The organism is Cupriavidus sp. FW305-3-2-15-C-LB2 (genome assembly GCF_058787575.1).
In genome coordinates this window covers 39,482-126,957 of the sequence record NZ_JBYSZW010000018.1, presented here as the reverse complement: position 1 = coordinate 126,957, position 87,476 = coordinate 39,482, and the positions used below count along the sequence as shown (strand labels likewise).

Sequence of the window (87,476 nt, the reverse complement as noted above, 5' to 3'; positions counted from 1 at the left end):
GAAATCACCCCCGTCGCCCCCGGCACGCCCGAGAAGCCCTACTTCGGCATCGACGTGCCGCTGATGCGCTATTTCGGCCTGCAGCCGGAGCTTATCGAGGAGGGCTATTGCCGCACGCGGCTGCCGGCGCACCCGTCGCTGGTCAACAGCCGCGGCGATGTGCATGGCGGCACGCTGATGGCGACGCTGGACTTCACCCTGAGCGGCGCCGCGCGCTCGCATGCGCCGCTGGAAACCGGCGTGATCACGATCGACATGTCCACGCATTTCCTGGCGGCAGCGCGCGGCGAGCTGACGCTGGAGGCGCGCTGCCTGCGCCGCGGCGCGCGCATTGCATTCTGCGAGGGCGAGGTCAAGGATGCTGCCGGCACCGTGGTGTGCGTGGCGCGGGCCGCGTTCAAGCTGGTGCCGCTGTCCGCCGGCGGCAACTGACCCCGGCATCGGTCTGGTCGCTCAGTCCTGCAGCGGCCAGTACACCTGTTCGAAACGCGCGCGCTCGGTGATGCCATAGTCGCCGGGCGCGTATTGCATCAGCCAGTCGCCCGGCTTGCCGTGCAGCACGTCGCCGCCGGCGCTGCGCGCGATGCTGAAGGCCTCGTGCATTTCGCGCGCCAGTACCGGGATCGGCTTGTTGCGGTAGGCGCCGTCCTGGCCGTGCGCCAGCGGCGGCACGGCCTCGTATTTGGGGTCGAAGCGGTCGCGCGAGACGCACCAGCGGTCGCCGCCGCGGCTGGTGATCAGCGCATCGCCAGGTTGGTAGCGGTTGGGTCCCTCGCGGCTGATCAGCTCGCCGGGTTCGGTGGCGAACACCACGTCGACAACTTCATGCTTGAGGTAGAACGCGGCAGCCGGGTCGCTGCTCAGGTCGATATCGGCCAGCATCGGCATGTCCGTCAACCCAGCGCGCGCGGCGCGAACAAATGGTTCAGCGGGCCGTTGCCGGCACCCAGCCGCAGCCCCGCGCCCGCCGCGATGGCCTGCGCCACGTAGTCCAGCGCCGTGCCCACCGCCGGCTCCAGCGCATCGCCGCGCGCAAGCTGCGCGGCAATCGCGGCGGCCAGCGTGCAGCCGGTGCCGTGCAGGTTGCGGGTATCGACACGCGGATGCGTGAACACGCGCACGCTGCCGTCGGCCAGCATCAGCAGGTCATCCAGGCCGCCGGCGGCGGCACCGTCTTCCAGGTGGCCGCCCTTGAGCAGCACCGCGGGGCAGCCCATCGCGATCAGGTCGGCGGCGGCCTGTTCCATCTCCGCACGGCGCGTGATCCTGCGGCCCAGCAGGTAGGAAGCCTCGGGCAGGTTGGGCGTGACCAGCAGCGCGCGCGGGAACAGCAGCCGCACCATCGCCTGCGTGGTGGCGTCATCGGACAGCGTCGCGCCCGAGGTCGAGATCATCACCGGGTCCACCACCAGCTTGCTGATGCCGTGCCGGTCAGCCGCCGCGGCCACGGCCTCGACGATGGCGGCGGTGCCCAGCATGCCGGTCTTGGCCGCGTCCATGCCGATATCGCTGGCCACGGCATCGATCTGCGCGGCCACCATGTCGGCGGGAATGGCGTGCACGCCGGTCACGCCCAGCGTGTTCTGCGCGGTGATCGCGGTGATGGCGCTCATGCCGAAGCAACCCAGCGCGGAAAAGGTCTTCAGGTCGGCCTGGATGCCGGCGCCGCCGCCGGAGTCGGAACCGGCGATGGTCAGGGTACGGGGTGGCGTTGGGATCATCTGTGCAGGAATCGGAGGGAGCCGGTGCGCAAGGCGCCCGGGCACGCTACAATACCGCCACTCCGAGGAGCGTTGCAACGGATGGAGGCCTGCGAAGCACATCGCGCGGCCGGCGGCACAGCCGCCCCATGCCATCCGCCAGGCTCGGACTGTCTTCAACGGCGCTCGCTGATCCGTGGTCCGCACGGAGGCGAGTCGACCTATCCGCGTGCTTCGCATGTGCCCTTGCGCCATGCCACGGCTGCCAGATTCCCCGTACTCGTCACCTGCGTGCCACTCTTCACCGGGAGTGAAACATGAACGCTGTGACCGACCTGAAGCAAGACTACCTCGTCGCCGACATCAACCTGGCCGGCTGGGGCCGCAAGGAAATCGCCATTGCCGAGACCGAGATGCCCGGCCTGATGGCGATCCGCGACGAATTCGCAGCGGCGCAGCCGCTCAAGGGCGCGCGCATTGCCGGCTCGCTGCACATGACGATCCAGACCGCCGTGCTGATCGAGACGCTCAAGGCACTGGGCGCCGACGTGCGCTGGGCCTCGTGCAACATCTTCTCGACGCAGGACCACGCCGCTGCCGCGATCGCCGCAGGCGGCACGCCCGTGTTCGCGTTCAAGGGCGAATCGCTGAAGGAATACTGGGACTTCACCCACCGCATCTTCGACTGGGCGGACGGCGGCACCCCCAACATGATCCTGGATGACGGCGGCGACGCCACGCTGCTGCTGCACCTGGGCGCGCGCGCCGAGAAGGACCAGTCCGTGATCGCCAAGGCCACCAGCGAGGAAGAAACCTACCTGTTCGCCGCGATCAAGGAAAAGCTGGCCAAGGACCCGAGCTGGTACAGCCGCAACCTGGCAGCCATCCGCGGCGTGACCGAGGAAACCACCACCGGCGTGCACCGCCTGTACCAGATGGCCCAGAAGGGCGAACTGCGCTTCCCGGCCATCAACGTCAACGACTCGGTGACCAAGAGCAAGTTCGACAACCTGTACGGCTGCCGCGAGTCGCTGGTGGACGGCATCAAGCGCGCCACCGACGTGATGATCGCCGGCAAGGTTGCCATCGTGGCCGGCTACGGCGACGTGGGCAAGGGCAGCGCACAGGCGCTGCGCGCGCTGTCGGCCCAGGTGTGGGTGACCGAGATCGACCCGATCTGCGCGCTGCAGGCCGCGATGGAAGGCTACCGCGTGGTGACCATGGACTACGCCGCCGAGCATGGCGATATCTTCGTCACCTGCACCGGCAACTACCATGTCATCACCCATGACCACATGGCGAAGATGAAGGACCAGGCCATCGTCTGCAATATCGGCCACTTCGACAACGAGATCGACATCGCCTCGATCGAGAAGTACGAATGGGATGAGATCAAGCCGCAGGTCGATCACGTCAAGTTCCCGGACGGCAAGAAGCTGATCATCCTGGCCAAGGGCCGCCTGGTGAACCTGGGCTGCGCCACCGGCCACCCGTCGTACGTGATGAGCAGCTCGTTCGCCAACCAGACCATCGCCCAGATCGAACTCTGGCAGGAACGCGACAGCGGCAAGTACCCGGTCGGCGTCTACACGCTGCCCAAGCACCTGGACGAGAAGGTGGCGCGCCTGCAGCTGCGCAAGCTGAACGCGCAGCTGACCGAGCTGACCGAACAGCAGGCCGCGTACATCGGCGTGAAGAAGGAAGGCCCGTACAAGGCCGACCACTACCGCTACTGATCCGCACAGGAAGGCAGGGCTCCCCCTCCCGCTTGCGGGAGAGGGGGAGAAACCACATTCAAGGAGCCGTCATGAGATTACTGGTCGTCTGGATCATCAACGCTGTTGCGCTGTTCGTGCTGCCATACATCATCTCGTCGATCCACATCCAGAGCTTTGGCTCGGCGATGCTGGCGGCGCTGGTGCTGGGCCTGGTCAATACGCTGATCCGTCCGATCCTGGTGATCCTGACGCTGCCGGTCACGCTGCTGACGCTGGGGCTGTTTATCTTCGTCATCAACGCGCTGCTGTTCCTGTTTGTCGGCAACCTGCTGTCGGGCTTTACCGTCGGCGGTTTCTGGGCGGCCCTGCTGGGCTCCATCCTGTACAGCGTGATCTCGTGGCTGCTGGCCAGCCTGCTGCTGGGCGAACGCACCGCCTGACGCGGCCTGCACTGACACGAATCCCATACCGCGCGCCGCGCCAACGCGGTGCGCCACCATCATGCAAGACCGCTACTTCAGCTTTGAATTCTTCCCGCCCAAGACGGCGGAGGGCACGGAGAAACTGCGCAACACGCGTGCGCAGCTGGCCCCGCTCAAGCCCAAGTACATCTCGGTGACGTTCGGCGCCGGCGGCACCACGCAGCAGGGCACGCTGGACGCGGTGCTGGAAATCCAGCGCGAAGGCATCGAGGCCGCGCCGCACCTGTCGTGCGTGGGCTCGTCGCGCGAGAGCATCCGCGCTATCCTGCAGCAGTACCGCGACGGCGGCATCCGCCATATCGTCGCGCTGCGCGGCGACATGCCCTCGGGCATGGGCGAGATCGGCGAGTTCCGCTACGCCAACGAACTGGTCGAGTTTATCCGTGCCGAGACCGGCGACTGGTTCAACATCGAAGTCGCGGCCTACCCGGAGTACCACCCGCAGGCCAAGTCTCCGCGCCACGATCTCGAGAACTTCGTGCGCAAGGTCAAGGCCGGCGCCAACTCGGCGATCACGCAGTATTTCTACAACGCTGACGCCTACTTCCGCTTTGTCGATGACGTGCGCGCGACCGGCCTCGAGGTGCCGATCGTGCCGGGCATCATGCCGATCACCAACTACACGCAGCTGATGCGCTTCTCCGAGTCGTGCGGCGCCGAAGTGCCGCGCTGGGTGGCCAAGCGGCTGGAGAGCTTTGGCGACGACCGCGAATCGATCCGCGCCTTCGGCCTGGACGTGGTCACCGCGCTGTGCGAGCGCCTGCTCGCAGCGGGCGTGCCGGGCCTGCACTTCTACACGCTCAATGCCGCCGGCGCCACCAAGGCGATCTGGCAGCGCCTGAAGCTGTAAAGCCCGCCATGGCCACGCGCCGCCCCGATCCCTTCATCGAACATCTGCTCGAGCTGATGGGGCCGCTGGCGGCGCGCATCGGTCCCATTACGGCCAAGCGCATGTTTGGCGGCCATGGTCTGTTCTATGACGGGCTGATGTTTGCGCTGGTGTCGCGAGGCACCTGCTACCTGAAGGCGGATGACGCCACGCGCGGCAAGTTCGAGGCCGAGGGCAGCGAACCCTTCCGCTACCAGTCGGCAAAGCGTGAGGTCACCATGCGCCACTACCTGAGCCTGCCGCCGGCGGCGCTGGAATCGCCCGGCGCGATGACGCCATGGGCGAAGCTGGCGGTGGAGGCGGCGCTGCGGCTGGGGAATGCGGGCTGAGTGTTTGCTCCCCTCTCCCGCAAGCGGGCGAGGGGAGCCTGCTGCGGGCGCTTGTGGTGCTCCCACGATGCCTGCGATCGGTGCCATACTCGGCACCATGGTCACCGCCACCTTCCGCTTCTACGAGGAACTGAACGACTTCCTCGCGCCGGACCAGCGCCGGCGTGACTTGTCCTGCGCCTGCGCGCGCGCCGCCACGGTCAAGCACATGATCGAGGCGCTTGGCGTGCCGCATACCGAAGTCGAGCTGATCCTGGTCAATGGCGAATCGTCCGGGTTCGAGCGGCAGCTGTGCGATGGCGACCGGGTCTCGGTCTATCCCAAGTTCGAACGGCTCGACGTGTCCCCGCTGCTGCGGGTACGCGAGCAGCCGCTGCGGGTGATGCGCTTTGTCGCCGACGCGCACCTGGGCGGCCTGGCGCACCTGCTGCGCATGACCGGCTTCGACACCCTCTACGACAACCATTTCGAAGACAGCGAGATCGAGCGCATCGCCGTCGACCAGGGCCGCGTCGTGCTGACGCGCGACCGCGAGCTGCTCAAGCGCCGCGGCATCACCCACGGCTGCTATGTGCGCGCGATCAAGTCGCAACTGCAGGTGCGGGAGATCTTTGCGCGGCTGGACCTGGCGCGCAGCGCACGGCCGTTTTCGCTATGCCTGGACTGCAATGCGCCGCTGCGCTCGCTGGATGCGGCGGGTGCGGCCGGGCGCGTGCCGCAAGGGGTGCTGGAGCGCCATCGCAGCTTTGTCACCTGCGACCAGTGCCGGCGCGTGTTCTGGGAGGGCTCGCACTGGCGCTGCATGCGTGCGCTGGTGGACGAGCTGGTGCGGCGCGACGAGGCCAAGCAAGGTTAGAACGCGCCGGATTCCGTGACGATCCAGTCCATGGCGATGTCATGCGGCTGCGCCTGCAACGGTGCCCGGCAGTTTTCGTAGCCAATGCCGATCGCCACCGGCCGCTGCGCCATGGCCGCCAGCGTGCGGTCGTAGAAGCCGCCGCCGTAGCCCAGGCGGAACTTGTCCGGGCTGAACCCGACACAGGGAATGAGCAGCGCGTCGGGCGTCGCGGCCTCAGTGCCGTCCGGCACCGGGATGCCGTAGTGGCCGGTGGCCATGGGCGTGTCCGGTGTCCACAGGTGGAAATCCAGCGGCGCGCCCGGGCGGCTGACCGACGGCAGCGCGGCGCTGCGGCCAGGCATGGCGGCGAGCCAGATGCCGACCGCGTCGCGTGCGTCGAACTCCTGCTGGATCGGCCAGTAGAAACCGAGGCAGCGCACGGCCAGGCCGGCCAGCAATCCAGACAGCGCGGCGGCGATGCGCGCGTCGGCTTCGGCGCGTGCGGGCAGGGCGGCGCGCTGCGCCAGCAACTGCGTGCGCAGTGCGCGACGGTCTTCGGCGGCGGGGGTGGGTGCGGTCGTGGCAGGAGTGGATGACATGGCGTGGGATAATGCCCCTCGTCCGAACCAACACGAACGGCGGAACCGCGGCTGGGCACAAGATTGCAGGCGCCGGCGCCGCCGTCATCGACAAGGAAGCAAAGAATGCTGAAGGGAGTATATCTGCAGCGTGCCGGCCGGGCCGCCTGGATCGCGCTCGCATGTGCACTGCTTGTCACGCCCGTCCATGCGCAGAAGCGCCCGCAGGCGGTGTCGCGCCCGCAGGCGGCGGTGATCCCGAGCGATCCCGACGAGGCCTTCACCGCGCTGCGCGAAGCCGCGCGCAAGAACGACGTGGAGCGTGCCTACGCGATCTCGGCCACGCTGGTGGACTACCCGGTCCCGTCCTATGTCGAGTACTTCCGCATCAAGCCGCAATTGTTCGACGCCAGCGGCCTGGCGCGCATCGATGCGCCCGACGACCAGGTGCGCGTGTTCCTGCAGCGCTACAAGGGCGACGCCATTGCCGACCGCATGCGCAATGACTGGCTGCTGGTGCTGGGCAAGAAGCGCGACTGGGCCAATTTCGATGTCGAATATCCGCAGTTCGCGCTCAAGGACGATACCCAGGTCGAGTGCTATGCGCTGCTGTCGCGCGCGCTCAAGGGCCAGAACGTGGCCGCCGATGCGCGCAATGTGCTGAGCGACCCCAGGTACTACGGCGAAGGCTGTGTCGACCTGATCGGCTACCTGGCGCAAAGCCAGCAGATCCAGCGCAGCGATGTCGCCTACCAGGCGCGGCTGGCGCTGGAGCAGAACTATGTCACGCTGGCCGGCAAGATCGCCGCGCTGGTGCCCGACGCGCGCGCGGATGGCGATACGCTCGCCACCATCGTCAAGATGGCGCGCAGCGACCCGTCGCAGGCTGCCGCCTACCTCGGCACGGCCCAGGGCGCGCTGTCGCGCGACGAGCAGGGCGCGGCCTGGGGCGTGATCGGCCAGTTCGCGGCCAGGAAGCTGTTGCCCGACGCGGCCGGCTACTACCGCCGCCAGATGGACCTGGGCGGCAACCAGTGGCTCTCCGACGACACCCAGGAATGGCGCGTGCGCGCCGCGCTGCGCCAGGGCGACTGGAAGCAGGTGCGCCAGGCGGTGGAGCTGATGCGCCCCGAACTGCGCGCCAAGGACCCGGCCTGGATCTACTGGTATGGCCGCGCGCTCAAGGCCGACGGCCGCGACACCGAGGCCCAGCAGAACTTCCAGCAGATCGCCGGCCAGTTCAACTTCTACGGGCAGCTGGCCAGCGAAGAGCTGGGCAACCGCATCACGCTGCCGGCGCGCACCACCGTCAGCGACGCCGAGGCCATGGCCATGCGTTCGCGCCCCGGCTTTCAGCGGGCGCAGAAGTTCTACAACATGAACCTGCGCTTCGAAGGCAACCGCGAGTGGAACTGGGAACTGCGCAATATGAGCGACCGGGAGCTGCTGGCCGCGGCCGAGTATGCGCGCCGCCTGGAGCTGCTGGACCGCACCGTCAACTCCGCCGACCGCACCCGCAACGAACATGATTTCACGCTGCGTTTCCTGATGCCGTACCGCGACATCATGCAGCGCGCCACCGACGATGTCGGCCTTGACATGGCGTGGGTTTACGGCCTGATCCGCCAGGAATCGCGCTTCATCATGAATGCGCGCTCGTCGGCGGGCGCACATGGCCTGATGCAGGTGATGCCGGCCACGGCCAAGTACGTCGCGCGCAAGATCGGCATGAACGACTTTTCGCCGTCGATGATGGGCGATCCCAATATCAACATCCTGCTTGGCACCAATTACCTGAACATGGTGCTGACCGACCTGGACAGCTCGTGGACGCTGGCTTCGGCTGCGTACAACGCCGGCCCGGGCCGGCCCAAGGCCTGGCGCAGCACACTGGTGCGGCCGGTGGAAGGCGCGATCTTTGCAGAGACCATTCCGTTCAATGAAACGCGCGGCTATGTGAAGAATGTGCTTTCCAACGCCACGTACTATGCTGCATTGATGAGTGGCCGTCCGCAGTCGCTGAAATCGCGCCTGGGCATGGTCGCGCCGTCGGCGGTGACTACCACCAGCCTGCCCTGAAATTGCCCCTGCGGGGGCGGGCAGGACGGGCCCTGCCGGGACGATCCGGCGGGCCCGGGCTGGCTCAGGGTGCCGCGGCGTGCAGTTTTCTTGGCACGGAGGCATCATGCAGACCAGCAACGTCCTCGTTATCGGTGGCGCCGGCTTTATCGGCAGCCACCTCGTCTCGCGCCTGGCCGGGGCTGCCTCGGCCTCGGGCGCGCCGCTTGAGCCTGGCGCCAACCCCGATTCCCCCATCGCCCCCGACCGCATCGTGGTCGGCACGCGCAATATCGAGCACGCGCAGCACCTGCTGCTGCTGCCGCGCGTGGAAGTGGTGGAGCTGGGCCTGGCCGACAATGCCGCGCTGGACGACGCCATCGGCTCGCTGGGCGTGGATGGCATCGTCGTCAACCTGGTGGGTGTGCTGCACGGCGAGCGCGCCGACCCCTACGGCGAAGCCTTTGCCAGCGCGCATGTGGAGATGGTGCGGCAGATCGCGGCGTCATGCCTGTCCACCGGCGTGCGCCGGCTGTTGCATATGAGCGCGCTGGGCGCGGACAGCAATGGGCCGTCGATGTACCTGCGCAGCAAGGGCGACGGCGAGCGCGTGGTGCGTGCCAGCGGGCTGGACTGGACCATCTTCCGGCCCTCGGTGGTGTTCGGCCCCGACGACCATTTCCTGAACCTGTTCGCCCACATGCAGCAGATGGCCCCGGTGGTGCCGCTGGCGTGCGCGCATGCGCGCTTCCAGCCGGTATTCGTGCAGGATGTGGTGCAGGCCTACCTGAATGCCATGGTGAACCCGGCAACCATCGGCCACGGCTATGAGTTGGGCGGCCCGCGGGTCTATACACTGGAAGAGCTGGTGCGCTTTGCCGGCCGCGCTTCCGGGCATCCGCGCCCGGTGATCGCGCTGCCCGATGCGCTGGCACGGGTGCAGGCCACCATCATGGAGCATATGCCGGGCGAACCGATGCTGTCGCGCGACAACCTCGACTCGATGCAGCTCGACAATGTGCTGGAGCACCCGGTCGCACCCGAACTGAACCTGCATCCGGTCAGCCTGGAGTCGGTCATGACCGACGCGCTGGCCGGGCGCAACCGCGATACCGCGATGACGCATATGCGGGCCAGCGTGCACCGCTGACGCGCCGGCAGCCCGGTGCGCCCTATGTGACCGGATTTCATATCGGTTGCTAGCGCAATTCACTTTGACGCGGGCGGCAGCACTGGCAGAATGACCAGTCCGGCGCGCGGCCGCCACGCCGTCCTGCAGGCGGCAGGCGCCGCGCCTGCGCCGTCTCCCTCCGTTTCCTCCCCCAAGGACCCACGATGAAGCTTGTCATCGGCAACAAGAACTATTCCTCCTGGTCGCTGCGTCCGTGGCTGTTGCTGCGCCAGGCCGGCATTGATTTCGAAGAAGTGCAGGTGCGCCTGTTCACCGGCAGCTTCGCCGCCGAGATCGCGCGCTACTCGCCCGCGGGCAAGGTGCCGGCGCTGGTCGATGGCGAGGTCACGGTGTGGGATTCGCTGGCGATCTGCGAATACCTGGCCGAGCGTTTCCCGGAAAAGAACCTGTGGCCGGCCGAGCGCGCCCAGCGCGCGGTGGCGCGCGCCGTCTGCGCCGAGATGCATTCGGGCTTCGGCAACCTGCGCAGCCAGTTGCCGATGAACGTGACCGCGGTGCTGCCCGGGCGCGGCTGGAACGTGGCCGTGCAGCGCGACGTGGAGCGCATCGCCGCGATCTGGGAAGGGCTGCGCCAGCAGCACGGCGCGAACGGGCCGTTCCTGTTCGGCGGGTTCACCGTGGCCGACGCGTTCTTTGCGCCGGTGGTGAGCCGCTTTGCCACCTACGGCATCCACCTGCCCGATGACGCCGAGGACGCCAAGGCCTACGCCGACTTCATGCTGGCGCTGCCGGCAATGCAGCAATGGATTGCCGGCGCACGCGAGGAGCGCGACTTCCTGGCCGACGACGAACCCTACCGGCTGGCCCCTGATCGTCCCGATGCGATAATCATCAACCACTGAGCAATACCCGCCGGCGGGCCAGGTCCGGGCGCCGGCACATGACGAGGCCAGAACGATGCAGGTGTATGCCGTCGGCGGCGCGATCCGCGACGAATTGCTGGGCAAGCCCAGCCAGGACCGCGACTACGTGGTAGTGGGCGCGACCCCGGCGCAGATGGAAGCTGCCGGCTACAAGCCGGTCGGCAAGGACTTCCCGGTGTTCCTGCATCCGCGCACCAAAGAGGAATACGCGCTGGCCCGCACCGAACGCAAGACGGCGATGGGCTACAAGGGCTTTGCCTTTTATTGCGAGCCCGATGTCACGCTGGAAGACGACCTGGTGCGGCGCGACCTCACCATCAACGCGATGGCGCGCGCGGTCGATGCCGACGGTAACCTGACCGGCCCGGTCATCGATCCGCACGGCGGCCAGCGCGACCTGGCCGCGCGCCTGTTCCGCCATGTCTCCGACGCTTTTGCCGAAGACCCGGTGCGCATCCTGCGCGTGGCCCGCTTTGCCGCGCGCTTCCATGAATTCGGCGTCGCCGCCGAGACCATGCGGCTGATGCGTGAGATGGTCGCCGCGGGCGAGGTCGACGCGCTGGTGCCCGAGCGCGTCTGGCAGGAGCTGGCGCGCGGGCTGATGGAAGCGAAGCCGTCGCGCATGTTCGAGGTGCTGCGCGAATGCGGCGCGCTGGCGCGGCTGCTGCCCGAGCTGGAGCGGCTGTGGGGCGTGCCCCAGCGCGCCGATTACCATCCGGAAATCGATACCGGCGTGCACGTGATGATGGTGATCGATCAGGCCGCCGCCATGGGCGCGCCGCTCACGGTGCGCTTTGCCGCGCTGGTGCATGATCTGGGTAAGGGCACCACGCCCGCAGACGTGCTGCCGCGCCATATCGGTCACGAATCACGCAGCGCGCAGCTGCTCGAAGACGTCTGCGTGCGCCTGCGCGTGCCCAATGAATGCCGCGACCTGGCGCTGGTGGTGGCGCGCGAGCACGGCAATATCCACCGTTCGCAAGAGTTCAGCGCCGCGGCGGTGATGCGCCTGCTCGAGCGCTGCGATGCGCTGCGCAAGCCGGCACGCTTCGCCGAGGCGCTGCAGGCCTGCGAGGCCGACCTGCGCGGGCGCAAGGGCTTCGAGTCGAGCGCCTACCCGCAGGCGGCGCGCCTGCTGGCGGCGCTGGAGGCGGCGGCGGCGGTCGACGCCGGCGCTATCGCGCGTGCCTGCGGCGATGACGTCGGCCAGATCCGCGACCGTGTCCAAGCGGCGCGCGTGGCGGCGGTGGCGGCGCGCATCGGCGGTTGAGCGCAGCGCACCGGGCGCACCGGCGCGCTAGGTCCTGTTCCGCAGATAACTTGCCAAAGTGAAATTGTCCAGTTGGCTGTCAGGCTAGGCGCGAGGAGGCGCCATAGCCGTAGCTATGGCAACGACGAGCAACGACGCACGGCGGCCAACTGGGCGATTTCATGGCAAGGTATTTGCGGAACAGGACACTAGCGGTAGACCAGCACCGGGATCTTCGTGTGCGTGAGCACCTTCTGCGTCTCGCTGCCGATCACCAGCGCCTGCATCCCGCGCCGCCCGTGCGAGGCCATCACGATCAGGTCGCACTTCCTTGCCTCGGCCTCATCGACGATGGCCTGGAAGATGTGGTCGCCGGTGGGGCAGGCGATTTCGCAGGGCACGCCGGCCGCGGCAGCCTCCTGCACGATCGTCGCCAGGTAGGCCTCGGCCTGCCGGTAGGCTTCCTGCATGAAGCGTTGCCGGGTTTCCTGGAGCATGGCGGTCTGCAGGCGCATCACGTCATAGTGCGCAACGACCTGGATCGCGGTAAGGCGGGCCTGTATCGAGCTGGCCAGCGCGATGGCTTTGCGGTAGGCCGTATCGGACAGGTCCGAGCCGTCGACCGCTACGAGCAGATGCTTGAACATTTGGATCTCCTTGTAAGGCGTCACCGCGCCGCAGCAGTGGTTCAGGTGCCAAGAAACAACCTGCCGACCTCCGGGTCCCGGCCCAGTTCGCTACCCGTTCCGGCCATGGCCAGCTGGCCGGCCACCAGGACATAGCCGACCTTCTCCGTATCGAACGAGCCGGCACGCTCGAAGGCGTCGGCGAAGGCCAGCACCGCGGCGGGGGACCCGGCTGCCTGGTATGGCGCCTCGTAGCGGTACTCCTTCTCGAAGCGCTGCGCATACTGGTCGGCCGTGCCGAACCAGCGGACCTTGTAGCTCAGCGTGCGGTCCCATTGCGAGCCGCACACCGCGAATTCGGCACTCTTGCCGAAATGCCGCTGCCGTCGAAGGGATTCCGAAAACTACAGCAGCTTGCCGATCGCCAGCGCCATCAGCGAAATCAGGATCGTCGACGCAAACGGAAGCACGAATTCGCGCCCGAAAACGCGGAAGCGCACGTCGCCGGGCAGCCGTCCCAGCCCGATCCTCTGCAGCCATGGCAGCGCCGCGGACAGGATGATCACGCTCAGGAAAATGGTCAGGGTCCAGCGCAGCATGGCGGCTCCGGTGCCGTTACAAGGTATGGCAGCGGTCGCCGCGGGTAAAGCCGTCCATCGGTTCGCTGTCGTCCAGGCCGCGCGTGAGCGCGATCACCTTGAACAGCTCGCCCATCTCGGCTTCCGACAACAGCTTCTGCACCGCATTGGCCTGCGGCAGGAAGGCGCGGGCGTCGGACGGGTCCAGCGCCATCAGCAGCTCGGTGATGCCTGCATTCATCAGGAAGCGCGCCTGCGAGGCAAAGCCCGCCACGGTCAGTCCCGCATCCACCGCGGCGAGCGCAATGCCGCTGAAATTCACGTGCGCGGTGATGTCCTGCAGGCCCGGGTACAGGAACGGGTCCGGGTGCGCATGATGGCGGTAGTGGCACATCAGCGTGCCGCCGGCGCGCTGCGGGTGGTAGTACTCGCCCGCCGGGAAGCCGTAGTCGATAAAGAAGGCCGCGCCGCGCGCCAGCATGGCGCCGACCGCGCGGATAAAGCCCTCGGCCTCGGCATGGGTCTCCGTGACGAGGTCGTGGTCGCCGGGGATGGCGCGCAGTGCCTCGGGCATGTCGGCATCGGCCAGCGGGCGGTCCTCGAAGCGGAAGGCGGGGGCGGCATCGTCGCTGCGCGCTACGCTGTGCACTACGCCGCGCTCATGCCAGCGGCCGCCGCTGCGTGCGTAGAGCTGCACCGGCATCGCATCCAGCACTTCATTGCCGACGATCACGCCTTCAAAGCTGGCCGGCAGCGTATCGAGCCAGGTGACGCGGTCCGCCAGGTGCGGCGCGCGCTGCGCCAGCGTGGCCTGCTGGCGCGCACGCAGTTCGCCCGACAGCTCGACGATGGCGTACGTGTCCGGCAACTGGCCTTCCTGCTCCAGCCCCAGCAGCAGGTCCGCCGCCAGCCGGCCGGTGCCGGCGCCGAATTCCAGCATGCGCGGCAATCCCTGTGCCATCAGCGGCGCGAACTGGCGCGCCAGCGTGCGCGCGAAGAAGGGGCTCAGTTCCGGGGCGGTGATGAAGTCGCTGCCGTCGCGGGCATCGCGCCCGAACTTGGCCGAACCGCCGCTGTAATAGCCCAGGCCGGGCGCGTACAGTGCCAGCGCCATATAGCGGTCAAAGCCGATCCAGCCGCCGGCCGCATCGATGGATTCGCCAATGCGGGCCGTAAGGGTATCGGACGCGGCCTGCGCGTCGGCGGGGGGAAGGGGTAAACTAGCGGCTTTCTGCATCCTGCGATTGTAGCAATGCCCGCATCCAAGACTCCTGCCAGCCAGACCGCTGACCAGACCCATAGCCAGACTGGTAGCCAGCGCGCCACCGCCCGCGGCGTGGCGCTGGTGACCGGCGGCGCGCGCCGCCTGGGCCGCGCCATCGCGCTTGAACTGGCGGCGCAGGGCTGGGACGTGGCCGTGCACTGCCATCGCTCGGTGGACGAGGCCGAGGCCCTGGCCACGCAGATCCGCGCGCTGGGCCGCCGTGCCGCGGTGCTGCGCGCCGACCTGGCCGACGAGGCCGCCACCGGCCGCCTGGTGGCCGACTGCACCGCCGTGCTGGGCGTGCCCGCTTGCCTGGTCAACAACGCTTCGCTGTTCCAGTACGACGTGGCGACCAGCTTCTCATATGCGTCGCTGGATACGCATATGCGCACCAACGTCGCCGCGCCGCTGCTGCTGGCGCGGGAACTGCACAAGGCGCTGGGCGCCGCCGCCGGCAAGGACAAGGCCGCCGAACCGCGCGGGGTGGTGATCAACCTGCTGGACCAGAAGCTGGATAACCTGAATCCGGACTTCCTGTCCTACACGCTGTCCAAGGCCGCGCTGCAGACCGCCACGGTGCAGCTGGCCCAGGCGCTGGCGCCGCGCCTGCGCGTGGTGGGCGTGGCCCCGGGTATCACGCTGGTGTCGGGCGAGCAGTCCGAGCAGAGCTTCCGCCGCGCGCACCGGGTGACGCCGCTGGGCCAGTCATCCACGCCCGAGGACATCGCCCAGGCGGTGGCCTACCTGGCGCAGGCGCGCGCCGTGACCGGCACCACGCTGTATGTGGACGGCGGCCAGCACCTGATGCCGCTGGCGCGCGACGTGATGTTCCTGACCGAGTAAGCTGGAAGCCAGCAACCGAATACCGTAGTGCCTGATGTGCCGCGCCCGCCGGGCGCGGCTTCCTTTCCCCCCTCAGCAGCCCGCTCATGACCATGCTCGCCGCCCTTTCCCACCCCAGCCTGCAAGACTGCCGACGCATGTTCCTGCGCAACTACGAAGTGCAGATCAATATCGGCGTGCACGAATTCGAGAAGAAGGGCGAACAGCGGGTGCTGATCAATATCGACCTGTTCGTGCCGCTGGCGCAGAGCACCCCGCAGGCCGACAAGCTCGACGAAGTGGTCGACTACGACTTCATGCGCAACACCGTGGCCGAGCGCATGGCGCAGGGCCACGTGCACCTGCAGGAAACCTTGTGCGACGACGTCGCGCGCGCCATGCTGAAGCATCCCAAGGTGCGCGCGGTGCGTGTCTCGACCGAGAAGCCCGACGTGTACCCGGACTGCGATTCGGTCGGCGTCGAGGTCTTCCATATCAAGCAGGCCTGAGTCGCGGTTCCACTGGCGCCAGCACCGTGCGGGCGCGCCTAAAGTAAAATGTTGCCCCTTCGCGCCGCGCCGGCCATTCCATCCGGCGGGCGCCACGCAACAGGATGCTCCATGAGCCACTCTAACAACTTCTACCGCCTCGAGACGAGGCTGCAATCGCAAACCGGCAAGGCCATCGGCGACTTCGGCATGATCGAGGACGGCGACACCGTGCTGGTCTGCATGAGTGGCGGCAAGGACTCGTATACCATGCTGTCGGTCCTGATGGCGCTGCAGAAGCGCGCGCCGATCAAGTTCAAGCTGATCGCGATGAACCTGGACCAGAAGCAGCCCGGCTTCCCGGAACACATCCTGCCGGAGTACCTGAAGTCGGTCGGCGTGGAATATGTGATCGTCGAGGCGGATACCTACTCGATCGTCAAGGAGAAGGTGCCCGAGGGCAAGACCACCTGCTCGCTGTGCTCGCGCCTGCGCCGCGGCGTGATCTACCGCACCGCCAAGGAGCTGGGCGCCAACAAAATCGCGCTGGGCCACCACCGCGACGACATCGTCCAGACCTTCTTCCTGAACATGTTCTTCGGCGGCAAGATGAAGGCGATGCCGCCCAAGCTGTCGACCGACGACGGCCAGCACATCGTGATCCGCCCGCTGGCGTATTGCTCGGAGAAGGACATCGCGTCGTACGCGCGCGCCATGGAATTCCCGATCATCCCGTGCAACCTGTGCGGCTCGCAGGAAAACCTGCAGCGCAAGAAGGTCAGCGAGATGCTGCAGGACTGGGAGCGCCAGAACCCGGGCCGTATCGACAATATCTTCTCGGCGCTGCGCAACGTGGTGCCGTCGCACCTGGCCGATACCGACCTGTTCCCGTTCACCGGGCTGGCCACCGGCCTGGCCAAGGTGGATGAGGCGTCACTGTTCGGCGAAACCACCTTCCAGCAGCAGCCGCTGATGTTTGCCGGCAACGTGGAGGAGAACCGGATGGAGTTCGTGCGGTTTGAGCGTCCGCCCGCGGCTGGCGCGGCACCGGCGGAGCAGGCCGGCACGCAGTAGCGCCAGCGCCCGCCGCATGGAAAAACGCCCGCTTGCGCGGGCGTGCTTCGTTTTGGGCAGGGCTTCAGTTTGTCGCCGCCGACTGCACCGGGGCGTTTGCCTTCTCGCGTATCAGCGCATGCGTGTCGTCGATCCATTTCTGGAACCGGTCTTGCGCGTGCGCCTTCTGCTGCGGCGTGGTCATGTTGGCGATGGCCACGGTCAGCGCGATGCCCGCATTGATGCTGGCTTCGTGGCTGGCGGCATGCTTGGCTGGCGGGTTCTGCCAGTATTCGCGGAAGCGGCGCAGCACGTCTATCACCTGCGCCTTGGGCGGCTGCGTGGCCTGCACGTAGCGCACCATCCTGAGCCATTCCTGCTGCCGGGCGACGCGCTCGGCGTAGCGCGCCTCGGCATTCTGCACCACCGGGCCCATCCTGGCGCGGATGGCCTTTTCCTGATCGCTGGAGAAGTTGCCGTAGACCAGCCTCGCGTAGTCCATCACCTTGTCATAGCGCGCTTCCTCGCGCTCGGCAGGGTCTGGATTCAGGAATTTCTTGCGGTACTTGGCATTGCCCTCGGCAAATTTCTTTTCCATGCGGCCGATCTGCTCAGGCGTCAGCGTCAGCAACAGGTCGGCGAGGTCGGGCATCGCCTGTTCGAACGACTTGCGCGCCAGTTGCTGCGAGGCATCCTGGAAGTGCTCGACCGTGGCCGGGGTCACCGGTTGGCGCACGTCGGCCTTGGCCTGCTGCAGCAAGGTGGCGATTTCCGGCAACTGCGCCTTGCGATGCCAGGCAAAAAAGCGTGCAATGGCCTCGCGCGTGAGCGGTTCCTGGGCCGTGCTGACATCGACGTAGTTGTCGATCCACCAGTAGGCCAGGTGGTCACCCTGCTGGTATCCCAGCTTCATGGCGCTGCAGGCGCACAAGGCCGCCGCGCCCAGAATCGCGAAAATCCGCCGGGCCCAGCAATTGTGAAATTCGGAAACGACGGTCTGATGCGCAGAAACCGCCATGTTAAAATCGGCGCGCATCGCAACCGGGCCACCCAGATGACTGCCAGCCAAGTCCTGGCAAGGGTTTGCGGGATTATGCGCAGGCCTGGCTGCAGGTTTTCGCCAAGCCTGGCGGCGCAGTCCGCCAAACACCCGGCTGGCGTTTTCAAGAATATTTTCGGACACACTCACTTAGGGGTCTCCTTGTGAATATCGTCATTCTCGCCGCGGGCATGGGCAAGCGGATGTATTCCGATTTGCCCAAGGTACTGCACCCGGTAGCCGGGCGGCCCATGCTCGCGCATGTCCTGGACACCGCACGTGCGCTGTCGCCGTCGCGGCTGGTGGTCGTGGTCGGCCACGGTGCCGGGCACGTGCGCGAGGCCGTTGCCGCCGACGATGTCGCCTTTGCCGAACAGCCCCAGCAGCTGGGCACGGGCCATGCGGTGATGCAGGCACTTCCCTTGTTGGACGACAGCCAGCCCACGTTGGTTCTGTATGGTGACGTGCCGCTCACCAGCGCTGCCACGCTCCAGGCACTCGTGGCCGAAGCCGGCACCCAGCGCTTTGGCGTGCTGACCGTGGAAATGCCTGACCCGACCGGCTATGGCCGCATCGTGCGCGATGCCGCGGGCAGCATCGTCCGCATTGTCGAGCAGAAGGACGCCAGCGAGGCCGAGAAGGCAATCCGCGAGATCAACACCGGCATTATCGTGTGCCCCACCGGCCACCTGCGCAAGTGGCTGTCGACGCTGCGCAACGACAATGCCCAGGGCGAGTACTACCTGACCGACACGGTCGAGCGCGCCGTGGCCGATGGCGTGGAGACTGTCTCGGCCCAGCCGGCGGCGATCTGGGAGACGCTCGGCGTCAACAGCAAGCTGCAGCTGGCCGAGGTCGAGCGCATCCACCAGGGCAACCAGGCCCGGCGGCTGCTGGAAGCCGGCGTAACGCTGCTGGATCCGGCCCGCATCGACGTGCGCGGCGAACTGAGCTGCGGGCGCGACGTCACCATCGACGTCGGCTGCGTATTCGAAGGGCGCGTGCACCTGGAAGACGGTGTGCGCATCGGCGCCCATTGCGTGATCCGCAACAGCGCCGTCGGCGCCGGCGCCCAGGTGCACCCGTTCTGCCATATCGACGAGGCCAGGGTTGGCCCCGCCGGGCGCATCGGGCCGTACGCGCGGCTGCGCCCCGGCACCGAGCTGGGCGAGGACGTGCATATCGGCAACTTTGTCGAGGTCAAGAATGCCCAGGTGGCCGCGCACAGCAAGGCCAACCACCTGGCTTATGTGGGCGATGCCACGGTGGGGTCGCGCGTCAATATTGGCGCGGGTACCATCACCTGCAACTATGACGGCGTGAACAAGCACCGCACGGTGATCGAGGACGATGTCTTTATCGGCTCCGACACCCAGCTGGTGGCCCCGGTGACGGTGCGCCGCGGCGCCACGCTGGGCGCCGGCACCACGCTGACCAAGGAGGCGCCCGCCGACAAGCTGACGCTGTCGCGGGCCAAGCAGCTGACCATCGACGCCTGGCAGCGGCCGGTCAAGCAGCCGAAGAAGTAAGCGTCAGAGGGCCGCCCGCGGGCGGCCAGGGCACGCGCCCCCGCGGGGGGGGGCGCCGCCACAGGATTCATACCGGCGCCTGAGGTCTACGGGCAGGCGCCAGCAAACGGGGGTTCAGCATGTGTGGCATCGTCGGCGCGGTTTCCACGCGCAATATCGTTCCGGTCCTGATCGAAGGGCTGCGCCGCCTGGAGTATCGCGGCTATGACTCGTGCGGCGTCGCCGTCGTGCGCGACGATGCGGTCGAGCGTGCGCGCACCGTGTCTCGCGTGGCCGACTTGGACGCGCAGACGCAGGCTTCCGGCCTGTCCGGCTTCACCGGCGTGGCGCATACGCGCTGGGCCACGCATGGCAAGCCCGATACCGTCAACGCGCACCCGCACCTGTCGGGCGAGACCATCGCGCTGGTGCACAACGGCATCATCGAGAACTACGAGCCGTTGCGCGAAGAACTGCGCGCGGTCGGCTACGGCTTTGAATCGCAGACCGATACCGAGGTGGTTGCCCACCTGATCCACCAGGCCTACACCTACCCCAGCAGTGCCACGCGCGGCGACCTGTTTGCCTCGGTGCGCGCGGTGACCAAGCGCCTGCACGGCGCCTACGCCATCGCCGTGTTCGCCAAGGACCAGCCCGGCCGCGTGGTCGGCGCGCGCGCCGGTTCGCCGCTGGTGGTGGCGCTGGGCGAGAACGAGGCCTTCCTGGCCTCCGACGCGCTGGCTGTGGCCGGCACCGCCAACCGCATCATCTACCTGGAAGAGGGCGATGTGGTCGAGCTCACGCTGGACGGCGTGACCATCCACGACGTCGACGACCACCCGGTCGAGCGCGAGGCGCGCGTGGTCGAAGCGCACGCCGCGTCGGTGGAGCTGGGCCCGTACCGCCACTTCATGCAGAAGGAGATCTTCGAGCAGCCGCGCGCGCTGGGCGACACGCTGGAAGGCATTGAAAGCATTTCGCCGGAGCTGTTCGGCAGCGGCGCCGCCGAGGTCTTTGCCGGCATCGACAGCGTGCTGATCCTGGCCTGCGGCACCAGCTATTACTCCGGCTGCACCGCCAAATACTGGCTGGAGAGCATTGCCAGGATCCCGACCCAGGTCGAGGTCGCCAGCGAATACCGCTACCGCGAGACCGTGCCCAATCCGCGCGCGCTGGTGGTGGTGATCTCGCAGTCCGGCGAGACCGCCGACACCATGGCCGCGCTGCGCCATGCGCGCGCGCTCGGCCATGTGCACACGCTGGCGGTCTGCAACGTGGCCACCAGCGCCATGGTGCGCGAGACCGAGCTGCGCTTCCTGACGCGCGCCGGCACCGAGATCGGCGTGGCCTCGACCAAGGCCTTCACCACGCAGCTGGCCGCGCTCTACATGCTGACGCTGGCGCTGGCCAAGGTGCGCGGCCTGCTGACCGAAGACGCCGAGGCCAAGGCCCTGACCAACCTGCGCCACCTGCCCGCCGCGCTGCATGGCGTGCTGGCGCTGGAGCCGCAGATCATCGCCTGGTCGGAAGACTTCGCGCGCCGCGAGAACGCATTGTTCCTCGGCCGCGGACTGCATTACCCGATCGCCCTGGAAGGCGCGCTCAAGCTCAAGGAAATCTCCTATATCCATGCCGAGGCCTACCCGGCGGGCGAGCTCAAGCACGGCCCGCTGGCACTGGTCACCGAAGCCATGCCGGTGGTCACCGTCGCCCCCAACGACGCACTGCTGGAAAAACTCAAGTCCAACATCCAGGAAGTGCGCGCCCGCGGTGGCCGCCTGTACGTGTTTGCCGACAGCGACACCCAGATCCAGTCGTCCGACGGCATCCAGGTGATCCGCCTGCCCGAGCACTACGGCGATCTCTCGCCGATCCTGCACGTGGTGCCGCTGCAGCTGCTGGCCTACCACACGGCCTGCGCGCGTGGCACCGACGTGGACAAGCCGCGTAACCTGGCGAAGTCAGTGACGGTGGAGTAAGGCGCGGGCAGCCCCGCTGCGCTTGCTGGAAGAACCAAGAGGCCCCGCGGGGCCTCTTGGCATTGGCGGCGCGTGGCTATGCCACGTACAGCAGGAACGCCCGTGCCATCTCCATATCCAGCCGCCGGTCCGACAGCGCAAAGGTGCTGTCGCGGTTGATCAGCGCGTACAGCAGCGTGCCGGCCAGCGCCTGGTGCGCAAAGCGGATGCGCAGTTCCAGTTCCGGCGAGGCGCCCGCCGGGTGGAGTTGCGCAAGCGGCTCGGCCATGCCCTTGCGCAGCGTGGCCAGCACCAGGGCTTGCAGCGCCCTGAAATAGCTATCCTTGCCTTCGAAGCGGCTGTAGAACGCGCCGGTCGTGACGCCGGCCTGCGCGCAGATTTCCTGGATCGAGACCTGTTCCAGCGTGCGCTCGCAGCAGCCGGCGGCCGGCTTCCAGCAGCAGCAGCGTGGTGCGCAGGCCACGCGAATAGCGCGGTGCGATCCTCGCCATCGACGCATCGGTGTCGTCGCTGGCCGGCGTGCTGGCGTCGCTGGCCGGCCTGTACGTGGACAACCCTGAGCGCTCGCGCCGCCGGCTGGCCGCGCACCTGCCGTCGCGTGTCGAAGCTGTGCAGCCCGCGGTCGCTGCTGGCTGAATCCCCAACGCCCGGGCCATGACCTGGGCCTACAGCCCGGCACCGCCGCCGGCTTGCGCCACTGCTTCATGCACCAGCGCCGCGAAGACGCGCATGGCCGGCGACGGTGAGCGCCCGGCCAGCGACACGATCCCATACTGCGCCCTCAGCTCGGTTGGCGGGTGCATCGGCAGGGCCACGGCCAAGCCTTGCGCGCAGGCCTCGGCCATCATCGCCACGGGTACCAGCGCCACGGCATCGACGGCCAGCAGCAGCGAGCGCAGCGCGTGCATGTCGTTGCAGGTGACGGTCATCAGCCCGGGCGCGTCCTCGGAAACCGGGCCGCTGCCACCGCTGGCTTGATGCAGTGCCTGCCGGAAGAAGCGCAGGATATGCGCCGGCAGCCGCGTCCCTGCCACCGGATAGGCGCGCAGCTCGGCCAGGGTGACTTCGCGCTGCCGCGCCAGCGGGTGCCCGCTGCGCACGAAGAATGCCGTTTCCAGTGCCGGCAGCCGGTCAATCTGCAGGTGTCCCAGTTCCGCCAGGCTGCGGCTTTCGCCTACAAAGACATCGAGGCGTTCCGCTTCGAGCGAACGCCGCATGGCCGGCGTGTCCGCGGTCTCCAGGTCGATGCGCAGATGCGGGTAGCGCCGCACCAGCGTCTCGAGCACGGGATCGAGCAGGAACGATGCCGCGAACGGCCCGAAGCCCGCGCGGATCGTGCCGATCTCTACTTCCTCCAGCAGTTGCAGGTCGCGCCGCAACTCTCGCTGTTCGCGCAGCATGCGGCGCGCGCGTTCGAGCGCCAGCATGCCCGCCGCGGTTGGCCGCACCTTGCCGTAGCTGCGGTCGATCAGCGGCCCCAGGTCCGCTTCCAGCGCCTGGATGCTGCGGGTGAGCGCCGGCTGCGACAGGTGCAGGGCGCCGGCGGCTCGGGCAAAACTGCCTTGCTCGACCAGCGTGACGAAGTGATGCAGCTGCCTTAGACCCATGAATTAATCATTCTTGCATCAAAAACTGAAAAATATTGCATTGGACGTAATTTCTCAAGCCAGCTAACGTTGTCCCCCAAAACCATAAGGACGACCTGGAGACGACATGAACCGACGCGCATCGCTCGCGCTGGCCGCTGGTGGGCTGATTGGCGGGCTTTCGCTCAGCCTGGCCCTGCCCGCCGCGGCACAGACCTATCCCGCCAAACCAATCCGCATCGTGGTGCCTTATGTGGCCGGCGGCGGCACTGACACCATCGCCCGTGCCATGGGCGAAAAGCTCAGCAAGCGCCTGGGCCAGCCCGTGGTGGTGGACAACAAGGCGGGCGCCTCGGGCATCATCGGCACCGACGCCGTGGCCAAGGCCGCGCCGGATGGCTACACGTTGTTGATGACCCTGACGCAGTCGGTGCTGACCAACCAGTTCCTGTACCAGAAACTGCCCTACGACCCGCGCAAGGATCTGACCATGATCAGCGTGCTGGCCGATGCGCAGCTGGTGCTGGTGGCCCATCCGTCGGTGCCGGCGCGCACCGTGCGCGAGCTGGGCGATTACGCGCGCAGCCGGCCGGGCAAGCTCAGCTATGCCTCGTGGGGCGTGGGTTCGCTGTCGCACCTGAGCGGCGCCTACTACAGCAAGCTGGTGCATGGCCAGGCCGCGCACGTGCCCTACAAGGGCGAGGCGCCGATGATGCAGGACCTGCTGGGCGGGCAGGTGCAGTTCGGCTTTGCCAGCATCCTGACCGCCAAGCCCTATATCCAGAGCGGCAAGCTCAAGGCGCTGGCGGTGACCGGCACGCAGCGCAGCAGCGCGCTGCCAGACATGCCCACCTTCGCTGAGTCCGGCATGCAGGACAGCGCCTTCAAGACCGTCGGCTGGATCGGCCTGGTGGCGCCGGTGGGCGTGCCCGCGCCGATTCTCGCCAGGCTTGAAGGCGAAGTGCGCGCCATCCTGCAGGCGCCCGACATGCAGGAGCGACTGGTCGCGCTGGGGCTGCGCACGGTGGGCAGCTCGCCGGCCGAGGCGCAGGCGCTGTATGCGCGCGACTGGCCGGTGCTGAAGACGCTGGTGGCGGATTCGGGCGCGAAGCTCGACTGATTTTCACGGGTGGCTCCCGATGGCGGGCGGCGCGGCAATTGCCGTGTGCGCCCGCTCTTCTATTTGCACGATGCCGAGCGAAGCGCTTTTGAAAACCGAATGGAAACCATTGGTATTCGCATCCGCAATGGCGCGTGAAAACCCGGCGAAAATGCGGCGGCGAGGCCGAATCTGCTTGATGTCCGCTCTTGCCGGACTACCATGAAGTCCGCGGCGGGATAATCACTGCGGGGTTTTCGTGATTACGAAAATGAGAGTGGGTCCATCGGTTTTGAGGGGGCGTTGGGGGCAGTCATGAAAAGCGACAAGAAGGTGATCCAGTTGCTCAATGGCCAGCTACGCCATGAGTTGACTGCAATCAACCAGTATTTCCTGCATGCCCGCATGTACCGGCATTGGGGGCTCGGTGCGCTGGGCAAGCACGAGTACGAGGAATCGATCGAGGAAATGAAGCACGCGGACAAGCTGATCGAGCGCATCCTGTTGCTCGATGGCCTGCCCAACCTGCAGGACCTGGACAAGCTGCTGCTCGGCGAGAACACCGAGGAGATGCTCGGCTGCGACCTGAAGCTCGAACAGGTGTCGCAGGCCAGCTGCAAGGAAGCGATCAAGTTCTTCGAGTCAGTCGGCGATTATGTCTCGCGCGAGATCGTGGTCGATATCCTTGCCGACACCGAGGAACATATCGACTGGCTCGAGGCGCAGCTGGAACTGGTGAACAAGGTCGGGTTGCAGAACTACATCCAGTCCGCGATGGGCGGCATCGGCTAGCCTTGCCGTCTCCTGCAAAGATTTCCATTTCCCGCTACACTGCGGCCCGCAGCACGTAGCGTCGCACAGACGCGGCGTCAGCGGCGGGGTGGCAGAGTGGTGATGCAACGGCCTGCAAAGCCGTATACGACGGTTCGATTCCGTATCCCCGCCTCCAGTTTTCTTTGCCCGGCACAAGTTGCCGGGCAGTCTTGCGTGCGCCCGCGCAATTTCCCCCATTTTCATACGCGTGTCACAGGGACCTTTCATGCACGGCAGCCATGTCGTGGTGCGCGTAGTTGCCGTGATCGCGAGGGCCATTTCGGACACCTCTGTTCCGTTACTTCCCCAATAGAACAACGCCACTGAATCGGGTAATGTTGCCTGCCAGGCCACATGGCCTGCGTGCAACCCGTGCCGCCGGATGGCGGCACAACCATGTCCGGGCTTCCATGGTGTCCCCGTCGCGAGGTGATGTGAAAAAGAGAGGCTCCAGATGATCAAGGACTTGCGGATCCGGGCGGCCATGCCCTCGGACGCGCCAGCCGTGGGCAGCGTGCTGGAACGCTGCGGCCTGCCCGTGGACGATGTGGCCCGCTTGCTCGAGCACTTCCACGTCGCCATCCTTGGATCGCAGATCATTGCTTGCGCTGCCGGCGAGCGTTTCGGCGAGACCGTGGTGATCCGCAGCGTTGCCGTATTGCCGGAACACCGCGACCAGGGCGTGGCCACGCATGTGGTGCGCGCCGCGCTGATGCGCGCACGCGCCAACGGCGCGCGGCGCGCGGTGCTGCTGGCCTCAAGCTGCCCGAGCTATTTCTCGCGTTACGGTTTTACGCTGGTGCCGGCCGCGAAGCTGCCGGCCGAGGTCATGTCATCGAGCGAATTCCACCGCCATACCGATACGCCGCCGCTATGCATGTGGTGCGAGTTGGACTGAACCCGCAAGCACCGCTGGCACGCCTCAGTGCTCGCCCTCGCAGCGGCTGATCTCCACCGTCACGTGCACCAGTTCCTCATGCACGGATAGCGCCTCGCGCACGCGCTGCGGGGTCAGCGCCGGATCGTGCGTGACCAGGCAGGCGATGCAGGCAAACTGCTGCCGGCCCACGCGCCAGACATGCAGGTCGGTCACACTGGTGCGCTCCTCGCCGTTGGCGTCGGCAGGGTCCAGGCCCGCCAGCACCTCGCGCACTTCTTCCACCACCGGGTGGTCCATCTCGCGGTCCAGCAGCACGGCGCCGCTCTGGCGCAGGAGGCAGACGGCCCACCTGCCGACCAGCGCGGCGCCCACCAGACCCATCACCGGATCCAGCCACGCCCAGCCCAGCCACCAGCCGCCGGCCAGCGCGACCAGCGCCAGCACCGAGGTCGCGGCGTCGGCCAGCACATGCATGTAGGCGGCGCGCAGGTTGATGTCGTGGTGGTGGCTGTGGCCGTGATCATGGTCGTGGCCGTGGTGATGGTGGCCATGGTCGTGCCTGTGGTCGTGGCCGTGCGCATGGCCGCCCAGGATCAGCGCGCAGCCCAGGTTGACCAGCAGGCCGAGCGCGGTCACGGCCATGGCCTCGCGGTAGTGGATGTCCTGCGGGCTGAGCAGCCGCTCGACCGAGCCGGCCGCCATCAGCGCCGCGATGCCAAGCAGGAACACCGCGCTGGCAAAGCCGGCCAGCACCTCGATCTTCCACGTGCCGAAGGCAAAGCGCCGGTCGCCGGCGTAGCGGCGCGCGGCGGCGTAAGCGAAGGCCGACAGGCCGATGGCCAGTGCGTGCGAGCTCATGTGCCAGCCATCGGCCAGCAGCGCCATCGAGTTGAACCAAAGGCCGGCAGCGATCTCTACCACCATAGTGGCGGCGGTGATCGCCATCACCAGGCGTGTGCCGCGTTCGGCGGCGCGGTTGCCGGCGTCGAAGGCGTGGCTGTGGGTCCAGGCGGACAGGTCGTGGCTATGCATGGTCTGGTTCTGCTGCGCTGGAGAGCTGAAATCGTCACCCCGTGTGGGGCAATGCAGGCTCAAGGGTAGCAGAGCCCCGGCGCTTCGGCGGCCGCGTCCCTGACGGCTGCAGGGACAGCTGGCGCGTACTTCGTGTGCTCCCTGCGGTACAAATAGACCCTGGCTGCCAGCGGGGAGTCCACGCCGTCCTTACATACATTCATGAATGGATGTATGATTTAACGAAAAATTCACACTGCCTCCACGACTTTGTTGTCCATTCCAAGATGAGTTATCGCTTTATCGCTATCTGCCTGACCGCCTGGCTGGGACTCTGCGCCACCGCGGGCTGGCTCGTCGAGCGCCTCTGGAGCTGACCGCTCCATGCTGCCCGGGTGCTACGCCGCGCGCGGCGCCTGCGCCAGGCGGTCGAAGAACTGCCACAGCTGTGGCGCATCGCCGGTGGCCACGTTGAAGCGGATCCATGGCGAATCGGTCTCGTCCGGCTCGAAATACGACCCTGGCGCGAGCCAGATGCCATGCTCCAGCGCCAGCGTGGCGAGGCGGTTGCCGTGCAGCGGCCCGCCGCGGCGGCTGGCCTGCAGCCGCGCCTGCGCCGCCTCGTTCAGGCGCGCCCAGGCGAACATCCCGCCCTCGGGGCGCAGCAGCACTTCCAGCCCGTGGGCTTCCATCTTTTCCGTCACGCGATCCTGCTGCGCACGCAGCCGCTCGGCCAGCGCCGCCACATGGCGGCCGTAGTGGCCGCTGGTCAGCACCGAGTAGACCAGCCGCTCGGTGACTTCCGATGAGGTCAGGCCGACCGCCATCTTGGTGCGCGCGAAGGCCTTGGCCAGGTCGGGGCTGGCGGCCAGATAGCCGACACGCAGCGACGGCGTGATGGTCTTGGAAAAACCATTGATGTAGACCACCTGCGACAGCCCGTCCATGGCCGCCAGCATCGGCGAGCCGGCCGGCGCCAGCTCGCGGTAGATATCGTCCTCGACCACCAGCAGCCGGTGCTGCTCGGCCAGCTGCAGCACGCGGAAGGCGTTCATGCTGCTCAGGCTGGCGCCGGTCGGGTTCTGCAGCACGGTATTGATAAAGAGCGCGCGCGGGGCATGGGCGCGGATGGCATCGTCCAGCGCGTCGGTATCCAGCCCCGCCGCCGAGCGCGGCACGCCCACCACGCGCAGCCCCGCCAGCCGCAGGATCTGCAAGAGGTTGCAGTAGCAGGGCGATTCCACCAGCACCCTGTCGCCGGCACGCAGCAGTGTGCGCACCACCAGGTCCAGCGCCTGCGTGGCGCCCTGCGTCAGTACTACCTGCTGCGCCTGCAGCGGGATGCCGTACTGGCCCAGGCCGGCGGCGATATGCTCGCGCAGCGGAGCAAAGCCATACGGATGGCCGTAGCCCGACAGCTGCGCCGCCGGCACCCGCGCCGAGGCGCGCATGGCCTGGTGCAGCCCTTCCTCGTTGAGCCAGTCGCCGGGCAGCCAGCCGGCGCCGGCCTTGATCGGCACCGAGTGGTCGGCGAACACATCCGACAGCAGCCACGCTGCGTTCAGTCCCGGCGCCTCCCATTGCGGCGCGCGCGCGTGCCCGGCCGGGGCATGGCGATGTGCAACCGTATAGCCCGAGCCCGGGCGCGCCGCCAGGTAGCCCAGCGCCGTCAGCCGGCCGTAGGCCTCGGCCACGGTGAAGGTGCTGACACGGTGGTGCTGCGCAAAGCGGCGCACCGAGGGCAGGGCGGTGCCGGCGCGCAGCGCGCGCTGCTCGACCAGTGCGGCGATGCCGGCCACGATCTGCTCGGTCAGGGTGTCGCCGTCGCGGCGGGTGCGGGTCAGGTTCAGGGTCAGCATCAGGCACTCGGGCAGGCGTGAACCTGTACAGTTTAGCGGCTGCAGGCAGGCCAGGACGCGGTGGTCTTCCGCAAAGCGAAATTTGCCGCAGTGCAGCGTGGGAAGGCGTACCGCGGTCCAGAGCGGTCGTGGCACAGCGGCGGGCTGGCGGCACCCCGATGACGCTTGCCTGTACGGTTTTGCGTGTTCAAACTGCACGGTAAGGCAATCTTGTCCGGACTGTATATTTTGTCGGCCAGACGCCGCCGGTAGAGTGGCCCTCATTGCCGCCGCGCTGCCAGTCAGCGTGCCACCAGCCAATCCGACCCGATTCCCCCTTAGGAGGACGTATGGACGCCGCCAAGACCGTGATTCCCGATCTCGATGCCCTGTGGATGCCCTTCACCGCCAACCGCCAGTACAAGGCGGCGCCGCGCCTGCTGGCGTCGGCCAGCGGCATGTACTACACCACCCACGACGGCCGCCAGATCCTGGACGGTTGCGCCGGCCTGTGGTGCGTGGCTGCCGGCCACTGCCGCACGGAAATCGCCGAGGCGGTAGCGCGCCAGGCCGCCACGCTGGACTATGCGCCGCCGTTCCAGATGGGCCATCCGCTGTCATTCGAGGCCGCCACCAAGGTGGCCGCGATCATGCCGCAGGGGCTCGACCGCATCTTCTTCACCAACTCTGGCTCGGAGTCGGTCGACACCGCGCTGAAGATCGCGCTGGCCTACCACCGTGCACGCGGCGAAGGCCAGCGCACGCGCTTTATCGGGCGCGAGCGCGGCTATCACGGCGTGGGCTTCGGCGGCATGGCGGTGGGCGGCATCGGCCCCAACCGCAAGGCGTTCTCGGCCAACCTGATGCCGGGCACCGACCACCTGCCGGCCACGCTGAATATCGCCGAGGCCGCTTTCTCCAAGGGCCAGCCGCAGTGGGGCGCGCACCTGGCCGATGAGCTGGAGCGCATCCTCGCGCTGCACGACCCGTCCAACGTTGCCGCCGTGATCGTCGAGCCGCTGGCAGGCTCCGCCGGCGTGCTGGTGCCGCCGGTCGGCTACCTGGAAAAGCTGCGTGAAATCACCAGCAAGCACGGCATCCTGTTGATCTTCGACGAGGTCATCACCGCCTTCGGCCGCCTCGGCGCCGCCACCGCGGCCGAGCGCTTCAAGGTCACGCCGGACCTGATCACCATGGCCAAGGCGATCAACAACGCCGCGGTGCCGATGGGCGCCGTCGCCGTGCGCCGCGAAGTGCATGACACCGTGGTCAATTCGGCCGCGCCGGGCGCGATCGAGCTGCTGCATGGCTACACCTACTCCGGCCACCCGCTGGCCGCGGCTGCCGCCATTGCCACCCTTGACCTGTACCAGCGCGAAAACCTGTTCGGCCGCGCCGCCGAACTGGCGCCGGTGTTCGAAGCCGCGGTGCACGGGGTACGCGGCGCGCCGCACGTGAAGGACATCCGCAACTACGGCCTGGTTGCCGGCATCGAGCTGGAGCCGCGTCCCGGCCAGCCCGGCGCGCGCGCGTATGAGGCCTTCCTGAAGTGCCTGGAACTCGGCGTGCTGGTGCGCTACACCGGCGACATCCTGGCGTTCTCGCCGCCGCTGATCATCTCTGAAGCCCAGATCGGGGAACTGTTCGATACGGTGAAGAAGGCGCTGCAGGACATCAAGTAAGCGGCGCGCGCCGCATCGCATTGCCGCCGGACCTGCGGGTCCGGCCTCCCTGATTGCATGCCGGGGGCGCGCTGACTTGCGTGCCGCGGCTATCGAAGGAAATCCCAAGTGAGCATCGCAGAAAACCGGCAACTGGCCGAGATCCACCATTTCATCGGCGGCGCTGTGCGCCGCGCCGGCGGCCAGCGCCTGGCGGACGTGTTCAACCCCGCCACCGGCGAAGTCGCAGCACGCGTGGCGCTCGGCACCACGCAGGACGTGGCCGACGCCGTTGCCGCCGCCCATGCGGCATTCCCCGCCTGGGCCGACACCCCGCCGCTGCGCCGCGCGCGCATCCTGTTCAAGTTCAAGGAACTGCTCGACCAGCACCACGACGACCTGGCCGCGCTGATCACGCGCGAGCACGGCAAGGTGTTCTCGGACGCCAGGGGCGAAGTCACGCGCGGCATCGAGGTGGTGGAATTCGCCTGCGGCATCCCCAACCTGCTCAAGACCGATTTCACCGACAACATCGGCGGCGGCATCGATAACTGGAACCTGCGCCAGCCGCTGGGCGTGGTGGCCGGCATCACGCCGTTCAACTTCCCAGTGATGGTGCCGATGTGGATGTTCCCGGTGGCGCTGGCGTGCGGCAATACCTTCGTGCTGAAGCCGTCGGAACGTGATCCGTCGCCGAGCCTGCTGATTGCCGACCTGCTGCGCCAGGCTGGTTTGCCCGATGGCGTGTTCAATGTCGTGCAGGGCGACAAGGAAGCCGTCGATGCATTGCTTGCGCATCCGGATGTGCAGGCGCTGTCGTTCGTCGGCTCGACGCCGATCGCCGAGTACATCTACACGGAAGGGACCAGGCACGGCAAGCGCGTGCAGGCATTGGGCGGCGCCAAGAACCACCTGGTGGTGATGCCCGATGCCGATCTCGACCAGGCGGTCGATGCGCTGATCGGTGCCGCGTATGGTTCTGCCGGCGAACGCTGCATGGCGATCTCGGTCGCCGTGGCCGTGGGCGATGTCGCTGACAAGCTCGTGCCGCGCCTCGCCGAACGTGCGAGCTCGCTGAAGATCCGCAACGGCATGGAGTCCGACGCCGAAATGGGTCCGCTGGTAACCGCTGCGCACAAGGCGAAGGTGGAGGGCTATATCGCCAAGGGCGTGGAAGAGGGCGCGACGCTGGTGACCGATGGCCGCGGTCATACCGTACCCGGCCATGAGAACGGCTTCTATGTCGGCGGCACGCTGTTCGACCACGTCAAGCCGGATATGACGATCTACAAGGAAGAGATCTTCGGCCCGGTGCTGTCGGTAGTGCGCGTGCATGACTTTTCCGAAGCGGTGGCGCTGATCAATGCGCATGAATACGGCAACGGCGTGTCGTGCTACACCAGCGACGGCGGCATCGCGCGTGCGTTCGCGCGGCAGATCCAGGTCGGCATGGTCGGCATCAACGTGCCGATCCCGGTGCCGATGGCCTGGCATTCGTTCGGTGGCTGGAAGCGATCGCTGTTTGGCGACCATCACGCCTATGGCGAAGAGGGCGTGCGTTTCTACACGCGCTACAAGAGCGTGATGCAGCGCTGGCCGGATTCGATCGCCAAGGGCGCTGAGTTCACCATGCCGGTGGCTAAGTAGGTTGTTGTGCCTATCGGGCGGGGACCGGTTGACGGTCCCCGCTCCGTTCAGGCGCCAGCGGCCGCTTGTTTCACGCCTGAGTGCGGCTATTCCGCGCTGCGCGTGCTGGCCTGCCGGTAGGCGCTCGGCGTGCCGGCTTCTCCCTTGTTCCAGCAGGCGCGGAAGGCCTGCACGCTGGCGAAGCCGCTCTTCAACGCGATCGCTTCCACCGGCAGCGTCGATGCGGCCAGCAGCTTGCGCGCGCGTGCCATGCGCAGGGTCAGCTGGTATTGCTTCGGCGTGAGGCCGGTTTCCTCATGGAACAGGCGCGACAGGTGCCTGACGCTGACTGCGAAACGCTGCGCAAAGCGCGGGTCAGCGACGTTGGCTTCCAGGTCGCGCGAGATCGCATCCTGCACTGCATGCACCAGCGGATTGCCGTGCGAGCGTGCGCTGAACTGAGGTTCAAGCTGCGGATCGGCGCCGAAGCGCCGGAACGGCACGACGTTGTCGCGCGCCACCGCAATCGCGGCCTCGTCGCCGCAGGCGTTGGCCACCAGCCGCAGCGCCAGGTCGATGCCGGAGGCCACGCCGGCCGAGGTCCAGACATTGCCGTCGCGGACGAACACGCGGTTGTCGATTACCGAGGCATCCGGATGGCGCGCGCGCAGGCGCTTGATATGTGCATGGTGTGTCGTGCACAGGCGCCCGTCGAGCAGGCCCGCTGCGCCGAGCAGGAAGGCGCCGGTGCAGACTGCGGCCACCTGTACGCCGCCATTCCTGCCCTCACCAAAGCTCTCCCTCAACCATGCCGCGCTATCGTGCCACGCAGTCGATGTCGTCAGTGTGTCCAGAAGTTTGCTGCCAACGGCGATGACCACGTCGCCGGCTTCGAGCCGGGCGGGCAGGCGTTCAACCCGGCCAAGCGCCGGACCCTGGAAGGACGTGACGCTGGAATGCGGGCCGACGCAGCGCACAGTGAGTGGCGCAAGGCCAAGTTCCGCCACGCTCGACAGGATCTGCAGCGGCCCGCCGAGGTCGAGCATATGGACATTGGGCAACACCAGGAAATAGGCGGTAGTCATCACCAGTGTGGAGATCGCAAGGCCGATGCCGGCATTCTCGCGCGAATCGCAGGCTTTGTATCGGCGATGGCCGAAAATTTGCTTTTCTGGTCCATGGCGTTGCCCCGGCGGGCGGCCGGCTTTCCTTAGCATGGTCAACGAACCCCTGCCAAAGAGAGATCGCCATGCACCGCACCCGCCTGCCCGCCGTCACCGTGGCCCTGGTCGCCATCGGCTTTGCCGTGATGTTCGTGTCGACCGCGGTCAAGGGCCTCTACCAGGTGTACTTCGTCGACCTCGCCACGCACTTCGGGCAGGGCCGTGCGCAGTTTGCCTGGTCCGGCAGTGTCTTTATGCTCGCCACCGGGCTGATGTCGCCGGTGGTCGGCGCGCTCAGCGATCGCGTCGGCCCGCTGCGCACCGCGGCCGCTGGGGCGCTGGCGGCAGGCATTGCGCTGGGTGGCGCGGCGCTGTGGCCGGGATCGCTGACGTTCTTCGTGCTGATGTTCGGCCTCGCCGGTGCGTTCGGGCTGGCGGCCATGACCTTTGTGCCGATGGGCATCCTGGTGGACCGGCTGTTCGAGGAGCGCAAGAAGGGGCTGGCCTATGCGGTGGTTACCAACGGCACCGCGATCGGCTTTATCGTGCTGTCGCCGCTGTGGATCTGGCTGCAGCCGCAGGCGGGCTGGATCACGGCGTTCGGCGTGGCCGGTGCGGTGTTTGCGTTGCCGGTGGCCGGCGCCTTGTGGCTGACTTCGCGCTGGGAGCCGGCGTCCGCACCGGCGCCATGCACGGCCGGGGCCGATGTGCCGGCATGGACGGTGGTGCGGCGTGACCCGGTGTTCTATGCGCTGGCGGCCGGCTTCTTCGGCTGCGGCGCCACCATGGCCTTTATCGACGTGCACCTGATCGCGTACTGGCAGGGGCAGGGCGTGCCGCGGCTGGCGATGGGCTATGCGATGAGCACGCTCGGCGCGCTGGAGCTGGCCAGCGGCCTGGTCTCCGGCGCGCTGGCGCTGCGCTGGGACAAGCACCGGCTGCTGGCCGCGTTCTACGCGCTGCGCTCGGCATCGATGCTGTTGCTGCTGGTGCCGGGCCTGGGCGTGCTGCCGTTTGCGGTCGGCTTTGGCGCCAGCTATCTGGGCACGGTGATCCTGACCTCGATGTTCTGCTTCGAGCGCTACGGCAGCCGGATCAAGGGCAAGGTGTTTGGCCTGCTGTTCCTCGGGCACCAGCTGGGCGCCTTCCTGACGGTGCAGCTGGGGGCGTGGTCGTTCGATGCCACGCGCAGCTACCAGCACAGCATCACGGCGCTGGTGGCGGTGACGCTGTGCTCCGCCGCGTGCTCGTGGCTTGGCCTGCGCCGCGCGGGGCCGTTGCCGGCACTTGCCAAGGGCCCGGCACACGCCGCGGTTCCCGAGGCTGCCAGCCGCTGAAGTGCCGATGCTGCCGCGGCTCCTTCTTGCCTGCGCGGCCCTCGCCCCGCTGGGGCTGGCGGCCCTGGCGGGGCCGTGGCCGCTGCGCGCGAGGATTGCAGCGCTGGCGGCACTGGCCCTTGCCGGCGCTGCACTGCTGGCGCTCGATCCGCTTGCCGCCGCCCTGGCGCGCGTGGACGGCATCCTGTCGGCGCCCGGCTGCGGCGGCTGACTTTGCCTGCGGTCAGTGCGGGCCAGCCTGGCCTTTTCTATCATTCGATGACGTGCCTGCCGCGCGCGGGCGCGCAATGTGACGCCTTCGCGCCGCGGCGGGCGTAAACTACCGCCCTTTTTCCGGGCCCGCGCGGCTTGCCGCCGCGTGCCCGGCCACAGTTGCATGGAGTCTGAATGAGCTTGTTCCGCACCAAGGACATCGACGCGATGCTGGCCGTCGCGCGCGATGACGGCCTGAAGAAGGTGCTGGGTCCAACCGACCTGGTGATGATGGGCATCGGCGCCATCATCGGCACCGGCATTTTCGTGCTGACCGGCACCGGCGCGCTGACCGCGGGGCCGGCGCTGACGGTGTCGTTCGTGATCGCGGCGCTGGCGTGCGGCTTTGCCGCGCTGTGCTACGCGGAGTTTGCCTCGGCGATCCCGGTGTCGGGATCGATCTATACCTACAGCTATGCCACGCTGGGCGAGATCGTCGCGTGGATGATCGGCTGGGACCTGCTGCTGGAATACGGGCTGGCCACGTCCGCCGTGTCGGTGGGGTGGTCGGGCTACTTCCAGTCGCTGATGGCGGGCTTCGGGCTGAAACTGCCGGCGGCGCTGACCGCGGCGCCAGGCTCGGTGCCGGGGGTGAAGTCCATGCTGAACCTGCCGGCGTGCCTGATCATGCTGGCCATCACCTGGGTGGTGTCGTACGGCGTGCGCGAATCCACGCGCATCAACAACCTGATGGTGGCGGTCAAGATCGGCGTGGTGCTGCTGTTTATCGCGGTGGGCGTGTGGCATGTGCAGCCGGCCAACTGGCAGCCGTTCGCGCCATTCGGCTTTGCCGGCATCTTCAATGCGGCGGCGCTGGTGTTCTTTGCCTTTATCGGCTTCGACGCGGTGACCTCTGCCGCGGAAGAGGTGCGCAACCCGCGCCGCGACCTGCCGATCGGCATCATCGGTTCGCTGGCGGTGTGCACGGTGCTGTATGTGGTGGTGGCCGCCATCATGACCGGCATCGTGCCGTTCGCGAAGTTTGCCGGCGTGGACCACCCGGTCTCACTGGCGCTGCAGTTCGCGGGCCAGAACTGGGTGGCGGGCTTTGTCGACCTGGGCGCGATCCTGGGCATGACCACGGTGATCCTGGTGATGACCTACGGCCAGACCCGCGTGATCTTTGCGATGTCGCGCGACGGCCTGCTGCCAGAGCGGCTGTCATCCGTGCACCCGGTGCATGCCACGCCGTATTTCGCCACCTGGATCGTCGGCATCGTGTTTGCCGCGATTGCCGCCTTCGTGCCGCTGAACGTGCTGGCCGAGCTGATCAATATCGGTACGCTGGCGGCCTTCACGCTGATCTCGGTGGCGGTGCTGGTGCTGCGCAAGACGCGCCCGGAACTGCCGCGCGCATTCCGCTGCCCGGGCGTGCCGGTGGTACCGCTGCTGTCGATCGGCTTCTGCCTGTTCCTGATGGCGCATCTGCAGGCGCTGACCTGGATTGCCTTCCTCGTGTGGCTGTCGGTGGGGCTGGTGATCTACTTCGGCTACGCGCGGCGTAATGCCGTGCTGCATAACCACGGCGGCTGAGCGCCTTCAGCCGCCGCGCCCGGCCGCGGCCTTCATGAAGGCCACCGCGCGCGGCTCGTTGGCATAGGCGGCGTTGATCCGGATCCATGCCGAGGTCTCGCCGCCCGGGCGGAAGTAGTTGCCTGGGGCCAGCGTCACGCCGTATTCCTCGCCCAGCGTCACCAGTTCGCGCGAATCCTCGATGCCGGGCGGGCGCGCCCACAGGAAGTTGCCGCCGGACGGCTGGCAGAACACCTCCCAGCCGTTGCCGGTCAGTTGCCGCACGGCATTGGCGCAGGCCTCGCGCACGCGCAGGCGCAGCCGCTCCACATACTTGCGGTAGCCGCCGCGCTCCAGCAGCGCCGCCGTGACTGCTTCCGCGAAGTGCGAACCGGCCACGCTGGTCAGCACCTTCACATCGACCAGGTCCTTGACCAGCGCCTTGTCCGCCACCAGGTAGCCGACCCGCAGCGAGGCCGACACCGTCTTGGAAAAGCCGCCGATGTAGATCACGTGCTCAAGCTGGTCCAGCGTGGCCAGCCGGTCGGTGAAGTGGGTCTGGAAGTCCGAGAAGATATCGTCCTCGACAAAGCGGAAGCCATGCCGGCGCGCCAGCTCCAGCAGCCGGAATGCCACCGGCGGCGCCAGCGTCGATCCGGTCGGGTTCTGCAGCACGCTGTTGGTGAAGAACAGCTTGGGCTTGTGCTGGCGCAGCAGCGCCTCGGTGGCGTCCGGGTCGGGGCCGTTGGCCGTGTGCGGCACGCCCACCAGCTGCACCCCATGCAGCCGCAGCAGCCCGAACAGGTTGTAGTAGCCGGGATCTTCCACGAACACGGTATCGCCGGGCTTGAGCAGGTGGCGTACCACCAGGTCCAGCGCCTGGCTGGCACCGGTGGTGATCAGCACTTGCGGCAGTTCGGCGGCGATGCCCAGCTGGCGCACGCGCAGCAACACCTGGCGACGCAGTTCCGGATGCCCCATCGGCGTGGCGTAGTGGATCACGCTGTCGATCTCATTGCGCGAGATCGCGCGGATCGCCTGCGTCAGCCCCTCGACGTCGCGCCAGGTCTCCGGCACGAAGCCCCCGGCCAGCTTGAGCGTGCCGCTGGGGTGGTTGAACTGCTCGAGGATGTGGTCGGAAAGATCCTCGGCCAGGCTCGGATCGGACCATCCGCACGCCGAGCGCCCCGCCAGCGGGCTGTCCGCCACATAGAAGCCCGAACCCTGGCGCGAATCCAGCAGCCCCTGCGATACCAGCCGGTCATAGGCTTCGATCACCGGGAAGCGGCTGATGCCGTTCTCCGCCGCCAACTGCCGGATTGACGGCAGGCGTGCGCCGGGCCGTGCTTCGCGGTTGCCGATCCACGCTTTCACGCCGGCAACGATCTGCTCGGTCAGTGGAATTCCGGTGGAAGCATCTAAGATTAGTTTCATGGGCAGGCAGCCGGGGGAAGCCGGTAGGCGCAGATCGCTACAAGCGACAACTGTCAGGGAAAACTACTGAACAGTTCATCGAAAACTGTTCACAACTGTACATGGGATTGTAGTGAGGGATGCGAATAATGGAAGCGTGGCGGAGGAAGGCGCCGGCTACCGTGATCATTCGGCATCCACGGGGGCCGGCGCCGGACGCGACCGCCGGGCTATGAGGAGTGGGACATGCGCGAACTACGGACTTTCGAGCTGGACGAGCCTGGGCTGCCAGTGAGCTGGCGCGCCGGTTACGGGCAGACCGTCTGCGCGGTGGCGGGCAAGTTGTGGGTGACGGTGGAAGGCAGTCCCAACGACATCTGGCTGGAGCCGGGCACTGAGCTGGCGTTGCCGGAGGGCTACCGGGTGTGGCTGTCGGGCGATGGCGCGGGCGCGCGCTTTACGCTGGCACAGGTGCCGGCGCCGTGGTCGCTGCGGCGGCTGGTGGCGTGGCTGCGGGCGATGCGGCACCGGGTGGAGGAGCACAGCACGGATGCGTTCGGGGAGTGCCCCAGGATCTGGGCCTGAGCGGACCACTCAAGCTTTGCCGGAACGGCCACCTGAGGGTGGCCTTTTGTTTGCCCGGATGCTTGCGCGGCGCCTGCCGCGGGCGCCTACTCTATAGGGACAGCCCCGTCCCATGCACGCCGGGCTCGGGGTTCCGCCCCATTGCTTTACGTTAACGTCAACGTCATATAATCGATCGGCCCCGACCCGGGGGCGCAGCCCGCGCGTTTGCAGCCAAGCCGGCACAGAGCGGTACTTCAGGCGCACGCCGCGGTGGCAGCCAACACCACAGACGGTGGAGACAATGACCGACCTTTCCGATGTGCATGATGTGCGCCGCGGTGCGCCCCAGCCCAAGCCCACCGCGCAAGGCCGCGGTCCGGTCAACAAGGTGCGCCTTGTCACGGCGGCGTCGCTGTTCGATGGCCATGACGCCTCGATCAACATCATGCGCCGCATCCTGCAGTCGCATGGCTGCGAGGTGGTCCACCTCGGCCACAACCGCTCGGTCGAGGAAGTGGTGACGGCGGCGCTGCAGGAAGACGCGCAGGGCATCGCGATTTCCAGCTACCAGGGCGGCCATGTCGAATATTTCAAGTACATGGTCGACTTGCTGCGCGAGAAGGGCGGCGAGCACGTGCAGGTCTTTGGCGGCGGTGGCGGCGTGATCGTGCCGGACGAGATCCGCGAGCTGCAGGCCTACGGCGTGGCGCGCATCTTCAGCCCCGAGGACGGCCAGCGCATGGGCCTGGCCGGCATGATTGCAGATATGGTGCAGCGCTGCGACATCGACCTGTCGCGCTATGCGCCGGCCTCGCTCGAACCCGTCACCGGCGGCGACCGCCGCGCGCTGGCCCAGTTGATTACCGCGCTGGAGAACGGCAAGGCCGATCCGGCGCTGGTGCAGGCGATGCATGCGCAAGCGGCAGCGGCATCGATCCCGGTGCTCGGCATCACCGGCACCGGCGGCGCCGGCAAGTCTTCACTGACCGACGAACTGATCCGCCGCTTCCGCCTCGACCAGCAGGATGCGCTGTCGATCGCCGTGATCTCGATCGACCCGTCGCGGCGCAAGTCGGGCGGCGCGCTGCTGGGCGACCGCATCCGCATGAACGCGATCAACCACCCGAACATCTTCATGCGCTCGCTGGCCACGCGCGAGGCTGGCTCCGAGATCTCGCAGGCGCTGCCGGACGTGATCGCCGCGTGCAAGGTGGCGGGCTTCGACCTGGTGATCGTCGAGACCTCGGGCATCGGCCAGGGCGACGCGGCCATCGTGCCGCACGTGGATCTGTCGCTCTATGTGATGACGCCCGAGTTCGGCGCGGCCAGCCAGCTCGAGAAGATCGACATGCTGGACTTTGCCGACTTCGTCGCCATCAACAAGTTCGACCGCAAGGGCGCGCAGGACGCGTGGCGCGACGTGGCCAAGCAGGTGCAGCGCAACCGCGAGCAATGGCACGGCAAGGCCGAGGACATGCCGGTCTACGGCACGCAGGCGTCGCGCTTCAATGACGATGGCGTGACCATGCTGTACCAGGGGCTGCGCGCGGCGCTGGCCGAACGCGGCCTGAAACTGCAGCCGGGCGTGCTGCCGGCGCAGGCGGGGCGCATCTCCACCGGCCAGAATGTGATCGTGCCGCCGGCGCGCAGCCGCTACCTGGCGGAACTGGCAGACACGGTGCGCGGCTACCACCGCCGCGTGATGGAGCAGAGCCGCATTGCACGCGAGCGCCAGCAACTGCGTGAATCGAGCCGCATGGTGCAGGCCGCGCAAGGCGATGGCGCGGCGCTGGATGCGCTGGCGGCGGAGCGCGACAGCGCCCTCGGCCAGGTCGAGCGCAAGCTGCTGGCGATGTGGCCGCAGATGCGCGAAGCCTACAGCGGCGACGAGTACGTAGTGAAAATCCGCGACCGGGAGATCCGCACCGGGCTGGTTACGACCACGCTGTCCGGCACCAAGGTGCGCAAGGTGGTGCTGCCGCGCTTCGAGGACGACGGCGAGGTGCTGAAGTGGCTGATGCGCGAGAACGTTCCCGGCAGCTTCCCATACACCGCCGGCGTGTTCGCCTTCAAGCGCGAGAACGAAGACCCCACCCGCATGTTCGCCGGCGAGGGCGATGCCTTCCGCACCAACCGGCGCTTCAAGCTGGTGTCCGAAGGTATGGATGCCAAGCGGCTGTCGACCGCGTTCGACTCGGTCACGCTGTATGGCGAAGACCCGCATGTGCGTCCGGACATCTACGGCAAGGTCGGCAACTCCGGCGTGTCGATCGCCACGCTCGACGACATGAAGGTGCTGTACGACGGCTTCGACCTGACCAGCCCGAGCACCTCGGTGTCGATGACCATCAACGGCCCGGCCCCGACCATTTTGGCGATGTTCATGAACACCGCCATCGACCAGCAGCTCGACAAGTTCCGCGCCGACAACCAGCGCGAGCCCACCGCCGACGAAGAAGCCAAGATCCGCGCCTGGGTGCTGCAGAACGTGCGCGGCACGGTGCAGGCCGACATTCTCAAGGAAGACCAGGGCCAGAACACCTGCATCTTCTCCACCGAGTTCTCGCTCAAGGTGATGGGCGATATCCAGGAGTACTTTGTCCACCACCAGGTGCGCAACTTCTACTCGGTGTCGATCTCCGGCTACCACATCGCCGAGGCCGGCGCGAACCCGATCTCGCAGCTGGCGTTCACGCTGTCCAACGGCTTCACCTATGTGGAGGCGTACCTGGCGCGCGGCATGCATATCGACGATTTCGCTTCCAACCTGTCGTTCTTCTTCTCCAACGGCATGGACCCGGAGTACAGCGTGCTGGGCCGCGTCGCGCGCCGCATCTGGGCCGTGACCATGCGCGACAAATACGGCGCCAACGAGCGCAGCCAGAAGCTGAAGTACCACATCCAGACTTCGGGCCGCTCGCTGCATGCGCAGGAGATCGACTTCAACGATATCCGCACCACGCTGCAGGCGCTGATCGCGATCTACGACAACTGCAATTCGCTGCATACCAATGCCTACGACGAGGCCATCACCACGCCCACCGGCGAGTCGGTGCGCCGCGCGCTGGCGATCCAGCTGATCATCAACCGCGAGTGGGGCGTGGCCAGGTGCGAGAACCCCAACCAGGGCAGCTTCCTGATCGAGGAGCTGACCGACCTGGTGGAAGAGGCGGTGCTGCAGGAGTTCGAGCGCATTGCCGAGCGCGGCGGCGTGCTCGGTGCGATGGAGACCGGCTACCAGCGCGGCAAGATCCAGGAAGAGTCGCTCTACTATGAGCAGCTCAAGCACGACGGCACGCTGCCCATCATCGGCGTGAACACGTTCCGCAACCCGGACGGCGACCCGACCCCGCAGAAGCTGGAGCTGGCGCGCTCCAGCGAGGCCGAGAAGCAGAGCCAGCTCGACCGCCTGCATGCGTTCCAGCAGGCCCACGCGGCCGAGGCGCCGGCCATGCTGGCGCAGTTGCGCCAGGCGGTGATCGACAACCAGAACGTATTTGCGGTGCTGATGGACGCGGTGCGGGTTTGCTCGCTGGGGCAGATCACCCATGCGCTGTTCGAAGTGGGCGGGCAGTACCGGCGCAATATGTAGAGCCGGCGGCACCGCGCAGCAAGCAGTGCCCGATTACCGCGCAGGGCGGCCGCAGTGAAGGGTCGCCCTGCGTTACACTCGAAGGCTGTGCCGGCGGCCGCGCCACGGCAAACGTATTCGAGACAACCGCAAGCCAAAGATCATGGACACCCAGTACAACCCGACCAATATCTTCGCGAAGATCCTGCGCGGCGAGCTGCCGTGCATCAAGGTCTACGAGGACGACGATACCATCGCCTTCATGGACATCATGCCGCAGGCCGACGGCCATACGCTGGTGGTGCCCAAGGAAGCCGCGGTCAACCTGTTCGACCTGTCCGAGCAGGGCGCGCAGGCCGCCATTGTCGCCACGCAGCGCGTGGCGCGCGCGGTGCGCGCGGCGTTTGCGCCCGACGGCATCTCCATCGGCCAGTTCAACGGCGCGGCCGCGGGCCAGACCGTGCCGCACGTCCATTTCCATATCGTGCCGCGCTATGCCGACAGCGCGCTGCGCGGCCATGCGCGCGAGATGCAGGACCCGGAACAGCTCAAGGGCCATGCCCAGCGCATCATCGCCGCGCTGCGCGAGCAGGGCGCCTGAGCCGCGCCTGAACCGATCAATCAGCAATCCAACCAAGCAGAGGAAGACAAGATGAGCATCAGGACAGTGGGCATCGTCGGTGCCGGCACCATGGGCAATGGCATCGCCCAGGCCTGCGCAGTGGTAGGTCTCAACGTGGTGATGGTCGACATCAGCGATGCCGCCGTGCAGAAGGGTGTCGCCACCGTGGCAAGCAGCCTGGACCGTCTGATCAAGAAGGAAAAGCTGACCGAGGCCGACAAGGCCAGCGCGCTGGCGCGCATCAAGGGCAGCACCTCGTATGACGATCTCAAGGCCACCGATATCGTGATCGAGGCCGCCACCGAGAACTACGACCTGAAGGTCAAGATCCTCAAGCAGATCGACGGCATCGTCGGCGAGAACGTGATCATCGCGTCCAACACCTCGTCGATCTCGATCACCAAGCTGGCTGCCGTGACCTCGCGCGCCGACCGCTTTATCGGCATGCACTTCTTCAACCCGGTGCCGGTGATGGCGCTGGTGGAACTGATCCGCGGCCTGCAGACCAGCGACACCACCCACGCCGCCGTCGAGGCCCTGTCGAAGCAGCTCGGCAAATACCCGATCACGGTCAAGAACAGCCCGGGCTTCGTCGTCAACCGCATCCTGTGCCCGATGATCAACGAGGCCTTCTGCGTGCTGGGCGAAGGCCTGGCCTCGCCGGAAGAGATCGACGAAGGCATGAAGCTGGGCTGCAACCACCCGATCGGGCCGCTGGCGCTGGCTGACATGATCGGCCTGGACACCATGCTGGCCGTGATGGAAGTGCTGTACACGGAGTTTGCGGATCCGAAGTACCGCCCGGCGATGCTGATGCGCGAGATGGTCGCTGCCGGCTACCTGGGCCGCAAGACTGGCCGCGGCGTGTACGTCTATAGCAAGTAAGCTGCCCGGCACTTGCCGCGTGGTACAGCGGCCGCCTGCGGGCGGCCGCTGCTTTTTCCGGGGCCGGTTCCGGTTGCCGCCAAATCCCGCTTACACGGCGTTATATGCCGAAACACTCCGCCGCATCCGGTAACAGGAATGCGCGGTAGAGTGCACTCATTCCCATTACGACAAAACAAGCTCCATGGCTCCCCCGATTCTCTTTGCTGCGCTGCTCGCGGGCGCAATGTCCCTGCTGGCGGCCCGTTCGGCGATGGCCCATGTGGACGTGGGCGTGCAGATCGGCGCGCCGGTCTATGCGGCGCCGGCCCCGGTCTATGTGGCACCCCCGCCGCACGTGGTGTATGCGCCGCGCCATCACGGCTGGCATGGCGACCGTTATTGGGATGGCCGTCGCTGGTATGGCCGCCATGAGTGGCGCGGCCGCCATCACCACTATCATCGGCATCATCACTATCGCCACCACGGCCATGGGCATCACGGTCATCACGGCCATCGTGGTCATCACGGCCACTGACCGCCGCACCGGCTGAGGCGCCGGCCGGCACCACCGCCCGGCCCGGCGTTCAGCGCAGCAGCACCAGCCGCGGCACCGCGTCCGCGCCGCTCCAGACCACCGCGTTCTGTTCGTATTTCTCGCCGAGTGCCCGTGCATCCTCCAGCGACAGCCCCGGCACCAGGAAGCTCGGCTCGGCCGGCCAGCCGTTGCGTGGATGCTCTCCGGCGGCTTCGATTGCGCGCAATCCCATCCTTGCCAAGTCTTGCGCCAGCGCTTGCTGGCGCTTTGCGTTGGTGTCGTCGTCGCAGCGCAGGCTGAACGGGTTGGCGGCGGTAATGAAGGCGCTCGCTGTCACGCCCAGCGCGCGGTGCAGCGCCGCCAGCGGGGCGCTGGGTTGGTCTACCCGCAATACCATCGGCAGGTCGCCCAGCACGCGGTAGTGCGTCTCGCGATAGGCCTGCAGCGTGGCGTCGTCGATGGCGCTGGCCATGTTATTCGCCGTACTGCCGCAACCCCTCCAGGTCCAGCACCTCGATCACGCCGTAGTCCACCCGCACCAGGCCCTGCTGTTCCAGCACCTTGAGCGCCTGGTTGGCGCGCTGGCGCGAGATGCCAGCGAGCAGGCCGATCTCTTCCTGCGAGATCTCCAGCGTCTTGCCGATCCCCGGATACAGGTGCTCATTGAACAGCGACGACACCGCGCGCGCCACGCGCGAATCGATGTCGAGCAGCCGCTCATATTCCACCGCGGCGATGAACTGTCCCAGGCGTTCGTTGAACTGGGTCAGCAGGAAGCGCGTGAACGGCAGGCTGGTATCCAGCAACCACAGAAAAGTGTCGCGCGGCAGGAAGGCGATGGTCGAGCGGCGCAGCGCCATCACGTCGTACTTGCGGATTTCCGACTTGAGCACCGCGCCTTCGCCGAACCAGCCGCCGGTGGGCACGCCGGTGAATGTGACCGACTTGCCCGAGGGCGACACCGTGGTGATCTTGACGATGCCTTCGAGCACGCCCATCCAGTGCTCGGCCATGTCACCCTTGTGACAGACGTAGTCGCCCTGGGTGTACTCGTGCACGAACATGGCGCGGCGCACGCGCTCGCGCTGCTCGGGACTCAGGTCTGCTGCCCACACGCAGCGGTCGACAAAATCGTTCAGCATGGCCTGAATTTGCTCCGGTAGGGATTAACCCGGAATTGTCACCGGCGTGACAACCCGGGTGGATGGCATGGGCTATCTTACGATCACCACGGAGCCGGGAAGTGCCGCAAAACAAGGCACCACGGGCTTGATGCGCTGCGGCATGACTGCCGCCAGGCAAAACAAGCCAAGTATAACCACCGGACCGACGCTTGACACCGCGCGTGGATCCCCACGCCGGAGGGACAGGAGACAGCGATGCAGGAATCGTCGGCGACGACCTTCCCGCGATGGCTGCTGGCGCACGCCCAGCAGCGGCCGGATCATCCGGCTCACCGCGAGAAGGATCTCGGCATCTGGCAGACATACAGCTGGGCCCAGGCGGCGCAGCAGGTGAGGGCACTGGCTTGCGGGCTGGCCGCACTCGGTTTCAGGCGTGGCATGAATCTGGCGGTGGTGGGCGACAACCGCCCGCGGCTGTACTGGGCCATGACCGCGGCGCAGGCGCTGGGCGGTGTGCCGGTGCCGCTGTACCAGGACGCCATCGCCAACGAGATGGTCTACGTGCTCAACGATGCGGAGATCGAGTTCGCCATCGTCGAGGACCAGGAGCAGGTCGACAAGCTGCTGGAAGTGGAAGCGCAGCTGGCCGAGTCCGGCCGCGCCGTGCGCCACGTCATCTTTGAAGACCCGCGCGGCCTGATGGACTACGACCATCCGTCGCTGATGTCTTATGAACAGCTACAGGAACTGGGCCGCGAGTTCGACCAGGCGCACCCGGGCTTCTATGACGAGGCCATCGCCGCCGGCCAGCCCGACGACACCGCGATCATCCTCTATACCTCCGGCACCACCGGCAAGCCCAAGGGCGTGTGCCATTCGCACTACGGCCTGATCGGCGCGGCGCGCAACGGCTGCGCCTTCGACAAGCTCAGCGCGGACGACGACGTGCTGTCCTACCTGCCGATGGCATGGGTGGGCGACAATCTGTTCTCATACGCGCAGGCGATGGTGGCGGGCTTCACGGTGAACTGCCCGGAATCGCGCGAAACGGTGATGACCGACCTGCGCGAGATCGGCCCCACCTACTACTTTGCGCCGCCGCGCATCTATGAAGGGCTGCTGACGCAGGTGATGATCCGCATGGAGGATGCCGGCTGGATCAAGCGCAAGCTGTTCCACTGGGCCATGGACGTGGCGAAGCGCTGCGGCACCGATATCCTCGACGGCAAGCCGGTATCGCTCGCGGACCGCGCGCGCTACGCCCTTGGCGAAGCGCTGGTCTACGGCCCGTTGCGCAATGTGCTGGGCATGAGCCGCATCCGCGTGGGCTATACCGCGGGCGAGGCGATCGGACCGGACCTGTTCCGCTTCTACCGCTCGATCGGCGTGAACCTGAAGCAGTTCTACGGCCAGACCGAGACCTGCGCCTATGTGTGCCTGCAGCCGGACGGCAAGGTCAAGTTCGATTCAGTCGGCCCGGCGGCGCCCGGCATGGAAATCCGCATCGCCGACAACGGCGAGGTGCTGGTGCGCGGCGTGGGCCTGCTCAAGTCCTACTACAAGCGCGATGACGCCACGCGCGAGGCCATCAACGACGAGGGCTACTTCATGACCGGCGACGCCGGCGTGATCGACGCCGACGGCCACCTGAAGATCATCGACCGCGCCAAGGACGTGGGCAAGCTGGCCGATGGCTCGATGTTCGCGCCAAAGTACATCGAGAACAAGCTCAAGTTCTTCCCGTACATCAAGGAAGCGGTGGCCTTCGGCAATGACCGCGACCAGGTCTGCGCGTTTATCAATATCGACTTCGAGGCCGTGGGCAACTGGGCCGAGCGCCGCCACCTGCCGTACGCCGGCTATGTCGACCTGGCCGCGCAGCCCGAGGTGCTGGAAATGATCGGCGAATGCGTGAACCAGGTGAATGCCGACCTGGCCAACGACCCGATGCTGGCCGGATCGCAGGTGGCACGCTTCCTGGTCCTGCACAAGGAACTGGATCCGGACGACGACGAGCTCACGCGCACGCGCAAGGTGCGCCGCGGCTTTATCGCCGACAAATACGGCGTGCTGGTGGAGGCGCTCTATGCGGGCAAGTCCGAGCAGTTCATCGAGACGCGCGTCAAGTTCGAAGACGGACGCGAGGGCAGCGTGTCGGCCACGCTGAAGCTGGTCAATGCGAAGCGCCTGCCGGTGGCGGCGCGCGCGGCATGAGCGAGGGCAGCAAGATGACGCAAGTAGCCTGGCAAGGCGCGGGGCAGCGCGAATGGGCGGGGACGGCACGCACGGATGCCAGCGGTGCCGGCAGCGGCGGCGCGATCGCACCTACGGGTCCGATGTCTCCTGCGGAACTGACGGATGACAGCGGCGCGCATCCCGGCACGCAGCGCGCGCAGCGCACCGGCGAACAGGCGCGCACCGGCGGCGAGGTGATCCTGGACCTGCAGCATATCTCGCTGTCGTTCGGCGGGGTCAAGGCGCTGACCGATATCTCGTTCGATGTGTGCGAGCACGAGGTGCGCGCCATCATCGGCCCCAACGGCGCCGGCAAGAGTTCGATGCTCAACGTGATCAACGGCGTCTATCACCCGCAGCAGGGACGCATCGTGTTCCGCGGCGAGGAGCGCAAGCAGATGCACCCGACCGCCGCGGCGCGCCAGGGCATTGCGCGTACCTTCCAGAACATCGCGCTGTTCAAGGGCATGACGGTGCTGGACAACATCATGACCGGGCGCAACACGCAGTTCCGCACCGGGCTCTTCGCCCACGCGCTGTGGTGGGGCCCGGCGCGCAACGAAGAGATGCGCCATCGCCAGAAGGTCGAGGAAGTGATCGACTTCCTCGAGATCCAGTCGATCCGCAAGACCCCGGTCGGGCGCCTGCCGTATGGCCTGCAGAAGCGCGTCGAACTGGCGCGCGCACTCGCGGCCGAGCCCTCGATGCTGCTGCTGGACGAGCCCATGGCCGGCATGAACGTGGAAGAGAAGCAGGACATGTGCCGCTTCATCCTGGACGTGAACCGGCAGTTCGGCACCACCATCGTGCTGATCGAGCACGACATGGGCGTGGTGATGGATATCTCCGACCGCGTGGTGGTGCTCGACTACGGCAAGAAGATCGGCGACGGCACGCCGGAAGAGGTCAAGGGCAACCCTGACGTGATCAAGGCGTACCTGGGCACTTCGCACTGAGGCTCTGAACCATGACGTTCTTCTTTGAAATCCTGATCGGCGGCTTGCTCTCTGGCCTGATGTACTCGCTGGTGGCGCTGGGCTTCGTGCTGATCTACAAGGCCTCGGGCGTGTTCAACTTTGCCCAGGGCGCGATGGTGTACTTCGCCGCGCTGGCGGTGGTGGGGCTGATGGACAAGGGCCTGCCGATGTGGGCCGCGGTGATCGGCGCCTTCGTGGTGATGATCCTGGTCGGCATGAGCACCGAGCGCTTCGTGCTGCGCAAGCTGGTCAACCAGCCGCCGATCACGCTGTTCATGGCGACCATCGGGCTGTCGTTCTTCCTCGAGGGCCTGGGGCCGCTGCTGTTCGGCAATGAGGTGCGCCCGATCAACCTGGGCATCGTCGACGAGCCGATCGAGTCGATCATGACCAACTTCAACATCGTGCTGTCCAAGTTCGATATTGCGGCGGCGGCCATTGCCGGCCTGCTGGTTGGATCGCTGGCGCTGTTCTTCCAGTACACCAAGGTCGGACGTGCGCTGCGCGCGGTCGCTGACGACCACCAGGCGGCGCTGTCGCTGGGCATCCCGCTGCAGAACATCTGGGCGATCGTGTGGGGCGTGGCGGGTTTCGTCGCGCTGGTGGCCGGCATGCTGTGGGGCTCGCGCAATGGCGTGCAGTTCGCGCTCACGCTGACCGCGCTCAAGGCGCTGCCGGTGCTGATCCTGGGTGGCTTCACCTCGGTGCCCGGCGCCATCGTCGGCGGGCTGATCATCGGTGCCTCGGAGAAGCTGGCCGAGATCTATATCCCGCCGGTGTTCCAGTCGATGTTCGGGGGCAACTTCGGCGGCATCGAAGGGTGGTTCCCGTATGTGTTTGCCTTGCTGTTTCTGCTGGTGCGGCCCGAAGGGCTGTTCGGCGAGAAACACATCGATCGCGTCTGACCGACTTCGCACAGGAGACTTGCCATGTTTTATCGTGAAGCCGGCCAGTTCAAGACCAGCTACGTCGCCGACAGCCAGATCTTTCCCATCCGCCAGGACCGCATCGGCTTTGCCGTGCTGATGGCGGTGGCCTTCGTGGCGATCCCGTTCGTCGGGTCGGAATACTGGTTCTCGGCCATCCTGATCCCGTTCCTGATTTTCTCGCTGGCGGCACTGGGGCTGAATATCCTGACCGGCTATGCCGGCCAGCTGTCGCTCGGTACCGCGGCCTTCATGGCGGTGGGTGCCTACGCGGCCTACAATTTCCAGCTGCGCGTGGAAGGCATGCCGGTGCTGCTGACATTCGTGATGGCGGGCCTTTCCGCGGCATTGGTGGGGGTGGCCTTCGGCCTGCCGTCGCTGCGCATCAAGGGCTTCTACCTCGCGGTGGCGACGCTGGCGGCGCAGTTCTTCGTGGTGTGGGCGCTGACCAAGTTCCCCTGGTTCTCCAACAACAGCTCGTCGGGCGTGATCACGGCGCAGCGGCTGGACCTGTTCGGCTTCGCCATCGACACCCCGCTGAAGAAGTACCTGTTCGTGCTGGCCATCGTCACGGTGCTGGCGCTGGCGGCCAAGAACCTGGTGCGCTCGGCCACCGGGCGCGCATGGATGTCGGTGCGCGACATGGACGTGGCGGCAGAGGTGATCGGCATCCCACTGATGCGCACCAAGCTGCTGGCGTTCGCGGTCAGCTCGTTCTACTGCGGCGTGGCCGGCGCGCTCTATGCGTTCTGCTACCTGGGCTCGGTCGAGCCGGACGGCTTCTCGCTGGACCTGTCGTTCCGCGTGCTGTTCATGATCATCATCGGCGGCGTGGGCAGCATCCTGGGCTCGTTCCTGGGCGCGGCCTTCATCCTGCTGCTGCCGATCTTCCTGGACAACGTGCTGCCGTCGCTGGCCGCGCTGCTGCACCTGCCATTCACCAATGCCACCGTGTCGCACATCCAGCTGATGGTGTTCGGCGGGCTGATCATCTTCTTCCTGATCGTGGAGCCGCACGGGCTGGCCCGGCTGTGGCAGATCGCCAAGGAGAAGCTGAGGCTGTGGCCGTTCCCTCATTGACGGGAGGGGGCCTGTATTACCGCAGTTCCTGTGTGAAGTTCTGAAGCTTACGCATAACGAAACGCTCCCTTGAGGGCGATGGAGACTGTCATGACCAACCTGATTCGCAATGTGCAACGCGCCGCCCTGGTGGTCAGCGCCGCGGCGGCACTGCTGGCGCCGGCGGCGCCGGCCATGGCGCAGAGCAACGAGCAGTTCGTGGCGCTGCCAAGCTACCGCGTGGGGCCGTATGGCGCCAACGGCCAGTCCTGGTATGGCGGCTTCATCGACTACCTCAACTACGTCAACCTGAAGGAAGGCGGGGTCAACGGCGTCAAGCTGTCGTGGGAAGAGTGCGAGACCGAGTACAACAACGCCAAGGGCGTGGAGTGCTATGAACGCCTGAAGTCCAAGAACGCCACCACCAAGGGCACGGCCTACCACGCCATGTCCACCGGCATCTCGTACGCGCTGGTCGACAAGACCGCTGCCGACAAGGTGCCGCTGGTGATGATGGGCTACGGCCGCACCGACGCGGTGGATGGCTCGGTGTTCCCGTATGCGTTCCCGCTGGTGACTACGTACCAGATGCAGGTCTCGGCCATCGTCAAGTACCTGGCCTCGAAGAACGGCGGCTCGCTGGCCGGCAAGAAGATCGTCTACCTGTATCACGACTCGGCCTATGGCAAGGAGCCGATCGTGGCGCTGCAGGCCGAGGCCAAGCTGGGCAAGTTCAACCTGGTGGAGATCCCGGTGGCGCACCCCGGCAACGAGCAGGGCGCGCAGTGGCTGAAGATTCGCCAGGAGAACCCCGACTACGTGATCTTCTGGGGCTGGGGCGTGATGAACCAGACCGCGCTGAAGGCCGCGCAGAAGGTGGGTTTTGCGCGCGACAAGATAATCGGCTCGTGGTGGGCCGGCTCGGAGGAAGACACGGTGCCGGCGGGTGATGCCTCCAAGGGCTACATGAGCGCCACCTGGAACGTGGCGGGCCGCAACGTGCCGCTGATCGCCGATATCGAGAAGGTGGTCTACGGTGCCGGCAAGGGCAATATGCAGGACAAGAACAAGGTGGGTTCGGTGCTGTACAACCGCGGCGTGTCGGCGGCGGTGGTGACGGTGGAAGCGGTGCGCGTGGCGCAGGCCAAGTTCGGCAAGGGCAAGCCCATGACCGGCGAGCAGATGCGCTGGGCCTTCGAGAACCTGAACCTGACCAACGCGCGCCTGCAGCAACTGGGCGCGACCGGCCTGCTGCCCGAGATCAAGACCAGCTGCGACAACCACGAGGGCTCGGGCAAGGTGAAGATCCAGCAGTGGGACGGCACCAAGTGGGTGGTGGTGTCGGACTGGATCGAGGGCAACAAGGGCCTGATCCACCCGCTGTTCAAGGCCACGGCGGCGCAGTACGCGAAGGAGAAGGGGATTACGCCGGCTTGTTCGAAGTCCTGATAGCAACCTGGCGGGCATGCGGTGCCTGGCGCCGCGTGCTCGCCTGAGCCGAACCGTCTTACCAACACGAGCCGCACCATGAGCCTTCTGTCCGTCAACAATATCGAAGTCATCTACGATCACGTGATCCTGGTGCTCAAGGGCGTCTCGCTCGAAGTGCCGGAAGGCAAGATCGTGGCGCTGCTCGGCGCCAACGGCGCGGGCAAGACCACCACGCTCAAGGCCATCTCCAACCTGCTGCAGGCCGAGCGCGGCGATGTCACCAAGGGCTCGATCGAATATCGCGGCGACCGCGTCGACCAGCTCACGCCCAACGACCTGGTGCGCCGCGGCGTGATCCAGGTGATGGAAGGGCGCCACTGCTTCGCGCACCTGACCATCGAAGAGAACCTGCTCACCGGTGCCTACACGCGCGGCCTGTCGCGCGGCCAGACGCGCGACGAGCTGGAAAAGATCTACGAATACTTCCCGCGGCTGAAGACGCGCCGCAAGTCGCAGGCCGGCTACACCTCCGGCGGCGAGCAGCAGATGTGCGCGATCGGCCGGGCCATGATGGCCAAGCCCGCGATGATCCTGCTGGACGAGCCTTCGATGGGGCTGGCGCCGCAGATCGTCGAGGAGATCTTCGAGATCGTGCGCGGCCTGAATTCGCGCGAGAACGTCAGCTTCCTGCTGGCCGAGCAGAACACCATGGTGGCGCTGCGCTATGCCGACTACGGCTACATCCTGGAAAACGGCCGCGTGGTGATGGACGGCGACGCCGAGTCGCTGCGCACCAACGAGGACGTCAAGGAGTTCTACCTGGGCGTGGCCGCCAACGATGCGGACGACGGTGCCGGGCGCAAGTCGTTCCGCGATGTGAAGAGCTACCGGCGCCGCAAGCGCTGGCTGGCGTAGGCACCCGACCGATTTCATCCGGCATTGCCACCACGCGCCCAGCGGCGCGGCGGCATGCCGCATCCCATTCCCTGACGCATAGCACCATGCCAGAACACTTCGATTCGCTCGAAACCCGCGCGCCGGAAGTCCGCGAGCAGGCGCTCCTTGCCGCCCTGGCACGCCAGGTGGCCCATGCGCGCGACAACGCGCCTTACTTTGCCGAGATGCTGGGCGGCGTCGACCCGCGGCTGCTGAGCTCGCGCGCGGCGCTGGCGGCGCTGCCGGTCACGCGCAAGTCGGACCTGACCGCGCGCCAGCGCGCACTGCCGCCGCTGGGCGGGCTCAACGCCACGCCGCTGGGCAAGCTGCGCCATGTGTTCCAGTCGCCCGGCCCGATCCATGAACCCGACGGCCATGACGCCGACTGGTGGCGCGTGGCCCGCGCCATGCATGCGGCGGGCTTCCGCGCCGGCGAGCTGGTCTACAACACCTTCTCCTACCACTTCACCCCGGCCGGCATGATGATGGAGACCGGCGCGCACCGGCTGGGCTGCTGCGTGTTCCCGGCCGGCGTCGGCCAGACCGATTCGCAGGTGCAGGCGCTGGCCAGCCTGCAGCCCACGGCCTACGCCGGCACGCCGTCGTTCCTGAAGCTGCTGCTGGAGCGCGGCGACGAGCTGGGCACGCCCTGCACCAGCCTGGCCAAGGCGCTGGTCTCGGGCGAGGCGCTGCCGCCGTCGCTGCGTGCCTGGTTCCAGGCGCGCAGCGTGCGCGTGCAGCAGATGTATGGCACCGCGGATGTCGGCCTGATTGCCTATGAGACCGAGGGCGGCGATGGCTGGGTGGTGGACGAGGGCGTGCTGGTAGAGATCGTCGAGCCCGGCGGTTCCCGGCCGATGCCCGAGGGCGAGACCGGCGAGGTGGTGGTGACGGTGCTGGGCAACGGCGACTACCCGCTGATCCGCTTCGGCACCGGCGACCTCTCGGCCATCGTGGCGGAGTCGTCGCAGCGGCCCAGCCCGTGCGGGCGCACCAATATCCGACTCAAGGGCTGGCTGGGCCGTGCCGACCAGGCCACCAAGGTCAAGGGCATGTTCGTGCATCCCGGGCAGGTGGCAGACGTGCTGCGGCGGCATCCGGAGATCCGCGCGGCGCGGCTGGTGGTGACTGGCGACCCAGGCGCGGACGTGATGACGCTGCGCTGCGAGGCTACACGCGAGGATGGTGACTTGCAGCGTGCGGTGGCGGAATCGCTGCGCGAAGTGATGCGGCTGCGCGGTGAAGTAGCTTTCGTTGCGGCGGGGTCGTTGCCGCAGGATGGGAAGCTGATCGAGGATGCGCGGCGATACGACTGAAGACAAGTCAAAGGCCCCGCATGGGCGGGGCCTTTGATGCAGGGCAGGTCAGGACTTCCCCCCCTCCACCGGCCGCGTCGGCAGCCTGACCATCCACACGCTCACCCCCACCGCACAAGCCAGCAGCGCCGCCGAAGCAAGCGGCCGCGCCCGCAGCATCCACGCGGTCGTCCCCATCGACGCCCACATCATCGACAACGCCAGGCACTTGGCCCGGAAGGGAATGCTGCGATTGCGCTGCCAGTCGCTGACCAGCGGCCCGAAGCGCGGATGTCCCAGCAGCCATTCATGGAAGCGCCGGGATCCCCGCGCGAAGCATGCCGCGGCCAGCAGCACGAATGGCGTGGTCGGCAGCACCGGCAGGAAGATGCCGATCACCCCCAACAGCAGGAAGACCGCGCCCAGCACCACCCACATGGCGCGCAGCGCCTGCTGCCGGCGGCTCAACGTGGCGTCGGAATCGGGCGGGGTGGTGGAGCTTGGACCAGGCAATGGTTGAATGAAGGGCCGCAATAGCGGCCCGGTAAAAACCTCGGTTAGCGCGCGATACCCAGGCGCGCCTTGGCGGCATCGTACTCCGCTTTCATGCGCGCGACGATTTCGCCGGCGGTGGGGATGTCGTGGATCTGGCCCACGCCCTGGCCGGCGCCCCAGACGTCCTTCCATGCCTTGGCCTTGGAGGCGCCGCTGGAGAAGTCCATCTTGCTCTTGTCGGCCACCGGCAGGTTGTCCGGATCCAGCCCCACGTTGCTGATGCTTTCGCGGATGTAGTTGCCGTGCACGCCGGTGAACAGGTTGGTGTAGATGATATCGGCGGCGGCCGAGCTGGTGATCGACTGCTTGTACGATTCCGCCGCGTGGGCCTCCTGCGAGGCGATAAAGCGCGTGCCGACGTAGGCAAAGTCCGCGCCCATGGCCTGCGCGGCCAGCACCGCCTCGCCGGTGGCGATCGAGCCCGACAGCGCGATCGGGCCGTCGAAGATCTTGCGCACCTCGCCCACCAGCGCGAACGGCGACAGCATGCCGGCATGGCCGCCGGCGCCGGCGGCCACCAGGATCAGGCCGTCGACGCCGGCCTCGATCGCCTTCTCGGCATGGCGCATGCTGATCACGTCGTGCAGCACGATGCCGCCATAGCTGTGCACCGCGTCGATCATTTCCTTGACCGGTGCGCGCAGCGAGGTGATGAAGATCGGCACCTTGTGGTCCACGCACACCTTTACGTCGTGTTCGAGCCGCGCGTTCGAGGTATGCACGATCTGGTTGACCGCGACCGGGCCCACCTGCGCGCCCGGGTTGGCGGCCTTGAAGGTGGCCAGCTCGCCTTCGATCTGGGTGAGCCACTCGTCGAGCAGCTCCGCCGGGCGCGCATTGAGCGCCGGGAATGAGCCGACGATGCCGGCCTTGCACTGCGCCAGCACCAGCTCCGGGTAGCTGACGATGAACATGGGCGAGGCGATGACGGGCAGGGCCAGGTTCTGCAGGGCCTGGGGCAGTTGCTTGGCGGCGGGCATGGTGTCTCCTGAACTACTGACGGGCACAGTGCAGGTGCCCTAAATGAACGGTCGTTCGATTATAGGGAGTTTCAGCGCGGTCACGTTAGAAGCCCCAGTCTATGCCGGTCCGGTCACCTCGTCGAACTACCCGGCCGGAAGGGTCAGTTCCGCCAGCGCGCCGCCGCCGGGGCGGTTGGCCAGCGTTACATCGCCATCATGCAACGTTGCCACCTCGCGTGCAAAGCACAGGCCCAGGCCGGTGCTCTTGTCCGCACCGTGCGGGCGTGGCAGCGAGTAGAAGCGCTCGAACACGCGCGGCAGCGCGTAGTCGGGGATGCCCGGGCCCTGGTCGGCGACGGCGATGGCCAGCGCGCCGCCGCGGCGCTCCAGCCGCACCATGACTTCGCTGTCCGGCGGGGCGAAATCGATGGCATTCTCCAGCAGGTTGGCGATGGCCTGGCGCAGCAGGAACGGATCGCCGGCGACCAGGTCCGGGCTGGCGTCGGCGGCCAGCCGCAGCGTGACGCCGCGCTGGCGCGCGCGCGGTTCCAGCTCGCTGCCCAGTTGCGCCAGCAGCGGCGCCAGCCGCACCGGCTCGCGCACTTCCAGGCGCTGGCGCTGCTCGACATCGGCCAGCGCCAGCAGCTTGCGGATCATGGTTTCAAGCCGCCCGGATTGTGCACGGATATTGGCGACGAAGCGCTGGCGGTCCGCCGCCGGCATCTCTTCCTGCAGCAGCTCGGCGGCGCCGCCGATCGCGGCCAGCGGGCTCTTCATCTCATGGGTCAGCGTGTGGATGTAGTGCTCGACATACTGCTTGTCTTCCAGCCGCTCGCGCATGCCCTGCACCGCGCGGCCCAGCTCGGCCAGCTCGCTGCCGCCGCGCAGCGGCATCTCCGCGCGCTCGCCGGCCGCCACCGCGCGCGCATACCCGCGCAGCCGGCTAAGTCCATGCGCCAGCCACAGCGTGCAGGCCAGCCCGATCACGCAGGCAGCGCCGATCAGCAGGCCGCCGTAGAGCAGGATCTTGCGCTGGCTGCGCTCGATGAAGGGCGCCATCGCCGCATTGGGCTTGGCCACGGTCAGCACGCCGATGATGCGCTCGCCGTCCGCGTCGCGTATTGGCGCGGCCACGTGCATCACGGTGCTGGCCTCGTCGTCGGGGTCGGTGCGCGTGCTGCGTGCGCCGTACTTGCCGCGCAGCGTCAGGTAGACATCGTTCCAGCGCGAATAGTCGCGGCCCACGTCAGTACCGGTGGAGTCAAAGCGCACGATGCCGTTGGCATCGGTCACGTAGACGCGGTAGCCGATGCTGTCCTTGTGCAGGCCCGACACATCGGCATTCACCGCCACATCGCGCAGCGCCGCCATGTGCCGCGCGAAATCGCCGTCGGCAATGCGTCCGGCCTTCATGTCGTCGGCGGCAAGCGCCGCCAGCACGTGCGCGGTGTCGATCAGCGTGTCTTCCATGGCCTGGCGCACGCCGGGCTTGACCTCCTGCACAAACACGCGCAGCGTCAGCACCGTGGCCAGTCCCACGATCAGGAAGAAGCCGAAGAAGATGCGCAGGCCGATATGCATGGCGTGCGCTCAGGGTTCCAGCGAATAGCCCATGCCGCGATGGGTGCGGATGCGCTCGGCGCCGTCGGCGGAAGCCTCCCGCAGCTTGGCGCGCAGGGTCTTGATATGGGTGTCGACGGTGCGGTCGCTGGTGTCGAGTGCATCTTCCCAGACGCACTCCATCAGCTGCGCGCGCGAGTAGATGCGGCCCGGATGTGTCACCAGCCAGGCCAGCAGCAGGTACTCGTAGCGGGTCAGCTCCAGCCAGCGGCCGCGGTAGGCCAGGCGCGCGCCGTCCTTGTCGTGCGTGAAGCCGGCAACTTCGTCGCTCTTCGCCGCGGTAGCACCGCCGCCGCGCGCCCGGCGCAGGATGGCGCGCACGCGCGCGGCCAGCTCGCGCGGCGAGAAGGGCTTGACCACGTAGTCGTCGGCGCCGATTTCCAGCCCGACGATGCGGTCGATCTCTTCATGGCGCGCGGTCAGGAAGACCACCGGCGCATTGCTGAACGTGCGTAGCGTGCGGCAGACCTCGAAACCGCTCAGATCCGGCAGGCCCACGTCCAGGATTACCAGGTCGGCCGCGCCGGCGCGCATGCGCTCGAGCGCGACGCCGCCGAGCGTGCAGTGCTCGGCCAGCATGCCGTCGGTGCGCAAGGCATAGAGGATGGTGTCGGCGATGGCCTGCTCGTCTTCCACCACCAGGATCCGCGGTTGTTCCATGCCCGGCATTTTAGTCCACTGAATCACTGAAATCGGTCGGCGCCTGCCATGTCATGCGGGCGCATCGCGTCGTTGCAAATGCTCGCAATAGCCGTGCTATTGCTGCGCCCTGCCCTTGCAGGGCGCACATGCGCTTGCAAGCGCATGCCGCTACGCAGGCGGATTGCCATGCAATCCGAAACCCCTGCTTCGCCCTAGCGCTGCATCCCGCATGACATGTCCTTCGCCTCCCATTTCAGTGATTCAGTGGACCAGCCGGTCAGGCGCTGGTGGCTGCGCGCGGCGGCGGCGCGGGATCCTCGCCTCGGCGCTTGTGGAAATAGATCTGCTCCGCCGCCCAGCGCAGCGGCGGCGAGTACAGCATCAGGTCGAAGGGCCAGTCGCACTGGAAGCGGTCGAACATCCAGCGCAGCGCACGTTTGGCGCGAAAGCGCGGCGCGCCGGCGGTGGCGGCCGCTTCCGGGGCCGGGCCGCCGCGCAGCAGGTGCGCGGCCACGGCCTGGCCGACCGACTCGCCATGGGCAAAGGCATAGTGGATGCCCCCGGCGGTGACCGGCGACACGATGCCGGCGGCATCTCCCGTCAGGATCACGCCGTCGCGCGCCAGCGGGAAGGCCGGGCCGCCGCATGGGATCAGCCCCGCGCGCGTCGCCGCAGGCTGCGCCAGTTGCGGCAGGCCGGCGCGCTCGCGCACATGCGCCAGCAGACCGTCCAGGTCTGGCGCGCGGCCGTGCCGAGGCAGGTAGCGCAGCGCCAGGCCGGCCTGCACGCCGGTGGGGTTCTGCGCGATCCAGCCGATATAGCCGGGTGCGAAGCGCCGGGTGATGAAGCAGTGCAGCGCGCCCGGCTCGGGCAGCGCCAGTCCCGGGAACTCATACTCCACGCCATACAGGAAGCTGTGCACGCGCCCCAGCCCGGCACACTGGGCCACGCGCGATTTCGCGCCATCCGCGCCGACCAGATAGCGCGTATTGCCCACGCCGGTCACATGCCAACCGCCGTTGCGCGGCACCGCGCCCACGAACGCCTGGCCCAGGCGCAGCGCGACCCGGTGGCGCACCAGCTCGGCGGCCAGCCAGCGCATCAGGCGCGGCGTATCGGTGGTGTGGAAATAATAGCCGGGCGCACTCAGGTCGATGCTGCGCAGCCTGGGCGAGTACAGCCGCACCTGCTCCACGCGGTGCACGCAATCGGCCGGCGCGCGGCCCAGCCAGGTCTGCTCGATGGCTTCCTTGACCAGGATGCCGGTGGTGTGGAGCTTGTCGCCGGGATCGGTCTTGCGTTCCAGCACCAGCACGCGCAGGCCGGCGCGCGCCGCGGCCAGGGCGCAGGCGGCGCCGGCAAAGCTGGCGCCGGCGATGACGATGTCGTAGTCGAAGGAGGGCATGGCGGGTCCCGGAGATGGCAGGGCTCCAGTCTGGCCAGCGGGGGTGAGGGGAATGTGTGGCGAGTGTGAAGTGGCGGGGCGGGGTGCACAACCCAAAAAAACGCCCCGCATACGCGGGGCCGTCAATTACCACGAAGATTGATACACACGGCGGGCACCTGCCAATGCCGCAGCCGCCATCGAAGAATAGGCCGCCAATGTGACGGCGGCATGGCAGCGCAATGAAGACAGCATGACATCACAGCCCGTAGCGCTTGATTTTGTCATAGAGCGTGGCCTTGCCGACTTGCAGCAAGTCCGCCGCCTGGCTGACCGCGCCGCCGGTGCGTGCCAGTGCATCCGCAATCACCGCGCGCTCGAAGTGCTCCATCCGCTCTCGCAGCGGCGCGGTTTCATCGGGGCCCGCGGCCTGCGCACCTGCCTGCCCGCCCTCCGGCACGCCCAGCACCATCCGATCCGCCGCATTGCGCAGCTCGCGCACATTGCCCGGCCAGGGACGCTGGGCCAGTGCCTGGCGTTGCGCCTCGGACAGGATCGGCGCCGGCCGCTGGTAGCGCACCGCGGACACCAGCGAGAAATGCTCGAACAGCGGCACGATGTCCTCGCGCCGCTCGCGCAGCGGCGGCAGCGCGATGGTGACCACGTTCAGCCGGTAATACAGGTCCTCGCGGAAGCTGCCCTGTGCCACCAGCGCATCCATGTCGCCCTTGGCCGCGGCGACGATGCGCACATCGATCTTCACCGAGGCATTCGACCCCAGCCGCTCCAGCGAGCCTTCCTGCAGTACCCGCAGCAGCTTGACCTGCAGCGCCAGCGGCATGCTCTCGATCTCGTCGAGGAAGAGCGTGCCGCCCGAGGCATGCTCGAGCTTGCCGATGCGGCGCTTGCCGGCCCCGGTGAAGGCGCCGGCCTCGTGGCCGAACATCTCGCTCTCGAAGATGGCCTCGGGCACCGCGCCGCAGTTCAGCGCGATAAACGGGCCTTCGGCGCGGCCGGACAGCGCGTGCAGGCTGCGCGCCACCAGTTCCTTGCCGGTGCCGGTCTCGCCGTTGATCATCACCGGCACGTCGGTGGGCGCGACATTGGCCACCAGCGCGCGCACCTGCCCGATCGCGGGCGAGCGGCCGATGATGCGCGTGCCCGCCGCGGGGCCGGCCAGTTCGCGGCGCAGCGCCTGGTTTTCCAGTTCCAGCGCGCGGCGTTCCAGCGCGCGGCGCACAGTGTCGGTGAGGCGGTCGGCGCCGAAGGGCTTTTCGATAAAGTCGTAGGCGCCTTCGCGCATGGCTTGCACGGCCATGGTGATGTCGCCGTGGCCGGTCACCAGGATCACCGGCACGCCCGGCGCGGCGTTGCGGCAGTGCTGCAGCAGGTCCAGCCCGCTGGCGCCGGGCAGGCGCACGTCGGTCACCACCACGCCGGCAAAGGCGCCGTGCAGGTGCGGGATCGCGGCCTCGGCGGAGGGCAGCGCCAGCACCGCGAAGCCGGCCAGCTCCAGGCTCTGCGCGGTGGCCTGGCGCACCAGCGGCTCGTCTTCGACAAACAGGACACGCAGACCGTCTTGCATGGCAATACTCATTGAGAGGCGGAAACCGATGGCGCCGGATCGATGGCGGGGGCGCGCGCCAGCACCAGCGTGAACTGCGCGCCGCCGCCGGGCACGTTGGCCACGCTCAGCTGGCCGTTGAACTCGCGCACGATCGACGACGAGATCGCCAGCCCCAGCCCCAGACCCTGCCCGGTTTCCTTGGTAGTGAAGAAGGGTTCGAACAGGCGCGGCAGCGCTTGTGGCGCGATGCCAGTGCCGTTGTCGCGCACGACGATGGTGACGGCGTGGTCTTTTGCCTGTACCTCAAGATCGATCTGTCCCTGCGCCGGCGCGGCCGCCGCAATCGCATCCAGCGCGTTGCCGAGCAGGTTCAGCAGCACTTGCTCCAGCTTCAGCTCATCGGCGCGCACGGCCAGCCCGGGCAGGGCGTCCAGGCCGGTGACGTTGACGGTGACCGCGCCAAGGCGCGGTGCCAGCAGCGCCAGCACATGATCGACCGCGGCGCGCAGCGCGACCGGCCGGTGCACCGGGCGCGCCTTGCCTGCGAACAGCTTGAGCTGCCCGGTGATCTTGCCCATGCGCTCGGTCAGGTCGGCAATGGCGGTCAGGTTGCCTTCGGCCGCGGCCAGCTGGCCGCGCTCCAGCAGCACGCGGGTGTTGTCCGAGAACGTGCGCAGCGCCGCCAGCGGCTGGTTCAGCTCATGCGTGATGCCGGCCGCCATCTGCCCCAGCGCGGCCAGCTTGCTGGCCTGCACCAGTTCGTCCTGGGCCGCGCGCAGCTCGCTTTCAGCACGGGTACGCTCGGCCACTTCATCTTCCAGCTTTTCATTGATCGCCATCAGGTCGGCGGTGCGGGCCTCGACGCGGCGCTCCAGCTGGTCGTAGGCGGCTTCAAGCAGGCGGCGGCTGTACTGCATGTCGCGCGCGCGCTGGCGGCGCTGGCGCCAGTTGACCAGCAGCAGGCAGATGCAGGCATAGGCCAGCGCCGCCGCCACGGTGGCGTTGCGCGCATTGGCCAGCACCGGCTCCAGCGGCGCCATCACCTGCATGGTCCAGCCAGCCGCGCCGACCGTGCGGTCCAGTTCCAGGTAGCGGGCGGCGCGTTCGGCGCCGTCCGGGGCAGAGGTGGTCTTGCTGGCGGGCGATTCGTCGCGCACGCGCACCAGCCGCGCGCCGTCGGCCAGCGTGGTGTCCGCCAGCCAGCGCGTGACCGGCGAGGTCAGCGGCTCCAGCGGCAGCGGCGTCACCGCGCGGCCGTGGTACTGGCGTGTCTTTTCCATCTCGGCCTGCAGCGGCGGCGGCAGCGGGCGCAGGGTGCGGTACTGCCAGGCCGATACCGACGACAGGAAGATCACGCCATGGTCGTCACTGACCATCAGCGGCTCGGCGCCGCTGCCGGCGCGCTGGAACCACTCCAGGTTGAGCTTGACCACGGTCACGCCGATGACCTTGCCGCCGGACTCGACCGGCTGCGCGAGGTAGTAGCCGGGCTCGTCGCTGGTGATGCCGATGGCATAGAAGCGCCCCATCTTGCCGCCCGCGGCGGTCTGGAAGTAGGGGCGGAAGCGGTAGTCTGTGCCGACAAAGCTGCCGGGCTGGCCGTGGTTGCTGGCCGCCAGCGCAATGCCGTTGGCGGCGATCACATAAGTGGCCGAGGCATGCGCGCGGCGGTTGACCTCCGCCAGGTACTGGTTGGCGGCGGCCACGCGTTGCGGGTCGTCGGGGGAGTCCAGCAGCCCGCGCACGAAGGGGTGCAGCGAGACCAGCGCGGGCAGGAATTCGTAGCGGTCGAGGGTGCTTTCCAGCGTGGCGGCGTAGCGGTCGGCGCGCGTGGCCGTGCTTTGCTGGAGGCTGGCCAGGCCGCGCTGGACCGAGACCAGCCAGGTCAGCGCGCACAGCAGCAGGAGACCCGCGGCCAGCGCCACGGCAAAGCCCCACCACCGCCCGCTGCCGACGTCCGGCGCGTGGGCCGGACGGGTGGCGGCGGGGTCATGCACGGCGAGAAAATCGTCTGAGTGGGTCATCGGCGCGCGCGGGGGCTGTCGCGCCGATGATACCTGCTGGCGGGCGGCCGGGGCAGCCGTCCGCGCAGCGGTGGTGGCGCCCTCAGTGGACGCCCTGGCCCACGTCGGCAAGATCCGCCACATCGCCGCTGCCGCCGTTCAGCACGCTGGCCAGGCGCTTGCGGTCAAGCTCGCGCTCCCATGCCGAGACCACCACCGTGGCCACGCCGTTGCCGATGATGTTGGTCAGCGCGCGGCACTCGCTCATGAAGCGGTCGATGCCGAGGATCAGCACCATGCCCGCCACGGGGATGGTCGGCACCACCGCCAGCGTCGCGGCCAGCGTGATGAAGCCCGAGCCGGTCACGCCGCTGGCGCCCTTGGAGGTGATCATCGCCACCGCCAGGATGGTCAGCTGCTGCATCAGCGTCAGCTCGATGCCGGTGGCCTGCGCGATGAAGATCACCGCCATCGTCATGTAGATGTTGGTGCCGTCCAGGTTGAACGAATAGCCGGTGGGCACCACCAGGCCCACCACCGAGCGCGAGCAGCCGAGCTTTTCCAGCTTCTCCATCATGTGCGGCAGCGCCGCTTCCGACGAGCTGGTGCCCAGCACGATCAGCAGCTCTTCCTTGATGTACGAGATGAAGCGCACGATGCTGAAGCCGGTCATGCGTGCGATCGTGCCCAGCACCACCAGCACGAAGATGATGGCCGTGAAGTAGAAGGTGCCGATCAGCTTGAGCAGCGGCACCAGCGAGCCCAGGCCGTACTTGCCGATGGTGAACGCCATCGCGCCGAAGGCGCCGATCGGGGCCACCTTGGTGATCACGTGGACGATATGGAAGAACACCTTGGAGACCTGCTCGATCAGCTGCACCACAATGCGCGCGCGTTCGCCGAGCACGGCCAGCGCGGCGCCGAAGAACAGCGACACCAGCAGGATCTGCAGGATGTCGCCGTTGGCGAAGGCGCTGAAGACCGTGTCCGGGATGATGTGCATCAGGAACTCGACCGTGCTCTGGCCGTGCGCCTTGGACACGTACTGGGCAATCGCCTTGGTGTCCAGCGTGGCCGGGTCGATGTTGAAGCCCACGCCCGGCTTGAGCAGGTGCGCGGCGCCCAGCCCGATCAGCAATGCGAAGGTCGACACCACCTCGAAGTACAGCAGCGCCTTGCCGCCGACGCGGCCGACCTTCTTCATGTCGCTCATGCCGGCGATGCCGGTCACCACGGTGCAGAAGATGATCGGGCCGATGATCATCTTGATCAGCTTGATAAAGCCATCGCCGAGCGGCTTCATGGCCACGCCGGTGTCGGGCCAGTAGTGGCCGAGCAGGATGCCGACGCAGATGGCGAACAGGACCTGCACGTACAGGATCTTGTAGAAGGGTTTTCTCATGATGTCGTCCTCGGTGTTGACCGTACCCGGGCGCTATCGCTCGGGCCGCGCGCCGTCACGGTTGCGGCGCGTTCAGGGACGGGAATTCGCAACCGCCGTGCCAGTCAAACCGGCATTGCTAACTGGTTGATTCACAAGGAAACACCGGCCCGGCAGGGGCGCGCGGCCTCCGGGATTCCGGAAATCCGGACGGCGCGACTCCGGGGTTTCGGAATGCCGGATGCATCGCAGGTGCGCGAAGCGCCACCCGATGGGGGCCGGCGGCAACTTAGACCGCCGTGCCAGGGCGCCGCCATCGCGGCCATGCCGCCGCGACACCGTATAATTCCGAGCTTCCGTTCAATGCCGTCCGGGCCGTGCCGCCGTCCGGGGCCGCCTTCTCACACCGTACGCATGAGCAGCTACTACCAGCACCACGTCTTCTTCTGCCTGAACCAGCGCGAGGCCGGCGAGAACTGCTGCGCCAACCACAACGCCCAGGCGATGCAGGAATACGCCAAGAAGCGTTGCAAGGAACTGGGCATCGCCGGCGGCGAAGGCCGCGTGCGCATCAACAAGGCAGGCTGCCTGAACCGTTGTGAACTCGGCCCGGTGCTGGTGGTCTACCCCGAGGCCATCTGGTACACCTTTGTCGACGAGCACGACATCGATGAAATCATCGACAGCCACCTGATGAAGGGCAAGCCTGTCGAACGGCTGATGGTGGACCGCTGAACCAACCGAAGCCGGCGCATGCCGGCTTGTTGCTTCCCTGTTTTGCCGCTTTGCCGTATTGCTCCGCCGCCCGCCAGCCGGACGGTTTTTTCATTTTTGCCCGGGCTTCCCGCCGGGCGCTGGCTTCACCGCCATCCTGACCGCCATCATGAACGCGCATACCCAGGTACTTTCCATCGCCGGTCCCGCCGGTGCGATCGATCTCTCGGTAGACCTGCCGCAAGGTGAGCCGCGCGGCCTGGCGCTGGTAGCGCATCCGCATCCGCTGTTCGGCGGCACCAAGGACAACAAGGTCGCGCAGACGCTGGCGCGCAGCTTCGTGCAACTGGGCTATGCCACGGTGCGCCCCAACTTCCGCGGCGTCGGCGGCAGCGCCGGCGAGCATGACAACGGCATCGCCGAGCAGGACGACCTGCTGGCCGTGGTGGCCTGGATGCGCCAGCAGACCGCGTGGTCGGCACAGGCCGCAACGCTGCCGCTGGCCATGGGCGGGTTCTCGTTCGGCAGCTTCGTCACCACCCACGTGGCGCGCCGCCTGGCCGAGGCCGGCACGCCCGCGCAGCGCCTGGTGCTGGTGGGCACCGCCGCCAGCCGCTGGCAGGTAGCCGAGGTGCCGGCCGACACCATCGTGATCCATGGCGAACAGGACGACACCGTGCCGCTGGCCAGCGTGTTCGACTGGGCCCGCCCGCAGGAGCTGCCGGTGATCGTGATCCCCGGCGCCGACCATTTCTTTCACCGCAAGCTGCACCTGATCAAGCAGCTCGTCGTCAATGCGTGGGACCGGTGAGGCCGGCACGCCGCCACCCGGACCATCCCCGCGCCACCTTCTTACTGTCGGAAAACAGAAACATGCTGAATCGAGCCACGACACGCCTTTCGTCCGCTTTTGCTCCCGCCGCCATCGCCGCCGCCATCGTGCTGGCCGCCGCGCCTGCCGCCGTCCTGGCGCAGGGCGTGCCGATGCCGCAAGTCGCAGCCAAGTCGTGGATGCTGTATGACGTGACCAGCGGCCAGGCCCTGGCGTCGCAGAATGCCGATGCGCGCATCGAGCCGGCCTCGCTGACCAAGCTGATGACGGCCTACCTGGCGTTCGAGGCACTCAAGGAAAAGCGCCTGACGCTGGACCAGGCGGTGGTGCCGACCAGCGTGGTGCTCAAGGTCAAAAGCGACGAGTCGCGCATGTTCATCGAGCCCAACAAGCCGGTCACCGTGCAGGACCTGCTGCTGGGCCTGATCGTGCAGTCGGGCAACGACGCCGCGCTGGCGCTGGCCGAAGCCGTGGGCGGCTCGGAAGAGGGCTTCGTCGCGATGATGAACCGCGAGGCCCAGCGCATGGGCATGAAGAACACCCACTTCACCAACACCGACGGCATTCCCGACCCGAACCACTACACCACCGCGGTCGACCTGGCCACGCTGACCACGCGCCTGATCAAGGACTTTCCCGAGTACTACGCCATGTACTCGCAGAAGGAGTTCACCTATAACAAGATCAGGCAGCCCAACCGCAACCGCCTGCTGTACATCGACCCGACCGTGGACGGTGTCAAGACTGGCCACACCAAGTCCGCCGGCTACTGCCTGATCTCGTCGGCCAAGCGGCCGCTGGCCAACGTGCCGGACGGCTCGCGCCGCCTGATCTCGATCGTGATCGGCACCACCACCGAACAGGTGCGCACCCAGGAAAGCCTGAAGATCCTCAACTACGGCTTCCAGTTCTTCGATACGCTGCGCCTGTACGACAAGGGCCAGGTGCTGGCCACGCCGGACATCTACAAGGGCAAGAGCGGCACGGTCAAGATCGGCGTGCAGAACGAGACCTTCGTCACCGTGCCCAAGGGCACCGGCGGACGCCTCAAGCCGGTGCTGGAGCGCCAGGAACTGCTGATCGCGCCGATCTCGGCAGGCCAGCAGGTGGGCATGGTCAAGCTGATGGACGGCACCAACAAGGTGGCGGAGTTCCCGGTGGTGGCGCTGGAAGAAGTGCCCGAGGCCGGCTTCTTCGGCCGCCTGTGGGACACCATCCGCCTGTGGTTCAAGCGCAAGTGACCTGAATGCGCGTAAGCCGGCGCGCCATGCGGCGCGCCGGTTTCGTGCCGGAGAATCCGACATGACAACCGACAAGCAAGGCAGCAACAAGCCGGGCGACATCCCGCCGGAGCAGTCGCTGATCGAATACCCCAGCCACTTTCCCATCAAGGTGATGGGCGCGATGCAGGACGGCTTTGCCGAGGCCATCGTCACGCTGGTGCAGGAGTTCGATCCCGACTTCCACGCCGGCAAGATGGAAATGCGCCCCTCCAGCGGCGGCAACTACCTGGGCCTGACCGTGACGGTGTGGGTCACCAGCCGCGAGCAGCTCGACGACTTGTATCGGGCGCTGACTTCGCATCCGATGGTGAAGGTCGTCCTCTAACCTGTCCTTCCCGCATTGTTTTCTCCCCTCTCCCGCGCGCGGGAGAGGGGAGTCGCCTTGATGCGTTCGCGCCAGTTTCAATTGCTGGTGGTCTGCAGTTTCCCCATACCAACATGAACACCATCACCCTGAAACCCGGCAAGGAAAAATCCCTGCTGCGCCGCCACCCGTGGATCTACGCCACCGGCATTGCCACGACCGAAGGGCGCTGCGAGCCGGGCGCGACCGTGATCGTGCGCGCCGCCGACGGCCGCTTCCTGGCCAAGGCCGCCTACAGCCCCGAGTCGCAGATCCGCGCGCGCGCGTGGACCTTCGATGAAAACGAGCCGGTCGACCACGCCCTGTTCAAGCGCCGCGTGGCCGCGGCCGTTGCCTACCGGCGCCAATGGGTGAAGGACAGCGACGCAGTGCGGCTGATCTTCGGCGAATCCGACCGGCTGCCCGGCCTGATCGTCGACTACTACGGCAACGGTGATAAGGGCCAGCTGGTGTGCCAGTTCAATTCGGCCGGCGTGGAACACTGGAAGACCGCGATCGTGCAGGCACTGGTCAAGGAAACCGGCTGCCCCAACGTCTATGAGCGTTCCGACGCCGCCGTGCGCCAGCGCGAAGGCCTGGAGCTGGTGACCGGGGTGCTGGCCGGCGCCGAGCCGGATCCGGCGCTGTCGGTCACCGAGCACGGCGTGCGCTACTACGTCGACGTGCGCAACGGCCACAAGACCGGCTTCTATGTCGACCAGCGCGACAACCGCAAGCTGGTGGGCGACCTGGCCGGCGGGCGCGAGGTGCTGAACTGCTTCTGCTATACCGGCGGCTTCTCGCTGGCGGCGCTGCGCGGCGGCGCCACCTCGGTGACCTCGATCGATTCGTCGGGCGAGGCGCTGAAGATCGCCGCGGGCAATGTCACGCTCAACGGCTTCGAACCCGAGCGCGCCACCTGGCTCGATGCCGACGTGTTCAAGACCCTGCGTGAATTCCGCGCCGAGGGCCGCCAGTTCGACCTGATCGTGCTGGACCCGCCCAAGTTCGCCCCGTCGGCGCAGCATATCGACCGCGCCGCGCGCGCCTACAAGGAAATCAACCTGGTCGGCATGCAGCTGCTGCGCCCGGGCGGGCTGCTGTTCACCTACTCGTGCTCGGGCGCGATCAGCATGGAGCTGTTCCAGAAGATCGTGGCGGGCGCGGTGACCGATGCGCGCGCCGATGCACGCATCCTGCGGCGGCTGTCGGCCGGCACGGATCACCCGATGCTGGCGGCGTTCCCGGAAGGCGAGTACCTCAAGGGTTTGCTGCTGGAGAAGGTAGCGTAAGACGGATGTGTGGCGCTGGTCAGCGCCACATATTCCGCATCCGGCTGGCCAGGTCCACCGGCGCCAGCGCGGGTCTGGCCGGCCCTTCGCCCGGCATCGGCGGGGGTGGCCACGAGCGGCTGTAGAAGTTGGGCATCACGCGGTTGGGCAGGAAGCGCGTGCGCGACGCATACACATGCCGGTCGCCGAAGCCCACCTGCTGGTGCACGTAGAAGCGCTGCGGCACCACGATGTCCAGGTGGTCCCTGGCCCGCGTCATTGCCACATAGAGCAGCCGCCGTTCTTCCTCGATCTCTTCGGTGGTGCCGGTCGCCAGGTCGCTCGGCATGCAGCCGTCGACCGCATTGAGCACGTACACCGCCTTCCATTCCTGGCCCTTGGCCGAGTGGATGGTCGACAGGATCAGGTAGTCCTCGTCGCGCGAGGGCACGCCGGATTCGTCGCTGGAGGCGCTGGGCGGGTCCAGCGTCAGTTCGGTCAGGAAGCGCTCGCGCGCGCCGTAGGTGGCGGCGATGCGCTCCAGCTGCTGCAGGTCGGCCTGGCGCGCGGCGGCATCGTCGTGCAGGCGCTCCAGGTGCGGCGCGTACCAGGCCAGCACTTGCTCGAACTCCGACGGCCACGGCGAGGTGGGCGCCATCAGCGCGCGCGCCAGCGCCAGCAGGTCGGCCCAGGCGGGCGCTGCGGCCGGCGGCGGCTCGAATTGCTCCAGCGCGAACAAGGGCTCGGTGGCCAGCGCCAGCGCATCGAGCACGCGCGCCGCGGTCTTGGGGCCGATGCCGGGCAGCAGCTGCAGCGTGCGGAAGCCCGCCATGCGGTCGCGCGGGTTCTCCAGCCAGCGCACCACCGCCAGCGCGTCCTTGACGTGGGTCGATTCCAGGAATTTCAGCCCGCCGAACTTCACGAACGGGATATTGCGCCGGGCCAGCTCGATCTCTACCTGCGCGCTGTGGTCGGCGGCGCGGAACAGCACCGCCTGTGCCATCAGCGTCAGGCCGGCCTCGCGCCGCGCCAGCACCTGCTCGACCACGTAGCGGGCCTGGTCGGCCTCATCGTTGACCACGATCACGCCGGGCTTTTCGGCCGAGGCGCGCTCGGACCACAGGTCCTTGGTATAGCGCTCGGCCGCCAGCCCGATCACGGCGTTGGCGGCCTGCAGGATCGGCTGCGTCGAGCGGTAGTTCTGCGACAGCGTGACCTGCTGCGCGGCCGGCGTGAACTGCGCCGGGAAGTCCAGGATATTGCGCACGGTGGCGCCGCGGAAGGCGTAGATCGACTGCGCGTCGTCTCCCACCACGGTCAGGCCGCGGCCGTCCGGCCGCATGGCCAGCAGGATCGACGCCTGCAGCGCATTGGTGTCCTGGTATTCGTCGACCAGCACGTGGTCGAAGCGCGCGCCCATGTCCTGCGCGATGGTGGGCTCGGCCATGGCCTGCGCCCAGTACAGCAGCAGGTCGTCATAGTCCAGCACATGCTGCTTCTGCTTGGCCTCGACATAGCCGGCGAACAGGGTGCGCAGCGCATCCGCCCACATCGCGTAGCGCGGGAACTGCTGCTTGAGCACGTCTTCCAGCGGCGCCTGGGTGTTGACCACGCGCGAGTAGATCGCCAGGCAGGTTTCCTTCTTCGGGAAGCGGCTGGCGGTCTCCGACAGGCCCAGGTCGTGGCGCACCACGTGCATCAGGTCGGCGGCATCGCCGCGGTCGCTGATGGTGAAGGCGGGCGACAGGCCCAGGGTCTCGGCGTATTCGCGCAGCAGGCGCGCGCCGATGGCGTGGAAGGTGCCGGACCACTGCAGCGCCGCGCGCCCCGCGCCGGTCTGGGTGCCGAGCGCCTGGTCGACGATGCGCTCGACGCGCCGTCCCATCTCCGCCGCGGCGCGGCGCGAGAACGTCAGCAGCAGGATGCGTCGCGGATCGGCGCCGGCCAGCACCAGGTGCGCGACCCGGTGCGCCAGCGTATTGGTCTTGCCCGAGCCGGCGCCGGCGATGATCAGCAGCGGCGCGTCGCTGCCGTGTTCCACCGCGGCGCGCTGCTCCGGGTTGAGCCGGGACAGGTAGGCGGGGACATCATCGGCTCCAGGGGCAGCGAGGTCGGCGGCGGGGGCTAGGTCCAAAGTCACAGGCGGGGCTCGGGGAAGGCTCGGAAAACTCAGAAAAAGGCTGGCGCCAACTGTATATCCATACAGGGATGTCGCGCAACCTGCTGCCCTGGCGATCGTGCGTAAAAACAGAAAAAGGTGCTCGATGAGCACCTTTTCGCTGCGGTTGCCGCGGGAGCGTTACGCGGACTTTGCCAGCGCGCCATCCAGCAGCTTGTGCAGCGCATCCCACTCGGGCTCGCCCACATAGCGCTTCAGGATGCGGCCGTCCTTGTCGACCACGAAGGTGGTCGGCGTCAGCTGCACATTGCCGAAGGCCCTGGCCGCGGTGCCGTCGGAATCCATCGCCACCTTGAACGGCAGGCCGCGCGTCCTGGCGTAGTTCATTACATACATGGGCGGGTCGTAGTTCATCGCCACGGCGACGAATTCCAGCCCCTTGCCCTTGAACTGCTCATAGGTGCGGACCATGTCAGGCATTTCCTTGACGCAGGTGGCGCAGCTGGTGGCCCAGAAGTTGATCATATAGACCTTGCCCTTGAGGTCGGCGGTGCTGACCTTCTCGCCCGACAGCAGCGTGAAGGTGGCCGCCGGGGCCGTATTGGCCGGCGCCAGCGCGCGGTAGCCGAACCAGCCCAGCAGCGCGAGCACGACCACGGCCGCGACGATGGGCCAGGGCTTGCGGGAGGATTTGGTGGCAGGGGCAGCAGTGGTCATGGAATCCGGGTCAGGCAGGTTCGGTCAGTAATGGGACATTCTAATGCCGCAGGCGTTCGCGCGCTGCGCGGGGCCGGGCTGCGGCAATCCGCCGCAAGCGTCCCGATCGATTCAGCGCCGGACGGTGGCGCGTGCCTGGTCCAGCGCCTGTTCCAGGTAGGCGCCGTAGAAATCCGGCTGCATGCCGCGCAGCGGGCCGGCGGCGGCGCGGCCCTGGCGGTCCAGGAACAGCACCGTGGGCGCCACCCGCACCTGGTGCGCCCGGGCCCACGCGCGCGCGGTGGTCAGGCTGCCGTCGGCGTCGCGCAGCGGGGTGTCGGCTGTCATGTCGAGCTCGCGCACGGCAATCTCGCCGGCGGCGGCCTGCGGGCCCAGGTAGTTGCGGCGCACCGCGTCGCAATAGCTGCAGCCCGGCATCGACACCAGCACCACCAGCGGCTCGCCGCGGCGCGCGGCCTCGGTGCCGTGGGCGGCCAGGTCGGTGGCCGGCGGCAGGTGGGCGGGGCTGGCCGCGGCTGCGGGCATGCCGGCCGCGGCTGCCAGCAACGCACCCGCGGCCACCCAGCGCAGGCTGGCTATGGCGAAGGCGTGGCGGGCAATGAGGGCGGCAGGCATGGCTGGAACGTGGGGGCAGGGCGGTAGCGGGAGCGGGAGCGGCGCAGCAAGCACTGGAGCGCCGCTTTCGGGATAATACCGGTTTCCGCCCGCAGGCGATGGCGTCCGCCAGCGCCGCCCGCAGCCTGCGCGCGCCGTCCCCCATGGATTCCCGATGCGTCTTGTGCCGCCCCCGCCGAGCTTTCCTGCCGCTGTCCGCCGCCCGCTGCTGTGCTGTGCCGCCGTGCTGGCATTCGCCCTGTGCGCCTGTTCACCGCGCTATGACTGGCGCACCATCCAGTCCGGCGAGGGCGCCTACGCCGCGCTCTATCCGGGCAAGCCCACCAGCGCCGCGCGCGACGTGACCATTGCCGGGCGCAAGCTGCCGATGACGATGGAAGCTGCGCGCGTCGACGACACGCTGTTCGCCGTGGGCGTGGTGACGCTGCCCGCCGATGACGAAGCGCTGCGGCGCGAGGCGCTGGCGGCGATGCAGGCCGGCCTGCTGGCCAACCTCGGCACGCCGTCGGGCGAGCCGCGCGCGCGGCCCGTCACCGTGATGAGCGCCGACCGTCCGGGCCGCCCGCTTGCCGGCGTGGAAGTGCAGGCCAGCGGGGTGTCGCCGCAGGACCAGTCGCCGCGCCGGCTGACGGCGCGCCTGGTGGCGGTGGGTACGCGCGCGTACCAGGCGGTGGTGCTGGAATCGGGCGATGCCGCGCGCGACGCGCGCCAGGCCGAGCAGGTGGAGCAGTTCCTGGGCGGCTTCCACCCGTTCTGACGCGCCGCGTCGCAGGAAAGATTGTTGGTGCCGTGGCTGCGGGAGCGTGGCCCCGGCATGGTTGTCGTCAAAGGAGAGTGGGATGCGTTGGGAAGTATGGTTGGCTTTTTTCGCCGCGTGCTGGGTGATCGCCGTGTCGCCGGGGTCGGGCGCGGTGCTGTCGATGAGCCATGGGCTCTCGTACGGGCTGCGCAGGACCACCACCACCATCTTTGGCCTGCAGGCCGGGCTGGTGATCGTGCTGCTGGTGGCGGGCGGCGGCCTGGGCGCGCTGCTGCTGGCCTCGGAGCAGGCCTTCATGGTGGTCAAGACGATAGGCGCGCTGTACCTGATCTACCTCGGCGTGCAGCAATGGCGCGCGCAGGTAGAGAGCGGGGCGGACCAGGGTGGCAGCACCGCCCCCGTGCGCGTAGCGGTGATGAGCCGGCGCCGGCGCTTTGCCACCGGCCTGCTGACCAATGTGACCAACCCCAAGGGCATCATCTTCATGGTCGCGGTGCTGCCGCAGTTCATCGATCCCAACCGGCCGCTTGCGCTGCAGCTGGCGATCCTGGCGGCCACCATGTGCTGCGTGGACCTGGTGGTGATGCATGGCTATGCGCTGCTGGCGTCGCGCATGCAGGGGCTGTTCCGTAATGCGCGCGCGGTGCGCTGGCAGAACCGCTTCTTTGGCAGCGTGCTGATGGCGGTGGGCGCGGCGCTGTTCTTCGTGCGCCGGCAACACGCCTGAGCGGCGTCTGCATCAATACTGGCGCGCACCGGCCGGGTTTGCTTCAATGAGGAGGAAACCCGGCCACGGAGACCCCGCATGCCCGCCTTGCCGAACCCCCACGCCGGTGCGCGCCTGCAGCCGCGCCATACCGTGCCCCCGGTCGAAGAGCCCGGGCCGCCGGGCATCCCCCCGGACTTGCCGTTGCCGCCAGAGGAAGATCCGACCCCGCCCCCGGTCGAGCCGCCGGTTGCCGGGCGTGCCGGGCACTACTGCTTCAGCTCGTAGAAATCGTTCAGGCAGTAGCCGTCGGTCAGTTCGACCGGCTGGTCGCCATGGGTGTAGCCGGTGCGCAGGATATGCAGCAGCGGCTCGCCGGGCGCGATCTGCAGGCGCGCGGCCAGTGCTTCGCCGGCGACGATCGCGCGCAGCCTTTCGGTGACGCGCAGCACCGGCTTGCCGATCCGCTCCAGGTAGGCGTACAGCGATTCGCCGATGGCGCTGGCGTCGGGCAGCACGGCCAGTGCCAGCGTGGTGACATCCATCCAGAAGACCTGCCCGTCGGCCTTGCGCAGGCGGGTCAGGCTGACAATCTCTTCCCCTTCCTGCAGCGCCAGCGCCGCAGCCTCCTGGGGCGTGGCGCGGCGGCGTTCGAACGCCACCAGTTCGCTGGCCGGCGTCATGCCGCGCCGGCGCGCCAGCTCGCTGAAGTTGTCCAGCCGCGCCGCCTTCTGCTCAGGGCGCGGCGCGACAAAGGTGCCCGCGCCGCGGCTGCGCGTGATCGCGCCTTCCTCTGCCAGCACCTGCAGCGCGCGCCGCGCCGTGACGCGTGAAATCTCCAGTGAATCCACCAGCGTGCGCTCGGACGGCAGCGCGTCGCCCACCCGCCATTGGCCGGCCTGGATGGCCGCGGCCAGCCTGCGCGCCACTTGCAGGTAGATCGGCGTCGCCTCCGCTTCGTCCGGCTTGAGAGCCTGCAGCCGTTGATCCATTGCGAATCCTCGTAGGTACCAGAGTGTGGAGGTGATGATACCACTTTAGGACATTTGACGTCCATGGGGCGGCATTGCGTCATCTGGGCGATAACATCGCCATCGCTTCGCTTTACGTCAATTGGTATTGAAATGGTTCTGCTGATTATGGCATCGGAAAATGCTGCTGTGATTTGGAAAAATCTTACCTATCTCCGTGGGTTATGGTGATTAAGGCGAATGTGAGGACCATCCAAGGACTGTTTTGCCTTGCCTCAATAAAGATGCCACTTAGATACAATATTGTTGTAGTGGTTTTCACTGGTATTTTTATTGTCGGTTGCCGTCTATCTTTCGCCTGACCCTGGCGCCGTCGCATTTCTGCACCGGCCGCCGCGACTTCTGGAAGCAAAATGGCTGAGACGAGCGAAACCCTGTTGCTGCGGGCTCCGGTGAGCGGAGTGCTGCTTCCCCTCGCGGCCGTGCCGGACCCGGTCTTTGCCGACGGCATGTTCGGCGACGGCCTGGCCATCGACCCCCTGAGCGACACGCTGGTGGCGCCTTGCGACGGCACCATCGTCCACCTGGCCGCCACCGGCCACGCCCTGACGCTGCAGGCTCCGTGCGGGGCGCAGGTGCTGCTCCATGTCGGCATCGATACGGTGTCGCTGCGCGGCGAAGGCTTTGCGCCTTGCGTGGCGCAGGGCGCTGCCGTGCGCCAGGGGGATGCGCTGATCCGTTTCGATGTCGACCGTGTCGCGCAGCAGGCGTCGAGCCTGGTGACGGTGATGGCAATCGCCAATGGCGATGCCTTCACGGTCGCCGGCAGGACCGGCGCGGCGCAGGCCGAGGCGGGCCGCACGGTGCTGCTGCAGGTGCGTGCCGCGGGTGCCGCGGCGCCCGCGCAGGAAGACCACGCGAGTGCAGCCGAACAGCGGCGCACGGTCACGCTGGCCTGCCCTGGCGGCTTGCACGCGCGGCCCGCGGCACGGGCGCGCGAAGCCGCGCGCGGCCTGGACGCCGCCGTCGCATTGCACTACGGCGGCCGGCAGGCGAGCCTGGCCAGCCTGGTGGCGCTGCTGGGCCTGGCCGCCGACGAGGGCGCCGCGGTCGAGCTGGTGGCGACCGGCCGCGATGCCGGTGCCGCGCTTGATGCGGTCGCATACGAACTGCAGCGCGCCGGCGTGGGCGAAGAAGAACCCGTGCCCACGGTGGCCGCACCGATTGCGCAGCCTGGGCCGGGCGCCGGCCTGCCGGCGGATGGCATCCCCGGCGTGGCTGCCGCCCCCGGCATCGCGATCGGCACGCTGCACTGGTGGCGCGAGACCACGCCGGAGCCGGCCGAGGCCGGCCAGGGCATTGCTGCCGAGCGCGAGGCCCTGCGCGCCGCGCTGGCGGCCATCGACGCCCAGCTGGCGCATGAGAGCGAAGCCGCCACCGCACGCCGCGCCGGCGCCGAGGCCGGCATCTTCGCCATGCATCGCGCGCTGCTGGAAGACCCGGCACTGCAGGCCGCGGCCGAGACCATGATCGCCGCCGGCAAGAGCGCGGGCTTTGCCTGGCGCGAGGCCACCCGGGCCGAAGCCGCCATGCTGTCCGCGATGGCCGACCGCCGCATGGCCGAACGCGCTGCCGACCTGCTGGACCTGGGCAAGCGCGTGCTGCGTGCGCTGGCCCCGGCAGGCAGTGTCCCGGTCCAGCTGCTCGCACCGGCCGCCGACGGCGATGTCATCGTGCTGGCCGCCGGGGAATTCACGCCGTCCGACCTGACCGGACTGGACCGCACCCGGGTTGCCGCACTGGTGATGGCGCGCGGCGGCCCGACCTCGCACGCGGCCATCATCGCGCGTCAGCTCGGCATCCCTTGCCTGGTGGCTCTGGGCAGCGCGCTGGAGCGCCTGCAGGACGGCACGCCGGTCATCGCCGACGGCGACAGCGCCCGCCTGCACGCCTGCCCCGATGCGCATTTGCTGGCCGCCGCCGCCAGCGCCGTCAGGCTGCGCGCGCAGCAGCGCGAGGCCGACCTGCGCGCCGCGCACGCCGCGGCCAGCACCCGCGACGGCGTGCCTATTGAGGTGGCCGCGAATATCGGCAGCCTCGACGACGCCCGCAATGCCGTGGCGCATGGTGCCGACGCGGTCGGCTTGCTGCGCACCGAACTGCTGTTCCTGCACGGCGACGCAGCCCCCGCGGCGGCGGACCACACCGCCAGCTGCCAGGCCATTGCCGATGCCCTGCAGGGCCGCAGCGCGATCGTGCGCACGCTTGATATCGGCGCCGACAAGGACGCCGCCTGGCTGCACCTGCCTGCCGAAGACAACCCCGCCCTGGGCCTGCGCGGCGTGCGCCTGGCGCAGGTGCGCCCGCAACTGCTGGACGACCAGCTGCGCGGCCTGCTTGCAGTGCGCGCGAGCGGGCCGCTGCGCATCCTGCTGCCGATGGTCAGCGAGGTCGGCGAACTGCTGGCCTGGCGCGAACGCATCCGTGCGCTGGCGGCCGAAGCCGGTACCGATCCCGAGATCGAGGTCGGCGTGATGATCGAAGTCCCTTCCGCCGCGCTGCTGGCCGACCAGCTGGCCGAGCACGCCGATTTCTTCTCGATCGGCACCAACGACCTGACCCAGTACACCCTGGCCATTGACCGCTGCCAGCCGGAGCTGGCGGCACGCATGGATGGCCTGCATCCCGCGGTGCTGCGCATGATCGCCGCCACCACCGAGGGCGCCGCGCGCCACGGGCGCTGGGTAGGCGTGTGCGGCGCGCTGGCGGGCGACCCGCTGGCCGTGCCGGTGCTGGTCGGGCTGGGCGTGACCGAGTTGTCAGTCGACGCCGGGCTGGTGCCGGGCGTCAAGGCGCGCGTGCGCGCGCTCTCGCATGCCGATTGCCGGCAGCGCGCAGGCGAATTGTTGCGGCTGCCGTCAGCCGCTGCGGTGCGCGACGCGTGCCGCCGCTACTGGCCGGCATAAGCGCCGGTCGACCACAACCCAATACGCGCCACGCGCGCACAGATTCGGAGAACGCCAATGAAGATGGACCTGCTGCCCAGGGTGCAACGCCTGGGCGCCACGCTGATGCTGCCGATTGCCGTGCTGCCCGTGGCCGGCCTGCTGCTGCGCCTGGGCCAGCCCGACGTATTCGACATCAAGCTGATGGCCGAGGCCGGCAACGCGGTCTTTGCCAACCTGGCCCTGCTGTTCGCGATCGGCGTGGCGGTGGGCTTTGCGCGCGACAACAACGGCGCGGCGGCACTGGCCGGCACCATCGGCTACCTGGTGCTGACCACGGTGCTGAAGACCATCGACAAATCGCTCGACATGGGCGTGCTGGCCGGCATCGTCGCCGGCGCGGTGGCGGGCGGGCTCTACAATCGCTATCGCAATGTCGCGCTGCCACCCTATCTGGGCTTCTTTTCCGGCAAGCGCTTCGTTCCCATCGTCACCGCGCTGTGCTGCCTGCTGCTGGGCATCGTGCTGGCCTATGCGTGGGCGCCGGTGCAGGCCGGCATTAACGCGGCCGGCGCGTGGCTGACCACGGCGGGCTCGGCCGGCGCCTTGGTGTTCGGGCTGCTGAACCGGCTGCTGCTGGTCACCGGGCTGCACCACCTGATCAATACCCTGGCGTGGTTCGTGTTCGGCAACTACGCCGATCCGGCCACGGGGGCGGCGGTATCGGGCGACCTGCACCGCTACTTTGCCGGCGACCCCGGCGCAGGCCTGTTCATGACCGGCTTTTTCCCGGTGATGATGTTCGGCCTGCCCGCGGCCTGCCTGGCGATGTACCACGAGACGCCGCCGGCGCGGCGCGCGCTGGTTGGCGGCATGCTGTTCTCGATGGCACTGACCTCGTTCCTGACCGGCATCACCGAGCCGATCGAGTTCAGCTTCATGTTCCTGGCGCCGGTGCTGTACGGCCTGCATGCGCTGATGACCGGCCTGTCGATGGCGCTGTGCCATGCGCTCGATATCCGGCTGGGCTTCACCTTCTCGGCCGGCGCGATCGACTATGTGCTGGGCTACGGGCTGTCCAGCCGCGGCTGGCTGGCGATTCCGCTGGGGCTGGCCTATGCGCTGGTCTATTACGGGCTGTTCCGCTTCTTTATCCGCCGCTTCAACCTGCTGACGCCGGGCCGCGATGAAGTGGTGCCCGTGGCGGCCGCCGGCGGTGCCGCGCAGCCGGCCGCGGGCAGCGTGGCGCAACAGTATGTCGAAGCGCTGGGCGGCCCTGCCAACCTGGTCGTGGTCGATGCCTGCACCACGCGTCTGCGGCTGAACGTGGCCGACATCGGCGCGGTGTCCGAGCCGCGGCTCAAGGCACTGGGCGTACGCGGCGTGCTCAAGCGCCCGCCCAATGTGGTGCAGGTGGTGATCGGGCCGCAGGCCGAGCAGGTTGCCGGTGATATCCGCGCGGTGCTGCAGCAGGCGCCGCAGGCCACGGCCGTGGTGGCTGCTGCGCCCGCCGTTGCTACCCAGGCGTCCGTGCCGGCTGCCGGTGCTTTCGATCCCGCCTGGTGGATCGATGCGCTGGGCGGCGCCGCCAATATCGCCTCGGTCGGCGTGGTGGCACTGACGCGGCTGCGCGTGGTGGTGCGCGAGCGCGCCCGGGTGCGCGCCGACCACCTTGCGGGCAGCCAGCTGATGTGGATCGGCGATGACACCGCCCATATCGCCTTCGGCCATGCGGCAGACGGACACGCTGCCGCCTTCGAGCGCGCCCTGCAGGCCATGCCCACCTGACCCCCGCCGCCGCAGCCGTGCGGCTGCGGTCGACCTTCCCCATCGGCAACAACAACGATGGCCGCGACGACAGCCGCGCCGGTGGATACCGTCTGCTTATCCAGGAGTCATTGATCGTGAAACGCATTGCACTGACGGCGCTGCTCGCAGCGTCGGCCGGGGGCGCCTGCGCCCAGTCCGCCGGCACCGGCATCACCTTGTATGGCCGCGCCGTGGCCGGCCTCGACTATGTCAACGGCATCGCCCGCCCGGGCGGCGACATGGACACCTTCCGCTTCGGCAGCAACCAGTACGGCGTCAGCTTCTGGGGCATGCGCGGCGCAGAAGACCTTGGCGGCGGCCTGCGCGGGGTCTTCAACCTGGAGGGCATGATCACCTCCGGCACCGGGCGCTCCGATCCGCTGTTCAACCGGCGCGCGCAAGTGGGCCTGGCCAGTAACGACTGGGGCACGCTGCTGCTGGGCCGGGCCATGAGCCTGACCGACGACGAGAGCGGCGCGATCGACCCGATGGGCCTGCAGGCCAGCTCGGTCGCGACGCTGGTCTATGGCCGCAACTGGGGCTCGCGCACCAATGCCGTGACCTACAACTCGCCGGTGTGGGGCGGGCTGAGTGTGCGCGCGCAGGCCGGCAGCGACGGCGTGGCGGGCAGCTTCAACAGCGGCAAGCAGTTGAGCGCGGCCGTCAAGTACGCGCAGGGCAACCTGAGCCTGACCGGCATCTACGAGGAACTGCGCGACACGCAGGGGCGCATGGACAACCTGTATGTCAACTCGCGCCAGTACACGCTCGGTGGCAGCTATGCGCTGAACGACCTGCGCCTGTTCGCCGGCTATAACCTGACCGTGTCCTCGGGCGATACCGTGGCCACGCCGGAGAACCCCTACGCCGCCACGCGCAGCCAGATGGCATGGGTCGGCGCCAACTACCGCCTGCTGCCGGCGCTGACGCTGCTGTCCGGCGTCTACTACGCCACCCTGAACAATGGCGGCGGGCATGGCACGCTTGTCACACTGGGCGCAAAGTATGACTTGTCGAAGCGCACCTCGCTGTATGGCACGGTGGCGTCGGTGTTCAACTCGCGCAATGCCACCTTCTCGGTGGAGGCGTCGCCAGACACCATGCCGGGCGCCGGGGCGAACCAGCAGGGCGCCTATGCCGGCATCATCCACCTGTTCTGACGGTGGCTGGCCGGTGATCTGAATGTATTGGAGAGTATTGCCATGAAAGGAAACATCCTGACGCCGGCCGGCTGGATCTTCGGAGAGATCCATGCCGGCCCGGACGGACGCATCGCGCGCATCGAGGGCGTGCCCGCCTCGCCTGAGCACAACGATGCCCCGTACGTGCTGCCGGGGTTTGTCGACCTGCTCAACCACGGCGGCGGCGGCAAGGACTTCATGGATGGCGAGGCCGCGGTGCCGGTGATCCTGCGCGCGCATGTGCGCTTTGGCACCACCAGCCTGCTGGGCAGCACCATGACCTCGCCGCACGACGTGCTGCTGCCCGCACTGCAAGCGCTGAACCGCGCCTGCGCGCAGCGCCCGCCCGGCGCGGCGCGCATGCTGGGCGTGCACCTGGAAGGGCCGTATATCAACCCCGGCAAGCTGGGCGCGCAGCCCGATACCTCGGCCACTGCCACGCCGGAAGAACTGGAACAGTACCTCGGCGCCGCGCCGCTGAAGGTGGTGACGCTGGCGCCCGAACTGCCGGGGCATCTGGACATCATCCGCCTGCTGGTCGCGCGCGGCGTGCGCGTGCAGCTGGGCCACACGCTGGGCACCTATGAGGACGCGGTGGCCGCGCTGGATGCCGGCGCCAGCGGCTTCACCCACCTGTTCAACGCGATGACCCCGCTGCAGCACCGCGCGCCCGGCATGGTGGCGGCAGCGCTGGCCCATGCCGAGTTTGCCGAGCTGATCCCCGACCTGCTGCACGTTCATCCGGGCGCGATCCGCGCCGCGCTGCGCGCGATTCCGCGGCTGTATGCGGTGACGGACGCTACCGCCGCCGCGGGCATGCCGGACGGCGTGTACCACCTGGGCAGCCAGACCGTCTACAAGGTCCACGGCAGCGTGCGCCTGGCCGATGGCACGCTGGCCGGCAGCGTGCTGACCATGGACCAGGCGCTGCGCAACTTCGTGTCGATCGGGCTGGACCTCGCCGATGCGTCGCGGCGCGTTTCGCTGTATCCGGCCCAGTACCTGGGCATGTCCGACCGCGGCATGCTGGCACAGGGCTGCTGGGCCGACGCGGTCGTGCTGGACCGCGCGCTCTTGGTGCGCACCGTTTATGTCGAAGGAGAATGCTGTGTCGAGAATGCTTGAAGAGGCGCTGAGCGCGCCGGCCGTGGTGGCCGCGCAGTTGGCGCAGGCGCCGCGCGTGGCCGCGCTGGCTGCGCAACTCGCCGCGCAGGCCTGGCCCGCGGCGCTGACCGTGGCGCGCGGCAGCTCGGACCATGCCGCCAGCTACTTCGCCACGCTGGTCACGCGCCGGCTGGGCGTGCCGGTGGCCTCGCTGCCGATGTCGACGGTGACGCTGCACGACAGCGCGCTGCGCGTGGCCGGGCAGCTGGCGGTGGCGTTCTCGCAGTCGGGCCGCAGCTCCGACCTGGTCGAGACCATGCAAGCGCTGCGCGACGGCGGCGCCGCCACCGTGGCGCTGGTCAACGCGCCCGATTCGCCGCTGGCGCAGGCGTGCGCGCATGAACTGCCCCTGCTTGCCGGCCCCGAGCAGAGCGTGGCCGCGACCAAGAGCTATATCGCCATGCTGTCGATGTCGGCGCTGCTGGTGGGGCATCTCGAGGCCGCACGCAGCGGCGAGCACGAACTGGTCGATGCCTGCGCAGGCTTGCCGGCCGCGCTGGCGCAAGCGGCCGCGCAGGACTGGTCGGCGCTGGTGCCAGCGCTGCGCGACGTCGAGCGCATGATCGTGCTGGGCCGCGGCGCGGGCCTGGCGATCGCGCAGGAAGCGGCGCTCAAGCTCAAGGAGACCTCCGGCATCCAGGCCGAGGCTTTCTCCGGCGCCGAAGTGCGGCATGGCCCGATGGAAATCATCGGCGACGGCTACCCGCTGCTGGTGTTCGCGCCGCGCGGACCGGAACAGGCGGGACTGCTGGCGCTGGCCGCCGAGATGCGCAATCGCGGTGCGCGCGTGCTGCTGGCGGCGCCTCCTGGCACGGTTGATGCGGAGCTGCCCCTGGAGTTGCCGCTGGTGCCGGCCGGCCATCCGCTGCTCGATCCGGTCTGCGCCATCCAGGGCTTCTATGTCGCGGCGCAGGCGCTGGCGCTGGCACGCGGCCGCAATCCCGACCAGCCGCAGTACCTGCGCAAGGTGACCGAGACGCGCTGAGCCGGCCCATACCGCCCCAATACCGCCCCATGCCGCCCCGGCAAGCAAGGAGTCCGTCATGCAAACCACCCGAACCGCCTCTTATTCCGGCACTGCCGACGCGCGGCCACTGGACCTCGTCATCTTCGGCGGCGCCGGCGACCTGTCGGCACGCAAGCTGCTGCCATCGCTCTACATGTGCCACCGCGACGGCAACCTGCCCGACGGCACCCGCATCATCGGCGTGGGCCGGCACCGCTGGGACCGCGAGGCCTTTGTCAATTTTGCCGATGAAAGCGCACAACCCTTTGTCGAAGCGCGCTATCTCGAGCCGGCCAAATGGCAGACCTTCCTGCAGCGGCTGGATTTCGTGCACGTTGACGCGTCGCAGTCCGGGGACTATCCGGCGCTGGCCGCGCAACTGCGCCAGGAGGCGCTGCGCATCTATTACATGGCGATGCCGCCGGGCTTGTTCGCGGCCACCTGCGACAACCTTGCCAGCCATGGCCTGATCGCCAACGACACCCGGCTGGTGCTGGAAAAACCGCTGGGCGTGGACCTGGCCTCGGCCATCGGCATCGGCGAGGTGGTCAGCCGCTACTTCAGCGAGGACCGCACCTACCGGATCGACCACTACCTGGGCAAGGAAACGGTGCAGAACCTGATGGCGCTGCGCTTCGGCAATTCGATCTTCGAGCCGCTGTGGCGCACGCCGTTCGTGCGCAGCGTGCAGATCACCGTGGCCGAGACCGTGGGCGTGGGCACGCGCGGCGGCTTCTACGACGAGGCCGGCGCCATGCGCGACATGGTGCAGAACCACCTGCTGCAGCTGGTCAGCATCCTGGCGATGGAGCCGCCGGCAGCGCTCACCTCCGATGCGGTGCGCGATGAGAAGCTCAAGGTGCTGCGCTCGCTGCGGCCGATGTCGCCCGAGGACGTACGCCGCAATACCGTGCGCGGTCAGTACACCGCGGGCGCCATCGCCGGCGAGCTGGTGCGCGGCTACCTGCAGGAAGAAGGCATTCCGCCAGACAGCCGCACCGAGACCTTCGTCGCGATGCGCGCCGAGCTCGGCACGTGGCGCTGGAACAAGGTGCCGTTCTACCTGCGCACCGGCAAGCGCATGCAGGAGCGCGTGACCGAGGTGGTGATCAACTTCGCCGAGGTGCCGCATTCGATCTTCGATGCCGGCAGCACGCTCCAGCCCAACCGCATGGTGATCCGGCTGCAGCCGGAAGAGTCGGTGCGGCTGACGCTGATGGTCAAGCAGCCGGGCGAGGGCATGAAGCTGAAACCGCTGAGCCTGGCGCTGAATCTTGACTCGGCCTTCACCACCCGGCGCGCCGAGGCCTACGAGCGCCTGCTGCTCGACGTGATACGCGGACGGCTGGCGCTGTTCGTGCGGCGCGACGAACTGCAGGCCGCCTGGACCTGGGTCGACCCGATCCTGGAAGCGTGGCGTCAGCAGGACGAAGGCCCGCGCCCCTATACCGCCGGCACCTGGGGCCCGGCGGCATCGTCGGCGTTCATGGCGCGCGAAGGCGTGCAGTGGTCTGAGGAGGCGTGATGCGGCTGACCGAACGCGGGCTGCGACGCTGGCTTCGCTTGTAGCTTAGGCCGAGGCATTCAACCGCCCGCCATCCGCAACGCCCGCCGGTACTGGATCGCCTCGCCCACATGCGTGGCGGTCAGCACCTCGGCACCTTCCAGGTCCGCGATGGTGCGGGCCACCTTCAGCACGCGGTAGTACGACCGCGCCGACCACGCCAGCCGCGTCATCGCGCCGCGCAGCAGTGCCTGCGCCTGTGCTTCCATCGTGCAGTGCTGTTCGATCTCGCGTCCGCCCAGTTCATTGTTGGGCTTGCCCTGCCGGGCCAGCTGGCGCTCGCGCGCGGCCAGCACGCGGGTGCGCACCACGGCGCTGGGTTCGCCAGGCGGGCCGTCGAGCATCTCGCCCTGGTCCTGCGCGGGGACTTCCACCTGCAGGTCGATGCGGTCGAGCATCGGGCCGGAGATGCGGGACTGGTAGCGCCGCACCTGGTCGGGCGTGCAGCGGCAGGGGCGGTCGGGATGGCCGAGGTAGCCGCACGGGCAGGGGTTCATCGCCGCGACGAACTGGAAGCAGGCGGGGAAGTCGGCGTGGCCGGCGGCGCGGGCGATGGTGATGCGGCCGGATTCCAGCGGCTCGCGCAGGACTTCCAGCACCCTGCGGTCGAATTCGGGCAGCTCGTCCAGGAACAGCACGCCGTGGTGCGCCAGCGAGATCTCGCCCGGGCGCGGGTTGCCGCCGCCGCCGACCATGGCCGGCCCCGATGCCGTATGGTGCGGCGACCGGAACGGGCGCTGGCCCCATAGCGCGGTGCGGAAGCCGCCCGGCGTCAGGCTCATGACCGCGGCGGACTCCAGTGCTTCCTGCAGCGTCATCGGCGGCAGCAGCCCGGGCAGGCGCTGCGCCAGCATCGACTTGCCGGTGCCCGGCGGGCCCACCAGCAGGGCGGAATGCTGGCCGGCGGCGGCCACTTCCATGGCCCGGCGCGCCTGGGCCTGGCCGCGCACGTCGCGCATGTCGGGGCCGCGGTCCGTGGCGGCGGGCAGCAACGCCGGCATGGAGCGGGGCAGCCGCGCGTCGGGCAGGGGGCAGAGATGGTCGCACGCCTGGCGCAGCGTCGCGGCGGCATGCACCGCCAGGTCCTCGATCAGCGCGGCTTCGGCGCCATTGCCTGCGGCCACCAGGAAGGCGCGCGGCGCCTCGCCGGCGGCGGCGCGGGCGGCGTTGTCGCGCGCCAGGCCCATGGCCATGGCCAGCGCGCCGCGCACGGGGCGCAGTTCGCCGGACAGGGACAGCTCGGCGGCGAACTCATGAGCATCCAGTGCCTCGGACGGGATCTGGCCGCTGGCGGCCAGGATGCCCAGCGCGATGGCCAGGTCGAAGCGGCCGGATTCCTTGGGCAGGTCGGCCGGGGCCAGGTTGACGGTGATGCGGCGGTTGGGGAACTCGTAACCGCTGTTGAGGATGGCGGCGCGCACGCGCTCGCGGCTTTCGCGCACGCCGGTGTCGGCCAGGCCGACGATGGTGAATGCCGGCAGGCCGTTGGCGAGGTGGGTCTCGACCCGCACCGGCGGCGCGGCGATGCCGGTCAGTGCCCGGCTGCGTAGGACGGCAAGGCTCATGTCATCGAACTGTTAACGAAAAAGGCCGCCAGGAGTGGCGGCCTTCAGGCGGCGGGTTGGATCGGGCAGGACCGGCGTGCTCACGCGCCCCCGGTCGAGTCCACCGAGCCGGCGCCGGGCGTGATGCCGGCGCGGCGCTCAAGCTCCGCCACGCGGCCCTCCAGTTCCTCCAGGCGGGCGCGGGTGCGGGCCAGCACCTGCGACTGGACGTCGAATTCCTCGCGCGTGACCAGGTCCAGCTTGGCAAAGCCCTGGGTCATCATGCTGCGCACGTTCTTTTCGATGTCCCTTGCCGGCGAGTTGCGCAGCGCCTCGCTGACCTTGTTCTGCAGGTCGTTGAAGAGATCGGTCGGTTTCATGGTTTCTCCTTTGCGCACCTAACTGGTGCCAATCCGGGTGGGCATCTGGCGTTTAGCGCGCTTTCGCACAGGAATTGGGCGCCCCGATTGCGGGCGCGCGGCCTGGGTGTCGCGCACGCGGCCACCGTCAGGACTCAATTATCGCCCGTGAGGCACGTGGGCGAAAGCTCCGGCGCATCCGCGTTCACACCTTTTAACCTGATCTGGCTTCGCTGCAGGGCAGATTCAAGTCTGGCTTTGGTCACGGCACGCCATCACGGCCAACATGGGCCGCCGATTTCCGAAGAGCTGGCATGGCAGTTGCAGTAGTTGGTGCGCCAGCGTCATTGAATCACCGAAATCCAAGAAACGAAATCCGAGCCTCAGGAAAAAAGGAGAAGAAACCCATGAAGAAGTTGGCCCTTGCAGTCAGCGCGCTTGTCCTGACCAGTGCCGCCGCCACCGCCCACGCGCAAAGCACGGACGCGGCGGCCCCGGCACCGGCCGCCGCCGCTGCCGAGCCGGCATCGCCGCATACGTTCACGGCCAACGTGTCGCTGGTCTCGGACTACCGCTATCGCGGCATCAGCCAGACCAACCTGCGCCCGGCCATCCAGGGTGGCTTTGACTACGCCCACGAAAGCGGCTTCTATCTGGGCAACTGGAACTCCAGCATCAGCTGGCTCGAGGATGCCAACCCGGCGGTCTCGGCCCCGGTCGAGATGGATTTCTACGGCGGCTTCAAGAACACCTTCAAGGTTGCCGGCACCGAGTTCAGCTATGACCTGGGCGTGCTTGAGTACTACTACCCGGGCGGCTACAACAACCCGCGCCCGTACACCACCGAGCTGTACGCCGGCATCGGCTGGGGCCCGGTGTTCCTGAAGTACTCGCACTCGGTCACCAACCTGTTTGGCTGGGCCGACAGCAAGAACAGCGGCTACATCGACCTGAGCGCCAACGTGCCGCTGAACTTCTGGGACCTGACCCTGAATGCGCACGTCGGCTACCAGGACGTCAAGCACAACAGCGACGCCTCGTACACCGACTGGAAGATCGGCCTGACCAAGGACCTGGGCAAGGGCTTCGCGCTGGCGGTTGCCTATGTCGACACCAACGCCAAGGAAGTGGCCTACACCAGCGCCAACCGCGGCCGCTACCTGGGCAAGGCCACGGCCTGGGCCTCGATCACCAAGACTTTCTAATCATTGCCGCAGGCCGGGCAGGCAGCGCCGGCCTGCCCCGAGGAGAAATCGGATGAAACTCATCATCGCAGTCATCAAGCCGTTCAAGCTCGACGAAGTGCGCGAAGCGCTGTCGGACGTGGGCGTGTCCGGCATTACCGTGACCGAAGTGAAAGGCTTCGGCCGCCAGAAGGGCCACACCGAGCTGTACCGCGGCGCCGAATACATCGTCGACTTCCTGCCCAAGGTGAAGATCGAGGTGGCGGTGCCCGACGACGTGGTCGAGCGCGCCATCGAGGCGGTCGAGAAATCGGCCCGCACCGGCAAGATCGGCGACGGCAAGATCTTCGTGGCACCGATCGAGCAGGTCATCCGCATCCGCACCGGCGAGACCGGCGGCGATGCCCTGTGACCCGAGACAGCACATCACAAGAGGTTAAGCACATGAAAACCTGGTTCAAGCGATTCCTGACGGCCGGCGCGATGGCGCTGGCCATCGGCACGGCGGGCGTGGGCATCTCCACGCCGGCCGCCGCACAGGACAAGCCGGCCGCCGAGGCATCTGCCCCGGCCGCCTCCGCCGCCCCCGCTGCAGCCGCTGCCGAAGCTTCGGCGCCGGCTGCTCCCGCTGCCGCCGCGGCCGCACCGGCCGCCGCCCCCGCGGAAGCGGCCCCCCCCCCCGCCCC

General features: G+C 67.9%; 82 protein-coding genes, 1 tRNA gene, 1 pseudogene and 1 riboswitch. Of the genes and pseudogenes, 54 read left to right on the top strand and 30 right to left on the bottom strand.

What is annotated here, in order from left to right; translation table 11 throughout:
- Positions 1 to 432 (top strand): PaaI family thioesterase (locus AC3WRR_RS15680; protein ID WP_492297397.1); only part of this gene is annotated, 432 nt, incomplete at its 5' end.
- A 21-nt stretch (positions 433 to 453) separates the two neighbouring features.
- Here AC3WRR_RS15680 and AC3WRR_RS15675 read toward each other — a convergent pair.
- Both AC3WRR_RS15675 and thiD read right to left on the bottom strand, forming a co-directional pair.
- Positions 454 to 888, bottom strand: coding sequence for a PGDYG domain-containing protein (locus tag AC3WRR_RS15675; RefSeq protein WP_492297395.1), 435 nt, complete (start codon positions 886 to 888; stop codon positions 454 to 456).
- 5 nt (positions 889 to 893) lie between these two features.
- Positions 894 to 1,721, bottom strand: a complete 828-nt coding sequence (gene thiD / locus AC3WRR_RS15670) for a bifunctional hydroxymethylpyrimidine kinase/phosphomethylpyrimidine kinase (RefSeq protein ID WP_051398454.1) — start codon at positions 1,719 to 1,721, stop codon at positions 894 to 896.
- Positions 1,722 to 1,779: 58 nt separating this feature from the next.
- Positions 1,780 to 1,895: riboswitch (S-adenosyl-L-homocysteine riboswitch) on the top strand.
- A gap of 122 nt (positions 1,896 to 2,017) precedes the next feature.
- Here thiD and ahcY point away from each other — a divergent pair.
- The 5 genes from ahcY (at position 2,018) to AC3WRR_RS15645 (ending at position 5,974) form a co-directional block, all read left to right on the top strand.
- Positions 2,018 to 3,436, top strand: coding sequence for an adenosylhomocysteinase (gene ahcY, locus AC3WRR_RS15665; RefSeq protein ID WP_011614423.1), 1,419 nt, complete (start codon positions 2,018 to 2,020; stop codon positions 3,434 to 3,436).
- A gap of 71 nt (positions 3,437 to 3,507) precedes the next feature.
- Complete coding sequence (locus AC3WRR_RS15660; protein ID WP_011614424.1) at positions 3,508 to 3,858, top strand: phage holin family protein; 351 nt, start codon at positions 3,508 to 3,510, stop codon at positions 3,856 to 3,858.
- A gap of 61 nt (positions 3,859 to 3,919) precedes the next feature.
- Positions 3,920 to 4,750 (top strand): methylenetetrahydrofolate reductase [NAD(P)H], encoded by an 831-nt coding sequence (gene metF, locus AC3WRR_RS15655; RefSeq protein ID WP_011614425.1) that lies wholly within the window; start codon positions 3,920 to 3,922, stop codon positions 4,748 to 4,750.
- A gap of 8 nt (positions 4,751 to 4,758) precedes the next feature.
- Entirely contained in the window at positions 4,759 to 5,118 is a 360-nt protein-coding gene (locus AC3WRR_RS15650; protein ID WP_011614426.1) for a TfoX/Sxy family protein, read from the top strand.
- A 97-nt stretch (positions 5,119 to 5,215) separates the two neighbouring features.
- Entirely contained in the window at positions 5,216 to 5,974 is a 759-nt protein-coding gene (locus AC3WRR_RS15645; RefSeq protein ID WP_011614427.1) for a Mut7-C RNAse domain-containing protein, read from the top strand.
- On the opposite strand, the gene AC3WRR_RS15640 is transcribed toward AC3WRR_RS15645, so the two are convergent.
- Positions 5,971 to 6,555, bottom strand: a complete 585-nt coding sequence (locus tag AC3WRR_RS15640) for a 5-formyltetrahydrofolate cyclo-ligase (RefSeq protein ID WP_011614428.1) — start codon at positions 6,553 to 6,555, stop codon at positions 5,971 to 5,973. The genes AC3WRR_RS15645 and AC3WRR_RS15640 overlap by 4 nt on opposite strands.
- A gap of 105 nt (positions 6,556 to 6,660) precedes the next feature.
- Between AC3WRR_RS15640 and AC3WRR_RS15635 the strand changes: the two genes are divergently transcribed.
- From AC3WRR_RS15635 to AC3WRR_RS15620, 4 genes are all read left to right on the top strand, one after another.
- The gene (locus AC3WRR_RS15635) at positions 6,661 to 8,613 is read left to right on the top strand and encodes a lytic transglycosylase domain-containing protein (RefSeq protein WP_010813338.1); all 1,953 of its coding nucleotides are present in this window, start codon (positions 6,661 to 6,663) and stop codon (positions 8,611 to 8,613) included.
- A gap of 106 nt (positions 8,614 to 8,719) precedes the next feature.
- Positions 8,720 to 9,742 carry a complex I NDUFA9 subunit family protein gene (locus AC3WRR_RS15630; RefSeq protein ID WP_011614429.1) on the top strand — a complete coding sequence of 341 codons (1,023 nt, stop codon included), beginning with the start codon at positions 8,720 to 8,722 and terminating at the stop codon, positions 9,740 to 9,742.
- A gap of 185 nt (positions 9,743 to 9,927) precedes the next feature.
- Positions 9,928 to 10,626: a glutathione S-transferase family protein gene (locus AC3WRR_RS15625; protein ID WP_011614430.1), complete on the top strand. Its 699-nt coding sequence runs from the start codon at positions 9,928 to 9,930 to the stop codon at positions 10,624 to 10,626.
- Positions 10,627 to 10,681: 55 nt separating this feature from the next.
- Positions 10,682 to 11,917, top strand: a complete 1,236-nt coding sequence (locus tag AC3WRR_RS15620; RefSeq protein WP_011614431.1) for a multifunctional CCA addition/repair protein — start codon at positions 10,682 to 10,684, stop codon at positions 11,915 to 11,917.
- 188 nt (positions 11,918 to 12,105) lie between these two features.
- Here AC3WRR_RS15620 and AC3WRR_RS15615 read toward each other — a convergent pair whose 3' ends face one another.
- Genes AC3WRR_RS15615 through AC3WRR_RS15600 form a run of 4 tightly spaced genes read right to left on the bottom strand, consistent with a single transcriptional unit; the run spans position 12,106 to position 14,337 of the window.
- Positions 12,106 to 12,543 carry a universal stress protein gene (locus AC3WRR_RS15615; protein WP_010813342.1) on the bottom strand — a complete coding sequence of 146 codons (438 nt, stop codon included), beginning with the start codon at positions 12,541 to 12,543 and terminating at the stop codon, positions 12,106 to 12,108.
- A 41-nt stretch (positions 12,544 to 12,584) separates the two neighbouring features.
- The gene (locus AC3WRR_RS15610; protein WP_454750265.1) at positions 12,585 to 12,872 is read right to left on the bottom strand and encodes a hypothetical protein; all 288 of its coding nucleotides are present in this window, start codon (positions 12,870 to 12,872) and stop codon (positions 12,585 to 12,587) included.
- A 54-nt stretch (positions 12,873 to 12,926) separates the two neighbouring features.
- Positions 12,927 to 13,121 carry a DUF2905 domain-containing protein gene (locus tag AC3WRR_RS15605; RefSeq protein ID WP_010813344.1) on the bottom strand — a complete coding sequence of 65 codons (195 nt, stop codon included), beginning with the start codon at positions 13,119 to 13,121 and terminating at the stop codon, positions 12,927 to 12,929.
- A gap of 16 nt (positions 13,122 to 13,137) precedes the next feature.
- The gene (locus AC3WRR_RS15600; protein ID WP_010813345.1) at positions 13,138 to 14,337 is read right to left on the bottom strand and encodes a class I SAM-dependent methyltransferase; all 1,200 of its coding nucleotides are present in this window, start codon (positions 14,335 to 14,337) and stop codon (positions 13,138 to 13,140) included.
- Positions 14,338 to 14,352: 15 nt separating this feature from the next.
- Between AC3WRR_RS15600 and AC3WRR_RS15595 the strand changes: the two genes are divergently transcribed.
- The 3 genes from AC3WRR_RS15595 to ttcA all read left to right on the top strand — a co-directional run bounded on the left by AC3WRR_RS15595 (position 14,353) and on the right by ttcA (position 16,748).
- Positions 14,353 to 15,207 carry an SDR family oxidoreductase gene (locus AC3WRR_RS15595; protein ID WP_010813346.1) on the top strand — a complete coding sequence of 285 codons (855 nt, stop codon included), beginning with the start codon at positions 14,353 to 14,355 and terminating at the stop codon, positions 15,205 to 15,207.
- An 86-nt stretch (positions 15,208 to 15,293) separates the two neighbouring features.
- Positions 15,294 to 15,695 (top strand): dihydroneopterin aldolase, encoded by a 402-nt coding sequence (locus AC3WRR_RS15590; RefSeq protein WP_011614433.1) that lies wholly within the window; start codon positions 15,294 to 15,296, stop codon positions 15,693 to 15,695.
- 111 nt (positions 15,696 to 15,806) lie between these two features.
- The gene (gene ttcA / locus AC3WRR_RS15585) at positions 15,807 to 16,748 is read left to right on the top strand and encodes a tRNA 2-thiocytidine(32) synthetase TtcA (protein WP_492297393.1); all 942 of its coding nucleotides are present in this window, start codon (positions 15,807 to 15,809) and stop codon (positions 16,746 to 16,748) included.
- Between the two features lie 64 nt (positions 16,749 to 16,812).
- Here the strand turns inward: ttcA and AC3WRR_RS15580 are convergent, their stop codons facing one another.
- A complete protein-coding gene (locus AC3WRR_RS15580; RefSeq protein ID WP_010813349.1) occupies positions 16,813 to 17,640 on the bottom strand; it encodes a DUF6279 family lipoprotein in 828 nt (275 codons plus the stop codon).
- Positions 17,641 to 17,930: 290 nt separating this feature from the next.
- On the opposite strand from AC3WRR_RS15580, the gene glmU reads away from it, so the two are divergent.
- Positions 17,931 to 19,295: a bifunctional UDP-N-acetylglucosamine diphosphorylase/glucosamine-1-phosphate N-acetyltransferase GlmU gene (glmU, locus tag AC3WRR_RS15575; RefSeq protein ID WP_010813350.1), complete on the top strand. Its 1,365-nt coding sequence runs from the start codon at positions 17,931 to 17,933 to the stop codon at positions 19,293 to 19,295.
- 119 nt (positions 19,296 to 19,414) lie between these two features.
- Positions 19,415 to 21,253 carry a glutamine--fructose-6-phosphate transaminase (isomerizing) gene (gene glmS, locus AC3WRR_RS15570; RefSeq protein WP_010813351.1) on the top strand — a complete coding sequence of 613 codons (1,839 nt, stop codon included), beginning with the start codon at positions 19,415 to 19,417 and terminating at the stop codon, positions 21,251 to 21,253.
- A 76-nt stretch (positions 21,254 to 21,329) separates the two neighbouring features.
- On the opposite strand, the gene AC3WRR_RS15565 is transcribed toward glmS, so the two are convergent.
- Positions 21,330 to 21,752: a TetR/AcrR family transcriptional regulator gene (locus AC3WRR_RS15565; protein WP_234788272.1), complete on the bottom strand. Its 423-nt coding sequence runs from the start codon at positions 21,750 to 21,752 to the stop codon at positions 21,330 to 21,332.
- A 2-nt stretch (positions 21,753 to 21,754) separates the two neighbouring features.
- Here AC3WRR_RS15565 and AC3WRR_RS15560 point away from each other — a divergent pair, with 2 nt between their 5' ends.
- Positions 21,755 to 21,889 (top strand): hypothetical protein, encoded by a 135-nt coding sequence (locus AC3WRR_RS15560; protein ID WP_492293420.1) that lies wholly within the window; start codon positions 21,755 to 21,757, stop codon positions 21,887 to 21,889.
- A gap of 29 nt (positions 21,890 to 21,918) precedes the next feature.
- Here the strand turns inward: AC3WRR_RS15560 and AC3WRR_RS15555 are convergent, their stop codons facing one another.
- Positions 21,919 to 22,860, bottom strand: a complete 942-nt coding sequence (locus tag AC3WRR_RS15555; RefSeq protein ID WP_492293419.1) for a LysR family transcriptional regulator — start codon at positions 22,858 to 22,860, stop codon at positions 21,919 to 21,921.
- Positions 22,861 to 22,966: 106 nt separating this feature from the next.
- Between AC3WRR_RS15555 and AC3WRR_RS15550 the strand changes: the two genes are divergently transcribed.
- The 4 genes from AC3WRR_RS15550 to AC3WRR_RS15535 all read left to right on the top strand — a co-directional run bounded on the left by AC3WRR_RS15550 (position 22,967) and on the right by AC3WRR_RS15535 (position 25,649).
- Complete coding sequence (locus tag AC3WRR_RS15550) at positions 22,967 to 23,959, top strand: Bug family tripartite tricarboxylate transporter substrate binding protein (protein WP_010813354.1); 993 nt, start codon at positions 22,967 to 22,969, stop codon at positions 23,957 to 23,959.
- Positions 23,960 to 24,253: 294 nt separating this feature from the next.
- Positions 24,254 to 24,730 carry a bacterioferritin gene (gene bfr / locus AC3WRR_RS15545; protein ID WP_010813355.1) on the top strand — a complete coding sequence of 159 codons (477 nt, stop codon included), beginning with the start codon at positions 24,254 to 24,256 and terminating at the stop codon, positions 24,728 to 24,730.
- Positions 24,731 to 24,812: 82 nt separating this feature from the next.
- Positions 24,813 to 24,887: transfer RNA gene (locus AC3WRR_RS15540), tRNA-Cys, on the top strand.
- A 318-nt stretch (positions 24,888 to 25,205) separates the two neighbouring features.
- The gene (locus AC3WRR_RS15535; protein WP_010813356.1) at positions 25,206 to 25,649 is read left to right on the top strand and encodes a GNAT family N-acetyltransferase; all 444 of its coding nucleotides are present in this window, start codon (positions 25,206 to 25,208) and stop codon (positions 25,647 to 25,649) included.
- 24 nt (positions 25,650 to 25,673) lie between these two features.
- Here the strand turns inward: AC3WRR_RS15535 and dmeF are convergent, their stop codons facing one another.
- Together dmeF and AC3WRR_RS15525 are read right to left on the bottom strand one after the other, a co-directional pair.
- Complete coding sequence (dmeF, locus tag AC3WRR_RS15530) at positions 25,674 to 26,663, bottom strand: CDF family Co(II)/Ni(II) efflux transporter DmeF (RefSeq protein ID WP_492297391.1); 990 nt, start codon at positions 26,661 to 26,663, stop codon at positions 25,674 to 25,676.
- 377 nt (positions 26,664 to 27,040) lie between these two features.
- Positions 27,041 to 28,501 carry an aminotransferase-like domain-containing protein gene (locus AC3WRR_RS15525; RefSeq protein WP_492297389.1) on the bottom strand — a complete coding sequence of 487 codons (1,461 nt, stop codon included), beginning with the start codon at positions 28,499 to 28,501 and terminating at the stop codon, positions 27,041 to 27,043.
- 329 nt (positions 28,502 to 28,830) lie between these two features.
- On the opposite strand from AC3WRR_RS15525, the gene aptA reads away from it, so the two are divergent.
- Together aptA and AC3WRR_RS15515 are read left to right on the top strand one after the other, a co-directional pair.
- Positions 28,831 to 30,162 (top strand): omega-aminotransferase AptA, encoded by a 1,332-nt coding sequence (gene aptA, locus AC3WRR_RS15520; protein WP_010813359.1) that lies wholly within the window; start codon positions 28,831 to 28,833, stop codon positions 30,160 to 30,162.
- A gap of 108 nt (positions 30,163 to 30,270) precedes the next feature.
- Entirely contained in the window at positions 30,271 to 31,788 is a 1,518-nt protein-coding gene (locus tag AC3WRR_RS15515) for a CoA-acylating methylmalonate-semialdehyde dehydrogenase (RefSeq protein WP_492297387.1), read from the top strand.
- 86 nt (positions 31,789 to 31,874) lie between these two features.
- Here AC3WRR_RS15515 and AC3WRR_RS15510 read toward each other — a convergent pair whose 3' ends face one another.
- The gene (locus AC3WRR_RS15510) at positions 31,875 to 32,852 is read right to left on the bottom strand and encodes a GlxA family transcriptional regulator (RefSeq protein ID WP_492297386.1); all 978 of its coding nucleotides are present in this window, start codon (positions 32,850 to 32,852) and stop codon (positions 31,875 to 31,877) included.
- A gap of 164 nt (positions 32,853 to 33,016) precedes the next feature.
- Here AC3WRR_RS15510 and AC3WRR_RS15505 point away from each other — a divergent pair, with 164 nt between their 5' ends.
- From AC3WRR_RS15505 to bcaP, 3 genes are all read left to right on the top strand, one after another.
- The gene (locus AC3WRR_RS15505) at positions 33,017 to 34,267 is read left to right on the top strand and encodes an MFS transporter (RefSeq protein ID WP_492297384.1); all 1,251 of its coding nucleotides are present in this window, start codon (positions 33,017 to 33,019) and stop codon (positions 34,265 to 34,267) included.
- Positions 34,268 to 34,274: 7 nt separating this feature from the next.
- Positions 34,275 to 34,478, top strand: a complete 204-nt coding sequence (locus tag AC3WRR_RS15500) for a hypothetical protein (protein WP_010814888.1) — start codon at positions 34,275 to 34,277, stop codon at positions 34,476 to 34,478.
- A gap of 176 nt (positions 34,479 to 34,654) precedes the next feature.
- A complete protein-coding gene (gene bcaP, locus AC3WRR_RS15495) occupies positions 34,655 to 36,052 on the top strand; it encodes a branched-chain amino acid transporter BcaP (protein ID WP_010814887.1) in 1,398 nt (465 codons plus the stop codon).
- 6 nt (positions 36,053 to 36,058) lie between these two features.
- Here the strand turns inward: bcaP and AC3WRR_RS15490 are convergent, their stop codons facing one another.
- Positions 36,059 to 37,465 (bottom strand): aminotransferase-like domain-containing protein, encoded by a 1,407-nt coding sequence (locus AC3WRR_RS15490; RefSeq protein WP_010814886.1) that lies wholly within the window; start codon positions 37,463 to 37,465, stop codon positions 36,059 to 36,061.
- A gap of 225 nt (positions 37,466 to 37,690) precedes the next feature.
- On the opposite strand from AC3WRR_RS15490, the gene AC3WRR_RS15485 reads away from it, so the two are divergent.
- The 5 genes from AC3WRR_RS15485 (at position 37,691) to AC3WRR_RS15465 (ending at position 43,622) form a co-directional block, all read left to right on the top strand.
- Positions 37,691 to 38,029: a DUF2917 domain-containing protein gene (locus tag AC3WRR_RS15485; RefSeq protein WP_010814885.1), complete on the top strand. Its 339-nt coding sequence runs from the start codon at positions 37,691 to 37,693 to the stop codon at positions 38,027 to 38,029.
- 283 nt (positions 38,030 to 38,312) lie between these two features.
- Entirely contained in the window at positions 38,313 to 41,603 is a 3,291-nt protein-coding gene (gene icmF, locus AC3WRR_RS15480; RefSeq protein WP_492297382.1) for a fused isobutyryl-CoA mutase/GTPase IcmF, read from the top strand.
- A gap of 142 nt (positions 41,604 to 41,745) precedes the next feature.
- Positions 41,746 to 42,183 (top strand): HIT family protein, encoded by a 438-nt coding sequence (locus tag AC3WRR_RS15475; protein WP_010814883.1) that lies wholly within the window; start codon positions 41,746 to 41,748, stop codon positions 42,181 to 42,183.
- Between the two features lie 51 nt (positions 42,184 to 42,234).
- A complete protein-coding gene (locus AC3WRR_RS15470; protein ID WP_010814882.1) occupies positions 42,235 to 43,089 on the top strand; it encodes a 3-hydroxybutyryl-CoA dehydrogenase in 855 nt (284 codons plus the stop codon).
- Between the two features lie 344 nt (positions 43,090 to 43,433).
- Positions 43,434 to 43,622 carry a hypothetical protein gene (locus AC3WRR_RS15465; RefSeq protein WP_492297380.1) on the top strand — a complete coding sequence of 63 codons (189 nt, stop codon included), beginning with the start codon at positions 43,434 to 43,436 and terminating at the stop codon, positions 43,620 to 43,622.
- 33 nt (positions 43,623 to 43,655) lie between these two features.
- Here AC3WRR_RS15465 and AC3WRR_RS15460 read toward each other — a convergent pair whose 3' ends face one another.
- Together AC3WRR_RS15460 and AC3WRR_RS15455 are read right to left on the bottom strand one after the other, a co-directional pair.
- Positions 43,656 to 44,078: a DUF3293 domain-containing protein gene (locus tag AC3WRR_RS15460; RefSeq protein ID WP_492297379.1), complete on the bottom strand. Its 423-nt coding sequence runs from the start codon at positions 44,076 to 44,078 to the stop codon at positions 43,656 to 43,658.
- A gap of 1 nt (position 44,079) precedes the next feature.
- Positions 44,080 to 44,748 (bottom strand): Crp/Fnr family transcriptional regulator, encoded by a 669-nt coding sequence (locus AC3WRR_RS15455; protein WP_010814879.1) that lies wholly within the window; start codon positions 44,746 to 44,748, stop codon positions 44,080 to 44,082.
- Between the two features lie 237 nt (positions 44,749 to 44,985).
- On the opposite strand from AC3WRR_RS15455, the gene AC3WRR_RS15450 reads away from it, so the two are divergent.
- From AC3WRR_RS15450 to AC3WRR_RS15420, 7 genes are all read left to right on the top strand, one after another.
- Complete coding sequence (locus tag AC3WRR_RS15450) at positions 44,986 to 46,944, top strand: AMP-dependent synthetase/ligase (RefSeq protein ID WP_010814878.1); 1,959 nt, start codon at positions 44,986 to 44,988, stop codon at positions 46,942 to 46,944.
- A gap of 14 nt (positions 46,945 to 46,958) precedes the next feature.
- The gene (locus AC3WRR_RS15445; protein ID WP_037025387.1) at positions 46,959 to 47,921 is read left to right on the top strand and encodes an ABC transporter ATP-binding protein; all 963 of its coding nucleotides are present in this window, start codon (positions 46,959 to 46,961) and stop codon (positions 47,919 to 47,921) included.
- Positions 47,922 to 47,932: 11 nt separating this feature from the next.
- Entirely contained in the window at positions 47,933 to 48,847 is a 915-nt protein-coding gene (locus AC3WRR_RS15440) for a branched-chain amino acid ABC transporter permease (protein ID WP_010814876.1), read from the top strand.
- A gap of 24 nt (positions 48,848 to 48,871) precedes the next feature.
- Positions 48,872 to 49,948: a branched-chain amino acid ABC transporter permease gene (locus tag AC3WRR_RS15435; RefSeq protein ID WP_010814875.1), complete on the top strand. Its 1,077-nt coding sequence runs from the start codon at positions 48,872 to 48,874 to the stop codon at positions 49,946 to 49,948.
- Positions 49,949 to 50,038: 90 nt separating this feature from the next.
- Positions 50,039 to 51,376 (top strand): ABC transporter substrate-binding protein, encoded by a 1,338-nt coding sequence (locus AC3WRR_RS15430; RefSeq protein ID WP_010814874.1) that lies wholly within the window; start codon positions 50,039 to 50,041, stop codon positions 51,374 to 51,376.
- 78 nt (positions 51,377 to 51,454) lie between these two features.
- The gene (locus AC3WRR_RS15425; RefSeq protein WP_010814873.1) at positions 51,455 to 52,273 is read left to right on the top strand and encodes an ABC transporter ATP-binding protein; all 819 of its coding nucleotides are present in this window, start codon (positions 51,455 to 51,457) and stop codon (positions 52,271 to 52,273) included.
- Between the two features lie 86 nt (positions 52,274 to 52,359).
- Positions 52,360 to 53,610: a phenylacetate--CoA ligase family protein gene (locus tag AC3WRR_RS15420; RefSeq protein ID WP_492297378.1), complete on the top strand. Its 1,251-nt coding sequence runs from the start codon at positions 52,360 to 52,362 to the stop codon at positions 53,608 to 53,610.
- Positions 53,611 to 53,658: 48 nt separating this feature from the next.
- On the opposite strand, the gene AC3WRR_RS15415 is transcribed toward AC3WRR_RS15420, so the two are convergent.
- The 8 genes from AC3WRR_RS15415 to AC3WRR_RS15380 all read right to left on the bottom strand — a co-directional run bounded on the left by AC3WRR_RS15415 (position 53,659) and on the right by AC3WRR_RS15380 (position 63,724).
- Positions 53,659 to 54,027: a YbaN family protein gene (locus AC3WRR_RS15415; protein ID WP_011614447.1), complete on the bottom strand. Its 369-nt coding sequence runs from the start codon at positions 54,025 to 54,027 to the stop codon at positions 53,659 to 53,661.
- 119 nt (positions 54,028 to 54,146) lie between these two features.
- A complete protein-coding gene (locus tag AC3WRR_RS15410) occupies positions 54,147 to 55,124 on the bottom strand; it encodes an NAD(P)H-dependent flavin oxidoreductase (protein WP_010814870.1) in 978 nt (325 codons plus the stop codon).
- A gap of 126 nt (positions 55,125 to 55,250) precedes the next feature.
- Positions 55,251 to 56,687 (bottom strand): two-component system sensor histidine kinase CreC, encoded by a 1,437-nt coding sequence (gene creC / locus AC3WRR_RS15405; RefSeq protein ID WP_454749515.1) that lies wholly within the window; start codon positions 56,685 to 56,687, stop codon positions 55,251 to 55,253.
- A 9-nt stretch (positions 56,688 to 56,696) separates the two neighbouring features.
- Positions 56,697 to 57,395: a two-component system response regulator CreB gene (gene creB / locus AC3WRR_RS15400; RefSeq protein WP_439671192.1), complete on the bottom strand. Its 699-nt coding sequence runs from the start codon at positions 57,393 to 57,395 to the stop codon at positions 56,697 to 56,699.
- A gap of 250 nt (positions 57,396 to 57,645) precedes the next feature.
- A complete protein-coding gene (locus tag AC3WRR_RS15395) occupies positions 57,646 to 58,773 on the bottom strand; it encodes an NAD(P)/FAD-dependent oxidoreductase (protein WP_492297376.1) in 1,128 nt (375 codons plus the stop codon).
- A gap of 238 nt (positions 58,774 to 59,011) precedes the next feature.
- Positions 59,012 to 60,337: a sigma-54-dependent transcriptional regulator gene (locus AC3WRR_RS15390; RefSeq protein WP_010814866.1), complete on the bottom strand. Its 1,326-nt coding sequence runs from the start codon at positions 60,335 to 60,337 to the stop codon at positions 59,012 to 59,014.
- A gap of 8 nt (positions 60,338 to 60,345) precedes the next feature.
- The gene (locus tag AC3WRR_RS15385; protein ID WP_492297374.1) at positions 60,346 to 62,343 is read right to left on the bottom strand and encodes a sensor histidine kinase; all 1,998 of its coding nucleotides are present in this window, start codon (positions 62,341 to 62,343) and stop codon (positions 60,346 to 60,348) included.
- A gap of 82 nt (positions 62,344 to 62,425) precedes the next feature.
- A complete protein-coding gene (locus AC3WRR_RS15380; RefSeq protein WP_492297372.1) occupies positions 62,426 to 63,724 on the bottom strand; it encodes a dicarboxylate/amino acid:cation symporter in 1,299 nt (432 codons plus the stop codon).
- A 393-nt stretch (positions 63,725 to 64,117) separates the two neighbouring features.
- On the opposite strand from AC3WRR_RS15380, the gene AC3WRR_RS15375 reads away from it, so the two are divergent.
- The 5 genes from AC3WRR_RS15375 to AC3WRR_RS15355 all read left to right on the top strand — a co-directional run bounded on the left by AC3WRR_RS15375 (position 64,118) and on the right by AC3WRR_RS15355 (position 68,167).
- On the top strand, positions 64,118 to 64,438 hold the full coding sequence (locus AC3WRR_RS15375; RefSeq protein WP_010814863.1) for a (2Fe-2S) ferredoxin domain-containing protein: 321 nt from the start codon (positions 64,118 to 64,120) through the stop codon (positions 64,436 to 64,438).
- Between the two features lie 148 nt (positions 64,439 to 64,586).
- A complete protein-coding gene (locus tag AC3WRR_RS15370; protein ID WP_010814862.1) occupies positions 64,587 to 65,228 on the top strand; it encodes an alpha/beta hydrolase in 642 nt (213 codons plus the stop codon).
- A 62-nt stretch (positions 65,229 to 65,290) separates the two neighbouring features.
- The gene (locus AC3WRR_RS15365) at positions 65,291 to 66,490 is read left to right on the top strand and encodes a D-alanyl-D-alanine carboxypeptidase family protein (RefSeq protein WP_010814861.1); all 1,200 of its coding nucleotides are present in this window, start codon (positions 65,291 to 65,293) and stop codon (positions 66,488 to 66,490) included.
- A 61-nt stretch (positions 66,491 to 66,551) separates the two neighbouring features.
- Positions 66,552 to 66,857: a YbeD family protein gene (locus AC3WRR_RS15360; protein ID WP_010814860.1), complete on the top strand. Its 306-nt coding sequence runs from the start codon at positions 66,552 to 66,554 to the stop codon at positions 66,855 to 66,857.
- Between the two features lie 113 nt (positions 66,858 to 66,970).
- Positions 66,971 to 68,167 (top strand): class I SAM-dependent rRNA methyltransferase, encoded by a 1,197-nt coding sequence (locus AC3WRR_RS15355; RefSeq protein WP_454749517.1) that lies wholly within the window; start codon positions 66,971 to 66,973, stop codon positions 68,165 to 68,167.
- Between the two features lie 19 nt (positions 68,168 to 68,186).
- On the opposite strand, the gene AC3WRR_RS15350 is transcribed toward AC3WRR_RS15355, so the two are convergent.
- The 3 genes from AC3WRR_RS15350 to AC3WRR_RS15340 all read right to left on the bottom strand — a co-directional run bounded on the left by AC3WRR_RS15350 (position 68,187) and on the right by AC3WRR_RS15340 (position 71,597).
- Complete coding sequence (locus AC3WRR_RS15350; protein WP_492297370.1) at positions 68,187 to 70,286, bottom strand: ATP-dependent helicase; 2,100 nt, start codon at positions 70,284 to 70,286, stop codon at positions 68,187 to 68,189.
- 159 nt (positions 70,287 to 70,445) lie between these two features.
- Positions 70,446 to 70,982, bottom strand: a complete 537-nt coding sequence (locus tag AC3WRR_RS15345) for a TlpA disulfide reductase family protein (RefSeq protein WP_010814857.1) — start codon at positions 70,980 to 70,982, stop codon at positions 70,446 to 70,448.
- Positions 70,983 to 71,093: 111 nt separating this feature from the next.
- Positions 71,094 to 71,597, bottom strand: a complete 504-nt coding sequence (locus AC3WRR_RS15340) for a SoxW family protein (RefSeq protein ID WP_454749519.1) — start codon at positions 71,595 to 71,597, stop codon at positions 71,094 to 71,096.
- 154 nt (positions 71,598 to 71,751) lie between these two features.
- On the opposite strand from AC3WRR_RS15340, the gene AC3WRR_RS15335 reads away from it, so the two are divergent.
- The 3 genes from AC3WRR_RS15335 (at position 71,752) to AC3WRR_RS15325 (ending at position 73,351) form a co-directional block, all read left to right on the top strand.
- Entirely contained in the window at positions 71,752 to 72,354 is a 603-nt protein-coding gene (locus AC3WRR_RS15335; RefSeq protein ID WP_010814855.1) for a hypothetical protein, read from the top strand.
- Between the two features lie 82 nt (positions 72,355 to 72,436).
- Positions 72,437 to 73,084, top strand: a complete 648-nt coding sequence (locus tag AC3WRR_RS15330) for a LysE family transporter (RefSeq protein ID WP_010814854.1) — start codon at positions 72,437 to 72,439, stop codon at positions 73,082 to 73,084.
- A 78-nt stretch (positions 73,085 to 73,162) separates the two neighbouring features.
- A complete protein-coding gene (locus AC3WRR_RS15325; protein WP_081050386.1) occupies positions 73,163 to 73,351 on the top strand; it encodes a hypothetical protein in 189 nt (62 codons plus the stop codon).
- Here the strand turns inward: AC3WRR_RS15325 and AC3WRR_RS15320 are convergent.
- Positions 73,333 to 74,055, bottom strand: a complete 723-nt coding sequence (locus tag AC3WRR_RS15320; protein WP_010814853.1) for a GntR family transcriptional regulator — start codon at positions 74,053 to 74,055, stop codon at positions 73,333 to 73,335. The two genes, AC3WRR_RS15325 and AC3WRR_RS15320, sit on opposite strands and share 19 nt — an antisense overlap.
- A 392-nt stretch (positions 74,056 to 74,447) precedes the next feature.
- On the opposite strand from AC3WRR_RS15320, the gene ptsP reads away from it, so the two are divergent.
- From ptsP to zwf, 6 genes are all read left to right on the top strand, one after another.
- Positions 74,448 to 77,000 carry a phosphoenolpyruvate--protein phosphotransferase gene (gene ptsP, locus AC3WRR_RS15315; protein WP_492297368.1) on the top strand — a complete coding sequence of 851 codons (2,553 nt, stop codon included), beginning with the start codon at positions 74,448 to 74,450 and terminating at the stop codon, positions 76,998 to 77,000.
- 57 nt (positions 77,001 to 77,057) lie between these two features.
- On the top strand, positions 77,058 to 78,767 hold the full coding sequence (nagE, locus tag AC3WRR_RS15310; protein WP_011614455.1) for an N-acetylglucosamine-specific PTS transporter subunit IIBC: 1,710 nt from the start codon (positions 77,058 to 77,060) through the stop codon (positions 78,765 to 78,767).
- A gap of 116 nt (positions 78,768 to 78,883) precedes the next feature.
- Positions 78,884 to 79,948: a porin gene (locus AC3WRR_RS15305; RefSeq protein WP_492297366.1), complete on the top strand. Its 1,065-nt coding sequence runs from the start codon at positions 78,884 to 78,886 to the stop codon at positions 79,946 to 79,948.
- A gap of 42 nt (positions 79,949 to 79,990) precedes the next feature.
- A complete protein-coding gene (nagA, locus tag AC3WRR_RS15300; RefSeq protein WP_010814849.1) occupies positions 79,991 to 81,094 on the top strand; it encodes an N-acetylglucosamine-6-phosphate deacetylase in 1,104 nt (367 codons plus the stop codon).
- On the top strand, positions 81,087 to 82,118 hold the full coding sequence (locus AC3WRR_RS15295) for an SIS domain-containing protein (RefSeq protein ID WP_492297401.1): 1,032 nt from the start codon (positions 81,087 to 81,089) through the stop codon (positions 82,116 to 82,118). The genes nagA and AC3WRR_RS15295 overlap by 8 nt, the downstream gene beginning before the upstream one ends.
- 58 nt (positions 82,119 to 82,176) lie before the next feature.
- The gene (gene zwf / locus AC3WRR_RS15290; protein WP_492297364.1) at positions 82,177 to 83,664 is read left to right on the top strand and encodes a glucose-6-phosphate dehydrogenase; all 1,488 of its coding nucleotides are present in this window, start codon (positions 82,177 to 82,179) and stop codon (positions 83,662 to 83,664) included.
- Positions 83,665 to 83,723: 59 nt separating this feature from the next.
- Here zwf and AC3WRR_RS15285 read toward each other — a convergent pair whose 3' ends face one another.
- Together AC3WRR_RS15285 and AC3WRR_RS15280 are read right to left on the bottom strand one after the other, a co-directional pair.
- Positions 83,724 to 85,268 carry a YifB family Mg chelatase-like AAA ATPase gene (locus tag AC3WRR_RS15285; RefSeq protein WP_010814846.1) on the bottom strand — a complete coding sequence of 515 codons (1,545 nt, stop codon included), beginning with the start codon at positions 85,266 to 85,268 and terminating at the stop codon, positions 83,724 to 83,726.
- A gap of 80 nt (positions 85,269 to 85,348) precedes the next feature.
- The gene (locus tag AC3WRR_RS15280) at positions 85,349 to 85,627 is read right to left on the bottom strand and encodes an accessory factor UbiK family protein (protein WP_010814845.1); all 279 of its coding nucleotides are present in this window, start codon (positions 85,625 to 85,627) and stop codon (positions 85,349 to 85,351) included.
- 386 nt (positions 85,628 to 86,013) lie between these two features.
- Between AC3WRR_RS15280 and AC3WRR_RS15275 the strand changes: the two genes are divergently transcribed.
- From AC3WRR_RS15275 to AC3WRR_RS15265, 3 genes and pseudogenes are all read left to right on the top strand, one after another.
- Complete coding sequence (locus AC3WRR_RS15275; RefSeq protein ID WP_010814844.1) at positions 86,014 to 86,811, top strand: TorF family putative porin; 798 nt, start codon at positions 86,014 to 86,016, stop codon at positions 86,809 to 86,811.
- Positions 86,812 to 86,863: 52 nt separating this feature from the next.
- Complete coding sequence (locus AC3WRR_RS15270) at positions 86,864 to 87,202, top strand: P-II family nitrogen regulator (protein ID WP_010814843.1); 339 nt, start codon at positions 86,864 to 86,866, stop codon at positions 87,200 to 87,202.
- A gap of 32 nt (positions 87,203 to 87,234) precedes the next feature.
- Positions 87,235 to 87,476, top strand: a pseudogene (locus AC3WRR_RS15265) (ammonium transporter); the annotation flags it as partial.

Coding starts and splice junctions, on each gene's coding strand:
- AC3WRR_RS15675 (WP_492297395.1), bottom strand. CDS start 888: ATGCCGATGCTGGCCGATATCGACCTGAGCAGCGACCCGGCTGCCGCG.
- thiD (WP_051398454.1), bottom strand. CDS start 1,721: ATGATCCCAACGCCACCCCGTACCCTGACCATCGCCGGTTCCGACTCC.
- ahcY (WP_011614423.1), top strand. CDS start 2,018: ATGAACGCTGTGACCGACCTGAAGCAAGACTACCTCGTCGCCGACATC.
- AC3WRR_RS15660 (WP_011614424.1), top strand. CDS start 3,508: ATGAGATTACTGGTCGTCTGGATCATCAACGCTGTTGCGCTGTTCGTG.
- metF (WP_011614425.1), top strand. CDS start 3,920: ATGCAAGACCGCTACTTCAGCTTTGAATTCTTCCCGCCCAAGACGGCG.
- AC3WRR_RS15650 (WP_011614426.1), top strand. CDS start 4,759: ATGGCCACGCGCCGCCCCGATCCCTTCATCGAACATCTGCTCGAGCTG.
- AC3WRR_RS15645 (WP_011614427.1), top strand. CDS start 5,216: ATGGTCACCGCCACCTTCCGCTTCTACGAGGAACTGAACGACTTCCTC.
- AC3WRR_RS15640 (WP_011614428.1), bottom strand. CDS start 6,555: ATGTCATCCACTCCTGCCACGACCGCACCCACCCCCGCCGCCGAAGAC.
- AC3WRR_RS15635 (WP_010813338.1), top strand. CDS start 6,661: ATGCTGAAGGGAGTATATCTGCAGCGTGCCGGCCGGGCCGCCTGGATC.
- AC3WRR_RS15630 (WP_011614429.1), top strand. CDS start 8,720: ATGCAGACCAGCAACGTCCTCGTTATCGGTGGCGCCGGCTTTATCGGC.
- AC3WRR_RS15625 (WP_011614430.1), top strand. CDS start 9,928: ATGAAGCTTGTCATCGGCAACAAGAACTATTCCTCCTGGTCGCTGCGT.
- AC3WRR_RS15620 (WP_011614431.1), top strand. CDS start 10,682: ATGCAGGTGTATGCCGTCGGCGGCGCGATCCGCGACGAATTGCTGGGC.
- AC3WRR_RS15615 (WP_010813342.1), bottom strand. CDS start 12,543: ATGTTCAAGCATCTGCTCGTAGCGGTCGACGGCTCGGACCTGTCCGAT.
- AC3WRR_RS15605 (WP_010813344.1), bottom strand. CDS start 13,121: ATGCTGCGCTGGACCCTGACCATTTTCCTGAGCGTGATCATCCTGTCC.
- AC3WRR_RS15600 (WP_010813345.1), bottom strand. CDS start 14,337: ATGCAGAAAGCCGCTAGTTTACCCCTTCCCCCCGCCGACGCGCAGGCC.
- AC3WRR_RS15595 (WP_010813346.1), top strand. CDS start 14,353: ATGCCCGCATCCAAGACTCCTGCCAGCCAGACCGCTGACCAGACCCAT.
- AC3WRR_RS15590 (WP_011614433.1), top strand. CDS start 15,294: ATGACCATGCTCGCCGCCCTTTCCCACCCCAGCCTGCAAGACTGCCGA.
- ttcA (WP_492297393.1), top strand. CDS start 15,807: ATGAGCCACTCTAACAACTTCTACCGCCTCGAGACGAGGCTGCAATCG.
- AC3WRR_RS15580 (WP_010813349.1), bottom strand. CDS start 17,640: ATGAAGCTGGGATACCAGCAGGGTGACCACCTGGCCTACTGGTGGATC.
- glmS (WP_010813351.1), top strand. CDS start 19,415: ATGTGTGGCATCGTCGGCGCGGTTTCCACGCGCAATATCGTTCCGGTC.
- AC3WRR_RS15565 (WP_234788272.1), bottom strand. CDS start 21,752: ATGCGTCGATGGCGAGGATCGCACCGCGCTATTCGCGTGGCCTGCGCA.
- AC3WRR_RS15555 (WP_492293419.1), bottom strand. CDS start 22,860: ATGGGTCTAAGGCAGCTGCATCACTTCGTCACGCTGGTCGAGCAAGGC.
- AC3WRR_RS15550 (WP_010813354.1), top strand. CDS start 22,967: ATGAACCGACGCGCATCGCTCGCGCTGGCCGCTGGTGGGCTGATTGGC.
- bfr (WP_010813355.1), top strand. CDS start 24,254: ATGAAAAGCGACAAGAAGGTGATCCAGTTGCTCAATGGCCAGCTACGC.
- AC3WRR_RS15535 (WP_010813356.1), top strand. CDS start 25,206: ATGATCAAGGACTTGCGGATCCGGGCGGCCATGCCCTCGGACGCGCCA.
- dmeF (WP_492297391.1), bottom strand. CDS start 26,663: ATGCATAGCCACGACCTGTCCGCCTGGACCCACAGCCACGCCTTCGAC.
- AC3WRR_RS15525 (WP_492297389.1), bottom strand. CDS start 28,501: ATGCTGACCCTGAACCTGACCCGCACCCGCCGCGACGGCGACACCCTG.
- aptA (WP_010813359.1), top strand. CDS start 28,831: ATGGACGCCGCCAAGACCGTGATTCCCGATCTCGATGCCCTGTGGATG.
- AC3WRR_RS15510 (WP_492297386.1), bottom strand. CDS start 32,852: ATGACTACCGCCTATTTCCTGGTGTTGCCCAATGTCCATATGCTCGAC.
- AC3WRR_RS15505 (WP_492297384.1), top strand. CDS start 33,017: ATGCACCGCACCCGCCTGCCCGCCGTCACCGTGGCCCTGGTCGCCATC.
- AC3WRR_RS15500 (WP_010814888.1), top strand. CDS start 34,275: ATGCTGCCGCGGCTCCTTCTTGCCTGCGCGGCCCTCGCCCCGCTGGGG.
- bcaP (WP_010814887.1), top strand. CDS start 34,655: ATGAGCTTGTTCCGCACCAAGGACATCGACGCGATGCTGGCCGTCGCG.
- AC3WRR_RS15490 (WP_010814886.1), bottom strand. CDS start 37,465: ATGAAACTAATCTTAGATGCTTCCACCGGAATTCCACTGACCGAGCAG.
- AC3WRR_RS15485 (WP_010814885.1), top strand. CDS start 37,691: ATGCGCGAACTACGGACTTTCGAGCTGGACGAGCCTGGGCTGCCAGTG.
- icmF (WP_492297382.1), top strand. CDS start 38,313: ATGACCGACCTTTCCGATGTGCATGATGTGCGCCGCGGTGCGCCCCAG.
- AC3WRR_RS15475 (WP_010814883.1), top strand. CDS start 41,746: ATGGACACCCAGTACAACCCGACCAATATCTTCGCGAAGATCCTGCGC.
- AC3WRR_RS15470 (WP_010814882.1), top strand. CDS start 42,235: ATGAGCATCAGGACAGTGGGCATCGTCGGTGCCGGCACCATGGGCAAT.
- AC3WRR_RS15465 (WP_492297380.1), top strand. CDS start 43,434: ATGCGCCGCGCCATCACGGCTGGCATGGCGACCGTTATTGGGATGGCC.
- AC3WRR_RS15460 (WP_492297379.1), bottom strand. CDS start 44,078: ATGGCCAGCGCCATCGACGACGCCACGCTGCAGGCCTATCGCGAGACG.
- AC3WRR_RS15455 (WP_010814879.1), bottom strand. CDS start 44,748: ATGCTGAACGATTTTGTCGACCGCTGCGTGTGGGCAGCAGACCTGAGT.
- AC3WRR_RS15450 (WP_010814878.1), top strand. CDS start 44,986: ATGCAGGAATCGTCGGCGACGACCTTCCCGCGATGGCTGCTGGCGCAC.
- AC3WRR_RS15445 (WP_037025387.1), top strand. CDS start 46,959: ATGACGCAAGTAGCCTGGCAAGGCGCGGGGCAGCGCGAATGGGCGGGG.
- AC3WRR_RS15440 (WP_010814876.1), top strand. CDS start 47,933: ATGACGTTCTTCTTTGAAATCCTGATCGGCGGCTTGCTCTCTGGCCTG.
- AC3WRR_RS15435 (WP_010814875.1), top strand. CDS start 48,872: ATGTTTTATCGTGAAGCCGGCCAGTTCAAGACCAGCTACGTCGCCGAC.
- AC3WRR_RS15430 (WP_010814874.1), top strand. CDS start 50,039: ATGACCAACCTGATTCGCAATGTGCAACGCGCCGCCCTGGTGGTCAGC.
- AC3WRR_RS15425 (WP_010814873.1), top strand. CDS start 51,455: ATGAGCCTTCTGTCCGTCAACAATATCGAAGTCATCTACGATCACGTG.
- AC3WRR_RS15420 (WP_492297378.1), top strand. CDS start 52,360: ATGCCAGAACACTTCGATTCGCTCGAAACCCGCGCGCCGGAAGTCCGC.
- AC3WRR_RS15415 (WP_011614447.1), bottom strand. CDS start 54,027: ATGTGGGTGGTGCTGGGCGCGGTCTTCCTGCTGTTGGGGGTGATCGGC.
- AC3WRR_RS15410 (WP_010814870.1), bottom strand. CDS start 55,124: ATGCCCGCCGCCAAGCAACTGCCCCAGGCCCTGCAGAACCTGGCCCTG.
- creC (WP_454749515.1), bottom strand. CDS start 56,687: ATGCATATCGGCCTGCGCATCTTCTTCGGCTTCTTCCTGATCGTGGGA.
- creB (WP_439671192.1), bottom strand. CDS start 57,395: ATGCCGGGCATGGAACAACCGCGGATCCTGGTGGTGGAAGACGAGCAG.
- AC3WRR_RS15395 (WP_492297376.1), bottom strand. CDS start 58,773: ATGCCCTCCTTCGACTACGACATCGTCATCGCCGGCGCCAGCTTTGCC.
- AC3WRR_RS15390 (WP_010814866.1), bottom strand. CDS start 60,337: ATGCAAGACGGTCTGCGTGTCCTGTTTGTCGAAGACGAGCCGCTGGTG.
- AC3WRR_RS15385 (WP_492297374.1), bottom strand. CDS start 62,343: ATGACCCACTCAGACGATTTTCTCGCCGTGCATGACCCCGCCGCCACC.
- AC3WRR_RS15380 (WP_492297372.1), bottom strand. CDS start 63,724: ATGAGAAAACCCTTCTACAAGATCCTGTACGTGCAGGTCCTGTTCGCC.
- AC3WRR_RS15375 (WP_010814863.1), top strand. CDS start 64,118: ATGAGCAGCTACTACCAGCACCACGTCTTCTTCTGCCTGAACCAGCGC.
- AC3WRR_RS15370 (WP_010814862.1), top strand. CDS start 64,587: ATGAACGCGCATACCCAGGTACTTTCCATCGCCGGTCCCGCCGGTGCG.
- AC3WRR_RS15365 (WP_010814861.1), top strand. CDS start 65,291: ATGCTGAATCGAGCCACGACACGCCTTTCGTCCGCTTTTGCTCCCGCC.
- AC3WRR_RS15360 (WP_010814860.1), top strand. CDS start 66,552: ATGACAACCGACAAGCAAGGCAGCAACAAGCCGGGCGACATCCCGCCG.
- AC3WRR_RS15355 (WP_454749517.1), top strand. CDS start 66,971: ATGAACACCATCACCCTGAAACCCGGCAAGGAAAAATCCCTGCTGCGC.
- AC3WRR_RS15345 (WP_010814857.1), bottom strand. CDS start 70,982: ATGACCACTGCTGCCCCTGCCACCAAATCCTCCCGCAAGCCCTGGCCC.
- AC3WRR_RS15340 (WP_454749519.1), bottom strand. CDS start 71,597: ATGCCTGCCGCCCTCATTGCCCGCCACGCCTTCGCCATAGCCAGCCTG.
- AC3WRR_RS15335 (WP_010814855.1), top strand. CDS start 71,752: ATGCGTCTTGTGCCGCCCCCGCCGAGCTTTCCTGCCGCTGTCCGCCGC.
- AC3WRR_RS15330 (WP_010814854.1), top strand. CDS start 72,437: ATGCGTTGGGAAGTATGGTTGGCTTTTTTCGCCGCGTGCTGGGTGATC.
- AC3WRR_RS15325 (WP_081050386.1), top strand. CDS start 73,163: ATGCCCGCCTTGCCGAACCCCCACGCCGGTGCGCGCCTGCAGCCGCGC.
- AC3WRR_RS15320 (WP_010814853.1), bottom strand. CDS start 74,055: ATGGATCAACGGCTGCAGGCTCTCAAGCCGGACGAAGCGGAGGCGACG.
- ptsP (WP_492297368.1), top strand. CDS start 74,448: ATGGCTGAGACGAGCGAAACCCTGTTGCTGCGGGCTCCGGTGAGCGGA.
- nagE (WP_011614455.1), top strand. CDS start 77,058: ATGAAGATGGACCTGCTGCCCAGGGTGCAACGCCTGGGCGCCACGCTG.
- nagA (WP_010814849.1), top strand. CDS start 79,991: ATGAAAGGAAACATCCTGACGCCGGCCGGCTGGATCTTCGGAGAGATC.
- AC3WRR_RS15295 (WP_492297401.1), top strand. CDS start 81,087: ATGCTTGAAGAGGCGCTGAGCGCGCCGGCCGTGGTGGCCGCGCAGTTG.
- zwf (WP_492297364.1), top strand. CDS start 82,177: ATGCAAACCACCCGAACCGCCTCTTATTCCGGCACTGCCGACGCGCGG.
- AC3WRR_RS15285 (WP_010814846.1), bottom strand. CDS start 85,268: ATGAGCCTTGCCGTCCTACGCAGCCGGGCACTGACCGGCATCGCCGCG.
- AC3WRR_RS15280 (WP_010814845.1), bottom strand. CDS start 85,627: ATGAAACCGACCGATCTCTTCAACGACCTGCAGAACAAGGTCAGCGAG.
- AC3WRR_RS15275 (WP_010814844.1), top strand. CDS start 86,014: ATGAAGAAGTTGGCCCTTGCAGTCAGCGCGCTTGTCCTGACCAGTGCC.
- AC3WRR_RS15270 (WP_010814843.1), top strand. CDS start 86,864: ATGAAACTCATCATCGCAGTCATCAAGCCGTTCAAGCTCGACGAAGTG.